This is a genomic window from Pseudaeromonas sp. HNCC25DJ182 (assembly GCF_055413365.1).
The window spans coordinates 1-114474 of the sequence record NZ_JBVAYG010000013.1; the positions used below are offsets into that span (position 1 = coordinate 1).

106 protein-coding genes are annotated in these 114474 nt (G+C 56.2%); 59 read left to right on the forward strand and 47 right to left on the reverse strand.

Features of this window, described 5'->3' with window-relative positions; genetic code table 11:
• Window positions 1–263: 263 nt before the first annotated feature.
• Window positions 264–803 (reverse strand): menaquinone-dependent protoporphyrinogen IX dehydrogenase, encoded by a 540-nt coding sequence (gene hemG / locus ACZYUB_RS11320; RefSeq protein ID WP_463947967.1) that lies wholly within the window; start codon window positions 801–803, stop codon window positions 264–266.
• A gap of 28 nt (window positions 804–831) precedes the next feature.
• Window positions 832–1446 carry a YigZ family protein gene (locus tag ACZYUB_RS11325; protein WP_463947969.1) on the reverse strand — a complete coding sequence of 205 codons (615 nt, stop codon included), beginning with the start codon at window positions 1444–1446 and terminating at the stop codon, window positions 832–834.
• 152 nt (window positions 1447–1598) lie between these two features.
• Between ACZYUB_RS11325 and fadB the strand changes: the two genes are divergently transcribed.
• From fadB to ACZYUB_RS11350, 5 genes are all read left to right on the forward strand, one after another.
• Window positions 1599–3758 carry a fatty acid oxidation complex subunit alpha FadB gene (gene fadB / locus ACZYUB_RS11330; protein ID WP_463947970.1) on the forward strand — a complete coding sequence of 720 codons (2160 nt, stop codon included), beginning with the start codon at window positions 1599–1601 and terminating at the stop codon, window positions 3756–3758.
• Window positions 3751–4914, forward strand: a complete 1164-nt coding sequence (fadA, locus tag ACZYUB_RS11335) for an acetyl-CoA C-acyltransferase FadA (RefSeq protein WP_463947972.1) — start codon at window positions 3751–3753, stop codon at window positions 4912–4914. Before fadB ends, fadA begins: the two co-directional genes overlap by 8 nt.
• A gap of 205 nt (window positions 4915–5119) precedes the next feature.
• Window positions 5120–5836 (forward strand): response regulator, encoded by a 717-nt coding sequence (locus tag ACZYUB_RS11340; RefSeq protein ID WP_460884441.1) that lies wholly within the window; start codon window positions 5120–5122, stop codon window positions 5834–5836.
• The gene (locus ACZYUB_RS11345; protein WP_463947974.1) at window positions 5826–7292 is read left to right on the forward strand and encodes an ATP-binding protein; all 1467 of its coding nucleotides are present in this window, start codon (window positions 5826–5828) and stop codon (window positions 7290–7292) included. The genes ACZYUB_RS11340 and ACZYUB_RS11345 overlap by 11 nt, the downstream gene beginning before the upstream one ends.
• A 2-nt stretch (window positions 7293–7294) precedes the next feature.
• On the forward strand, window positions 7295–8533 hold the full coding sequence (locus tag ACZYUB_RS11350) for an ABC transporter substrate-binding protein (RefSeq protein ID WP_463947975.1): 1239 nt from the start codon (window positions 7295–7297) through the stop codon (window positions 8531–8533).
• Between the two features lie 10 nt (window positions 8534–8543).
• Here ACZYUB_RS11350 and ACZYUB_RS11355 read toward each other — a convergent pair whose 3' ends face one another.
• Window positions 8544–8714, reverse strand: coding sequence for a hypothetical protein (locus ACZYUB_RS11355; RefSeq protein WP_463947977.1), 171 nt, complete (start codon window positions 8712–8714; stop codon window positions 8544–8546).
• Between the two features lie 159 nt (window positions 8715–8873).
• Between ACZYUB_RS11355 and ACZYUB_RS11360 the strand changes: the two genes are divergently transcribed.
• Together ACZYUB_RS11360 and tusA are read left to right on the forward strand one after the other, a co-directional pair.
• A complete protein-coding gene (locus tag ACZYUB_RS11360) occupies window positions 8874–9083 on the forward strand; it encodes a hypothetical protein (protein WP_463947978.1) in 210 nt (69 codons plus the stop codon).
• Between the two features lie 70 nt (window positions 9084–9153).
• Window positions 9154–9399 (forward strand): sulfurtransferase TusA, encoded by a 246-nt coding sequence (gene tusA / locus ACZYUB_RS11365; RefSeq protein WP_463947979.1) that lies wholly within the window; start codon window positions 9154–9156, stop codon window positions 9397–9399.
• 13 nt (window positions 9400–9412) lie between these two features.
• On the opposite strand, the gene zntB is transcribed toward tusA, so the two are convergent.
• Window positions 9413–10378 carry a zinc transporter ZntB gene (zntB, locus tag ACZYUB_RS11370; protein ID WP_463947981.1) on the reverse strand — a complete coding sequence of 322 codons (966 nt, stop codon included), beginning with the start codon at window positions 10376–10378 and terminating at the stop codon, window positions 9413–9415.
• Window positions 10375–10965, reverse strand: coding sequence for a DNA-3-methyladenine glycosylase I (locus tag ACZYUB_RS11375; RefSeq protein WP_463947983.1), 591 nt, complete (start codon window positions 10963–10965; stop codon window positions 10375–10377). The genes zntB and ACZYUB_RS11375 overlap by 4 nt, the downstream gene beginning before the upstream one ends.
• 180 nt (window positions 10966–11145) lie before the next feature.
• Here ACZYUB_RS11375 and glyQ point away from each other — a divergent pair, with 180 nt between their 5' ends.
• The 5 genes from glyQ (at window position 11146) to ACZYUB_RS11400 (ending at window position 17784) form a co-directional block, all read left to right on the forward strand.
• Complete coding sequence (gene glyQ / locus ACZYUB_RS11380) at window positions 11146–12057, forward strand: glycine--tRNA ligase subunit alpha (RefSeq protein ID WP_463947985.1); 912 nt, start codon at window positions 11146–11148, stop codon at window positions 12055–12057.
• A gap of 2 nt (window positions 12058–12059) precedes the next feature.
• Window positions 12060–14129, forward strand: a complete 2070-nt coding sequence (glyS, locus tag ACZYUB_RS11385) for a glycine--tRNA ligase subunit beta (protein ID WP_463948123.1) — start codon at window positions 12060–12062, stop codon at window positions 14127–14129.
• 239 nt (window positions 14130–14368) lie between these two features.
• Window positions 14369–15613 carry a valine--pyruvate transaminase gene (locus tag ACZYUB_RS11390; RefSeq protein ID WP_463947986.1) on the forward strand — a complete coding sequence of 415 codons (1245 nt, stop codon included), beginning with the start codon at window positions 14369–14371 and terminating at the stop codon, window positions 15611–15613.
• A 149-nt stretch (window positions 15614–15762) separates the two neighbouring features.
• Window positions 15763–16761 (forward strand): response regulator, encoded by a 999-nt coding sequence (locus ACZYUB_RS11395; RefSeq protein WP_463947987.1) that lies wholly within the window; start codon window positions 15763–15765, stop codon window positions 16759–16761.
• Window positions 16762–16764: 3 nt separating this feature from the next.
• Entirely contained in the window at window positions 16765–17784 is a 1020-nt protein-coding gene (locus ACZYUB_RS11400) for a sensor domain-containing diguanylate cyclase (protein ID WP_463947988.1), read from the forward strand.
• Between the two features lie 78 nt (window positions 17785–17862).
• On the opposite strand, the gene gyrB is transcribed toward ACZYUB_RS11400, so the two are convergent.
• The 4 genes from gyrB to dnaA are packed head-to-tail and all read right to left on the reverse strand — an operon-like array spanning window position 17863 to window position 23881.
• Window positions 17863–20283, reverse strand: coding sequence for a DNA topoisomerase (ATP-hydrolyzing) subunit B (gene gyrB / locus ACZYUB_RS11405; protein WP_463947989.1), 2421 nt, complete (start codon window positions 20281–20283; stop codon window positions 17863–17865).
• Between the two features lie 3 nt (window positions 20284–20286).
• Window positions 20287–21387 carry a DNA replication/repair protein RecF gene (recF, locus tag ACZYUB_RS11410; RefSeq protein ID WP_463947991.1) on the reverse strand — a complete coding sequence of 367 codons (1101 nt, stop codon included), beginning with the start codon at window positions 21385–21387 and terminating at the stop codon, window positions 20287–20289.
• A 2-nt stretch (window positions 21388–21389) separates the two neighbouring features.
• Complete coding sequence (dnaN, locus tag ACZYUB_RS11415) at window positions 21390–22493, reverse strand: DNA polymerase III subunit beta (RefSeq protein WP_463947992.1); 1104 nt, start codon at window positions 22491–22493, stop codon at window positions 21390–21392.
• Between the two features lie 17 nt (window positions 22494–22510).
• A complete protein-coding gene (gene dnaA / locus ACZYUB_RS11420; RefSeq protein ID WP_463947993.1) occupies window positions 22511–23881 on the reverse strand; it encodes a chromosomal replication initiator protein DnaA in 1371 nt (456 codons plus the stop codon).
• 679 nt (window positions 23882–24560) lie between these two features.
• Between dnaA and rpmH the strand changes: the two genes are divergently transcribed.
• The 6 genes from rpmH to ACZYUB_RS11450 all read left to right on the forward strand — a co-directional run bounded on the left by rpmH (window position 24561) and on the right by ACZYUB_RS11450 (window position 29605).
• A complete protein-coding gene (gene rpmH, locus ACZYUB_RS11425; RefSeq protein WP_463947994.1) occupies window positions 24561–24704 on the forward strand; it encodes a 50S ribosomal protein L34 in 144 nt (47 codons plus the stop codon).
• Window positions 24697–25053: a ribonuclease P protein component gene (gene rnpA, locus ACZYUB_RS11430; protein WP_463947996.1), complete on the forward strand. Its 357-nt coding sequence runs from the start codon at window positions 24697–24699 to the stop codon at window positions 25051–25053. Before rpmH ends, rnpA begins: the two co-directional genes overlap by 8 nt.
• Window positions 25020–25277 carry a membrane protein insertion efficiency factor YidD gene (yidD, locus tag ACZYUB_RS11435; RefSeq protein WP_460884423.1) on the forward strand — a complete coding sequence of 86 codons (258 nt, stop codon included), beginning with the start codon at window positions 25020–25022 and terminating at the stop codon, window positions 25275–25277. The genes rnpA and yidD overlap by 34 nt, the downstream gene beginning before the upstream one ends.
• Before the next feature lie 2 nt (window positions 25278–25279).
• Entirely contained in the window at window positions 25280–26923 is a 1644-nt protein-coding gene (yidC, locus tag ACZYUB_RS11440) for a membrane protein insertase YidC (protein ID WP_463947998.1), read from the forward strand.
• Window positions 26924–27014: 91 nt separating this feature from the next.
• On the forward strand, window positions 27015–28379 hold the full coding sequence (gene mnmE, locus ACZYUB_RS11445) for a tRNA uridine-5-carboxymethylaminomethyl(34) synthesis GTPase MnmE (RefSeq protein ID WP_463947999.1): 1365 nt from the start codon (window positions 27015–27017) through the stop codon (window positions 28377–28379).
• Between the two features lie 185 nt (window positions 28380–28564).
• Window positions 28565–29605: a diguanylate cyclase domain-containing protein gene (locus ACZYUB_RS11450; RefSeq protein ID WP_463948000.1), complete on the forward strand. Its 1041-nt coding sequence runs from the start codon at window positions 28565–28567 to the stop codon at window positions 29603–29605.
• A 22-nt stretch (window positions 29606–29627) separates the two neighbouring features.
• On the opposite strand, the gene ACZYUB_RS11455 is transcribed toward ACZYUB_RS11450, so the two are convergent.
• The 4 genes from ACZYUB_RS11455 to ACZYUB_RS11470 all read right to left on the reverse strand — a co-directional run bounded on the left by ACZYUB_RS11455 (window position 29628) and on the right by ACZYUB_RS11470 (window position 32820).
• Window positions 29628–30629 (reverse strand): GlxA family transcriptional regulator, encoded by a 1002-nt coding sequence (locus tag ACZYUB_RS11455; RefSeq protein WP_463948001.1) that lies wholly within the window; start codon window positions 30627–30629, stop codon window positions 29628–29630.
• Entirely contained in the window at window positions 30622–31515 is an 894-nt protein-coding gene (locus tag ACZYUB_RS11460; protein ID WP_463948003.1) for an EamA family transporter, read from the reverse strand. The genes ACZYUB_RS11455 and ACZYUB_RS11460 overlap by 8 nt, the downstream gene beginning before the upstream one ends.
• Window positions 31515–32072 (reverse strand): isochorismatase family protein, encoded by a 558-nt coding sequence (locus ACZYUB_RS11465; RefSeq protein WP_463948005.1) that lies wholly within the window; start codon window positions 32070–32072, stop codon window positions 31515–31517. The genes ACZYUB_RS11460 and ACZYUB_RS11465 overlap by 1 nt, the downstream gene beginning before the upstream one ends.
• A gap of 148 nt (window positions 32073–32220) precedes the next feature.
• The gene (locus tag ACZYUB_RS11470; protein ID WP_463948007.1) at window positions 32221–32820 is read right to left on the reverse strand and encodes a helix-turn-helix domain-containing protein; all 600 of its coding nucleotides are present in this window, start codon (window positions 32818–32820) and stop codon (window positions 32221–32223) included.
• Window positions 32821–32936: 116 nt separating this feature from the next.
• On the opposite strand from ACZYUB_RS11470, the gene ACZYUB_RS11475 reads away from it, so the two are divergent.
• Window positions 32937–34154 (forward strand): benzoate/H(+) symporter BenE family transporter, encoded by a 1218-nt coding sequence (locus tag ACZYUB_RS11475; RefSeq protein WP_463948009.1) that lies wholly within the window; start codon window positions 32937–32939, stop codon window positions 34152–34154.
• Between the two features lie 86 nt (window positions 34155–34240).
• Here ACZYUB_RS11475 and ACZYUB_RS11480 read toward each other — a convergent pair whose 3' ends face one another.
• On the reverse strand, window positions 34241–34816 hold the full coding sequence (locus ACZYUB_RS11480; RefSeq protein ID WP_463948010.1) for an ABC-type transport auxiliary lipoprotein family protein: 576 nt from the start codon (window positions 34814–34816) through the stop codon (window positions 34241–34243).
• Window positions 34813–36462 (reverse strand): intermembrane transport protein PqiB, encoded by a 1650-nt coding sequence (gene pqiB / locus ACZYUB_RS11485; RefSeq protein WP_463948012.1) that lies wholly within the window; start codon window positions 36460–36462, stop codon window positions 34813–34815. Before pqiB ends, ACZYUB_RS11480 begins: the two co-directional genes overlap by 4 nt.
• 182 nt (window positions 36463–36644) lie before the next feature.
• Here pqiB and ACZYUB_RS11490 point away from each other — a divergent pair, with 182 nt between their 5' ends.
• Window positions 36645–37310, forward strand: coding sequence for an OmpA family lipoprotein (locus ACZYUB_RS11490; RefSeq protein ID WP_463948013.1), 666 nt, complete (start codon window positions 36645–36647; stop codon window positions 37308–37310).
• Between the two features lie 66 nt (window positions 37311–37376).
• Here ACZYUB_RS11490 and ACZYUB_RS11495 read toward each other — a convergent pair whose 3' ends face one another.
• Both ACZYUB_RS11495 and ACZYUB_RS11500 read right to left on the reverse strand, forming a co-directional pair.
• Window positions 37377–38477: an AI-2E family transporter gene (locus ACZYUB_RS11495; RefSeq protein ID WP_463948015.1), complete on the reverse strand. Its 1101-nt coding sequence runs from the start codon at window positions 38475–38477 to the stop codon at window positions 37377–37379.
• A gap of 41 nt (window positions 38478–38518) precedes the next feature.
• Complete coding sequence (locus ACZYUB_RS11500; RefSeq protein ID WP_463948017.1) at window positions 38519–39409, reverse strand: DMT family transporter; 891 nt, start codon at window positions 39407–39409, stop codon at window positions 38519–38521.
• Window positions 39410–39560: 151 nt separating this feature from the next.
• On the opposite strand from ACZYUB_RS11500, the gene earP reads away from it, so the two are divergent.
• The 16 genes from earP to ACZYUB_RS11580 all read left to right on the forward strand — a co-directional run bounded on the left by earP (window position 39561) and on the right by ACZYUB_RS11580 (window position 53821).
• Complete coding sequence (gene earP, locus ACZYUB_RS11505) at window positions 39561–40724, forward strand: elongation factor P maturation arginine rhamnosyltransferase EarP (RefSeq protein WP_463948019.1); 1164 nt, start codon at window positions 39561–39563, stop codon at window positions 40722–40724.
• A gap of 43 nt (window positions 40725–40767) precedes the next feature.
• Window positions 40768–41331, forward strand: coding sequence for an elongation factor P (efp, locus tag ACZYUB_RS11510; protein ID WP_463948021.1), 564 nt, complete (start codon window positions 40768–40770; stop codon window positions 41329–41331).
• Window positions 41332–41433: 102 nt separating this feature from the next.
• The gene (gene mioC / locus ACZYUB_RS11515; RefSeq protein ID WP_463948023.1) at window positions 41434–41889 is read left to right on the forward strand and encodes an FMN-binding protein MioC; all 456 of its coding nucleotides are present in this window, start codon (window positions 41434–41436) and stop codon (window positions 41887–41889) included.
• A gap of 494 nt (window positions 41890–42383) precedes the next feature.
• Complete coding sequence (mnmG, locus tag ACZYUB_RS11520; protein WP_463948024.1) at window positions 42384–44273, forward strand: tRNA uridine-5-carboxymethylaminomethyl(34) synthesis enzyme MnmG; 1890 nt, start codon at window positions 42384–42386, stop codon at window positions 44271–44273.
• An 11-nt stretch (window positions 44274–44284) separates the two neighbouring features.
• Window positions 44285–44902 carry a 16S rRNA (guanine(527)-N(7))-methyltransferase RsmG gene (gene rsmG / locus ACZYUB_RS11525; protein WP_463948125.1) on the forward strand — a complete coding sequence of 206 codons (618 nt, stop codon included), beginning with the start codon at window positions 44285–44287 and terminating at the stop codon, window positions 44900–44902.
• Window positions 44903–44920: 18 nt separating this feature from the next.
• A complete protein-coding gene (locus ACZYUB_RS11530) occupies window positions 44921–45706 on the forward strand; it encodes a ParA family protein (protein WP_460884405.1) in 786 nt (261 codons plus the stop codon).
• A gap of 14 nt (window positions 45707–45720) precedes the next feature.
• Window positions 45721–46629 carry a ParB/RepB/Spo0J family partition protein gene (locus ACZYUB_RS11535; protein WP_463948026.1) on the forward strand — a complete coding sequence of 303 codons (909 nt, stop codon included), beginning with the start codon at window positions 45721–45723 and terminating at the stop codon, window positions 46627–46629.
• 331 nt (window positions 46630–46960) lie between these two features.
• Entirely contained in the window at window positions 46961–47332 is a 372-nt protein-coding gene (locus ACZYUB_RS11540; protein WP_463948127.1) for an ATP synthase subunit I, read from the forward strand.
• Window positions 47333–47340: 8 nt separating this feature from the next.
• A complete protein-coding gene (gene atpB, locus ACZYUB_RS11545) occupies window positions 47341–48135 on the forward strand; it encodes a F0F1 ATP synthase subunit A (RefSeq protein WP_463948028.1) in 795 nt (264 codons plus the stop codon).
• 34 nt (window positions 48136–48169) lie between these two features.
• Complete coding sequence (gene atpE / locus ACZYUB_RS11550) at window positions 48170–48415, forward strand: F0F1 ATP synthase subunit C (protein WP_463948030.1); 246 nt, start codon at window positions 48170–48172, stop codon at window positions 48413–48415.
• 55 nt (window positions 48416–48470) lie between these two features.
• Entirely contained in the window at window positions 48471–48941 is a 471-nt protein-coding gene (gene atpF / locus ACZYUB_RS11555; RefSeq protein WP_463948032.1) for a F0F1 ATP synthase subunit B, read from the forward strand.
• Between the two features lie 14 nt (window positions 48942–48955).
• Window positions 48956–49489 carry a F0F1 ATP synthase subunit delta gene (gene atpH, locus ACZYUB_RS11560; protein ID WP_463948034.1) on the forward strand — a complete coding sequence of 178 codons (534 nt, stop codon included), beginning with the start codon at window positions 48956–48958 and terminating at the stop codon, window positions 49487–49489.
• Between the two features lie 14 nt (window positions 49490–49503).
• Window positions 49504–51045, forward strand: a complete 1542-nt coding sequence (gene atpA / locus ACZYUB_RS11565) for a F0F1 ATP synthase subunit alpha (protein WP_463948036.1) — start codon at window positions 49504–49506, stop codon at window positions 51043–51045.
• A 46-nt stretch (window positions 51046–51091) separates the two neighbouring features.
• Window positions 51092–51955 carry a F0F1 ATP synthase subunit gamma gene (atpG, locus tag ACZYUB_RS11570; protein WP_463948037.1) on the forward strand — a complete coding sequence of 288 codons (864 nt, stop codon included), beginning with the start codon at window positions 51092–51094 and terminating at the stop codon, window positions 51953–51955.
• 33 nt (window positions 51956–51988) lie between these two features.
• Window positions 51989–53377: a F0F1 ATP synthase subunit beta gene (atpD, locus tag ACZYUB_RS11575; protein WP_463948038.1), complete on the forward strand. Its 1389-nt coding sequence runs from the start codon at window positions 51989–51991 to the stop codon at window positions 53375–53377.
• 18 nt (window positions 53378–53395) lie between these two features.
• Entirely contained in the window at window positions 53396–53821 is a 426-nt protein-coding gene (locus ACZYUB_RS11580; protein ID WP_460884456.1) for a F0F1 ATP synthase subunit epsilon, read from the forward strand.
• 61 nt (window positions 53822–53882) lie between these two features.
• Here ACZYUB_RS11580 and ACZYUB_RS11585 read toward each other — a convergent pair whose 3' ends face one another.
• Window positions 53883–55094, reverse strand: coding sequence for a hypothetical protein (locus ACZYUB_RS11585; protein ID WP_463948040.1), 1212 nt, complete (start codon window positions 55092–55094; stop codon window positions 53883–53885).
• A gap of 301 nt (window positions 55095–55395) precedes the next feature.
• Between ACZYUB_RS11585 and glmU the strand changes: the two genes are divergently transcribed.
• Window positions 55396–56760: a bifunctional UDP-N-acetylglucosamine diphosphorylase/glucosamine-1-phosphate N-acetyltransferase GlmU gene (gene glmU, locus ACZYUB_RS11590; protein WP_463948041.1), complete on the forward strand. Its 1365-nt coding sequence runs from the start codon at window positions 55396–55398 to the stop codon at window positions 56758–56760.
• A gap of 158 nt (window positions 56761–56918) precedes the next feature.
• Here glmU and creD read toward each other — a convergent pair whose 3' ends face one another.
• The 4 genes from creD to norR all read right to left on the reverse strand — a co-directional run bounded on the left by creD (window position 56919) and on the right by norR (window position 62174).
• On the reverse strand, window positions 56919–58247 hold the full coding sequence (gene creD / locus ACZYUB_RS11595; protein WP_463948043.1) for a cell envelope integrity protein CreD: 1329 nt from the start codon (window positions 58245–58247) through the stop codon (window positions 56919–56921).
• A 152-nt stretch (window positions 58248–58399) separates the two neighbouring features.
• Complete coding sequence (gene creC, locus ACZYUB_RS11600; RefSeq protein ID WP_463948044.1) at window positions 58400–59845, reverse strand: two-component system sensor histidine kinase CreC; 1446 nt, start codon at window positions 59843–59845, stop codon at window positions 58400–58402.
• 31 nt (window positions 59846–59876) lie between these two features.
• A complete protein-coding gene (creB, locus tag ACZYUB_RS11605) occupies window positions 59877–60563 on the reverse strand; it encodes a two-component system response regulator CreB (RefSeq protein WP_463948046.1) in 687 nt (228 codons plus the stop codon).
• Between the two features lie 66 nt (window positions 60564–60629).
• Complete coding sequence (gene norR, locus ACZYUB_RS11610; RefSeq protein ID WP_463948048.1) at window positions 60630–62174, reverse strand: nitric oxide reductase transcriptional regulator NorR; 1545 nt, start codon at window positions 62172–62174, stop codon at window positions 60630–60632.
• A gap of 157 nt (window positions 62175–62331) precedes the next feature.
• On the opposite strand from norR, the gene ytfE reads away from it, so the two are divergent.
• The 3 genes from ytfE (at window position 62332) to glmS (ending at window position 66048) form a co-directional block, all read left to right on the forward strand.
• Window positions 62332–62997, forward strand: coding sequence for an iron-sulfur cluster repair protein YtfE (gene ytfE / locus ACZYUB_RS11615; RefSeq protein ID WP_463948050.1), 666 nt, complete (start codon window positions 62332–62334; stop codon window positions 62995–62997).
• Window positions 62998–63419: 422 nt separating this feature from the next.
• On the forward strand, window positions 63420–64196 hold the full coding sequence (locus ACZYUB_RS11620; protein WP_463948051.1) for a DeoR/GlpR family DNA-binding transcription regulator: 777 nt from the start codon (window positions 63420–63422) through the stop codon (window positions 64194–64196).
• A gap of 22 nt (window positions 64197–64218) precedes the next feature.
• The gene (gene glmS / locus ACZYUB_RS11625; RefSeq protein ID WP_463948053.1) at window positions 64219–66048 is read left to right on the forward strand and encodes a glutamine--fructose-6-phosphate transaminase (isomerizing); all 1830 of its coding nucleotides are present in this window, start codon (window positions 64219–64221) and stop codon (window positions 66046–66048) included.
• 609 nt (window positions 66049–66657) lie between these two features.
• Here the strand turns inward: glmS and ACZYUB_RS11630 are convergent.
• The 5 genes from ACZYUB_RS11630 to modB form a co-directional block, all read right to left on the reverse strand.
• Complete coding sequence (locus tag ACZYUB_RS11630) at window positions 66658–69774, reverse strand: N-6 DNA methylase (protein WP_463948055.1); 3117 nt, start codon at window positions 69772–69774, stop codon at window positions 66658–66660.
• Window positions 69775–69861: 87 nt separating this feature from the next.
• The gene (locus ACZYUB_RS11635; RefSeq protein ID WP_463948056.1) at window positions 69862–70926 is read right to left on the reverse strand and encodes a DNA cytosine methyltransferase; all 1065 of its coding nucleotides are present in this window, start codon (window positions 70924–70926) and stop codon (window positions 69862–69864) included.
• A gap of 1 nt (window position 70927) precedes the next feature.
• Entirely contained in the window at window positions 70928–71173 is a 246-nt protein-coding gene (locus ACZYUB_RS11640; protein WP_463948058.1) for a hypothetical protein, read from the reverse strand.
• Between the two features lie 276 nt (window positions 71174–71449).
• On the reverse strand, window positions 71450–72526 hold the full coding sequence (modC, locus tag ACZYUB_RS11645) for a molybdenum ABC transporter ATP-binding protein (RefSeq protein ID WP_463948060.1): 1077 nt from the start codon (window positions 72524–72526) through the stop codon (window positions 71450–71452).
• Window positions 72527–72529: 3 nt separating this feature from the next.
• Window positions 72530–73207: a molybdate ABC transporter permease subunit gene (gene modB, locus ACZYUB_RS11650; RefSeq protein WP_463948062.1), complete on the reverse strand. Its 678-nt coding sequence runs from the start codon at window positions 73205–73207 to the stop codon at window positions 72530–72532.
• 442 nt (window positions 73208–73649) lie between these two features.
• On the opposite strand from modB, the gene modA reads away from it, so the two are divergent.
• Window positions 73650–74414 carry a molybdate ABC transporter substrate-binding protein gene (modA, locus tag ACZYUB_RS11655; RefSeq protein WP_463948064.1) on the forward strand — a complete coding sequence of 255 codons (765 nt, stop codon included), beginning with the start codon at window positions 73650–73652 and terminating at the stop codon, window positions 74412–74414.
• 241 nt (window positions 74415–74655) lie between these two features.
• Here the strand turns inward: modA and ACZYUB_RS11660 are convergent, their stop codons facing one another.
• Window positions 74656–75084, reverse strand: a complete 429-nt coding sequence (locus tag ACZYUB_RS11660; RefSeq protein ID WP_463948066.1) for a TOBE domain-containing protein — start codon at window positions 75082–75084, stop codon at window positions 74656–74658.
• Window positions 75085–75299: 215 nt separating this feature from the next.
• Here ACZYUB_RS11660 and ACZYUB_RS11665 point away from each other — a divergent pair, with 215 nt between their 5' ends.
• The 4 genes from ACZYUB_RS11665 to ACZYUB_RS11680 all read left to right on the forward strand — a co-directional run bounded on the left by ACZYUB_RS11665 (window position 75300) and on the right by ACZYUB_RS11680 (window position 80022).
• Window positions 75300–76118 carry a TOBE domain-containing protein gene (locus ACZYUB_RS11665; protein WP_463948068.1) on the forward strand — a complete coding sequence of 273 codons (819 nt, stop codon included), beginning with the start codon at window positions 75300–75302 and terminating at the stop codon, window positions 76116–76118.
• A gap of 21 nt (window positions 76119–76139) precedes the next feature.
• Window positions 76140–76991 carry a ModD protein gene (modD, locus tag ACZYUB_RS11670; protein WP_463948070.1) on the forward strand — a complete coding sequence of 284 codons (852 nt, stop codon included), beginning with the start codon at window positions 76140–76142 and terminating at the stop codon, window positions 76989–76991.
• A gap of 110 nt (window positions 76992–77101) precedes the next feature.
• A complete protein-coding gene (locus ACZYUB_RS11675; protein ID WP_463948072.1) occupies window positions 77102–79237 on the forward strand; it encodes a PA5441 family protein in 2136 nt (711 codons plus the stop codon).
• 119 nt (window positions 79238–79356) lie between these two features.
• Complete coding sequence (locus ACZYUB_RS11680) at window positions 79357–80022, forward strand: DUF3142 domain-containing protein (protein ID WP_463948129.1); 666 nt, start codon at window positions 79357–79359, stop codon at window positions 80020–80022.
• A 12-nt stretch (window positions 80023–80034) separates the two neighbouring features.
• On the opposite strand, the gene ACZYUB_RS11685 is transcribed toward ACZYUB_RS11680, so the two are convergent.
• The 3 genes from ACZYUB_RS11685 to ACZYUB_RS11695 are packed head-to-tail and all read right to left on the reverse strand — an operon-like array spanning window position 80035 to window position 81548.
• Complete coding sequence (locus ACZYUB_RS11685; protein ID WP_463948074.1) at window positions 80035–80238, reverse strand: hypothetical protein; 204 nt, start codon at window positions 80236–80238, stop codon at window positions 80035–80037.
• On the reverse strand, window positions 80208–80504 hold the full coding sequence (locus tag ACZYUB_RS11690; protein ID WP_463948076.1) for a hypothetical protein: 297 nt from the start codon (window positions 80502–80504) through the stop codon (window positions 80208–80210). Before ACZYUB_RS11690 ends, ACZYUB_RS11685 begins: the two co-directional genes overlap by 31 nt.
• A gap of 42 nt (window positions 80505–80546) precedes the next feature.
• Window positions 80547–81548, reverse strand: a complete 1002-nt coding sequence (locus ACZYUB_RS11695; RefSeq protein WP_463948077.1) for a LysR family transcriptional regulator — start codon at window positions 81546–81548, stop codon at window positions 80547–80549.
• A gap of 355 nt (window positions 81549–81903) precedes the next feature.
• Between ACZYUB_RS11695 and ACZYUB_RS11700 the strand changes: the two genes are divergently transcribed.
• On the forward strand, window positions 81904–85230 hold the full coding sequence (locus tag ACZYUB_RS11700) for an MGH1-like glycoside hydrolase domain-containing protein (protein ID WP_463948079.1): 3327 nt from the start codon (window positions 81904–81906) through the stop codon (window positions 85228–85230).
• A gap of 112 nt (window positions 85231–85342) precedes the next feature.
• The gene (locus ACZYUB_RS11705; RefSeq protein WP_463948080.1) at window positions 85343–88597 is read left to right on the forward strand and encodes an amylo-alpha-1,6-glucosidase; all 3255 of its coding nucleotides are present in this window, start codon (window positions 85343–85345) and stop codon (window positions 88595–88597) included.
• 78 nt (window positions 88598–88675) lie between these two features.
• Here ACZYUB_RS11705 and ACZYUB_RS11710 read toward each other — a convergent pair whose 3' ends face one another.
• The 3 genes from ACZYUB_RS11710 to ACZYUB_RS11720 are packed head-to-tail and all read right to left on the reverse strand — an operon-like array spanning window position 88676 to window position 90967.
• Window positions 88676–89572, reverse strand: a complete 897-nt coding sequence (locus ACZYUB_RS11710) for an aldo/keto reductase (RefSeq protein WP_463948082.1) — start codon at window positions 89570–89572, stop codon at window positions 88676–88678.
• The gene (locus tag ACZYUB_RS11715; protein WP_463948083.1) at window positions 89559–89996 is read right to left on the reverse strand and encodes a GlcG/HbpS family heme-binding protein; all 438 of its coding nucleotides are present in this window, start codon (window positions 89994–89996) and stop codon (window positions 89559–89561) included. The genes ACZYUB_RS11710 and ACZYUB_RS11715 overlap by 14 nt, the downstream gene beginning before the upstream one ends.
• Window positions 89993–90967: an aldo/keto reductase gene (locus tag ACZYUB_RS11720; protein WP_463948084.1), complete on the reverse strand. Its 975-nt coding sequence runs from the start codon at window positions 90965–90967 to the stop codon at window positions 89993–89995. Before ACZYUB_RS11720 ends, ACZYUB_RS11715 begins: the two co-directional genes overlap by 4 nt.
• Before the next feature lie 116 nt (window positions 90968–91083).
• On the opposite strand from ACZYUB_RS11720, the gene ACZYUB_RS11725 reads away from it, so the two are divergent.
• Window positions 91084–91524 carry a helix-turn-helix domain-containing protein gene (locus ACZYUB_RS11725; RefSeq protein ID WP_463948085.1) on the forward strand — a complete coding sequence of 147 codons (441 nt, stop codon included), beginning with the start codon at window positions 91084–91086 and terminating at the stop codon, window positions 91522–91524.
• Between the two features lie 14 nt (window positions 91525–91538).
• Here ACZYUB_RS11725 and ACZYUB_RS11730 read toward each other — a convergent pair whose 3' ends face one another.
• The 4 genes from ACZYUB_RS11730 to cra form a co-directional block, all read right to left on the reverse strand.
• Window positions 91539–91982: a hypothetical protein gene (locus tag ACZYUB_RS11730; protein ID WP_463948087.1), complete on the reverse strand. Its 444-nt coding sequence runs from the start codon at window positions 91980–91982 to the stop codon at window positions 91539–91541.
• Between the two features lie 124 nt (window positions 91983–92106).
• Entirely contained in the window at window positions 92107–93327 is a 1221-nt protein-coding gene (locus ACZYUB_RS11735; protein ID WP_463948089.1) for an aldose 1-epimerase family protein, read from the reverse strand.
• Window positions 93328–93703: 376 nt separating this feature from the next.
• Window positions 93704–94165, reverse strand: a complete 462-nt coding sequence (locus ACZYUB_RS11740; RefSeq protein WP_463948091.1) for an RpiB/LacA/LacB family sugar-phosphate isomerase — start codon at window positions 94163–94165, stop codon at window positions 93704–93706.
• 78 nt (window positions 94166–94243) lie between these two features.
• On the reverse strand, window positions 94244–95236 hold the full coding sequence (gene cra / locus ACZYUB_RS11745) for a catabolite repressor/activator (protein WP_463948092.1): 993 nt from the start codon (window positions 95234–95236) through the stop codon (window positions 94244–94246).
• Between the two features lie 241 nt (window positions 95237–95477).
• On the opposite strand from cra, the gene fruB reads away from it, so the two are divergent.
• The 5 genes from fruB (at window position 95478) to ACZYUB_RS11770 (ending at window position 101197) form a co-directional block, all read left to right on the forward strand.
• Window positions 95478–96605: a fused PTS fructose transporter subunit IIA/HPr protein gene (gene fruB / locus ACZYUB_RS11750; protein ID WP_463948094.1), complete on the forward strand. Its 1128-nt coding sequence runs from the start codon at window positions 95478–95480 to the stop codon at window positions 96603–96605.
• A complete protein-coding gene (pfkB, locus tag ACZYUB_RS11755) occupies window positions 96602–97555 on the forward strand; it encodes a 1-phosphofructokinase (RefSeq protein ID WP_463948096.1) in 954 nt (317 codons plus the stop codon). Before fruB ends, pfkB begins: the two co-directional genes overlap by 4 nt.
• Before the next feature lie 10 nt (window positions 97556–97565).
• On the forward strand, window positions 97566–99290 hold the full coding sequence (gene fruA / locus ACZYUB_RS11760; RefSeq protein ID WP_463948097.1) for a PTS fructose transporter subunit IIBC: 1725 nt from the start codon (window positions 97566–97568) through the stop codon (window positions 99288–99290).
• A 357-nt stretch (window positions 99291–99647) separates the two neighbouring features.
• Window positions 99648–100748, forward strand: coding sequence for a polysaccharide lyase domain-containing protein (locus ACZYUB_RS11765; RefSeq protein WP_463948099.1), 1101 nt, complete (start codon window positions 99648–99650; stop codon window positions 100746–100748).
• A gap of 200 nt (window positions 100749–100948) precedes the next feature.
• Window positions 100949–101197 carry a hypothetical protein gene (locus ACZYUB_RS11770; protein ID WP_463948101.1) on the forward strand — a complete coding sequence of 83 codons (249 nt, stop codon included), beginning with the start codon at window positions 100949–100951 and terminating at the stop codon, window positions 101195–101197.
• Between the two features lie 20 nt (window positions 101198–101217).
• Here the strand turns inward: ACZYUB_RS11770 and ACZYUB_RS11775 are convergent, their stop codons facing one another.
• Genes ACZYUB_RS11775 through aztA form a run of 5 tightly spaced genes read right to left on the reverse strand, consistent with a single transcriptional unit; the run spans window position 101218 to window position 105570 of the window.
• Window positions 101218–102258 (reverse strand): nickel/cobalt transporter, encoded by a 1041-nt coding sequence (locus tag ACZYUB_RS11775; protein ID WP_463948102.1) that lies wholly within the window; start codon window positions 102256–102258, stop codon window positions 101218–101220.
• On the reverse strand, window positions 102255–102929 hold the full coding sequence (locus tag ACZYUB_RS11780; protein ID WP_463948104.1) for a DUF1007 family protein: 675 nt from the start codon (window positions 102927–102929) through the stop codon (window positions 102255–102257). Before ACZYUB_RS11780 ends, ACZYUB_RS11775 begins: the two co-directional genes overlap by 4 nt.
• Window positions 102930–102989: 60 nt before the next feature.
• Window positions 102990–103919, reverse strand: a complete 930-nt coding sequence (locus ACZYUB_RS11785; protein ID WP_463948106.1) for a metal ABC transporter substrate-binding protein — start codon at window positions 103917–103919, stop codon at window positions 102990–102992.
• Window positions 103920–103963: 44 nt separating this feature from the next.
• Window positions 103964–104833, reverse strand: coding sequence for a metal ABC transporter permease (locus ACZYUB_RS11790; RefSeq protein WP_463948108.1), 870 nt, complete (start codon window positions 104831–104833; stop codon window positions 103964–103966).
• On the reverse strand, window positions 104830–105570 hold the full coding sequence (aztA, locus tag ACZYUB_RS11795; protein WP_463948109.1) for a zinc ABC transporter ATP-binding protein AztA: 741 nt from the start codon (window positions 105568–105570) through the stop codon (window positions 104830–104832). Before aztA ends, ACZYUB_RS11790 begins: the two co-directional genes overlap by 4 nt.
• Before the next feature lie 233 nt (window positions 105571–105803).
• On the opposite strand from aztA, the gene ACZYUB_RS11800 reads away from it, so the two are divergent.
• Window positions 105804–106247: a Fur family transcriptional regulator gene (locus ACZYUB_RS11800; protein WP_463948111.1), complete on the forward strand. Its 444-nt coding sequence runs from the start codon at window positions 105804–105806 to the stop codon at window positions 106245–106247.
• A gap of 48 nt (window positions 106248–106295) precedes the next feature.
• Here the strand turns inward: ACZYUB_RS11800 and ACZYUB_RS11805 are convergent, their stop codons facing one another.
• Both ACZYUB_RS11805 and ACZYUB_RS11810 read right to left on the reverse strand, forming a co-directional pair.
• Window positions 106296–106856, reverse strand: a complete 561-nt coding sequence (locus tag ACZYUB_RS11805; RefSeq protein ID WP_463948112.1) for a PIN domain-containing protein — start codon at window positions 106854–106856, stop codon at window positions 106296–106298.
• Window positions 106857–106953: 97 nt separating this feature from the next.
• Window positions 106954–107172, reverse strand: coding sequence for a type II toxin-antitoxin system RelB/DinJ family antitoxin (locus tag ACZYUB_RS11810; protein ID WP_463948114.1), 219 nt, complete (start codon window positions 107170–107172; stop codon window positions 106954–106956).
• Window positions 107173–107383: 211 nt separating this feature from the next.
• Here ACZYUB_RS11810 and nfo point away from each other — a divergent pair, with 211 nt between their 5' ends.
• On the forward strand, window positions 107384–108247 hold the full coding sequence (gene nfo, locus ACZYUB_RS11815) for a deoxyribonuclease IV (protein ID WP_463948115.1): 864 nt from the start codon (window positions 107384–107386) through the stop codon (window positions 108245–108247).
• Window positions 108248–108354: 107 nt separating this feature from the next.
• Here the strand turns inward: nfo and lgt are convergent, their stop codons facing one another.
• A complete protein-coding gene (lgt, locus tag ACZYUB_RS11820; protein WP_463948117.1) occupies window positions 108355–109128 on the reverse strand; it encodes a prolipoprotein diacylglyceryl transferase in 774 nt (257 codons plus the stop codon).
• Between the two features lie 170 nt (window positions 109129–109298).
• Between lgt and ACZYUB_RS11825 the strand changes: the two genes are divergently transcribed.
• The 4 genes from ACZYUB_RS11825 (at window position 109299) to kup (ending at window position 113111) form a co-directional block, all read left to right on the forward strand.
• Window positions 109299–109469, forward strand: a complete 171-nt coding sequence (locus tag ACZYUB_RS11825) for a hypothetical protein (RefSeq protein WP_463948118.1) — start codon at window positions 109299–109301, stop codon at window positions 109467–109469.
• A 162-nt stretch (window positions 109470–109631) separates the two neighbouring features.
• Entirely contained in the window at window positions 109632–110399 is a 768-nt protein-coding gene (locus ACZYUB_RS11830) for a hypothetical protein (protein ID WP_463948119.1), read from the forward strand.
• A 122-nt stretch (window positions 110400–110521) separates the two neighbouring features.
• Window positions 110522–111091, forward strand: coding sequence for a hypothetical protein (locus ACZYUB_RS11835; RefSeq protein WP_463948120.1), 570 nt, complete (start codon window positions 110522–110524; stop codon window positions 111089–111091).
• 151 nt (window positions 111092–111242) lie between these two features.
• A complete protein-coding gene (gene kup, locus ACZYUB_RS11840; protein ID WP_463948121.1) occupies window positions 111243–113111 on the forward strand; it encodes a low affinity potassium transporter Kup in 1869 nt (622 codons plus the stop codon).
• A gap of 51 nt (window positions 113112–113162) precedes the next feature.
• Here the strand turns inward: kup and ACZYUB_RS11845 are convergent, their stop codons facing one another.
• Window positions 113163–113918: a LuxR family transcriptional regulator gene (locus ACZYUB_RS11845; protein ID WP_463948122.1), complete on the reverse strand. Its 756-nt coding sequence runs from the start codon at window positions 113916–113918 to the stop codon at window positions 113163–113165.
• Between the last annotated feature and the right edge of the window lie 556 nt (window positions 113919–114474).

Consider the following 114474-nt stretch of genomic DNA (forward strand, 5'->3'; position numbering starts at 1 on the left):
GACAGCCAATTCCTGCGAGTGCCCACACAGATTGCTTGATTTGATTGTTAAAGAGCGTGACAGCCTTGGCTGTCGTGGGATGCGTAGTCTACGCAACCCGCGTTGTCAGTCAAGCATTTTTTGCTTTGCTTTCAACGCTGCCGGACATCTCGTCCGTCGATGAGGGCGCATTATAGGGAGTCAGCTCCGCCTGACAAGAGCTTTTTGCAAAAACCACACTGTTCGCGCAAATATCCGCCACAACGCGGTGAATATAAACAAAACTACTCAGCAACTGCTGTTGGAACGCTGAGAAAGCGCTTGGCAAAACCATCGACGCGTTGCCAATCAGTGAATTCTATGTCCTGAGTTTTGTCTGTACTGCCGCCGGTGAGTAGCATGATGAACTGGATGATCAGGCTCTGCCACCAGCGATAGCGGGAATAGCGTAAAGCCCCGGCAAAAACTGCACAGTGTTCTGGTTGCCATGGCGAGCGAGCCAACCACTTACGGACATACAGATTACTATGCGGCTCACTCTTCTCCGGTTTACGTGCGGTGAGACAGACGCCGATGAATGCTGCATGGCATCTTGCCAACTCAGCAGCATGACGTTTCACCTGCTGATCCAGCGCCTTGGGAAAATGACCATAACGAATGGATGCACCCACCAGCACCTTGTCATACATCGACAAGGCCACGCTAGGCTCTGCGTCCAGACGGCACCATTCGACGTCATACCCTGGGTACGGGGAAACCATCCTCTCCAGTATCTTGCGCGTCTGCCCTTCGTGAGTCGCATACCACACTAATAACTTAGCCATTCGCCCCTCTGTATATAAATAGTAGTTTTCAGTACCACTGCATGATCACGCGGCCATGACTGCGGTTGGTTAGTGCGGCATCCATCTCTCGACAGTGAGCAAGCGGACAATTCCCGGAAATTTGGATTACGGTACCATATTCGCATTGCACATTTTCACAGGAGAATTGTGCTATGAGCCGTTGAATCAGCGCCAAGTCGTCATAACCACATTCTAGTGAAAAGACGGCACTAGACACCACGAGCCGGGTCGGAACCGCCTTCAATAGCCCAGTGGCGCCACTGCTGTACGCCCGCACCAAACCGCCAGTACCTAATTTGATACCACCATAGTAACGAACAACGATGACCCCCACCCCGCCCAAGCCGCTACCCAACAAAAGGTTGAGCAAGGGCTTTCCTGCAGTTCCCGACGGCTCACCGTCATCACTGAAGCCATACTGTTGCCCATCCCATGGCGCTCCAGCGACACAGGCCCAGCAGTGGTGCCGCGCTGAACTGTGTTGTTGACGAAGAGTAAGTAACCACTCACGCATTTGTTCCTTATTGGTCACCGGCGCGATATATGTCAAAAAGCGACTTTTTTTTATCTCTTCGCTGACATCCAGCGCCATAGTCGGCGTCCGATAATTACCCGTATCCATCGTGGCGTGTCTCAGCTAAGAGCAGGAGCCCTGTCCTGCAGGCAATAAATGTTAAACAAATGTTTAAAATGAGCGTTGAAAAAATCAGCAGCTGTTTCCATAGTTTCTATCACAGGGTAGGCCATTCGCTAGTCAGGATCTGGGAGACAGTCATGCTGTATGAAGCGAGTTCTCTGGCGGTAAAAAAAATTAGTAATGGTTTTGCTGAACTCAGCTTCCACTCTCCCGGTGCGGTCAACAAACTCGATCGAGTGACATTGCTCGCGTTGGAAGAGGCGGTCACCCAGCTCGAACAACAGCATGAGCTGCGTGGTTTACTCATCACCTCCGCCAAACCTCACTTCATCGTGGGTGCCGACATTACGGAGTTTTTAACCCTGTTTTCACTCCCTGAAGCGCAATTGACTGCGTGGTTGACCCAGATCAACCACCTATTTTGCCGTATCGAACGGCTGCCCTATCCTACTTTAGTGGCGTTACAGGGGCATACACTGGGTGGCGGTTGTGAACTAGCGCTAGCGGTTGACTACCGGATTGCCGACCAGACCTTACGCATCGGGTTACCGGAAACCAGGCTCGGCATCATGCCCGGTTGGGGTGGTACCGTACGCCTACCCCGGCTGATTGGCTGTGACCCTGCGGCGATGCTGATTGCCACCGGTAAAGAGCAAACCTGTGCTGAAGCGCTGCAGCTGGGGCTGATTGACGCAGCCACAAGCACCGAAAAAATACGCGACATTGGCTTGCACATGCTAGAAATGGCCACCAGCAAGCGACTGGATTGGCAAACCAGACGTCGGCAAAAGCAAGAACCCTTAGCGCTTGGCAGTATTGAAGCCCGCCTCGGCGAGCAAACAATTCTAGCCCGAGTTTTTCAGCAGGTCGGGCCTCACTATCCGGCACCGATCCAAGCGGCCCGCACCCTATTTTCATCCCGCCAGATGTCACAAGACGCCGCCTTGGCACAAGAGCGGCAGGATTTCATTTGTCTAACCCGAACTCCAGAGGCTCACGCCCTGGTCGGTAACTTCCTGAATGAACAGTTCATCAAGAATAAAGCCAAGTCTCTGGCTGGCCAGCATAAAACCAGTGCCATGGCGGTGCTCGGCGCGGGCATCATGGGTGCAGGCATCGCCTATCAATCCGCCAGTCGGGGGATTCCGGTGTGGCTTAAGGATATTCGTCGTAGTGCGCTGCAACTCGGGATGGCTGAAGTCACCGCGATACTGACCAAGGCACTGGATCGAGGAACAATCACCGTTCAAGAGCTGGCCCAGACTTTACAAACCATCACCCCGACACTGAGCGATGACCATGTTGCACAACTTGATCTGGTCGTAGAAGCCGTCGTGGAAAATGCGGCCATCAAGCAGCAACTGCTGGCGGAAACAGAATATCGACTGCCTGCCCACGGGATCCTGACCAGTAATACCTCCACTATACCGATTACTGAACTTGCGTCGGTGCTGCGACGCCCAGAGTCATTCTGCGGCCTGCATTTCTTTAATCCAGTCCCCAAGATGTCACTGGTCGAGGTTATTCGCGGCGCACAGACCAGCAGCGACACCATCGGACGGGTTGTTGCCTATGCCCTCGCGCTGGGAAAATTGCCGATTGTCGTCAACGATGGTCCTGGATTTTTCGTCAATCGCGTACTGTTTGCCTATTTCAATGGTTTTCGCCTGCTGTTGGCCGAGGGACAGGATCCCTATCGCATCGATCAGATTATGGAACAGCGTTTTGGCTGGCCGATGGGGCCGGCCCGACTGCTCGACATCATCGGATTGGACACCGCCCATCACGCCGCGCACATCATGGCGCAGGGTTTCCCCGAGCGTATGGCCCTTCAGGTCGTAGACCCTGTCGCCCTGCTCTATGCAGCTGGGCATCTGGGGCAGAAAAGCCAACAAGGTTTCTACCGCTATCATCTCGACTCTCACGGCAACCCAAGGCAAGAGCCAGACTCACAGCTGGCACACCTGTGGTATCCGCCCACACAGCCGGTACCATGTTGCAGCGATGATGCCATAGAGGCGCGGATGATGATCCCCTTGTTGACCGAGGTGATTCGCTGCCTGGAGGAAGAGATTATTGCCACCCCAGCCGAAGCGGATATGGCGCTGCTCGCGGGTCTGGGGTTTCCTGCCTTCCGCGGCGGCCCCTGCCGCTATCTGGATCAATTTGGACTCGCCCGCTTTATCGATCTGCTCGACAGCCATACCGCGTTAGGCCCCTTGTATTCAGCCCCCCCCAGGCTCAGCGCCATGGCGAACCAGGGAGAGCATTTTTATTCCGGAGGTTCCCATGCATGAGGTGGTGATCATCGACGCCGTCCGTACGGCCATGGGTAAATCCAAGGCTGGCGGTTTTCGCCATGTCCGCGCGGAAACCCTCTCGGCTGAATTGATGAAGGCTCTGTTACGCCGCAATCCGGCACTCGCCGCCACCGATATTGACGATGTCTATTGGGGCTGTGTCCAGCAAACGCTGGAACAAGGCTTCAATATCGCGCGCAATGCCCTGCTATTGGCCGGATTACCCGTCACTACGGCTGGCGTTACCGTCAACCGCCTGTGTGGCTCCTCCATGCAAGCGCTGCACGATGCCGCCCGTGCGATCATGGTTGGCGATGCCGCCGTCTGTCTGGTTGGGGGTGTCGAGCATATGGGACATATCCCCATGACTCAGGGTGTTGATTTCCACCCGGGCCTCAGCCACCAAATAGCCCAAGCGTCGACCATGATGGGGCTGACCGGCGAGTTACTCGGCAGACGATACGCCATTAGTCGTGAGCAGCAGGATGCGTTTGCTCTGCGCTCCCATCAGCGAGCCGCCGCTGCAGTGCAACGCGGTGCTTTCGCCCAACAGTTGGTGCCCGTACTGGGGCACGACGCGGATGGGGCTCTGCAACCGATCGACCAAGATGAAGTCATCCGCGCCGATGCCACCCTGGCAGGGCTGTCCCTGCTCAAGCCGGTATTTGATCCTGTGCATGGCACCCTCACGGCGGGCAACTCTTCCGCCCTGTCCGATGGAGCTGCCGCCCTGCTCATCATGTCGGCTGAACATGCGCACCATTTGGGATTGCAACCCATGGCGCGGATCCGCGCCATGGCGGTAGCGGGCTGCGAAGCCGCGCTCATGGGCTACGGGCCGGTGCCAGCTAGTCGCAAAGCCTTGCAGCGAGCCGGATTGCAGATCACGGATATTGACCTGGTTGAGCTCAACGAGGCGTTTGCCGCCCAAAGCCTGCCCTGCCTACGCGACTTGCAACTGGAAGATGTTATCGAGCAGAAAGTAAATCTGAATGGTGGCGCCATAGCGCTAGGGCATCCGCTGGGGTGTTCAGGTGCCCGAATCCTGACCAGCTTGGTCTATTTGATGGCAGAACGTCAAGCCAACCTCGGCCTGGCGACTATGTGCATCGGGCTGGGGCAAGGCATCACCACTATTTTGGAGAAATACTGAGAAAGGACTCGTTCTGGCTTGCCAGGAATAGCGACTCCAGAGCGCTTACCTCCACGGCAATGGCTTTTTGATGGTTTAGTGGCGGAATATGGAGCTCGTACGGCCTATCCCTGTCCCTGTAGGCTCACATCTTGTCGGCCATTTTCTTGCATTTTCATCAACAAATGTGTTCAATCTGCGCACTTGTTGCGGGAGCTCGGGAAAGATGGCGAAAGGTAAGCAAATCCTCATCGTGGATGACGACCAGGAGATCCGTGAGCTGCTCAAGGAGTACCTCACTCGCTCGGGCTTCGATGTGCTGGCCGCTGCAGAGGGCGGCGAGATGTATCAGCACCTGAGCAATAACACACCCGACCTGATTATTCTCGACATCATGATGCCGGGAGATGATGGTTTCAGCCTGTGTCAGCAAATTCGCCGCACATCCCAAGTACCCATCATCATGCTGACTGCCGCCTCTGACGAAGCGGATCGTGTCATTGGTCTCGAGCTGGGGGCCGATGACTATATCGCCAAGCCCTTCAGTCCACGGGAATTGATGGCCCGCATCAAAGCCCTGCTGCGTCGCGCCGAATTCCGGCAACCGGAAAAAGAGAGCGGTCGCCGTATTCGGTTTGCCGATTGGGTGCTTGACACCCTGAGCCAGCATCTGATCAACGACGATGGTAACGAAATGGATCTGACCGGTAGTGACTTCCTGCTGCTGTCGCTATTTTTGCAACATCCCGGCCAGGTTATGGATCGTGACAGCATCAGCGACGCCACCCGCGGACGGGAAACCCTGCCGATGGAGCGCGGGATCGATGTACAAATCAGCCGCCTGCGTCAAAAGCTGGGTGATAACGGCAAAAGCCCTCGCATCATCAAGACTATCCGCGGCAGTGGCTACATGCTGATTGCCGAAGTCAGCCATGAAGATTAGACGACTCTTTTTCAAACTGGTTCCGCGTTCCCTGCTCTCCCGCATGCTCTGGTTACTGCTGTTGGCTATCGTCCTGGCGCAGAGTCTGATCTCCGGCCTGTGGATGCAGCAACTACAAAAACATGAGTTGGACGGTATGATGAGTGCCACCCGCAATCTGGCCAACTCCGCCGCCTCGACCATTACCTTCTTTCAGTCTTTGCCACTGCAATATCGCCAGATTGCACTCGACCAGTTACGCAACATGGGCGGCAGTCGCTTTTTCGTATCGCTGAACAAGGCAGAGATCCAGCTCGATGCCCTGCCGGACTCCAATCGCAAGAATCTGGTCATCAACGAGGTACGAAATGTGCTGCACCACAAGCTGGGTTATGGTCTGACCCTGCATGTGGATTTTGCCTACCCAGGCGAGCTGCATGTCTTCGACAACCAGACCCTGCTGGCCGACATCCCTCCCTCTTGGGCCCGTCACTCCCTGCTGATGGAGCCGCTGAATCCGCCGATCCTGGTGACCCAAATCGAATTGGCCAAAGGGGAATGGCTCTATCTGGCCGCGCTGCTGCCCGCCCCCTACATGACGTTGGAAGAGGCCTCCTTGCCGCCCCACCAATTCCGCTTCATCGTGCTGCTCAGCGCCATTTTGTTCCTGTTCACCTTCCTGCTGGTCCGCTGGCAGACCCGGCCCCTACGCCGCCTGGCCTCCGCCGCCGTCACCCTGGGGAAGGACATCGACCAAGCCGCACTGCCCGAGGAAGGAGCTAGCGAAATCGTCGCCGTGACCCGCGCCATCAATGTGATGCAACATCGCATCCGCCGCTATATTGATGATCGGGAGCGGTTGTTCAGCTCCATCTCCCACGATTTGAAAACCCCGATCACCCGTTTGCGACTGCGAGTAGAACTTCTGGATGATGAAGAACAAATCATCAAGTTCAGCAAGGATCTCAACGACTTGGAGATGATGGTCAAGGGCGCGCTGCAAACGGTGAAAGATACCGACATTCACGAAAATGTTGAGCTCATCGATATCAATCTGCTGCTGGAGCACACGGCGGAAGACTACAACCTCGGCGGCAAGTCGCTGATGAAGATCGAAGGTCGCTGCAAGAAGCCCTATCGCGGCAAACCGCTGGCCCTGAAACGCTGCATCGGCAATCTGGCGGATAACGCCATCAAATATGGGCAACGGGTGCGGATCATCGTCATGGACGATATCGAGGAGCAAGACGAAGCCGAAGTGGTGATCCTCTACTTCATCGATGAAGGCCCAGGTCTGCCGCCGGATCAGTTGGAGAAAATCTTCGAGCCCTACTACCGACTCAGCCACGATACTCCGGGTACAGGCCTAGGACTGGGGATTGCGCGCAGCATAGCCCATGCTCATGGCGGCGATCTGGTGCTGGAAAACCGCCCCCAAGGCGGGCTCCAGGCCGTGCTGTCGTTACCGAGACACTAGCCATGCGCCTTGCCGTGGCTCTGCTCATCGCGCTGTTTGGTACACCGGCAACCGCCAGTGACATCGAGGTTCTGCACTGGTGGACCGCCGGTGGCGAAGCTCGTGCCGCCGATGTGTTACGTCAACGCTGGCAAGCGCTGGGCCACCACTGGGTGGATGCCGCCATTGTCGGTGGCGGAGGCAACTCGGCTATGCTGGTACTCCGCAGCCGCGCGCTGAATCACAACCCTCCCCAAGCCGCGCATCTGAAAGGGGTAGAGTTGCATGAGTGGGCCAAGCGTGGTTTTTTGCGCAACCTGGATGATGTGGCCCGCCGCGGACAATGGCAGCTGAGGCTCTATCCCTTTGTCAGTTCAACCCTGAATCATCAGGGCCACTTCGTGGCGGTGCCCGTCGGCCTGCATCGCGTCAACTGGTTGTGGATCAATCAAGCGCTATTCCAGCGCCTTGAATTGAATCCGCCCAGAAATTGGGAAGAGATGCTCCAGGTGGCCCGCCGCTTCAAACAGGCCGGAATAACTCCGCTGGCAATGGGGGATGATCCCTGGCAGTTGGCGATCCTGTTCGAGGCCATCGCCCTGGGTGAAGGAGGCAGTGACTTTTTCCGCCGGGCTTTCGTCAATCTGGAACCCGAGGTGTTAGCAGGAACCCAGATGCAACAGGTGCTGCGGCGCTTCCATAGCCTGCGCCCGTTTCTACCCGCGAATCACATCGGACTGAAGTGGAATCAGGCCAGTCAGATGCTGGTCAATGGACAGGCCGCCATGCAACTGATGGGCGACTGGGTCAAGGGCGAGCTCACAGAGCCGGGAAACCAAGCCATCCGATGTCTGCCAGCTCCGGGAACGGCGGGTAAGTTTAGCTATAACCTGGACTCTTTGGCGCTATTCCAGCAGCAGGATGCGGAGCACGACCAGGCGCAGCAACAGTTTGCTGAGCTGTTGATGAGCGCGGACTTCCAGCAACAGTTCAACCGGGTGAAGGGGTCGATTCCCCCCTTGGCCGATGCCGATTTAAGCCAATTTGACTCATGCGGTCAGGCATCAGCCAAAGCATTGCAACATGCCACCCAGCATGGCGATCTGGTGCCGAGCATGGCCGAAGGCATGGCCATTCCATCCAATGTACAACAAGCCATTTTTGACCTGTTAGCCAGCTATTTCAGTGATCCCCAAGGCGATGCCGTCGCCACCGCCCAGCAACTGGCGCGCGCGGTCCGCGCAGTCAGCGCCGAACAATAAACAGCGGTGACTACTCGGCGTCCGGGTAGTCACTCAACTCCCACCACAATGCTATGCCGCAGAGCACCATAGCCGTCAGCCAGATGCCACTGCTGCCAATCGGGCTCTCCAGCACCAAGAATGCGAATGCCAGGGCCGCCATGGCCGCATACACCTTGATTCGTCCCCAATACCCCAACATACGACCTCCCTGGCCTGTGTGATACCGCCCCGGCATCCTGTCGAGACGCTTATTTCTTTGTAACGCGAGCTACCTCCTCATTGCAATCTGATTCAGATTGCGGGTAAAACGACGTGGTAGACTCAGAGACTCGCTAATGAACAAATATGAGGGATGGCAATGACAGGACAAGGCTCTGCTGGCAACGTGATTGCCGCACTGTGCAGTTTTTTTATTCCCGGGTTGGGGCAACTGGTTCAGGGACGCCTGCTGATGGCAGCCGTGCACTTTGTGTTTGCGGCCGTGCTGTGGATCATCCTGCTCGGCTGGATCATTCATCTGTGGTCCATTATTGATGCCGCGCTGTGGAAGCCCAAAACGACTGGCTAACCAGAGATCAGCCCCTTGCTTCATGACCATCAGCGGGTATTATCCGCAGCTCGGCCGCGGAGGATTCCCCATGAATGAACTGTTTACCCAAGCACAACACCAGTTGGATGCGTTAGGCCTGCGCTGTCCGGAACCCGTGATGATGATCCGCAAGACGGTGCGCAGTATGAAGCAGGGCGAAACCTTGCTGATCCTGGCCGATGATCCGGCCACCACCCGCGACATCCCCAGCTTCTGCCTGCACATGGACCATACCCTGCTGGCCAGTGACACCGAGCAGAAGCCCTATCGCTATCTGATCCGCAAAGGACTCTGATCCACCAGGGTGCTTACAACCAACGGTGCAAGCGAAGCCAGATCGCCAATCCAGTAATCAAGCTCGCCAGGATCGACACAAACACAAGAAAACCAGTCGCCGAGTTCCCGCCCGGAATACCACCCAGATTGACACCAAACAAACCGGTCAGAAAGGTGGCGGGCAAGAACACCATGGCCATGATGGACATGATGTAGGTTCGGCGCGTCATCGCCTCGGTCAGACGAGCATTGATTTCGTCAGCCAGTAATGAAGTGCGCGCAATACTGGAGTCCAGATCTTCCAGCCAGCGTCCCAAGCGGTCGGCAATCTCCTGCAAGCGCCGCAGATCATCGGCCTCCAACCACCCTATTTTTTCATTCGCCAGACGGCTGAACAGATCCCGCTGGGGAGCCAGATAACGGCGGGAGACGATCAACTGGCGCCGGATATCCGCCAGATCCACCCGAGCTATGGTGCGTTCGTTGAGCAGATGCTCTTCCAGCAGGGCAATTTTCTCCTGTAACTCGTCGATGAAATCCCCAGCCTGCTCTGTGATGTGTTCGCACAGATCAACCAGCCAGTCTGCAGTGTTCAAGGGCCCCATACGCTTGGCCAAATCCTGCACGATCTCCTCTACCGCATGTACCCGGCGCCGCCGGGTCGAGACGATGATGCGATCATTGATGTAAAAGCGCACCGCAACCATATGGTCCGGCCGCTGCCCCTCGTTGGCATTGATGCAGCGCAGGGTCAGCAGCATGCCGCCATTGGCTTTGACCAGCTTGGGACGACTGCTGTCCCCTTGCAACGACTCCCGCACTCCATCCGGTAACAGGGTGGAAGTTTTTATCCATTCGTAGGCATGAGGTGAGGAGTAGTCCAGGTGCATCCAGACATCCTGCTCCGGTAATTCGGAACCCGGCAGCAGGGGATCCGCGCCACCCTCGCCATCGAGCCGTAGCGCCAGGACCGCAGCCAAAGGAACATGATGGCTCATGCGCGACCTCGCTCTCGGGCCAGGTGCACACATTCGGCATGACAAGGACAACCGATCTCATGGTCATTCACCATGCCGACCGCTTGCATGAAGGCATAACAGATGGTGGAGCCAACAAAGTTAAACCCGCGCTTCTTCAACGCCTTGGACATGGCATCCGATTCCGGAGTACTGGTAGGCGCATCGCGCATGCTTTGCCAATGATTGATCTGGCTCTTGCCGCCGACAAATGCCCACAGAAACTCGGCAAAATCGACGCCCTCAGCCTGCAGAGCCAGATAAGCACGGGCATTTTTGATGATCGACTGCACCTTGAGGCGATTACGGATGATGCCGGTATCTTGCAACAGGCGCTCGACATCGGCGTCGGTGAACGCTGCAATCCGCACCGGATCAAAGTCCGCAAACGCTCGCCGGTAACTGGCAGTACGCTTGAGAATAGTGATCCAGGATAGCCCGGCCTGCTGGCCATCGAGACACAATTTCTCAAACAACTCCAAGCTGTCATTGACCGGACGCCCCCACTGCTGATCATGGTAGGCGATATACTCGGCATCTTGTGTCACCCAGGGACAACGACCTTGCATCTTGCTCTCCTTTTGGATTACCACTGACCGGGAAACCACTAAACCCTACGAAAACTCACGCTTTTGCCTAGCGATATAGTCACAAAGCCAATTCAGCCTATATTCCCGACAGTGCAGACGGTATACTCTTGCGGTTTATTTCCGCTCAGTATGCACTGAACTAATCGCGCGAACAAAATCATGCAAAAATTCGATATCAAGACCTTTCAGGGACTGATCCTGACCCTCCAAGATTATTGGGCCAGGCAAGGTTGCGTTATCGTGCAGCCCCTCGATATGGAGGTGGGTGCCGGTACTTCTCATCCAATGACATTTTTACGCGCCATCGGCCCCGAGCCGATGAACTGCGCCTATGTTCAACCCTCTCGTCGTCCGACCGATGGTCGTTATGGCGAAAATCCGAATCGCCTGCAGCATTACTACCAGTTCCAGGTCATTCTCAAACCCTCACCGGCCAATATTCAGGAGCTGTATCTCGGCTCGCTGCGTGAGCTGGGCTTCGACACCCAAGTGCACGATATTCGCTTCGTCGAAGACAACTGGGAAAACCCGACCCTGGGCGCCTGGGGTCTGGGCTGGGAAGTCTGGTTGAATGGTATGGAAGTCACCCAGTTCACCTACTTCCAACAAGTGGGTGGTCTGGAGTGCTCACCGGTCACGGGTGAAATCACCTACGGGCTCGAGCGCCTGGCCATGTACATTCAGGGCGTCAATAGCCTGTATGATCTGGTCTGGGCCGATGGTCCACTGGGCAAGATCACCTATCGCGACGTGTTCCATCAGAACGAAGTGGAGCAATCCACTTACAACTTCGAACACGCCGACGTCCCGTTCCTGTTCCAGATGTTCGATCAGTGCGAGAAAGAGTGCCAGCACCTGCTGACACTGGAAACTCCGCTGCCATTACCGGCCTACGAACGCATCCTGAAAGCGGCCCACGCCTTCAATATGCTCGATGCCCGACACGCCATCTCCGTCACCGAACGTCAGCGCTACATTTTGCGTATTCGTACCCTCTCCAAGGCGGTGGCCGAAGCCTACTACGCAGCCCGCGAAGCGCTGGGCTTCCCGATGTGTAAGGAAAAGGTGTGAGCATGGTAACTGAGAACCTGTTGATTGAACTCGGCACCGAAGAGTTGCCCCCGAAGGCGCTGCGCAAGCTGGCTGAAGCCTTTGCCGAGAACTTTACCCAAGAATTGACCAAGGCCGAACTGGCCTTCGAGCGCGTCGAATGGTTTGCCGCTCCACGCCGTCTGGCACTCAAGGTGCATAAACTGGCAGCAACCCAGCAAGACAAGCAGGTCGAAAAACGTGGTCCGGCCGTCAGTGCTGCCTTTGTTGATGGCAAGCCAACCCAGGCGGCTGTCGGCTGGGCCCGCTCCAATGGTATCGAAGTCGAGCAAGCCGAGCGTCTGGTTACCGACAAGGGCGAGTGGCTGGTATTCCGCGCTACCGTGACCGGTCAACCGACAACCAGCCTGATCGCCGCCATGACCGCCACCGCTTTGGCAGGCCTGCCAATCCCGAAATTGATGCGCTGGGGAGCTTCGCGCACTCAGTTTGTCCGTCCGGTGCATACCTTGTGTCTGCTCTTCGGTGGCGAATTGGTCCCCGGTGAAGTCCTAGGCTTGCAATCGGCACGCATCATTCGCGGCCATCGCTTTATGGGCGAAGCCGAGTTCGAGATTGAGCATGCGGATCAATACCCGGGCCTGCTGGAGACTCGCGGCAAGGTGATCGCCGATTTCGAGCGCCGCAAGGCGCTGATCAAGGCGGGTGCCGAGCAGGCGGCCGCCACTCTGGGTGGGATCGCCGATCTGGAAGATTCCCTGCTGGAAGAGGTAACGTCCCTGGTCGAATGGCCCGTGGTGCTGACCGCAGCCTTCGAAGAGAAATTCTTGGAAGTCCCCGCTGAAGCTCTGGTCTACACCATGAAGGGCGATCAGAAGTACTTCCCGGTCTATGACCCGGCTGGCAAGCTAATGCCGAATTTCATCTTCGTCACCAATATCGAGTCCAAGGATCCGAGCCAAATCATCGGCGGTAACGAACGCGTGGTTCGCCCCCGTCTGTCTGATGCGGAATTCTTCTTCAAGACCGACAAGAAGCAACCACTAGCCGCTCGTCTGGAAAGTCTGGCGACCGTGCTGTTCCAGCAACAGCTCGGTACCCTGAAAGACAAGTCAGTACGCATCGCGGAACTGGCGGCTTTCATCGCCCCCCGGATTGGTGCGGATGTAGAACATGCCACTCGGGCCGGTCTGCTTTCCAAGTGCGACCTGATGACCAACATGGTGATGGAATTTACCGACACCCAGGGCGTCATGGGCATGCACTATGCTCGCCACGATGGAGAAGCCGAAGACGTAGCCGTTGCGCTGAATGAGCAGTACATGCCGCGCTTCGCCGGTGATGCTCTGCCGGGTGGTCTGGTGGCCTGTGCCGTAGCGATTGCCGATAAACTCGACTCATTGGTCGGAATTTTCGGGATCGGTCAGGCGCCCAAGGGCGATAAGGATCCATTTGCCTTGCGTCGTGCGGCAATTGGTACCCTGCGTATTGCCGTCGAAAAACAGCTGGATCTGGATCTGGCTGACTTGGTCGCCAAGGCTGCCGCGCTGTATGGCGACAAGCTGTCTAACGCCAAGGTCACCGACGAGGTCATCGACTTCATGCTGGCTCGCTTCCGCGCCGCTTATCAGGAAGAAGGGATTGATGTAGACGTGGTGCAAGCCGTGCTGGCTCGCCGTCCAACCCGCCCTGCCGATTTTGATCAGCGCGTGAAAGCAGTGAGCCACTTCCGGACTCTAGATGCCGCCGATGCACTGGCTGCCGCCAACAAGCGGGTTTCCAACATTCTGGCCAAGTTCGATGGCACGCTCAATCCTGCCGTCAATGATGCCTTGCTGCAAGATGCGGCCGAACAGGCGCTGGCTCGCCAGGTTGCCGAACTGGAGCAGCAACTTGCGCCCGTCTTTGCCGCCGGTGATTACCAGCAGGCTCTGACTCGCCTGGCTAGCCTGCGTGAAGTGGTGGATACCTTCTTCAACGATGTGATGGTTATGGCCGACGATGAGGCGTTGAAGCTCAATCGCCTGACCCTGCTCTCTCGTCTGCGCAACCTGTTTCTCGAAGTGGCAGATATCTCAGTGCTGCAGAAGTAATCACCATAATGGCGACACAAAAAGCCCGGATATTCCGGGCTTTTTATTGGAACCAATTCAACAATCCAATCAATAGGAAACTATCAGACAAATCAACTATCCACCGCAAATCACTGCGTTTCACGTGAAACAGCTTATTTACTAGAGCAGACTTGACTAATCACCCCAGCGCGTTAAAACAGATCCCCTCTTCTGAAATGATTAGGCAACTGCCCCTTTTTTGCTGTTTGGATATCACCATGGATTTTTCGTTGTTTGGCCGTAAATTTACTCGTCACGCCGGTATCACCCAATTAATGGATGATTTGAATCAGGGCTTACTGGATCCCCAGGCCATCATGCTGGGGGGCGGCAATCCAGCCGCAATTCCGGCAATGCTGGAGGCATTTCATGACGAGGCCAATCAACAACTAAATTCCGGCGAACTCCTCAAGTCGATGATCAATTACGATGGACCGCAGGGAAAAGATAAATTCACCACGGCATTAGCCGCGTTACTGCGCCAGGAATATGGCTGGGAGATCAGTGCCAAGAATATAGCTCTGACCAACGGCAGCCAGAACGCATTCTTTTATTTGTTCAACTTGCTGGCAGGTGAGTTCAGTGGCGGCCACAAGAAAAAAGTGCTATTCCCGCTGGCGCCCGAATATATCGGCTACGCCGACTCTGCATTGAGCGAGGAGATGTTCGTTGCCTGCAAACCGGCCATCACGTTACTGGACAATGGTTTGTTCAAGTACAACGTCAATTTTGAGGCCCTAGAGATTGGCGATGATATCGGCCTGATCTGTGTATCACGGCCGACCAACCCGACGGGTAATGTGCTGACCGATGAAGAGATCCGCCATCTGGATGAACTGGCTCGCGCTAAAGGAATACCTCTGCTCATCGACAACGCTTATGGCACGCCCTTTCCGAACATCATTTTTACCGAGGTGAAACCCTTCTGGAACAGCAACACCATACTCTGTATGAGCCTGTCCAAACTGGGCTTGCCGGGTACTCGCTGTGGCATTGTCATAGGACCAGAGTCTTTAATCCAGGCCATAGGAAATTTGTCCGGCATTATCAATCTGGCACCCGGTGGCGTCGGCCCGACCATGGTGCAGCGCTGGGTGGAGAATGGCGATATTATTCGTTTGAGTGAGCAACACATCCGCCCCTTCTATGAGGCGAAAGCCCAACAGGCGGTACAGTGGCTTCAGGAAGCGATTCCCCACCCCAAGCTGCGTATCCACAAGCCCGAGGGCGCACTCTTTCTCTGGCTGTGGTTTGAGGGGCTTCCTATCCATAGTCAGGAGCTGTATCAACGCCTGAAACAGCGGGGCTTGATCGTCGTTCCAGGCCACTACTTCTTTCCTGGCATCACAGATACCACCTGGCAGCATCAATATGAATGCCTGCGACTGAACTATGCCCAGGATGCCGACAAGGTACAGCGCGGGATCGCGATCCTGGCCGAGGTATTAGCTGAAATTTGCTGAAATTAATGCTGAATACCGCCTGACGTGAGCTGAACCAGAGTGGTTTAGCGACTTGGTACGCAATTTGAATTGTCGCTCGAGCCGTTGCGTTGTAAAACTGAACAGGCGTGACACAATGGACGTTGTCATAACCGGATTGCCAAAACCTCATGTCGTATTCAGTCATTGTCTGTGATGATTCCCGCTTCGCCCGCCAGCAGCTGATCCGTGGTCTTCCCGCAGGGCTGGCACGGGAAGTATTAAGCGCCAGCCAAGGCGAGGAGGCGTTGCAACTACTGCGTGCCGGTAAGGGCGAATTACTGTTTCTGGATCTGAATATGCCAGGGCTGGATGGTTATCAGGTTCTGGAAGCCATCCGTGACGAAGGGTTGAACGTGCTGGTCATTGTGGTTTCCGGGGACATTCAGGCTCAAGCCCATCAGCGCATTCTCGAGCTTGGAGCGCTGGCGTTCCTGCAGAAACCGCTCAATAACAGCCAACTGCTGCACTTGTTGGAACAGTTTGGACTGATGCCGGCCATCACGGATGCTCTTATCGCCCCACCACTGACGTCACCCCACGAGTTTGCACCGGTCAGCTACCAGGAAAGTCTGCAAGAGATCGTCAATATCGCCATGGGCCAGGCCGCACGCCAACTGGCTGACCTGTTGAACTTATTTATCCATTTACCCATCCCCAAGGTACAACTCTGCACCAGTCATCGCTTACATCGTCAAGTTGAAGAGTGGCTGGAGATGCCAGGGAACATGGTTGTGAGTCAAGGCTTTGTTGGCTCCAGCATCGCAGGAGAGTGTCTGATCCACTTCGCAGAACAAGACATAAGCCGAATTGCCCCACTCCTCGGGTTCAATGAGCATGACGATCTGGATCGAAAGTCGTTGCTGATCGAGCTGTCCTCCATGTTGGCGGGAACCCTGTTGTTAGGCCTTTCTGATCTGCTGGGATTGCGCTTTAGTCGTAGTCACCCGGCATTGATCAGTCTCGGCAGCGACAGCATATTGGCTCAGCAGGAACAGGCGCAGAAAATTCTCAGCGTTAGCCTGACCTACACCATACCGGCGCAACAAATCAGCTGTACCCTGTTGCTGCTGTTAACCGATACCTCCTTGTCGGCGCTCGAACGTCGACTCAGCCTGATTGCCGAGTAATGTATGGATCTAATCGAACTGGATGACTTTCATTGGTTGATGGATATTCTACAGACCATAGATGTCGGCCTGGTGGTGATCGATCGCCAATATCAGGTGCAATTGTGGAACGGCTTTATGGAGAACCACAGTGGCCAACTCGCCAGCCATATCCGTGGCCATAACCTGTTGACCCAATTTCCAGACCTGCCCATCACTTGGCTACAGCGTAAAGTTGAAGAGGTCTTTGCCCTGCATAGCCCGGTGTTCAGCTCCTGGGAGCAAAGACCACGATTGTTCGATTTTGCTAGCACACGCCCCTTCACCAGCAACAGTGCGCTGATGTATCAGAATATCACCCTGATGCCGCTGGTTTCGCGTCATGGCCTCTGCAATCATATCTGCATCATCATTTATGATGTCACTGATGCCGCCATGGGGAAGCAAGGGTTGCAAGACGCCAATCAACAACTCAAGGCGCTCTCCATCACCGATCGACTAACCGGGCTCTACAACCGCGGTCATTGGGAAGAGTGCATGCGGCAGGAGTATCAGCGCCATTTTCGTAGTGGCTCCCCTGTGACTCTGTTGATGTTTGATATCGACTTTTTCAAGAAGATTAACGATGGCTATGGTCACCCGGCTGGAGATGCCGTACTACGGGATGTAGCCTGTATCCTGCGACAACAGCTGCGAGCCACCGATGTGGCTGGGCGATATGGTGGAGAGGAATTCGGCATCCTGCTGCTCGATGCGGATAGCCATACAGCGTGGCTGATTGCCGAACGTCTACGACAAGCCATTGCACAGCATATTGTCCAACACGATAACCGGCTGATTGAATTTACAATCAGTATCGGACTTGCCGTTCTTGATGCCGCCACAGCAACGCCAGCACAGTGGTTGGTACGGGCTGATGAGGCGCTGTATCACTCCAAACGCACGGGCCGCAACCGCGTCACCATAGCCAATGGTCAACAGCACCCCGTATCCTCCTCAACCTCGGTTGATAGCCAGGCCGCTACTGCCGTTACAGCAGACTGAGATATCAAAAACGTTTCATGTGAAACAAAAAAGCCAGTCCTCAAGGACTGGCTTTTTTGTTACTACCCGGCTAAAAACCTAGATATCCAGGTTTGCTACCTTCAGGGCATTGGTTTCGATAAACTCGCGACGCGGTTCAACAGCATCACCCATCAGAGTGGCAAATAGTTGGTCGGCAGCGATCGCGTCATCGATGGTGACACGCAACATACGACGGGTGGATGGATCCATGGTGGTTTCCCACAACTGATCCGGGTTCATCTCACCCAACCCTTTATAGCGCTGGATATAGACCCCGCGCTTGCCTTCGTCGACCAGCCAGCGAATAGCCTCATCGAAGCTGGAGACGGGCTTCACCTTCTCACCACGCTTCACATAAGCACCCTCCTCCATCAGATTGGCAATCTGGACACCCAGGGTGACGATCTGCTTGTACTCATTGGAGTTGAGGAAATCGTAGCTCAGCAGGTACTTATGATCGATACCATGCTGACGCAGGCTGACAACCGGCAAGTAAATCTGACGTTCAACATTATGTTCAACACTGATGTTGAACTGGGAGCCGTTAGTCCCCTGGTCCAGCAGGATCTGCTGTAATGTGGCAACCCAAGCTTGGACCTGAGCCTCATCCTGGAGCAACTCTGGAGTGAGCGTCGGTTGATAGATCAGCTGGGTCAGAACCGCCTCTGGTAAGCGGCGAGACAAACGACCAATCAGACTCTGCACGGCGCGGTATTGCAATACCAGGCGCTCAAGTTGCTCGCCACCGATTCCTGGTGCGGACTCGTTGACATGGATCGCGGCACCATCCAGCGCCAGGGTCGTTTGATATTGAACCAGCACATCCTCATCCTTGATGTACTGTTCCTGTTTACCCTTCTTCACTTTGTAGAGCGGCGGTTGGGCAATATAGATATAGCCACGCTCAATCAACTCAGGCATCTGGCGGTAGAAGAAAGTCAGTAACAGGGTCCGGATGTGAGCACCATCCACGTCAGCATCGGTCATGATGATGACGTTGTGGTAGCGCATCTTGTCTGGGTTGTACTCATCACGACCGATACCGCAACCTAACGCGGTAATCAGAGTGGCCACTTCCTGCGAAGAAAGCATCTTGTCAAAGCGCGCCTTCTCGACGTTCAGGATCTTACCCTTCAGCGGCAAAATGGCCTGGTACTTACGGTTACGCCCCTGCTTGGCAGAGCCGCCCGCCGAGTCACCTTCCACGATATAGAGTTCAGAAAGAGCCGGGTCACGCTCCTGGCAATCAGCTAGTTTGCCGGGCAATCCAGCCAGATCCAGAGCCCCCTTACGACGGGTCATTTCCCGTGCTTTACGCGCGGCCTCCCGCGCCCGAGCAGCATCGATAATCTTGCTGACGACGACCTTGGCATCACCCGGGTTTTCCAGCAGGTACTCGTCCAGCTTCTCGCCCATGCACTGCTCAACCGCCGTCTTCACCTCTGACGAGACCAGCTTGTCCTTGGTCTGGGAAGAGAACTTGGGATCCGGAACTTTCACCGAAATAATAGCGGTCAAGCCCTCACGCGCATCATCGCCCGAGGTCGCTGTCTTGGCCTTCTTGCTATACCCCTCCTTGTCCATATAGTTGTTCAAGGTTCGGGTTAGAGCCGCACGGAAACCTGCCAGGTGCGTACCACCATCCCGCTGCGGGATGTTATTGGTAAAGCAGTAGACGTTTTCCTGATAGGCATCATTCCACTGCATCGCCACTTCAACAGAAATGCCATCTTCGCGCTCCTGGGTGAAATAGAACACCTTGGGGTGGATCGGTGTCTTATTCTGATTCAGATATTCCACGAACGCACGGATACCACCTTCATAGTGGAAATGTTGCTCGCGATTATCCCGCTCATCTTCGAGGCGAATAGATACCCCCGAGTTGAGGAAAGAGAGCTCTCGCAGGCGCTTGGCCAGGATCTCGTAATGAAACTCGATGTTGGTGAAAATGGTCGGGCTTGGCCAGAAGCGGATCTCGGTACCCGTCTTATCGGCATCACCAATCTGCTTCAGCGGAGCCACAGGATCACCCAGGTTGTAGGTCTGCTCGTAGACATGACCACCACGACGAATGGTCAGTAACAGCTTGTCCGAGAGCGCATTCACCACCGAAACACCAACGCCGTGCAAGCCACCGGAGACCTTATAGGAGTTGTCATCGAACTTACCGCCAGCATGCAGAACCGTCATGATGACTTCCGCTGCCGATACTCCCTCCTCCTCGTGAATATCGACGGGGATGCCGCGACCGTTATCCCGTACCGATACTGAGTTATCGGCATGGATTTTAACCAGAATATCGCTGCAATAGCCGGCCAGGGCCTCATCAATGGAGTTATCGACCACCTCGAACACCATGTGGTGCAAACCAGAGCCGTCATCGGTATCCCCGATGTACATGCCGGGACGCTTACGAACCGCATCCAACCCCTTCAATACCTTGATATTCGAAGAGTCGTAAGTGTTGTGTTCACTCATGTCTTACTCTCGCTCTCGTGCTTGATATTCGGTGATAGCGCCCTGTTCCACATGAAACAGATGGCACTCAAGTTCCGACATCATGTCGGCCAATGGCGCCTCATCAATCGCGGTGATGAAGACCTGGCTGGCGCACTGCTTTAACCGCTGCGCCAGCCGACGCCGTTTCTCCGAGTCGAGCTCGGAGGCAAAATCGTCAATCAAAAAGATACACTGCCGCTCACCCTGGCGATTCAGAAAGAGCCCCTGAGCGAGCCGCATGGCACAGACCAGCAACTTGAGCTGACCACGTGACAACATATCCTGAACCGGCACCCCATTAGCTTTCAGCCGTAGGTCTGCCTTATGGGGTCCGATAGCGGTGTGACCCATCAGCCGGTCACGCTCGAACCCCTCCTCTAACAATTCATCCAGTCGTCGTTGTCGATCCCAACCGGGATAAAACGCAATCTTGAACTCGAATTCGGGTAAAAAATCTGCCGTAATTTCCTGCAACAACGGCAAAATGGCTGCACAGTAGCTGGCTCGATATTCCGCTAACTCCAATCCCAGACGCGCCAGTTCTTGATCCCAAAACGCTAGCGGCGCATAGCTCTGACTCTGACGCAACAGGGCATTGCGTTGTTTCAACAACCGTCGCACCCGAGCCCAGAGCGGGAAAAAACCCTGCTCCACGTGAAACACACCCCAGTCAACAAAAGAGCGACGTTGCTGTGGCCCCCCGGTCAACAAGCTGAAACCTTCCGGATGAATCAGCTGTAACGGCACAATCTCGGCCAGCTGAGCCAAACGTTCGGCGGGCCGGCCCGCCAAGCGCAGTTGAGTCTCCCCAGTCCGGCTTTTGGATAAGCCAATCGGAACCGCAGAATGGGGCTCTGACTCGACCTGAGCAAACAAGGTAAATGCTTTCTCGCCATGACCAATCACGCGACTGGCCAGATGGGTACGAAAAGAACGACCAAGACCAAGATAGTGGATCGCTTCCAGCACGCTGGTTTTGCCACTGCCGTTACAGCCCAACAAGACGTTGAGCCCCTTACCGGGGCTCAATTCTGCCTGTTGGATGTTCCGAAAATCCCGGATCTGTAACTTGAGCAATGCCATGGTTACAGCCGCATCGGCATCACCACATATAAGGCCGCATCGCTGCTGGCATCCTCCAGCAGAGCACTGCTATTGGCATCGGTGAGACTGATTTTGATCTGTTCACATTTTAACGTATTCAGCACGTCCAGCACATAGGAGACATTGAATCCAATCTCCAATTCGGGACCTGGGTAGGAGACATCCAGCAACTCTTCCGCTTCTTCCTGCTCCGGATTGTTCGCTGTGATGCGTAGCAGATTCGGTTGTAGGTTAAGACGAACCCCGCGCAACTTGTCGTTGGAGAGGATTGCTGCCCGAGCAAATGCCTGACGTAGCCCTTCCCGATCCGCCAGCACGTACTTGTCGCTGTTGCGTGGCATCACACGACGATAATCCGGGAAGCGGCCATCCACCAATTTGGAGGTAAAAACAAAGCCCTCCGACACGGCGCGTAGATTATTCCGCCCCATCTGCAAACGGATTGGCTTGTCTTCGTTCTCCAGCAAACGCACCAATTCCAGCACGCCTTTGCGCGGCAATATCAGTTGCTGCTCGGGTAATTCCTGAGTCACCACATCACGACGACAAGTGGCCAAACGGTGGCCATCAGTTGCAACGGTACGCAGGCTGCGGCCCGTGGCCTCAAACAACATGCCGTTGAGGTAATAACGCACATCCTGACTAGCCATGGAAAACAACGTCGATTCAATCAGACGCTTCAATTCCAGCTGGCTGATATCGAACTCCAGCAAGGACTCCCAATCTTCAATATTGGGAAACTCTTCGGCAGGTAGTGTCGACAAGGAGAAACGACTGCGACCGGAACGCAGGATCAGGCGATCTCCTTCCAGCACAAAATTGATAGGTGCCGATTCTGGCAAACCGCGGCAGATATCGAGCAACTTGCGCGCTGGAACCGTGGTTTTACCCGGCTGGACAGTGCCTTCCAAGGCAACTCGTCCGATCATTTCTACTTCCAGATCGGTACCTGTCATCGATAACCGGCCATCTTCAACAATCAGCAACACGTTGGAGAGGATCGGCAGCGTTGGACGTCCGCCGAGGGAGCCAGACACCAGTTGAAGTGGACGCAATAGAGTCTCGCGACTGATAGCAAACTGCATCGAAGCTCTCCGTTATCTCAGGATGATAGGGTGCGGATCAGGTTGGAATAATCTTCTTTGATATCGTGACTCTCTTCCCGCAGCTCGGCGATTTTGCGGCAAGCATGCAACACAGTCGTATGGTCCCGGCCACCAAAGGCATCCCCAATCTCCGGCAAGCTATGGTTGGTCAATTCTTTGGCCAATGCCATCGCCAACTGCCGTGGCCGTGCTACCGAACGGGAGCGACGTTTGGAGAGCAGATCAGCAACCTTGATTTTGTAATACTCGGCCACTGTCTTTTGGATATTGTCGATCGTCACCAGCTTTTCTTGCAACGCCAGCAAATCGCGCAGCGCTTCGCGCACAAAGTCGATGTTGATGGCACGTCCGGTAAAATTGGCATTGGCGATGACCCGGTTCAGGGCCCCTTCCAGTTCACGAACGTTCGAACGCAGGCGTTTGGCAATAAAGAAGGCCACTTCATCCGGCAGATGGATCTTGCTCTCTTCCGCCTTGCGCATCAGGATCGCCACCCGGGTTTCCAGCTCCGGCGGCTCGATTGCCACCGTCAGGCCCCAGCCGAAGCGCGACTTCAACCGATCCTCGACACCATCGATCTCTTTGGGATAACGGTCCGAAGTCAGGATAATCTGTTGATTGCCTTCCAGCAGCGCGTTGAAGGTATGAAAGAACTCCTCCTGGGAACGCTCTTTATTGGCAAAGAACTGAATATCATCGATCAGCAGGGCGTCGACACTGCGGTAATAGCGTTTGAATTCTTCGATGGCATTGGTCTGCAATGCCTTGACCATATCCTGTACAAAGCGTTCGGAATGCATATAAACCACTTTGGCATCCGGATTCCGATCCTTGATGGCATTGCCGACCGCGTGCAGCAAGTGGGTCTTACCCAGACCCGTACCGCCATACAAAAACAGCGGGTTGTAAGCCGTTCCCGGATTATCCGCAACCTGGCTCGCCGCCGCCCGCGCCAACTGGTTGGACTTACCCTCGACAAAGTTCTCGAAGGTGTAGGTTACGTTGACGTTGCTCTTGTGATTGATCTCGGGCTTGTTCTCTGCCGACTGCCCCCAACTTGGACCACTCACAGGAATGGTACGACCTTGCACAGGTTTATTCACAAGAGGAGCAGCGGCATGGTTACGACTACCGATGTCAAAACGCAAGGCTGGGGCATCGGATCCACAAAACTCGGAGATCAAGCTGTTGATCCGGATCAGATACTTGTCGCGCACCCAATCCAGAATGAAGCGGTTCGGGGCATAGAGAGTGAGCATCCTGTCGCTCAACTCCGCTTGTAACGGCCGGATCCACATGCTGAATTCTCCCGAAGGCAACTCATCTTGCAGCCGGTTCAGGCATTGCTGCCATAGCGAAGCTGTCACAGTACACTCCAAATAAAATAGGACGAACGAAGATCCGATATTCTACGTTTTTGGCCTCCGGATCGCTAGATCGAGCAACAGGATCTTGCCAAATTTGCGGCTTGACTTTTGGATCCTGTGTGAATAAAGAGGCCTTTCTTGCGGGTTTTATCCACACCTTACCAACAGATTTAATCCACAAAAATAAAAAATGGTGCCACCTCCCGGATTATAGAGCTCCTTTAGAGTCCCAATGCCGCACAAATTGTTGATTGGACGCTATAGGGTGAAGAATCAAGCACCACCCACCGGATCCGGCTCCTCGGCATGGGCTGCAGATCTTGTTGGTATCTGCAGTTATCACCACGAATTGGGGCGCCACACAGGCACCCGGCCAACCGGCATGGATCCTGGCGCTAGCGGCAACACAAAAGAGAGGCAGGATCCTGCGATCCTTGGCTTGTCTCTGCACCGCGACTGGGTATAATGCGTCACCCCGATCCGGGAGGATCCTTGGGGATGGGGTTCTTGCCTGCTCTGTTCGGGCAGATAAGGATGAACTCCCCGCCCCCGCAGATTGACGCAACCTCCGAATCTGTTTAGAATTCGGCCTCTTTTTATGGGGTCGCCCTACTCAGCATCGACATGTGTCCATGTGTGGGACTATCCAAACTGTACAGTTAAATCAACGGATAATGCTATGAAACGTACTTTCAATCCTTCAGTACTGAAGCGCGCACGTAATCACGGTTTCCGCAGCCGTATGGCCACCAAGAATGGCCGTCAGGTTCTGGCTCGCCGTCGCGCCAAGGGTCGTGCACGCCTGACCACTGTGAATGGCTAATCACGCCTTCCCTCGGGAGTTACGTCTGTTAACTCCCGAACATTTCAAAAATGTCTTCAATGAGCCTGTACGGGCTGCCTCTCCTCACCTGACACTTCTTGCTAAAGCCAATACTCTCGGTCATCCGCGCCTCGGTCTTACTGTGCCGAAAAAAGCGCTGAAACGAGCCGTCTGGCGGAATCGCATCAAGCGTCTGACCCGGGAAAGTTTCCGTCACAAGCAGCATGAACTGCCTGCCATCGATATTGTCGTGATTGCCAAACCCGGTATCGGTCAATTGAGCAATGCCGAAATTAGCCACCTGCTGGATAAGTTATGGCGCACCCTGTCACGCCGTTGCAATGGCTAGCCATTAAACTCATACGACTCTATCAGTGGTTCATCAGCCCACTGTTGGGACCGCGTTGTCGCTTCCATCCCAGCTGTTCGCACTACACCATTGAAGCAATCTGCCTGCACGGTCTCATAAAAGGCATTTGGTTAGGCATCAAACGTCTATTAAAATGTCACCCCTTACACGCAGGGGGCTATGACCCGGTCCCGCAACCCAAGCCGAAGAAGCGAAGAAACTAACTATGGAATCTCAACGTAACCTACTTGTCATTGGATTGCTGGTTGTCAGCTTCCTGCTGTGGCAACAGTGGAATGCCGATAAGGCGCCCAAGCCGCAGACCGTGGCTGTCACTCAAACCGATTCGTCCGTGCCTGCAGCCTCGACCGCGACCGATGTCCCCGGCGAGAAGACCCAGACCAACGCCCGTCAACTGATCAAATTGAGTTCCGATCAACTGGAACTGCTGGTTGATACCCAGGGCGGGGACATTGTTGATGCCAAGCTGCTGCAACACACAGTGGCTCAAGGCTCCAACGACCCATTTCCGCTGCTGATGGATAAGCCGGGCCGTCTGTATGTCGCCCAAAGTGGCCTGATTGGTCGCGATGGTCCAGACAGTCGTCCGGAAGGTCGTCCCAGCTACACCAGCGCGCAAACTGAATACAAGCTGGCTGATGGTCAAGACAAGCTGGTTGTTCCCCTGACCTGGACTAGTCCGGAAGGCGTGACCTTCACCAAGGAATTCGTGCTGACCCGTGGCAAATATACCATTGGCGTGGACTACCAGGTGACCAACAGCAGCACCAAGCCGCTGGAATTGCAATTCTATGGTCAATTGAAACAGACCATTGCCGCACCTGAAGATCAACAGAGCCATGCTCTGATGGCCAGCGCCTACCGGGGTGCCGCCTACTCGACTACCGATATCCGCTATCAGAAAGAAACCTTCGACAACATGAAGGAAACCAGCCTGAACACCAGCACCACCGGTGGCTGGGTTGGTATGCTGCAGCACTATTTTGTGACGGCCTGGACTGGCGATACCGCCGGCCAGAATCAGCTGTATAGTCGTGTGGTGGCCAATGGCCAGGAAGCGATCATTGGCCTGAAAGAGCCGGTCGCCAATGTCGCACCAGGTGCCGCCGTTACCCTGGGCTCCACCCTGTGGATAGGCCCCAAGCTGCAAGATGAAATGGCAACCGTTGCCAAGCATCTTGACCTGACGGTTGATTACGGCTGGCTGTGGTTCATCGCTCAACCGCTGTTCCAACTGCTGCAGTTCCTGCATGGCCTGGTTAGTAACTGGGGCGTGGCCATCATCCTGATCACTCTGATTGTCCGCGGCGGTATGTATCCACTGACCAAGGCGCAATACACATCCATGGCCAAGATGCGCATGCTGCAACCCAAGCTGACTGCGCTGCGTGAACGTTTCGGTGACGATCGCCAGAAGATGTCCCAGGCGATGATGGAGCTCTACAAGCAGGAGAAGGTCAATCCGCTGGGTGGCTGCTTCCCGATCCTGATCCAGATGCCGATCTTCATCGCCCTGTACTGGACACTGATGGAGTCGGTCGAGCTGCGTCATGCACCGTTTGCCCTGTGGCTGACCGACTTGTCAGTGAAGGACCCCTACTATGTGCTGCCGCTGCTGATGGGCGCCACCATGTGGTGGATCCAGAAGATGAGCCCGACCACGGTCACCGACCCGATGCAGCAGAAGGTGATGCAGTTCATGCCGATCATCTTCACCTTCATGTTCCTCTGGTTCCCGTCCGGTCTGACCCTGTACTGGCTGGTATCCAACATTGTCACCATCATCCAGCAGACCATGATTTACCGTCAGCTGGAAAAGAAAGGTCTGCACAGTCGCGAGAAGAAATAAGTTCCGACCTTCAGATACAGAATAAGGCGACCTACGGGTCGCCTTTTTTATTACAATGAGCCCAATCCCCGAGGACGAGAATCACAGCCCCATGTTCAACACTGACACTATCGTGGCGCAGGCCACACCTCCTGGCCGCGGTGGCGTAGGCATACTGCGGGTTTCCGGACCACTGTGTGACACAGTGGCGGCCGCGGTACTCGGTAAACTACCCCGTGTTCGCTACGCCGAATATCTGCCGTTTCTGGATGACAATGGCCGGGTGCTGGACCAGGGCATAGCCCTGTTGTTCAAGGCCCCCAACAGCTTCACTGGCGAAGATGTGCTGGAGTTGCAAGGCCATGGTGGTCCTGTCGTGATGGACATGCTACTACGACGGATCCTGAAGCTTCCTGGCGTCCGCACAGCCCGTCCGGGGGAGTTCTCCGAGCGCGCCTTCTTGAACGACAAGCTGGACTTGGCACAAGCCGAAGCGATCGCCGATCTGATTGAAGCCACCAGCGAGCAGGCCGCCCGTTCAGCCCTGCACTCCTTGCAAGGGGAATTCTCCCGGCGCATTACCGCACTGGTCGAGGATGTGACCCGGCTACGCATCTACGTCGAGGCGGCCATCGACTTTCCCGAGGAGGAGATTGATTTCCTCTCCGACGGCAAAGTGGCCCGCGATCTGTATGCCATCATCGACGATCTGGCCGCCGTACAGAACGAGGCGAAACAAGGAGCCATACTGCGCGAGGGGATGAAGGTGGTGATTGCCGGACGCCCCAATGCCGGCAAATCCAGCCTGCTCAACGCCCTGGCAGGCCGCGAATCGGCCATCGTCACCGAGATCGCCGGCACCACCCGGGATGTGCTGCGTGAACATATCCATATCGATGGTATGCCGTTGCACATCATAGACACCGCTGGTCTGCGCGAGACCGAAGATGCTGTCGAAAAAATTGGTATCGAGCGCGCCTGGGCCGAAATTATCCAGGCGGATCGGGTGCTGTTTATGGTCGATGGCACCACCACATCCGCTGTTGATCCTCACGAAATATGGCCCGACTTCATCGATCGCTTGCCACCGCAACTCGGGCTGACCGTGATCCGTAACAAAGCGGATCTAACCGGTGAGATGCTGACCACCACCGAAGAGCATGGCCACCCGGTTTTTCGCATCTCGGCCAAGAATGGCCTCGGCCTTGAGGCGCTACGGGAACACCTTAAACAGTGCATGGGCTATCAGAGCAATGTGGAAGGTGGCTTCATGGCCCGCCGCCGTCACCTGGAGGCCATTGCCCTCGCGGAAGAACACCTGCAACTAGCCAAGGTTCAGCTGGAGGTTTACGCCGCAGGCGAGCTGGTAGCTGAGGAACTCCGACTGGTTCAGGAGTATTTAAGCGAAATAACCGGCGCCTTCAGCTCCGATGATCTATTAGGCCGGATATTCAGCTCATTCTGCATCGGAAAATAAGGTTATTCCCTCCGCGACACCCATACTCTCTCGCAAATCTGACCCTGAAGTAGGATTAAGCCGGATTGCGGTCATCTGCCAACGAATGTTGGTGGGATCGCAATCCGGCTCTCGCGGCATGCCGAATTTCGCGCCCTTGGAAAACTCTGTTCTACGCTATAAGAGGCATGGCACGGGAGATTTCTATGACACACCAATCCACACATGACTCGCATTTGCTGCACATCCGCCTGGATGCCCAGCGTCGGGCGCTACAGATGGCTAGTCTCAGTCAGGATGATTACCGCCGCATTCTGCGTCTGCTGCAACTGCTCAGTGATGCCGAATGCGCCTGGATCAGCCTGTTGAACGAGGATCAGGATCAATTGCTGGAAGGGCTGGATATTCCGGCCGGTTTTCCACCTTCCATTGCGCAACGAGTGATTGCCGGTGAGGGGCTGTTCGAGTGCAGTTCGGCGGACTGCGATCCCCAGCTCCGCAGCCATCTGTGGTGCAGCGAACATGAACTGGGATGGCTGGCGGCGTATCCACTGCATAGCCCCGAGGGCCATGCCATGGGCATAGTGGCGGTAGCTGCGCGCGAACCTCGTAGTCTGGATATCCGGCAACGACTGGCGCTGGTCGATCTGGTCAATTTGCTGGAAGTCGAAATGCGCCTGCGCTTTCTACTGGCCAGCCAACCCCAGGCGCTGCGCAAACAGATGAACTCCATCTCCCTGGCCAATCAGCAAGGGGGGGGAAAATTATTGGATCCCGCCGAAATCGCCGATCTGCTGCACTGCAGCTATACCCGCTGTCGGCTGGAGGGCCGAGCCTATGCCCTGGCGCTGGTAGAACTGGATCCCCTTGCCACACAAACGCTGAGCCCTCAGCAGATTGAGGAATTACAACTAGCCGCCGCCAGCCGACTGCAACGCAACCTGCGTCTAGGTGATCTGCTCGGGCTGTGGCATCAGGATCGGTTGCTGGTGCTACTGCCTGGCGTCGAGAGTGAAGAGCTGTTTGGTGTGGGTGACAAGCTGGTGCATTCGCTGGACGATGTGGTGGATCTGGAGTCGCGCAGCCTGTCATTAACGGCATCCATCGGCATGGTCGGCATCCAGCAGCTCAAGGAGCGTCTGGACCTGGAACTGGTACTGCACGCCGCCGGGGAGGCGTTAGGCCAGGCCATTCTGGCGGGTCGCAATCGGGTACGGATCCAACAACTGACCCAAGACTCACACTAGCTTGCGAAGGGATAGCAGCAGACTAATCGGCTATCCTTTCGTCGTTTTGCTGTCGGCTAGTCTGCTGTCGCCATGCGCTCGAGGTGCCCGTTCTGTGTCGATGCCAGACCCGCCGCAGCTGATGAGCATCCCCCAGCCCCACCCGCTCGGCAACCTGATCCAGTGTCATCCCCTGCTGCTGTAACAGCGAACTGGCCAGCGCCAGGCGTAGCTCATTCTGATAGTACGTCAGGGTAATGCCAGTCTGCTCGCGGAAGATCCGGGTCAGATGACGAGGGGTGACACAGGCAATCGCCGCCAACTGCTCCAGAGTCCATCCCTGTTCGGGCTCCTGACTGATGGCATCCTGTACCCGATGCACCGCTGGATGCAGGTGATTGCGCCACGCCAGCCAGGGAGAAAATTGACTTTCGGCGCCATTGCGCCGCACAAACACCACCATATTTCGCGCAACCTGGGCAGCACACTGCGCCGAGGTCAATCGCTCGAGCAGGCTCAAGGCCAGATCGATACCCGAGGTGACACCCGCACTACTCCAAAGCCTCCCATCCTGTACAAACAAGCGGTTCTCCAGCACCAGTGCCGCAGGAGATAACGCAGCCAGTTGACCGCTGTGGCTGTGATGGGTGGTACAACTATGCCCGGCCAATAATCCGGCTTTAGCCGCGATCAGACTGCCGGCGCAGATGGTCACGAGCAGCTCCGGCTGTTGACCAACCCGGGTGAGCCAAGCCAACAATTGCTGCATGGCCAGATGTTGCCAATCCGGCTCATGACCGGCGACGCCCGGGATCAGCAGCAGTGAATCCGGAGGTAAGGTCTCCGGCAGCGCCGAAGCCAGCAGCGGTAAACCAATGGCACTGGTCACCGGACTTTGCGCCGCCACAAAATGCAATTCGAAGCGTCGTTGTTGTTGATAGCGATTGGCGAAGTAGAACACTTCGGCAGGCCCGGTGACATCCAGTAGCAAGAGATCGGGCGGCAGCAGGATATAGACCGGGCTCAGCCGAGCAGAATCAGCCATGGCGATGCACCCACAAACGCCAGCGCGGCCAGAACAGATTCACCAGCAGGCCTGCCAATACCAATGCTATCCCGCACCATTGCACCGCGAGCAAGCGCTCATCCAGCAGCACCCGAGCAGCCAGCAAGCCAACTACCGGGACCAGAAGCGTTAACGGCGCCACCTCGGCGACCGGATAACGTTGTAGCAGTCGTCCCCAAATCACATAACCGACTATGGTGGCGATCAGTGCCAGATAACCAATCGCCAATACACTCGAGGTCGAAATATGCTGCAGGCTATCAACCACCCGACTCGGCCCTTCCAACCAGAGTGAGGCCGCCAGAAACGGCAACGGCGGCACCAGAGCCCCCCAGACCACCAGCCCGAGCAGATCGACAGGGCCAGATTGACTGATCCGGCGAGTGACTATATTGCCCAACCCCCAGCAAGCGGCGGCGCCCAGCGTCAGTACAAACCCCAGCAACGTCATGCCACCGGCCTGCTGCTGCGTAGCCAGCACCAGTAATCCGATCCCGGCCAATCCCAGCGCTGCCGGTTGATGCCGTTGCCAGCGCTCCCCTAACAACAAGGCACCGAAGAGCAGGGTGAAAATCATCTGGGATTGCAAAACCAACGAGGCCACACCGGCCGGCATTCCCACTCGCATGGCACTAAACAACAGCGCAAACTGGCCAAAACTGATGGTCAAACCATAGGCCAGTAACCAGCGTAACGGGATGCGCGGACGAGGCACAAAGAATACGGCGGGCAAGGCCACCAGCAAAAAGCGCAGCGCGCCAAGTAGCAGCGGAGGGACATCCACCAAGCCGACATGGATGACCACGAAATTCACGCCCCAGACCAGGACCACCAATAGCGCCCATCCCCAATCGACAACACGCATCAACACGCCTCCGTCTTATCCGCCAAAAATTCAGGGACCGAACGGATACGAGCAAAACGCCCGGCCAGCACCAGCTCGGTCCGCTCCTTGATCTGCGCGGCAGTATATGAAATGCCACTGTGCGGATGAGTCATGGCAAAGGTCAAGGTTGCATCACTGAAAAAATCGATACTAAAGCCCAGATCCGAACCATGGCGAGCCGTAGTTTCACAACATTGCTCGGTACGCAGCCCGGATATCAGCAACTGCTGAATATTTTGACCGATCAACCAATCCAGCAGCGGAGTACCCGCCAAAGCACTGTGTCTGTGCTTATGGATGACCAGATCCGGGGAAATATCAATCTCGTCCAATGTGGACACCAGCCCCTGACTCGGATCGAACGGACCATCATCTGTAGTCTGGTGAAATACCTGCACCACCGGAATGCCTCGCGCCACGCAACCATCGATCAACTGTTGCTGTGCCTGCTGCCAATTGGCGACATCCAGCTCACTCCAGAATGGGCGTGCCTTGAAGGACTTTTGAATATCAATAACGAGCAGAGCGCTGTTCATGTTGTCTTTTCCTTATGTCATCGGTATAAAACTGATGTTACGGCAATAAACAACCATTCATCAGAGCCGAGACAGTCCAATAAAAGGACAAAAAAGGACATCTCTGAAGACGCCAATCGGCTGCATAGCGTGACAAGGTCTCGCACAACTATTCCCAGTCAGCCCCCACAAGCGGTGTAGTTTTTACGGCATAGTGGATCAGATCGTGAAAACAGGCTGGCAGCTCCCCCAGATTGCGATAACCATGAGCCTGGTTAGCCCGAAAACGCAGTACCTCACCATCGGCCAAGGAGTGCCAACGCCCCTCAAGCCACACGGCCATCTGGCCACTGAGCTGGATCACCTGCTCTATTGATCCCTCTTCATGGGGTACCGAGTGATATTCGCAGCCCACCGGAAGCTCCACCCGCAATAACTCGTAACCCAGCGCTGGCTCGAACGGCAACAGAGTGGTAACCCGGATCCCCTCGGCCAGGACCCGGGATTGTTCCGGCTGCGGACCGCGATAGAACCCGGGCAGTGCCGCAGCCGAGGAGGATGGCACCGCCATAAAATAGGAAAAAGGGACGTGGAAACCGCCAGCAATCTTCCACAACGTCACCACCGTCGGACTGGACTCGCCCCGTTCGATCTGGCCGAGCATGGCTTTACTCACACCACAGGCCTGTGCCGCCTGATCCAGACTCCAGCCACGCTGTTGGCGTAATTGCTTGAGCGCCAGCCCGACTTGTTGATTGATCTGCTCCATGCTCACTCCCGAAAATGGCACCTTGTACGTTATAACGCACACTGCTAGCATGCCATTGTGCGCTATAACGCACAACCCACGCCAGCAGTTCCACCGGCACCGACAGGAGTCAGCCCATGTCCCTTCTTGTATCCCTGCAGTCATCCCTGCGTTTGCTACGGCCACACCATCTGAGCAGTGGCCTGATCGCCGTCCTGGTTGGCTACACCAGCTCGGCGGTGATCATCTTCCAGGCCGCTGCCAGTGCCGGTGCCACCGCATCACAACTCGGCTCCTGGTTGACCGTGTTGGGACTTGGTATGGGTGTGACCACGCTGGGACTGTCGCTCTATTACCGGATCCCGATCCTCACCGCCTGGTCGACACCGGGTGCCGCACTACTGATATCCAGTCTAGCGGGTGTGCCGATGGCCGAGGCGATCGGGGCTTTTCTTTGCTCCTCACTGCTGCTGCTGATCTGTGGCTTCAGCGGCCTGTTTGCCCGCATCATGCATCGACTGCCCTTGCATCTGGCCAATGCCATGCTGGCGGGTGTCTTGCTGCGATTTGGCCTCGACCTGTTTCATGCCTTCCAACTCCAACCTCTGCTGGTGGGCATCATGGGCATGAGCTTCTTGTGTCTCAAACCCCTGATACCGCGCTATACATTGGCGCTCACTTTGCTGCTCGGTATCGTCGTCGCCTGGCAACTGGATTTGCTGCATCTGGACAGTATTGAACCGGCCGCGGTACAGCTGGTCTGGACCACGCCCCAGTTCTCGCTACACAGTTTGTTGGGCATAGCTCTGCCGCTATTTCTGGTCACCATGAGTTCGCAAAATCTGCCCGGAGTCGCGGTGCTGCGAGCCCATGCTTATCACCCCCCCGTCTCCCCGCTGGTGGGCTGGACCGGCCTGACCGGTGCCTTGCTGGCTCCCTTTGGCTGCTACGCACTGAATCTAGCGGCTATTACAGCAGCGTTGTGTATGAGCAAGGAAGCCGATCCGCTGCCCGAGCGCCGCTATCTGGCCGCCTGTTGCGCCGGTGTTTTATATCTGCTGACCGGCTTACTCGGCGCGACCGTGGCCAGCCTGTTTGCCGCCCTGCCCCAGGCGCTCATCATGGCCATCGCCGGCTTGGCTCTGCTGGGGACCCTCGGCCACAGCCTGCATCAGGCTCTGCAACCGGATCTGGATCGGGAAGCCGCCATCATCACCTTTCTGGTCACAGCTTCAGGCGTCACTGGCTTTGGCATTGGCTCGGCGTTCTGGGGCTTACTGGCTGGAGTTCTGGCGTTGACGTTGCGGGCCGATCGTCTGCAACGCTGGTTGCGGCGGGCACAAGACAGAGCATAGAAGGCTCTGCATCAGGAACCAGGGGACTCGGAAAACGGACAAAGCAACATGGGCCCGTAGGCCCATGTGCTTCTTTATTCGCGGTATTACTTCGCGGTGAGAGTAGGTTGAAGCTCCTGTGCCAACTGCACCACCTCAGCTTGCCAACCCTCGCGCAAGGCTCGCACCAGAGCGGGATAGCCATCCTCGCCCAGCGGTATTTCTCTTTGGAAGGACTGGCTGTAAGTCAACTCATCACGCCGTAAAATCCAGCGTCCAGCAACTATGGCCTGACCGTCGAAACGCCCCTGAAAGGCGGTTATATTCACCGAAAGATGCCAGCTATTGTCGTTGGCCCCCTCACCCTCCAACACCTGAACCTGCTGCAATTGCCGGGATAGGCTCAGCACCAGGCTGCGAGTCAGCTGCTTGTCCAACGCCTCGGCCCAGCGCGCCTGGTTAGCGGTCACTACTTGTACATCATCCTGTTGGAAGGCGATACCCAGATCATTCAGGTACTCCGGCAACTGCACCCGATCGACCACCAGCATGGGACCGGTCGTTACTTGCCGCGAGGGAGCCTGGTCGCCAGGCAGGCTCAGCACGTAATAGGCGGGGGCAACAGTGCTGCTGCAAGCCGTCAGCAGCCATAACCCGAGGGAACAACATAGAAGACGAATCAATTGGCACTCCTTGGTACAGGATCATCCGCCGGACTTTGATTAAAAATCAGCGAATTCGGTTTTTCATTAACCTTACGAGCCGCAGGCTTCAATTCCCGCAACAGACTGTTCAGCGATTCCACCGAGCGGTTCAGATCGCCATACACAGGCGAATCACTGGAGAATGAACGTAGCGTCTTCTGCAATTCCTGCATGGCCTTGGTCAGCTCGGCAGGTAACTGCTGGGCCCCCGGCTGCGTGGCCAACTTGTTCATGTTGCTACTCAGTTCCCGCATGGCGGCAAAGCTCTGTTTGCTCTCCTTGAGCATGGCATCCAGGTTGCCTAGCGTCTGTTCCAGTGGCAACTCATTGAACTTGTTCAGCAGACGATTGGCCTGCTGTTCAATCCGAGCCAGACCACCGGCAACGGTCGGTATGGTGTGATACGAGCCGAAACGACCATACCCCGCCGACGCTAGGCTATCGGGAACCGAATTGAAATCGACATACAGAGCCCCTGTCAGCAGGTTTCCGGTCTTCAATGTCGCCCGCAACCCCTTGCGGATCTGCTGCTCGATATCTCGCGACAGCTGACTCAAAGCCCGATCACCACCCTCTTCATCAAAGCGATCCTGTTCGATACGGATCAGCACCGGGATCAGGCCGGAATTACGCCCCAACAACTCCACGTCGCCAAGTTGGAATGGTACTTCCATCACTGTGCCGATACGGATCCCGCGATATTCAACCGGCGCGCCACTGCTCAGACCGCGCACCGAATCATTGAACAGCAGAACATAATCCAGATAACGCTCATAGTAGCGATTACGACTACTGCTTTCGTCTGCATACAAGGTGAATTGCTGGCCGCTGGCTGCAGCCTTGCCAAGCCCCCACCCCTTGGGCACATCGAAGCTAACCCCGCCCTTGATGAGGTTTTCCAGCGAGCCGGTTTCAAACTTCATGCCTTCGGCCGAGGCCTCGAACCGCACACCGCCATTCATCCAGAAACGGACATTACTGGTGACCAGGCCATCATAGGGTGCGGTGATGAACAGTTGATATTCCATCTGCCGACTGCCGGTCGAAAAGTGACTCTGCTCCACCCGCCCCACGGTGAATCCACGGTACATGACGGGATCCCCGATATTCAGACCCCGACTCTGCTCGCTGGTCAAACGGATCCGCAACCCCTTCTCATCGGGTTGGGCCACTGGTGCGGTATCCTGGACTACAAACTTCTCCCGGTACTTCTTGCTCTTCCCGGGCATCAGCTCGATATAGGATCCTGAGAGCAGAGTTCCCAAGCCGGAGATCCCCTGGCGTTCAATCCGTGGCTTCACCACCCACCACTGACTGTCCTGCCGCAACAACTCTTCGGTATCGACCGCCATCCGAGCCGTAATGATGACATGGGTCAAATCCTCACTGAGTTTGACCGTCTGCACCATACCGACCTCGACGCTGCGCGCCTTGATCATGGTCTTGCCCGCGATAATGCCCTCCGCGTTGCTCATGGTGAGAACCACCAGCGGCCCCTGATTGGAGAAGGATACATATACCAGCCACAGACCGATCAGGGCTGCGGTGATAGGAACCATCCAGATGGGTGAGATGTAACGCAAGTTACGGATCCGGGCTTTAGCCGGGGAGAGAGCATCGGTCACGTCTATGCATCCTTGTTCACTAACGATCGGCTCACTGGAATCAAGCAGCCAGATAAGCAAGACCACCATGATCCGTTATCTATCGCCTGCTCACAAGTCCAACAACCGCATCAGTTTCAATTTCCTGAACAGTCATTTTTCGGTATATATGGCGTGATTTTTATCACACACAGGTAGTTTTGATGAAGCAACCAACCATTTTGCTCACCGCGCTTTGTATCGCTATCGGTGGCAGCGCCTGCACCACCATCAACCCTTACAGCGGTGAAGAACAGACCTCCAATGCCGTCAAAGGCGGCGCCATGGGGGCCGCCGCCGGAGCTCTGGTCGGCGTGCTCTCTTCGTCGAAAAAAGATCGCGGCAAAGGAGCCTTAATTGGCGCCGCATCCGGCGCTGCACTGGGTGGCGGCATCGGCTACTACATGGATGTCCAGGAAGCCAAACTACGGCAGAAGATGAAAGGAACCGGCGTTTCTGTCACTCGCAGTGGTGATCAGATCATCCTGAATATGCCCAACAATGTGACCTTCGATAGCAATGCCAGTCAGTTGAAACCTGCGGGCGCCACGACCCTGCAGGGGGTAGCCATGGTGCTCAAGGAGTATGAAAATACCCATATCAATGTGCTGGGCCATACCGATAGCAGCGGTAGCCGCGACCTCAATATGCGCTTGTCCGAGCAGCGCGCCGAGAGTGTCGGCACCGCACTGATCACCATGGGCGTGGATGGCAGTCGCCTGAATATGAGTGGCGTCGGCCCGGATCAACCGGTTGCCAGCAACGCCACGGCCGAGGGCAAAGCGCAAAACCGCCGCGTGACCCTGACGCTGAGCCCGACCCAGGGTTAATCTCCAGCAATCAGTAACAAAAACGGCCCGAAACGGGCCGTTTTGCAGGGTGTAGCCTAGGTCATTCTACCGAGTCTGATTCTCAAGACTCTCCGCCTCGGCTTCAGCTTGAGCCCCAGCCAGTAGCTCGGGTTTATTCACCCAGTTACGCAACAGGGTATAGAACAACGACAAGAGTGTTGGCCCAAGGAAGACCCCGAGCATGCCGAAGGCAATGGCCCCGCCAATGACCCCGAACAGGATCAAGGACAAGGGAAGCGGGCTGTTCCGGCCAATGACCAACGACTTGACCACGTTATCAATCGTGCCGACAACAAACAGAAACCAGGCCACCAGGAAACCGGCCCAGACCATCTCCCCCTGTTTGAACAACCAATAGGCGGCAATAAATCCAATCAAGGGCGGGCCACCGGGAATCACGGAAACCAGGCAAACCAGTAACCCCAGGCTCAGGGCATTCGGCACACCGGCAATGGCTAGCCCAAACCAGGCCAGAGCACCTTGTGCTACTGCGGCGCCGATGAAACCATACACCACACCACGGATCGTGCTATTGCTGATCCGCAGTAGATTTTCGCCCGCAGGTCCTGCCACCTTGTGGCTAAAGGCTATAACCCAGCGATGCAGGGTCTCACCCTCGGCATACAGCACCCCGGCAATGACAATACTCAGCAGCAACATCATCAATCCGCCGCCGAGTGCGCCCGCCATGCTCAACATGATCTTGGCAGCAGGTCCCACCATGCCCTTGAGTTGAGCCAGGATCTGGTAATCCTGATTCTGCAGGGCCAGCCACTGCTCGGCGGCCCACTCACCGATCAGCGGCAGCCCGGATATCCAATTCGGCAATTCAGGAAGTCCCGCCTGCACCTGCTCGGGAATGGTACGCGCCAGATGGGTCAGTTGCTGGGCAAAATCAACCGATGCAACCAGCAAAGGCACTAACACGAACAGCAATAGTGCCGACACAATCAGGGTTGCCGCCAGGGTATCGCGCCCCCCCAGTCGCAGGGAGAGCCACTGAAATGGCCCCCAGGTCGCCGAAACCAGAATGACCGCCCAGATGATGGCGGCCAGGAAGGGGGCCATGATGGCCAGCACGGCCAGAATGATGGCGATCAGCAGCGCCAATCCCAGCAGAGGTTGCACTATGGTACTCAGACGCATCGTTCTATCCCTTGATGATGAAATTCGACACCTGAATTTACCTAGGAAGGAAGCAACTCAGGTTCCTGCTTATTCCTGTCCGGCCAACGGATTTGCGAAAGCAACATCCCCGCCAACATGAGACCACACCCGAACCAGGCCCGCAGTGTCAGTGTCTCGTCCAGCAACCAGACACCACCAAGCACAGCAAACACTGACTCCAGACTCAGTATAATGGCAGCATGGGCCGGATTGGCACTCTTTTGTCCCACCACTTGCAACGTATAAGCCACACCAACACTCACGAGTCCGGCATAAAGAATCGGTTGCCAACCAGCCAGCATGGCCGATGCTGTTGGGGTCTCGATGAGTAGTGAAACCCCCAGACTCAAGAGACCGCAGACCATAAATTGGACTGCCGAAAGCTTGAGCGGGCTCACTCGACCACTGAAGTGATCGATCAACAGAATATGAATGGCCCAGAACAAAGCACCAATGAATTGCAGCATATCGCCAAATGACATGCTGAAGTCATCATTAATACTGAGCAGATAGAGACCAATGACGGCCAAGATGGCTCCCAGCCAGGTCGTGATCCCCGTGGTGTGTTTCAACAGCAATCCGAAAATCGGCACCAGGATCAGATAGAGGCCGGTGATAAATCCAGCCTTCGCCGCCGTCGTATACAGCAAACCAACCTGTTGCAAGCTTGCCGCGATGAACAGCACGGCCCCCGCGAGAACACCCGCCAGCGGAAGTGAGCTTTCACTATAAGGCTGCGGTGTACGGCGACGCGAAAACCACCAGATCAACGGCAGCAAAGAGCAGCTACCCAGTAAAAACCGAACCCCGTTAAACGCAAAAGGTTCGAGAAAATTCATTCCCAGACGCTGAGCAACAAAGCCGAAACCCCAAATCGCGGCGGCAGCTAATAACATGATATTGGCTTGCATAATAAAAAACTCGTGATGGCAATCGATAGCCCGATGGGCGAGCCATTATAGCCGATAAAACAGGCATCCCTATATCCATCAGATGCTGGTCAGCCGAATCGGGATCTTGTATAACCAGCGCCATTCCGGAGACCCGAAAATGGAGCCAAACATGTCAGCCAATCCCAGACGATGGGACATTTTTTGTAACGTGGTCGATAACTATGGCGACATCGGCGTGACCTGGCGTCTAGCCCGGCAACTGGTCGAGGAGTTTGGCCTGCGAGTCTGCTTATGGGTCGATGATCTGGCCAGTTTTGCCCGGATCTGTCCGCAATTGCGGCTCGATCAGGCTCGTCAGCAGTGTCAAGGGGTCGACATCGCCCATTGGGATGCCCATTTTTCAACGTCGTGGCAGCCCGGCGATCTGGTCATCGAGGCATTTGCCTGCGAACTCCCCGAGTTGGCGAAACAGCGCATGACCCAGTGTCAACCAGCGCCGTTGTGGCTGAATCTGGAGTACCTGAGTGCCGAATCCTGGATCGACGAATGCCATGGTCTGCCCTCGCTCCAGTTAAATGGCTTGCAGAAGTATTTCTACTTTCCCGGTTTCACCCTGCGCAGCGGCGGCGTGATTTGTGAGCATTCACTAGCGGATCAACGTCAACAATGGCAACAGAACCCGGAGGCGCGGCAACAGCTATTTTCCAGTTTTGGGCTCCCGCAGCAGGCGGAACAGACCCGCTACCTCAGCCTGTTTACCTATGAAAGTAAGGCCCTTCCCGCATTACTTACCCATTGGCGGGACAGCGATACACCGATCTGCTGCCTGATCCCGCAGGGACGGATCCTGAATTCAGTCGCCTCCTGGCTGGATCAACCCCTTGAAACTATGACTCCCGGTTATTACTGGCAACAAGGATCCCTGACGATCCTGATCCTGCCGATGACCGATCAGGCTGGATACGATCATCTGCTCTGGAGTTGTGATTTCAACTGGGTACGCGGAGAAGACTCTTTCCTGAGAGCCCAATGGGCGGCTCGCCCCTTCCTATGGCACATTTATCCCCAGGCCGATGAAGCCCATCTGGAAAAGCTGACTGCCTTTTTACGGCTATATGGCCATAATTTGTCGGCAGACTGCTATAACGCATTGATTTCTCTTAGTGTCGCCTATGACAGAGGCGAAGGAAATGCAGCCGTAAGCGCCTGGCAAACACTGGAGCAGTACACAACCGAACTGCAAGCTCACGCACAAAGCTGGCCACAACAGGCCTTGGCTGGAGGAGATTTAGCCAGCCGACTGGTGCAATTCAGTGAAAAACGGCTAAAATAACGCGTTTTTTACAAAATCACTGTTCAATACAGGAAACGATCCAATGAAAACCGCCCAGGAAATCCGCGCAGGTAACGTCATCATGTTTGGTAACGACCCTATGGTCGTACTGAAAACCGAATTCAACAAATCCGGTCGTAATTCTGCCGTAGTCAAAATGAAGCTGAAGAACCTGCTCTCCGGCGCTGGTACCGAAACCGTGTTCAAGGCTGATGACAAGCTGGAAGTCGTACAACTGGAACGCAAAGAGTGCACCTACTCTTACTTCGCCGATCCTATGTATGTCTTCATGGATACCGAATACAACCAGTATGACATCGAGAAAGAAAACCTCGGTGACACTCTGAACTACATGGTTGATGGCATGGAAGATGTCTGTGAAGTGACCTTCTATAATGGCAAGGCCATCTCCGTCGAGCTGCCCATCTCCGTAGTTCGTGAAGTCGAATACACAGAGCCGGCCGTTCGTGGCGACACCTCCGGCAAGGTTACCAAGCCAGCCAAGCTGGTGGGCACCGATTTCACCATCTCCGTTGCTGACTTCGTCAAGATCGGTGACAAGATCGAAATTGACACCCGTACCGGTGAATTCAAGCGCCGCGTCTAGTTAGCCCCGCTTGACTATGAAAAAGGAGCCCATCGCGGCTCCTTTTTTACTTTCTGCATCCCCTGTTACACTACCCTTCTGATTTGTGAAGGAGCGCTTTGTATGGCTATGATCCACCTGCTCGTTGGATCCACTCTGGGAGCCGCTGAATATGTGGCAGAGCACGTTGCCGAGAAACTACATGCCGCCGGGCATCAGACGATCAGCCACAATCCGGCAACACTGGCGGCCCTGAACGGACAACCGGGAGACATACTGCTGGTTGTCACCTCAACCCATGGCGCGGGGGATATTCCGGATAATCTCAAGCCATTTGCTGAAGAGCTGGCAGTGCACAAACCAGACTTGAGCCACTACCACTTTGCCGTGATCGGCCTCGGCGACAGCAACTACGACACCTTCTGTGAGGGGGGCAAACGGATGGAACAGCTGCTGGATGCTTGTCAGGCCATGCCTCTCGGGGAACGTTGTGATATCGATGTGACGCAGCATGATATACCGGAAGATGCCGCCGACAGCTGGCTATCCCGGTGGATCCCTCTACTCACGGCGCAATGAGCACCACAAAAATTATTTCTGATACGAGGAGGGCCAACAGGCCCTTTTTTGTTATCCACAACATGTACGCGCAATAAGGCATCTTCATTACATTAATCCACAGCTTTCACTAAAATAAAAAAGTTATGTGTATAACAGTAATAAAAACCTCTTATTAACCATTAGTTATCCCATGTATAAGATCTAGACCCGATTGGTGTTGTGCATAAGATCCGATCTTGTCACAAGGCTCACGGTTGGTTGATCGACGCTAGATCACAGGATTGGATCATCGATAAGATCCTGATCCTCTTGATCAAAAATGGCTTATCAACAAGATCGTTGGATCCTAATAGTAGATCCAATAAAAGATCGATCTAAAGATCTCAAGATCCTATTAATCAAGATCCTCGCGCCTGGATATAACCAAGACGCCATTTTACTGAGACGCCGAACCAGATAGAATGATCCGCCTTTTGGCTATTGATCCAGATGTTCGTTTTCGAGGTGATCCTATGCAATATCATGAGCAGTTCGACGTGATCGTCGTTGGCGGTGGCCATGCGGGTACCGAAGCTGCTACCGCTGCCGCACGTATGGGAATGAAAACCATGCTGCTGACCCATAACATCGATACCTTGGGTCATATGTCCTGTAATCCAGCGATCGGTGGCATAGGCAAAGGGCATCTGGTCAAAGAAGTCGATGCGTTAGGCGGTATCATGGCCCAAGCGATCGATCATGCCGGGATCCAGTTCCGCACCCTGAACTCCTCCAAAGGCCCGGCTGTTCGCGCAACACGAGCTCAGGCGGATCGACTGCTATACAAACACGTGATCCGGTCGCGACTGGAGAATTACCCGAATCTGACGCTGTTCCAACAATCCTGTGACGATCTGATCCTGGAAGGTGAACGGGTCTGCGGTGTGGTCACTCAGGCCGGGATCCGCATTCTGAGCAAAACTGTGGTACTGACTGCAGGAACATTCCTCAATGGCTTGATCCACATTGGTATGGAAAATTACCGCGGTGGCAGAGCTGGAGATCCAGCATCGATCTCCTTGGCCCAGCGTCTGCGTGAGTTACCGTTACGGATCGGTCGCCTGAAAACCGGAACACCGCCACGAATCGATGGCCGATCAGTCAATTTCTCACTCTTGCAACAACAACCGGGTGATACACCGGTTCCGGTTTTCTCGTTTCTGGGCAAGGCTGAACAGCATCCTCGTCAGGTGCCCTGTTTCATTACCCACACCAATGAACAGACCCACGAAGTTATTCGGAAAAACCTGCACCGTAGCCCCATGTATGCAGGGGTCATCGAGGGAATAGGCCCACGCTATTGCCCATCGATTGAAGACAAGGTCATGCGCTTTGCCGACAAGAATGCCCACCAGATTTTTATCGAGCCGGAGAGCCTCAGCTCCCACGAGCTCTATCCGAATGGTGTCTCAACCAGCTTGCCGTTTGACGTCCAGGTCCAGATCATCCGTTCCATGGTCGGTTTTGAAAATGCCCATATAGTGCGACCGGGCTACGCCATCGAATATGATTACTTCGATCCTCGGGATCTGAAATCGAACATGGAAAATAAACACCTGCAGAATCTGTTTTTTGCAGGCCAGATCAATGGCACCACCGGCTACGAAGAGGCTGCTGCACAAGGCCTGCTAGCCGGGATCAACGCCGCATTGCGCGCTCAAGACAAGGATCCTTGGTCTCCACGTCGGGATCAGGCCTACATCGGTGTGATGATGGATGATCTTTCCACTCTGGGAACCAAAGAGCCCTACCGGATGTTCACCAGCCGCGCCGAATACCGGTTGTTGCTGCGAGAAGACAATGCCGATCTGCGATTGACGGCTATAGGGCGTGAGCTTGGCCTCGTGGATGATGAACGCTGGAGCTTCTTCAACGAGAAAATCGAGCAGATGGCCCAGGAACAACAGCGTTTGCGCAGCACTTGGGTTAATCAACTGTCGCCTGCTGCCGCAGGGATCAATGCCATCATGAATACGCCCCTGGCGCGTGAGCACAGCCTGGAAGAGCTACTACGTCGCCCCGAGGTGACCTACGATGCCTTGATGTCGATCCCGGAATTGGGTCCCAGGATCCCGAACGATCAGGCTGCCGAGCAGGTGGAGATCCAGGTTAAATATGCGGGTTACATTGATCGCCAGCAGGATGAGATCGACAAACAGCTGCGTAACGAGAACGCCTTGTTGCCACCGGATCTGGATTATGCCGATGTGTCCGGTCTTTCTAACGAGGTAAAGATCAAGCTCAATGACGCCAAACCAGAAACGATTGGCCAAGCCAGCCGGATATCGGGGATCACTCCGGCGGCGATATCTATCTTGCTAGTTCACCTGAAAAAGCGCGGGTTATTGCGCAAGAGCGCCTGAGGTACCGGATGTTGGAACAACGTTTAAATCAGTTACTGGCGCAAACCAACCTTGCGCTGTCCGATCAGCAGAAACAGCAACTGCTGGCCCTGGTCGGGTTGCTGCACAAGTGGAACAAGGCTTACAATCTGACGTCAGTGCGTGATCCGGAAGCCATGCTGGTCAAACACATCATGGATAGCGTGGTGGTTAGCCCCTGGTTGCAAGGCGTGCGTTTTATCGATGTCGGCACCGGTCCCGGATTACCAGGGTTGCCCCTGGCCATCATTAATCCGGACAAACAGTTTGTGTTGCTGGATAGTCTGGGCAAGCGCATTCGTTTCATCCGCCAGGTTATTCTGGAACTGGGCTTGAAAAATGTCACACCAGTGCAGTCACGCGTGGAGGACTTCCATGATGACAGTGGCTTTGACGGTGTATTGAGTCGAGCGTTCGCCTCCTTGAATGATATGTTGAGCTGGTGCGGCCATTTACCAGCCGCTAACGGCTGTTTTCTGGCTTTGAAGGGGCTTTATCCGACGGAGGAGCTGGAACAGCTTCCAACCGGTTTTGTGGTGGTGGGGGCGCACCCTCTAGCCGTTCCAGAACTGGATGGCGAACGTCATCTCATCATTCTTAAAAAACAATAGCGTTAGCAGGGGAGCTCAGTGGGTAAAATTATCGCCATCGCGAACCAGAAAGGTGGGGTCGGCAAGACCACCACGTGCGTGAACCTCGCTGCCTCAATGGCCGCAACGCGACGCAAGGTTTTGGTGGTCGATCTGGATCCTCAGGGCAATGCCACTATGGCCAGCGGTATTGATAAATACCAGGTCGAACGTACCGCCTATGAATTACTGGTCGATGAATTACCGGCCAAAGAAGTGCTGATCGCCGAAACGGCGGGTGGGTATCACTTGATCGCCGCCAACTCGGATGTGACCGCGGCTGAAATTCGCCTTCTGGAGTTTTTTGCTCGTGAAATTCGCCTGCGCAATGCCTTGAATGCGGTGCGCGATCAGTACGATTACATCTTCATCGATTGCCCGCCGTCGCTGAATCTGCTGACAGTGAACGCAATGTCGGCTGCCGACTCGGTGCTGGTGCCGATGCAGTGCGAGTATTTCGCGCTGGAAGGCTTAACGGCGCTGGTAGATACCATCAGTAAACTGGTGGCTGTGGTGAACCCCAATCTCAAGATTGAGGGGATTTTGCGCACCATGTTCGATCACCGGAACCGGTTATCAAATGATGTGTCCGATCAGCTAAAACAGCACTTTGGCGATAAGGTGTACCGCACCGTCATCCCGCGCAATGTCCGTCTGGCCGAGGCACCGAGCTTCGGTACTCCCGCCATGTATTACGATAAAACGTCAGTTGGAGCCAAGGCCTACCTGGCGTTGGCTGGCGAGATGTTGCGCCGGGAAGAGCAAGCCAGCCTCGAATCAGCCTGAGCCAGAGAATGAACATGACACCGAAGAAACGTGGTTTGGGAAAAGGGTTGGAAGCTCTGCTAGGAACCAGTACCGCTGCGCGCCAGAAACAGATCCTGGACGATATCAAATCTGACGAAGCTCGTTCCCGCAGTGACGAATTGCAAGGCGAGTTACGCCGGCTTCCTCTGTCATGGTTGCGCCCTGGCAAATATCAGCCACGTAAGGATATGTCTCAGGAGGCGCTGGAGGAGTTGGCTAACTCGATTCGAGCGCAAGGGGTGATCCAGCCGATTGTGGTGCGTCAACTGGAAGAGCAAAGCTTCGAGATTATCGCTGGTGAACGTCGCTGGCGAGCCTGCCAGCTGGTTCGGCTGGATACTGTACCCTGTATTATCAAGAATGTAGCGGATAACGCCGCCGTGGCGATCGCGCTGATCGAGAATATCCAGCGGGAAGATCTGAATGCCATTGAAGAGGCGGCCGCCTTGTTACGCCTGATGCAGGAGTTTGAACTCACCCATCAGGAAGTGGCTGAGGCGGTGGGTAAATCCCGTAGTGCGGTTTCCAACCTGTTACGGCTCAATCAGCTGAATGATGATGTGAAACGGCTAGTGGAGCATGGTGATCTGGATATGGGACACGCCCGGGCATTGCTGGGGCTGGAAGGTGCTTTGCAAACCGAGCTGGCGCGTCAGGTCGCACAGAAGGGAATGACGGTTCGGGACACCGAAAAAATGGTGCAACGTCTGCTTGCTCCTCGGGAAGAACGACCCGTTGCCCAGCCGGAACCTTTATTAGCCACCTGGGAGAGCCGGGTTAGCGAACGGCTGGGGATACCAGCCAAGTTTGTCTCCTCCGGTAAAGAAAAAGGCAAACTGGTGATCAGCTTTCAGAACCAGGCCGATCTGGACAAAATTTTGCAGTACTTCGAATTATCATGAGGAAAAATAGGGAATTTTTATTCCCTATTTTTATTATGGATAATGAGTCGATTTGGTTTGGTTATAACCAACTCCTGTATTTCGGTACGGATGTCTAGAATCAGCGCAACACCTTGAGCTGACTCACAAAATGCTGGTTTTTAGCCATTTCATGGGCTATGTTGAAACACCCGAAACAAAAAATCATTGTCCAGCAAAGAGTTACATAAAGTTAACTTTTTTAACTCCTGTGATCCACGAAGCTGTTCAATTGTTATTTTTGTGTTATTAAAGGCGCCTGAAATTTAGGTGTCTCAAGGATCGGAGAAAGCTGATGGGCAGCAGTTCATCGATGAGTGTGAAAGCGCTGGCATGGACTGTCCTCGCTATTCAGCTTTTTTTGATAGTCGTCATCGCACTGATCTGGTGGTTTCTGGACAGTCGTTGGGCGGCTTATTCTGCCCTCGTTGGGGGTGGAATTTACTGGGTGCCCCAACTCCTCTACAGCTGGATAGGAAGTTCGCGTCAAGCGGATGAACTGAACGTTGGACTGGTGTTGTGGGACGTCTACTGTGGTGCCGGTGCCAAGCTGGTGGCCACCCTGGTGTTGTTCGGGGTGACCTTCAAATTTCTGGAGGTACAGCATGCTCCCATGTTTGTTACCTACGGACTTGCCCTGTGCTCACAGTGGATAATTTCGTTAACACTCAACAACCGTTACTAGGAAAACTCATGGCTGCAACAGCAGAACTGCTAACGCCTCAGGAGTATATCCAGCATCACTTGCACCACTGGCAGGTTGGCGCTGAATCCGGCTTCTGGGTGGTTAATATCGACTCCATGATATTTTCTGTTGGTTTGGGACTGTTATTCCTCCTGGTGTTTTACCGTGTTGCCGTCAAGGCAAGCAGTGGTGTACCAGGAAAACTGCAGTGCTTCGTTGAGCTGGTTGTCGAATTCGTGGATGACACCGTAAAAGGTATATTCCACGGCAAGAGCAAATTGATCGCCCCTTTGGCGTTAACGGTTTTCGTCTGGGTTTTCCTGATGAACCTGATGGACTTGCTCCCGATCGACTATCTGCCCACCCTGGCACAGTTAATTGCAGGGGATCATGCCCAGAAACTGCGAGTCGTTCCTTCCGCTGACGTTAATATCACGCTGTCCATGGCGCTCGGCGTCTTCTTCCTGATCTTCTTCTACAGCATCAAGATGAAGGGCTTGTCCGGTTTCGTAAAGGAACTGACATTCACGCCGTTTAACCATTGGGCCTTTGTGCCAATTAACCTCATCCTGGAAACCGTCACCCTGGTGTCCAAACCTGTATCGCTGGGTCTTCGGTTATTCGGCAACATGTATGCCGGTGAGATGATCTTCATCCTCATCGCGGCCATGCTGCCGTGGTGGTCACAATGGTTCCTGAACGTACCTTGGGCCATTTTCCACATCCTGATAGTTACGCTGCAGGCGTTCATTTTCATGGTATTGACGATCGTGTATCTGTCGATGGCCTATGAAGAACATTGATTATCGTAAGTTGATATTTAACGTTATTTTCTAAATGTTTGGAGGAAATTCCATGGAGATGTTGTTTATTGCTGCTGGTTTGATGATGGGTTTGGCTGCTATCGGCGCCGCCATTGGTATCGGTGTGTTGGGTGGTAAGTTCCTGGAAGGTGCTGCTCGTCAACCGGATCTGCTGCCACTGCTGCGTACCCAGTTCTTCATCGTAATGGGGCTGGTCGACGCTATCCCGATGATCGCCGTTGGTCTGGGTATGTATGTGATGTTCGCTGTCGCCAAATAAGGCTGACGTCGAACTCAATCTAGTGTTAATCCATTTACCCTAGAGGAGTTGTGCTGTGGATATCAATGCAACCATCCTCGGCCAGACACTTGCTTTTATCCTCTTCGTCTGGTTCTGCATGAAGTTCGTATGGCCGCCTCTGATGGCCGCCATCGAAAAACGTCAGAAAGAAATTGCTGACGGATTGTCTTCAGCAGAGCGTGCGAAGAAAGATCTGGACCTGGCGCAAAATAAAGCCATGGAACAGATTAAAGAAGCCAAGCAGCAGGCTGCAGAGATCATCGAGCAGGCCAACAAGCGCCGTGCTCAAATCATCGACGAGGCCAATCAGGATGCGATGGGTGAGCGTGAGAAGATTCTCAAGCAAGCTCAAGCCGAGATTGAAGCCGAGCGGAATCGCGCGAAAGAAGAACTCCGTAAGCACGTGGCCCTGCTGGCCGTTGCTGGTGCCGAGAAGATTCTGGAGCGTCAAATCGACAAGGCCGCCAATAGCGATCTGGTTGATAAACTGGTTGCGGAACTTTAAGGGGGTCAGGGGCTATGTCTGAAGTGATAACTGTCGCTCGCCCCTACGCCAAAGCTGCGTTCGATGTTGCTGTTGAGCACAAGGCGCTGGATAAGTGGCTCGAGATGCTGACGTTTGCTGCGGAAGTAGCGCATAACGACACAGTACAGGGCTTGCTTCACGGTTCCTTAGGCACTGAAAAGCTGGGTGACCTGTTCGTCCAGATTTGCGGTGACCAGCTGAATGAGCAGGGCCAGAACCTGATAAAGGTGATGGCTGAAAATGGACGCTTGAGTGTATTGCCTGCGGTATTGACAGAATTTGTCGCATTGAAGTCCGAGCTGGAGAAACAGCTGGATGCTTCTGTGTGCTCTGCCAGCCCGCTGAGCGATGCGGATGTCGCCAAGATTCAGGCTTCTCTCGAGAAGCGTTACGGGCGTACCGTAAAACTGAATTTCAGCATCGATCCATCCTTGATGGCCGGGCTGGTGATTAAGGCCGGTGATGACATTATCGATGCCAGTATCCGTAATAAACTCAACCGCTTGGCGGAAGCGCTGCAATCTTGATTGGGGATTAGAGCATGCAACTGAATTCCACTGAAATTGCCGAGCTGATTAAAAAGCGTATCGAGCAATTTGAAGTCGTCACCGAGGCGCGTAACGAAGGTACGATCGTTTCGGTCAGCGACGGTATTGTCCGCATTCACGGCCTGGCCGATGTCATGCAGGGCGAAATGATCGAGCTGCCAGGTAACCGTTATGGTCTGGCGCTCAACCTGGAGCGTGATTCCGTCGGGGCCATCGTCATGGGTCCTTACGCCGATCTGGCCGAAGGACAAAAAGTAACGGGTACGGGTCGTATCCTGGAAGTCCCGGTTGGTCGTGGCCTGTTGGGTCGCGTCGTCAATACACTGGGGCAGCCGATCGATGGTAAGGGACCGATTGAAAATGACGGTTTCTCCGCCGTTGAAGTAATCGCGCCTGGGGTTATCGAGCGTAAATCTGTTTCGCAGCCGGTCCAAACCGGTTACAAGGCAGTAGATGCGATGATCCCTATCGGCCGTGGTCAGCGTGAGTTGATTATCGGTGACCGTCAGACCGGTAAGACTGCGCTGGCGATCGATGCGATCATCAACCAGAAAGATTCCGGCATCAAGTGTGTGTATGTCGCTATTGGCCAGAAGGCTTCGACCATCGCTAACGTGGTTCGTAAGCTGGAAGAGCATGGTGCACTGCAAAACACCATTGTGGTCGTGGCATCGGCCTCCGAATCAGCCTCACTGCAATATCTGGCACCCTATTCCGGTTGCGCCATGGGCGAATACTTCCGGGATCGGGGCGAAGATGCACTGGTTATCTATGATGACCTGTCCAAGCATGCGGTCGCCTATCGTCAGATTTCTCTGCTGTTGCGTCGTCCACCAGGACGTGAAGCTTATCCTGGCGACGTATTTTATCTGCATTCCCGTTTGCTGGAGCGTGCCTCTCGTGTTAACGAAGAGTACGTCGAGAAGTTCACCAAGGGGGCAGTCAAGGGTCAGACTGGTTCATTGACGGCTCTGCCGATCATCGAAACCCAGGCGGGCGACGTCTCTGCATTCGTTCCGACCAATGTGATTTCCATCACCGATGGCCAGATCTTCCTGACCACTCAGCTGTTCAATGCCGGTATTCGTCCTGCTGTTGATCCGGGTATTTCGGTATCCCGGGTGGGTGGTGCGGCACAGACCAAGATCATCAAGAAGCTCTCTGGTGGTATCCGTACCGCACTGGCGCAGTACCGTGAACTGGCGGCGTTTGCTCAGTTCTCTTCCGATCTGGATGACGCAACGCGCAAGCAGTTGAATCACGGTCAGAAGGTGACTGAGCTGATGAAGCAAAAGCAGTATGCTCCTATGAGTGTTGCTGCCCAGGCTCTGGTGCTGTTTGCTGCCGAACGCGGTTATCTCGATGATGTAGAACTGAACAAGATCGGTGATTTTGAAGCCGCTCTGCTCTCCTTTGCCACCACTGAGCACGCCGATACCATGGCCGAAATCAATGCCAAGGCTGATTACAACGATGACATCGTTGCCAAGTTGACCGCATTGATTGATGGCTTCAAGGCGACTCAAACCTGGTAACTTAAAGTGGCTGCGTAGGCAGCCACCTTGAATGGAGAGTCTAGAGATGGCCGGCGCTAAAGAGATACGTAACAAGATCGGCAGTGTGAAGAACACTCAAAAGATCACCAGCGCAATGCAGATGGTCGCCGCATCCAAGATGCGTCGCGCACAGGAAAGCATGGCGGCAAGCCGTCCCTATGCAGTGACTATGCGGAAGGTGATTGGTCATATCGCTCTGGGGAGCTTGGAATACAAGCATCCCTACCTCGAAGAACGCGAGGTCAAGCGAGTTGGCTACATCATCATATCGACTGATCGGGGCTTGTGTGGCGGTTTGAACGTCAACTTGTTCAAGGCTGCTCTTGGTTCGATGAAACAGTGGAAAGAGCAGGGCGTTGAAACCAGCCTGGCTCTGGTCGGTTCCAAGGCGTGTAGTTTCTTTGCGCGCTATGGTGGCAAAGTGCTGGCGCAGGCTTCCGGTTTTGGCGACAACCCGACGGTCAATGATTTGATCGGATCGGTGCGCGTCATGCTGCAAGCCTATGACAACGGTGAAATTGATCGTCTGTATCTGGTAAACAACAAGTTTGTGAACACCATGGTGCAACAACCGGCGGTTGAACAACTGTTGCCGTTGCCCAAGGCCAAAGATGAGAAATTGGCCAAGCATCACTGGGACTATCTGTACGAGCCGGATCCCAAGCATTTGCTGGATCAACTGCTCAGTCGCTACATCGAGTCTCAGGTCTACCAGGGGGTCGTTGAGAACCTGGCCAGTGAGCAAGCCGCCCGTATGGTGGCAATGAAGGCTGCCACCGATAACGCGGATAATCTGATTACGGATCTGCAACTGGTATACAACAAGGCCCGTCAGGCCAGTATCACCCAGGAACTGACTGAAATCGTATCCGGCGCAGCGGCGGTATAGGGCTAAGGTATTCATAGGTTTAGAGGATTTGACATGAGTAACGGTATCATCGTTCAAGTCATCGGTGCTGTGGTGGACGTGCAGTTCCCACAAGACTCCGTACCTAAGGTGTACGATGCACTGAAGATTGTGAGCGAAGGCCAGACCCAGGGTCTGGTACTGGAAGTTCAGCAACAAACTGGCGGCGGCGTCGTCCGTTGTATCGCCATGGGTACCTCTGATGGCTTACGTCGCGGTGCTGCAGTGGTCAACACCGGTGAAGCGATCAAGGTTCCGGTCGGTAAGGCGACTCTGGGCCGGATCATGAACGTTCTGGGTGAGCCAGTGGATGAGCAAGGTCCGATCGGGGAAGAGGATAACTGGGTTATCCACCGTGAAGCACCAAGCTATGAAGATCAATCCAATACCACGGAACTGCTGGAAACTGGCATCAAGGTTATCGACCTGATCTGTCCGTTTGCCAAGGGCGGTAAAGTTGGTCTGTTCGGTGGTGCCGGCGTCGGCAAGACCGTGAACATGATGGAACTGATCAACAACATCGCCAAGGCTCACTCCGGTCTGTCCGTGTTTGCCGGTGTCGGTGAACGTACCCGTGAGGGTAACGACTTCTACTATGAAATGAAGGAGTCCAACGTTCTCGACAAGGTAGCCATGGTGTATGGCCAGATGAACGAGCCGCCAGGAAACCGTCTGCGTGTGGCACTGACCGGTCTGACCATGGCCGAGAAGTTCCGGGACGAAGGGCGTGACGTTCTGTTGTTCATCGACAACATCTACCGTTACACCCTCGCGGGTACCGAAGTATCGGCGCTGTTGGGTCGTATGCCGTCCGCAGTAGGTTATCAACCGACTCTGGCCGAAGAAATGGGTGTTCTGCAGGAGCGTATTACCTCCACCAAGAGCGGCTCCATCACCTCGGTACAAGCGGTCTACGTTCCTGCGGATGACTTGACTGACCCGAGCCCGGCGACCACCTTCGCCCACTTGGATGCAACCGTGGTTCTGTCCCGTCAAATCGCCGCTCTGGGTATCTACCCGGCCGTTGATCCGCTGGACTCTACCTCCCGTCAGCTGGATCCGCTGGTAGTCGGTCAGGAGCACTACGAAGTCGCCCGTGGCGTGCAGTCTGTACTGCAACGCTATAAGGAACTCAAGGACATCATCGCCATCCTCGGGATGGACGAATTGTCCGAGAACGACAAGCTGGTCGTGGCTCGTGCCCGTAAGATCGAACGCTTCCTGTCCCAGCCGTTCAGCGTGGCTGAAGTATTTACCGGTTCACCGGGCAAGTACGTACCGCTGAAAGAAACCATTCGTGGTTTCAAGGGCATTCTGGATGGCGAGTTCGACGATCTGCCGGAACAGGCGTTCTACATGGTTGGCTCCATCGACGAAGTGGTCGAGAAAGCCAAGAAACTGTAATTCGGGGCAGGAGGATCTATGGCTGAGATTACCTTCCACCTGGACGTGGTCAGCGCCGAGGGGATGTTGTTCTCCGGTCGCGTGGAATCGGTTCAGGTTTCCGGTGCGGAAGGGGAACTGGGCATCCGCCATGGTCACTCGCCGCTCCTGACGTCCATCAAGCCTGGCTTGGTGCGTCTGGTGAAATTGCACGGTGTCGAAGAGGTTATGTATATCTCGGGTGGCATGATGGAAGTGCAACCGGAAGCAGTGACAGTTCTGGCGGATACCGCCATCCGCGCTGCGGATATCGATGAAGCCAAGGCTCAGGAAGCCAAACGGGCTGCCGAAGAGAAACTCAACGGCAAGTCTGGCGATGTGGACTACGCGGAGGCCATTGCAGAATTGGCCAAAGCGATGGCCCAATTGCGCGTGGTGGAACTCACCCGCAAAAACTATCGCTAAGCTCTGCGCAGACAAAAAGCGGCCTCCGGGCCGCTTTTTTTATGTTTGATGGCCGTGGTTTTTAAAAGGTTGCGGTGAGCATAAACCACGCCTTATCAGTGTCTTTGGCCAGTGTGGTGGTTTCTTCCGAACCATCATAGTGCGCATACTTGGCCAAGCCGATCAGATTGCTGGTTATCGGACGGCTGATGACTAAATCCACTTCCTGACCGAGATCCAGACTCGCCTCATCAGTCTGGAAATCATGCCAGGTAGCAGCAAATTCCCATTGGTACTTTTTGCCGCCCAGGGTCAGATAGATGTCGCGGATCCCTTGCTTCGGCGTGGTCAGGAATTTGTCGGCAAAGCCCTGAAACTTGTGCAGGGTGGCTAAAGGCGTGGCAAAACCTTTTTTACCGTCGTCTGAACCTAATACCTCATAGCCCGGATTGACGTAGTAGCCGTGGCGAGATGCCGTCAACTCGAGCAGATAATAATCGGCATCATAAGCCAGGGTCGCATCACCGGCATCACGCTGCTCTGCATACATGCCGTGAGCCTTGAGCCAGGGGAGCAGAGTACCCGTGTATTCGATGCCATAAGTATTCGACGAGTTGGTGGTCGGGTTATTGTAATCCAGCAGGTAGGCGAAACCGGCCAGCGCATGATTACCGCTGAACAGGTAATCGGCGCGCAACAGATGGAAATCGCCATCCAGTTGGCCATTCGGATTATCCGGACCAAACACGGTATTGATACGCCAACTGTAGGCGTAGTCGAGGTTGAAACTGGTACTGGGGGCATACACCAGATGGGCTGCATCGAAGGTTTGTTCCAGTTGCCGCCAGGCGACACTCCCGACAAAGCGCTCTGTGCCATGTTTTATCCGCTGGCGGCCGAGCATGCCGTTCCACTTCTCCGCCGTGTAGGTGAGGGCTGCCTGATTCAGCACTGTAGCTTCCGGATCGGCCACCACAGGATAATTCTTCTTGCCGTTGACCGTGCTGTTGTAACTGTCATTGCCAATGCTGGTGACATTATCGACCTCGAGCAATCCTTTAAAACCAGCCACAGTGCCACTGGTCCATGTGAAGCGTGACTTCAACGTTGATGCATTCGCGACCTCGGCTAACCCCTCCTGGTCGACATATTCGTAGCGATAGCGTTCGCTAACGCTGGCGCTACCCCACTTGATGGCTGAGCCGATCCCTTCGGCCAGTGTTTCAGCGTGCAGTTGAGCGGATTGGCTGAGACAGATGGCAATCAGCACAGCGAGGGTACGTGGTTGGGTCATAGAGAGCACTCCATTGCAAATTTCAGAAATAAAAAACCCACCGCATCCAGAGGACGGGTGGGCATCAGTGCCAACATCAGATTATTTGTTGCAGCAATGTGACAGCAGGAGTCATGCCAGTTCGCAATTCGATGTTTTCCGCAGGTTTATTGGCTGGAAAGCAGGCAGGTGCACACCAATAAGATGCCAATCTGGTGCAACTTCATGATGTGAGGCTTAAACGTGGGGGGACAGACATGGCTTCTTGATATGAGGTATCATGCCCGCCGTTAACGCTCTCGTTGCGCGAAGGAACCTGTCTATGTCTCTGCATGTTGTCATTCTGGCCGCGGGTAAAGGTACTCGCATGCGCTCTTCCCTGCCCAAAGTCCTGCATCCGGTTGCCGGACGCCCCATGGTCAGCCATGTGATCGATACAGCCCACCAGCTGGGCGCCGAGGCTGTGCATCTGGTGTATGGCCATGGCGGCGAACTGTTGCAGCGGCGACTGGATGATGCCTCGGTGCAGTGGGTGTTGCAGGCTGAGCAGTTGGGCACCGGCCACGCCGTGGCACAAGCCACCCCGGCGATCCCGGATGATGCCCGTGTACTGGTGCTGTATGGCGATACCCCGCTCATCACCGCTGCGACGCTGGAACAGTTGCTGGCCGTGCAACCAGTGGGCGGGATTGGCCTGCTGACGGTAACCCTGGCCAATCCGACTGGCTATGGTCGCATCGTGCGTGAGAATGGCGCCGTGGTCGGCATCGTCGAGCAGAAGGACGCCAATACCGAGCAGTTGGCCATCACCGAGGTGAATACCGGCGTGCTGGTGGCTCCGGCTGCCAAGCTCAAACAGTGGCTGGCCGGATTGACCTGCCAGAACGCCCAGGGCGAATACTATCTGACCGATGTCATCGGCGCTGCCCACCGGGATGGTGCGGCCATTGCCACTGCACAACCGGCGGAAGCGGCCGAGACCGAAGGCGCCAACAATCGCCTGCAACTGGCAGCCCTGGAACGTTTTTATCAGCGCCGGGCGGCTAATCGCCTGATGCTGGAGGGGGTGACCCTTCTGGATCCGGATCGCTTCGATCTGCGCGGCTCCCTGGTCTGTGGCGAGGATGTGATCCTGGATACCAATGTCATCATCGAGGGCACTGTGGAGCTTGGGCATCGGGTGCGCATCGGCACCGGCTGTGTGCTCAAGGATTGCGTGATTGCCGATGACAGCATCATCAGCCCCTATACGGTGATCGAGTCTTCTAAATTGGCGCGCGCCACCACGGTCGGCCCGTTCGCCCGGCTGCGTCCTGGCTCCGTGCTGGGGGAGGAGGCTCATGTCGGCAACTTCGTCGAAATCAAGAATGCCTCCCTCGGGTTCGGCTCCAAGGCGGGTCATCTGAGCTATCTGGGGGACAGTGAAATCGGGGCTGATGTGAATATCGGCGCTGGCACCATCACCTGCAACTACGATGGTGCCAACAAGCACAAGACCATTATCGAGGATCACGTCTTCGTCGGCTCTGACACTCAACTGGTGGCCCCGGTGATTGTGCGCAAGGGAGCGACTATCGGTGCCGGTACCACAGTCACCCGCGAAGTGGGCGAGCATGAGCTGGTCATTACCCGGGTGCCGCAGCGGCACATTGCCAATTGGCAGCGGCCGGTGAAGATCAAGAAATAAGCGTCCCTGCTGCAATACAAAAACGGCACCCGAGGGTGCCGTTTTGTTTGGTGGCGGCATTCCTGCCGCCAACGGTCTGCTTTTCGTCCAGACTCCATCCCTCTTCATTCCCAACAATTACTGGGACAGAGCCGTTTGTTTATGGTTGCGCTGGTGCATTATTGTTCCGACTCGGCTGTGGCGCGGCGGCCCAGCTGATACCAGTCCACCTTGCGGGTGACGATCATCACCAGCGCCAGCACTACGAACAGCAGGACACTGCCCAGTAGCAGGGCTATATCCTCGGCCTGCATCAGGCCATACAGAACGGCGTAGAGAAGCGCCAGCAGACAGGCAAAACCAAACCCGCGCTTCAATCCGCCGAGCAGGTGGCTGGCGTAGAAGGCCAGCAGCCCGACACAGGCGACGCTGGCCGCCAGATAGGCCAGGGCAAAACCGATTTGTTCGGAGAACGCCAGCAGCACCAGGTAGAAGACGATCTGCGCCATGCTCACCAGGGCGTACTGGATCGGGTGCAGGCGCAGCTGCTTCAACAGCTCGAACAGGAAGAAGCTGAGGAAGGTCAGGCCGATAAACAGCTCGGCATACTTGATGGCGCGTTCGTTTTGCTGATAGTGGTCCACCGGCTCGATCAGGCTGACGGTAAATGCAGGCAGGCCGTTGATTCCCTCTTCCAGGCCATCGTTGAAGCGCTCCTGCATGTTGTTGGCAAACCAGCTGCTTTCCCATTGCGCATCGAATCCCTGGTCGCCGATTTTATGCTGACGGGGCAGGAACTGGCCGATGAAACTGGGGTGCGGCCAGTTGCTGGTCAGGCTCAGCGAGCTGCTGGCGCCCACCGGAACCAGTTCGAAATGATCGCTGCCTTGCAGCGCCAGCTCGAACTGGAAGTCGACCGATGGATTGGCCATCAGAACTTCCAGATCCAGGGGCGCATGCATGCCCTGGCTGGCATTACCAAAGCGGGCACCGGGTTCAAATGCCAGGTGCTGCTTGCCCCATTGCAGGGCTGGTACCTGCAGGATGCCGCGCGCATCGGCGATGACCACCGCCAGATAGGGTTTCCCCAGCAGGATCGAATCCTTCTTCAACTCATCGAGCGCCGCCAGGTTGAAGTGGCCTTTCAGGTGGAGCTGGCTGTGAAACAACTGGCTCTGGTAGATGCCCAGCTTGCGCGGTTCGACCTGCAGATCCCCTTCCACCGTCAGCGTTTCCGGCAGCAGCAATTGTTGCTTGCTGGTGGTGAACTCCTTGTACTTCCCTTCCTCTTCCACATAGTGGCTGCTGGTCTCCTCATACGGAATGACCAGTACCGGACCGGTCAGGCGCTGGGAGCCGCTGCTGCTGGCGCGGATCTGCTCCAGCGCCTCGGCGCGATAGGCCTGACGTTCGTGGTTCAACGACAAGACCGAGTGCAGGGGCAACTGCAGCAGCAAGAACAGGCCGAGCAAGATGGTGAGCTTATGGGTGATGAGTGACTTGAACATGGTGATCCCTCCTGGATGATTGACCAGGAGAGTCTGAGCCCCCTGTGTGGGGGCTTGATGAGGCTGTGTGAAGTCTGGGTGAAGTGGTGAAATTTTTTACGGCGTGTCAGCGTGAGCTACTTTGCCGCTGTAGCATAATCAGGAGCCGATATTTAGCGGCTCAGAGGCAACCTCAGCTCGGCGCAGGCACCGCTCTGGCCATCGTTGCGATTGTGCAGCGCTATGCTGCCCTGATGCCGCTCGACCACCTCGCGCACAAAGCTCAGGCCCAGGCCGGTACTCTTGCCGCTGTGCGGGCGGGGCAGGGAGTAGAAGCGCTCGAACAGCCGCTCCAGGGCATAGTCGGGAATGCCCGGCCCCTGATCCACAATGCTCAGTTGGTAGTCACCGCTGGTCAGAATAGTGCCCTGCAGCTCGATCTGACCCCCAGCCGGGGAGAAGTCGATGGCATTATCCAGCAGGTTGGCGATGGCCTGACCCAGTAGCAGGGCATCGGCGGGGAGCTTGGCCGCCTGGAGGTTCGAGTGCAGCTGGATCTGCCGCCGCTCGGCGTGGGGCTGCAACAGGGCAATTTGCTGGCCGATCAGCGAATCCAGCGCCACGGGCTGCTTCTCCAGCTGGGGTCTGGATTCCAGACTGGCCAGCTGCAGCATCTTGTCGATCAGCCGTTGCATGCGCTCGGCCTGCTCGCGGATGGAGAGCAGGAAGCGTTGGGCGACCGGCTCGGGCGGTGACTCCTGCAGCAATTCGGCGGCGCCGCGTAACGCCGACAACGGGCTCTTCAGCTCATGGGTCAGACTGTGCACGTACTGCTCGACATAGGCCTTGCCTTCGAGTTTGCGGCGCATCGACTCCAGCGCCTGGCCGAGTCGGGTCAACTCCGGACTGTTCAGCCGGGGCAGGGCGACGGGCTCGCCGCGACTGACGGCGGCGGCGTAATTCTCCAGCCGCCGCAATGAGCGATTCAGCCACCACACCATGCCGCCACCGGCCAGCAGGGCTATGCCCAGCAACAGGAAGGCGGCCAGCTGGATCTTGTTCTCACTGCGGGCAATCACAGGATCCATGGTGCGATTGGGTTTGCCGACGGTCAGCACGCCGCGGATCCGGCCGTTATCCAGCAAGGGCGCGGCGACGTACATCACCGAGCTGTCGGGATCGCCGGGAATGTCGCGACTGCTGCGGGCACCATAGCGCCCCTGCAGGGTGAGATAGACATCGTTCCAGCGCGAGTAATCGGCGCCCAGATCCCGGCCGCTGGAGTCAAACACCACCTTGCCGTGCAAGTCGGTGACATAGAGCCGGTATTCGACCCTGTCCTTGCGGATGCCGTCGATGCGCGCGCCTATCGGTTGCTGATTGAGGGTGGCCACCGCGCGGCCCAGGGCGCTGCGGGCCAGCGTCTCGGCGGTGAGCGGCTGCTCTGCCAGATCGGCGGTGGTGAGTTGCGCCAGCAGTTGTGCCGTGTCGATCAGGGTGCCTTCGGTGGCGCGTCGCACCCCGGGTTTGACCTCCTGCAAAAAGATATTCAGCACAAACCAGGCGGCCACCGCCACCAGCACGAAGAATCCCAGCAGCAGACGCAAACTCAGGCGCATCCTGAACTCCCTTTGGCGGTAAGGCGCAGCATCAACCCGGCTCGCTCAGGCTGTAACCGAGGCCGCGATGGGTGAGGATCGGGTTGGCGTCGGCGTCGATGTCGCGCAATTTGGCGCGCAGGGTCTTGATATGGGTATCGACGGTGCGCTCCAGACTCTCTTCGCCAGGGGCCCAGACCAGATCCAGCAGCTGGCTGCGGGAATAGACCCGCCCCGGATGCTGGATCAGGGTCTTGAGCAGCAGGTATTCGTAGCGCGTCAGGGTCAGTGGCTGGCCTTGATACTGGATACGGGCGCGCGCCTCATCCAGTTGCAGGCCGCGCGGTTTTTCTGTCGGCGCCGGGGTGGCAGGCCGCACGCGGCGCAAGATGGTTCGAACCCGGGCGCAGACCTCGCGGGGGGAGAAGGGTTTGGCGACGTAATCATCGGCCCCCATCTCCAGTCCCAGCAGGCGGTCGATCTCTTCACTGCGGGCGGTCAGGAATAGCAGCGGCAGATCTCGCTCGGCCCGGATGCGCCGACAGAGCTCGAAGCCGCCGATGTCCGGCAGGCCGACATCCAGGATCAGAAACGCCGGTTGCTCGGACTCTAAGGCTGCCAGCACCGGCAAGCCCAAATCAAACCAGCGTACGGCAAAGCCCTCCGTCTCCAGGCTGTAGATCAGGGTATCGGCGATGCTGGCTTCATCTTCCACCAGCCAAATCAAGGGGTTATTCATGGTTTGTCGCAACCTCGGCATGCATGGTTACCACGGTAGCATAGGACTCCTTGCGGGCCACAGCTCTCATTTCAACCCCAGCCGCTTGGCCAATTTGTGCAAGTTACTCGGGTCCAGCTCCAGGCGGCGAGCCACCTCGGCCCAGTTGTGTTCGCAGAGATCCAGGCTGTGGCGGATCAGCTGGCGCTGATAACTCTCCACCGCCAATTTGAGCGGTTGCAGCGATACCGGGTCGCCGGTGGCTGAGGCTGAGACTGGCGGCGCACTGCTGCCCTGCACCGGCAGGGCGATATCCAGATCCAGGTGGGCTGGCTCCAGCGTCACCATATCGCTGCGCCGGGCTCCGTGACTGACCGCCCGCAACGCGGCGCGGCTGATGACATGCTCCAATTCGCGGATATTGCCGGGCCAGCGGTAGCTGCACAGCGCCTGTTCGGTGAGGGCGGAGAGGCGCAGGCTGCGAAAACCGAGCCGGGTACGATTCAGCTCGAGGAAGTAGCCGGCCAGCAGCAGAATATCGTCGCCCCGCTCCCGCAACGGCGGGATCGGCACCGGATAGACCGAGAGGCGGTGGTACAGATCGGCACGGAACTGACCGTTGCGCACCTGGGCCGCCAGATCCCGGTTGGTGGCGGCAATGATGCGCACATCGACCTGGCGTGGCGTATCCGATCCCAGGCGCTGGATCTCGCCATTTTGCAGGGCGCGCAGCAGTTTGGCCTGTACGACCAGGGGCAACTCGCCCACCTCATCGAGGAACAGAATACCGCCGTGGGCGGCTTCGAAGCGCCCCGCCCGATCGCGGACCGCGCCGGAGAAGGCTCCTTTGACATGGCCAAACAGTTCGCTCTCGGCCAGGGATTCCGGCAAGGCGGCGCAGTTGACATGGATCATCGGCGCCTGGGCGCGCGCCGAGTGACGCTGGATGCGACGAGCCAGCAGCTCCTTGCCGACCCCGGTTTCCCCCAGCAGCAGCACCGGCAGATCGGAATCGGCGACTATATCCAGCTCATGGAGCAGCTTCAGCAGCACAGGGCTGCGGCCGATCAGCTCCCGCTCCTCGTGACCCTCCACCGGGGCGAGCGGCACATCGGGCGAGCGATGGCCCAGGCGCAACGCCAGAACCTCCTCCTCCAGTCGTCCCATGCGGATCACCGCCTCGCAGGCTCGGGCCAGATCGCTGAGTTGGCTATCCAGCCTGGGAGCCAGGGGGCCGCCCGCCAGCGAGTCGAGGGTCAGCACGCCCCAGCATTGCCCCTCCAGATAGAGGCTGATCCCCATGCAGTCATGGACCGGCAAGGGCTCCCCCTGCCGCGACTCCAGCAGGCCATCGTAGGGATCCGCCAGAGGGCTGTCGGGGGCAAAGTGCACCGCATCGCGTTGGGCGAGGATGGCGGCCAGGCGCGGGTGCTGACTGATGCTGAAGCGGCGTCCCAGGGTTTCATGGGCCAATCCGGCTACCGCCACCGGGCACAGATAATCGCCCTCTCGCTTCAACAGGCCGACCGCATCGCAGGCAAAGAACTGGCAGATGGCGGTCACCAGACGCTCTTCACGCACCCCGCGAGGATAGTCGGTGCCCAGATCCTGGATTACGAGTGGCTCAATCATGGTTGAAATCACCCTGAATGGTTTTATTTACCCTATCACTGAAGGGTTAAATTCACCATATCAAATAATAATTCGTTTATTATCATATGGTTATAATGTGGCATGCTCCGTGCAATTCCAGAGACAAGATCCCTGATTGTGATTATGGAGTAGAGCGATGAATTATCTGGAACACACACTGGCCGAACTGGCTTGCGATATCCCGGGTGCCACCCGGGTTTTCCACCACTACAAACTCGATTTCTGCTGCGGTGGCAAGGTGAAGCTGGGCGAGGCCATAGTCGGCCGCGCGTTCAGTGGTGAGCAGATCTGTGCCGATCTGGCGGCGGTGGCACAACAACCGGCCGACGAACGGGACTGGCGCGAGAGCGGCATCGGCGAGCTGATCGAGCATATCCTGACTCGCTACCATGCCATCCACCGTATCCAGTTGCCGGAGCTGATCCGGCTGGCCAAGCGGGTCGAGCATGTCCATGGCGAGCGTCAGGACTGCCCCAAGGGGTTATCCAGCCATCTGGCCCTGATGCTGGACGAGCTGGAGCAGCATATGCAAAAAGAGGAGCAGATCCTGTTCCCGCTGCTGCAGGCCGGGCAGTATGCCGTCGCCGCAGGTCCGATCCAGGTCATGCAACTCGAACACGAGGAACACGGTGACAACCTGCAAACCATGGAGCGACTCACCAATCACATCACGCCGCCGCCCTTTGCCTGCGTCACCTGGCGCGCCCTCTATACCGGTCTGAACCAGCTGCGGGAAGATTTGATGGCCCATATCCATCTGGAAAATAACGTGCTGTTTCCGGCGGCCCTCGCCGCAGCCTGAGGTTTTGGCCCTGCTTTCGGGCACCCGTAGCTGGGCAATGCCAATCAGTTAGCGAGGGAGAGATAGCCTGTTGAGCCAACCGTGGGCGGCAGGGATGCCGCCATCGAGCCCCCAGGGAAGGGTTTACGGCGAGTTGGCGAGAGAGGTTGTCTCTTCCGAACCTCTTAACTGACAAGCAGTACCCGCAGCTGGGTGCCTGTTTTTTTCCGATCGATCCCTGTTGTTGAAGGCCGCGGCTATCTGCTGCTGAGGCCTATTCTGGTTGCGGTGCTGCCGCTCCTCCACTCTCCTTTTCGCCTGCGGCTCGTCTTCCTGCCCGCAACCTCCCCACTTTTTTATCTCTGGCCGGTTTTTACGCTTGATCTTTCGATTCGAAAGATTAAAATCCAAAAACTTTCTTCTTGATTTCAGTTTGAAGCTTTATGCAGAAGCGCAATACCCAACAACGGCGACGGGCCATAGTCGCGCAACTGGCGGAACGGGGTGAGCTGAGTGTGGATTGGCTGGCCCGGGAGTTTGATACCTCGGAAGTCACCATCCGCAAGGATCTCGCCGAGCTGGAGCGCAATGGCCTGCTGCTGCGCCGCTATGGCGGTGCCGTTCCTGTGCCCCAGGAGCTGGTGGCGGATGTGCCGGAAGCGGAACAAGTTTCGAAACGAAAGTTAGCCATCGCCAAAGCCGCCGCCGAGCTGATCCGCGACCACAATCGGCTGATTATCGACTCCGGCAGCACCACGGCGGCGTTGATCCCCGAGCTGGGGAGTCGGCGCGGGCTGGTGGTGATGACCAACTCCCTGACCGTGGCCGCGGCGCTGCGCGAGCTGGAGAACGAACCCACCCTGCTGATGACCGGTGGCACCTGGGATCCGCACTCCGAAGCGTTTCAGGGCCAGGTCGCCGAGCAGGTGCTGCGCTCCTACGACTTCGATCAGCTGTTTATCGGTGCCGCCGGGATCGATCCGCTGCGCGGCACCACCACCTTCAACGAGCTGATTGGCTTGTCGCGGGTGATGGCCGAAGTGGCGCGGGAGGTGATAGTGCTGGCGGAGTCCCACAAGGTGGGGCGCAAGATCCCGAATCTGGAACTGCCGTGGAGCCGTATCGATACCCTGATCACCGATACCGGCCTGGCGGCTGAACTCAAGCAACAAATCGAACAACAGGGCGTGCAGGTGATCTGCGTGCCGGAACTCGTGTAAACAAATAACAAGGAATCTGAGCATGTGTGGAATTGTCGGGGCGGTTGCCCAACGTGATGTGGTGGATATTCTGGTCGAAGGGCTGCGCCGTCTGGAGTATCGCGGCTATGACTCGGCCGGTGTGGCGGTGATCGAGGGTCATAACCTGCAACGGGTGCGCCGTCTGGGCAAGGTCCAGGAGCTGGCCCGCGCGCTGGAGGAACAACCCCTGCATGGCGGCACCGGCATCGCCCATACCCGCTGGGCCACCCACGGCGAACCGTCCGAAACCAATGCCCACCCCCATGTCTCCGGCTCCCTGACCGTGGTGCACAACGGCATCATCGAGAACCATGAAGAGCTGCGCCACAAGCTCAAGGACCTGGGCTATGAATTTGTCTCCCAGACCGACACCGAGGTGATCGTTCATCTGGTGCACCACTACCGCAAGACGGCACCAACTCTGCTGGCGGCACTGCAACAGGCAGTCAAGGAACTGCGTGGCGCCTATGGCACCGTGCTGGTGGATGCCGAAGACCCGGAACGTCTGGTGGTCGCCCGCTCCGGCTCGCCGCTGGTCATCGGCCGTGGCATCGGTGAGAACTTTATCGCCTCCGATCAGCTGGCCCTGCTGCCGGTCACCCGTCGCTTCCAGTTCCTGGAAGAGGGCGATGTGGCGGAAGTCACCCGCCGCTCGGTCACCATTTTTGATGTCAACGGCAACCCGGTGGAGCGCGCCGAGCAGGAGTCTGAACTCTCCCACGACGCCGGTGACAAGGGCGAGTATCGCCACTACATGCTCAAAGAGATCTACGAGCAGCCCGCCGCGCTGCTGAACACCCTGGAAGGACGCCTGAGCGGCGACCATCTGGTGCCGGAAGCCTTCGGCAACGGCGCGCGCGAGATCTTCGGTAAGGTCGAACATGTGCAGATCGTCGCCTGCGGCACCTCCTACCACTCCGGCATGGTGGCCCGTTACTGGTTTGAAGAGCTGGCCGGTGTCACCTGCAACGTCGAGATCGCCTCCGAATTCCGCTATCGCAAGTCGGTGACCCGTCCCGGCAGCCTGCTGATCACCCTCTCCCAGTCCGGCGAGACCGCCGACACCCTGGCCGCCCTGCGTCTGGCCAAGGAGTCCGGCTATATGTCCAGTCTGGCCATCTGCAACGTGCCGGGTTCTTCCCTGGTGCGGGAATCGGATCTGGCCTTTATGACCCGGGCCGGAGCCGAGATCGGCGTCGCCTCCACCAAGGCGTTCACCACCCAGCTGGCGGGCTTGTTGATGCTGGTGGGCAGTATCGGCCGTTGCCGTGGCACTCTGGATGGGGCTGCCGAGGCCGCGCTGGTCAACTCGCTGCGCAATCTGCCGGGCAAGGTGAAGAGCGTCCTGACCCTGGATACCAAGATCCAGCGTCTGGCCGAAGAGTTTGCCAACAAGCACAACAGCCTGTTCCTGGGCCGTGGCAGCCAGTACCCCATCGCCATGGAAGGGGCACTCAAGCTCAAGGAGATCAGCTACATCCACGCCGAAGCCTATGCCGCGGGCGAGTTGAAGCATGGTCCGCTGGCGCTGATCGATGCCGATATGCCGATCATCGTGGTGGCCCCCAACAACGAGCTGCTGGAAAAGCTCAAGTCCAACGTCGAAGAGGTGCGCGCGCGCGGCGGCATCCTGTATGTGTTTGCGGATGAGGAAGCCGGTTTTGTCTCCGACGCCACCATGCGGGTGATGCCGATGCCACGGGTTGACGAAGTGATAGCCCCCATCGTCTACACATTGCCGATGCAGCTGCTCTCCTACCACGTCGCCATTATCAAGGGTACCGACGTCGACCAGCCCCGCAACCTGGCCAAGAGCGTGACGGTGGAATAAATCAGAACCTGCGCAACTCTATTTCCCATCCTGAGTTGCGATAATCGCTAAGAGTGAGGGCGCAGAGCATGGAAATGCTGCTGCGCCCTCTTTTGTTTCTGCATCATTATTTCCTCCATGATGGATCTGCTGCCAATCCTAGTTTGACCGCGCCTAAATTCATCAAGTTTTTTGTTCACGATTCAACGGCAATATTTTCGATTGTTTTGACGTTTCTGTGGCGTTATCGCATCGGATTTTTTCATATCATCTTTATAGACTAAATGGGATTCATGCATCTTGGAATACCTTATTAATATTGATTTCGTGATGACTAAATCGGCCTAATTCCATGATGAGTACAGAAATCCATAGCAAACAGATAACAGAATCCTCGCGTAAAAAAATAGTTGTCTGCTTTTAATTTGAAATGAAAAGCCTGGTTATTTTGAGATGTTTTACATACAGAAAAAGTTATGACATCCATTATGTCTTGCTAAGAAACCAAGATGGTTCATTTTGTTTATGTGTTTCATAGGTAAGGTAGTTACGCCTCCTGCAGGAGGCGCTAGACCACTAATCATAAATTACTTATTGTTGAATGAATGCGTCCTGCTCTCGCTAAACTTATTAAAAATTCAATAAGGATTTTACATGTTTATCAAGAATTAAAAGTTCACCCTCAGATGGACCATTAAACCTGGCTGTTATTTCAAGTGATAAATCTCTAATTGCTCGGATATGTGTGTTATCTTCATCGAAACGTGGAATATTCAAATAATCAGCGACACTAACACCCAAACTTAGCTTGGAGGAATAGGCTGATATTGTACCGGAAATTACAGGAGCGTTTAGAAAGCCGGTTAAATATGCGGCCTCTCCCTCTGTTTCGGTAGGTATAAAGTAAAGCTTGTGGTCAGGTATGACTATCTTTTCGCCAGAAAAACCAGAAGCTGCACTTCCTACGTAGGCAGCAGCGAACACCTTTCCGATTTCACGCCACAATACTTTATAAGGCGAAAAGGTATATGCCCCTGTGCTCCATAGCGAATAGAATGCCTGCCCTTTTTGAAATCTTTTGAGGCTAGAACGGCTCTCAAGATGGGATTTAAAGCGATTCAAAAATTTGAAAACCAGCGGAGAATGAACAGCCAGATCCGGATCTCCATGCATTCCTCGCTGAGGAACAATGATACGCAAGTGTTCATCTGGAACAGCGCAAAAAGGCTTTACTCCCTTGCCCCTGAGTAGAGGGAAAACATGCTCGACCTCAATTCGAGCTGTTATTTCCGGAATACCTTTAGTTTTACCAATGGTGGCGGCATTTCGTACTGTAACTGTGTTTTCATCGCCCTCTTCCGTTGCATAGACCCAGAACACACCGTTACGATCTGCGGTAACACCTTTGCGAGCTTGGTACACTCGCTCTGCACCAGCAAATACTTTAGCGAATATAACCTGCTCTTCATGCGGGCCGATAAGCCAAGGTCTCTCTCCTTCTCCACCCGGCACGGGGACTGCCGTGTATTCGATCTGCTTTGCAGTTTTACGAAACTCCTCCGCGCTATTTGAGTTCCGCAGAGTCGAGGCTGGTACATCACCATTAGTCCAGACTCTGTACGGTACAGGAAAAATAGTCGGAGCATCTCGTTCTAGAGCGAGAAAACGAGGCATATTGGTCACTCCGTCGAATGGACTGATTGCATCGAAGTCCTCAACCAATAGTACTTTGCAGTTCACGTTATTGGGACCGACAGAAAATCTGCGAAAACCAGCACTTGAGGGAGTTGTAAAAACTGAGCCTGGTAGGAAAAAGCCAAGTCGCCCCGAGGGGGCTAGGTAATGATAAATCGCTTGGTAAGTTATAACCGTAGAAATATCTGCTTCTATTCCACCCACCCATTTATCAGTACTAAAAACACCAAGCTTCTTGCATTGCGCCTGAATAGTCTTGGTGTATTCCTCTGGAAGATTGCTCCATTTTACCCAAGGTGGGTTGCCGCAGACATAACTTGATGGTGGGATGGCGGCCGCAGCAAAACGATCGGCTAGGATAGCGCACCAAATACCATTCCACCCTTGTTCATGGAGCGATACTAAGTTTTCGATAGTAGTCTCAATATTTTGAATATCGTCATCATGCAACAGCATTGATTTGAGATTTGATCGAATCGCACTGCTTATTTTTGCCGCATTAAAATCTGCATCGATCAACTCCCTTATTCTCGCAAATACCTTAAAGAACTCTGAATGGTTGATCATCGCTTCTGGTACTGAGAACTCTCTTGGGCCAACTTCGGTCTGCATGACATAGTTGTAGCTTGGGAAAGGATCGCTACTCACACAAGCCGGATTGATTGCATCCGCTAAGTAGACCGGTAAGCGTATGGGGTCATCAGGATCCAGAAATGGGGAAAGAAATACAGCCAACGATCCCTTGGCTGCAAGTACAGCAAGGGGGTTCAAATCAATCCCATTTAACCCTAAAAGCAGAGACCTTGCCGTGGCACTATCGCCTTGCTCTAACCGACGCCGGCGTAGCGCCTCAAGCAAGAATGTGCCTGAGCCGCATGTTGGATCAGTAAGTGAAGCTTTTGTACTCCACTCAATGAGATCCATCCCGTGTTCGGCAAGCCAGTCAGGTGTATAAAACTCTCCAAGAGCATGACGGACTTCGCGAGGAATAAAGCGCTCATATATGCCCTTAAATAAATCACGCGTAGTATTAGGATGCTTTTTTGCGACTGTGAAGTCGACTCCGGAAAGCCTCCCAAACAATGCTTCTAAATGAGGGCTATACTCTTCCCAACCATTATCATCTAGATACCAAGAAAAAAAGTCGCCGCTGAGCATATTTAGAATGCCAGAGTGTTCAAATAGTTCACCCGTTTCCACTACCTTCAAACGATCCACTACTGGTACCGTCGAATCTAGAATGTTTTGGCTCGGCCGAGGAAGAGCACATGCAGTAACGATTTTTGCAATTATTGCGATGTAAGTATTCAGCGCAAAAAGATAAGCAGCAGGATTTTCATCATAGGGCTGATCATGTGATATTTCTTGTCTAGCCAGCAGCATCTTCATATTTGCAGGCTGAAAACCTACAACTTGACTAAAAAGCCTACGCCACTCTGTAAAAAGCATCTTCGTTTTGGAAGTACAAGGATTTGTCTCAGCCCGGCATATGTTTTTGTAAAGTGCAGGAATTAGCGCGATTCCATGGTCGGAGTCAGGCCCGACTAGTCCTTGCAATAGCTGAGGATGAACAAGGGGACGCCCATCCTGCTCAAGTAAATCCAATAGTCGATTCGCGGCGTTGATGTCAAAAGGAATTACACCACCCCAGTTTGAGAAATTCTCTTCAAAATTACCAAAGCTAATATGGGATCCATCCCATATTATTAATATATAGTCTTCTAAACGGCGCCCTTCTTCGGCTGAGATAAGGGTCGCATATTCTTCAGCTTGAGCTCGAGCATGATTAGCTTTGCTATTTAGACGCCCACCAAACGATCTTGGTGGTTCATACTCGATGACCACAGCCCCATGAGCCACATCAGCAAATTTAGTGGGTTTACCCGCTTCTTTAAGCGCTCTTTCCAACTGAAATGGTGTCCATGGAATATTTCGAGCTTCGCAAGCTATTTTAAGAGCACCTTCCAGCTCATGTCGCAATTGTGCCTCGTTGCTTGCGGCTTCAGAAGCTAAAGTAACTTTATTGACGAGCTGTGATGCAATTTTTGACATTGCGGGAACCCTATTGTAATTGATCTATTTCTTGTCGTAGGAGATAAGATAATCCAAAAACACTCAGTGTCTCTCTATTTATATTTCCTACGTATTACTCTTCAACCCAGCTCCGGTAAAGAGATGTTTGAAAATAGTCTCAGCAAGCATTGGAGGCACGGCATTTCCAATTTGAGTAAACTTTGAATCGGTATCTCCTACTGGCTCAAAATCATTCGCAAATGTCTGAATACGAGAGCACTCTCTCCAAGAGAGCCGTCTCGGTATCTCAAGGATAGGTCGAGTAGGGTCTGCGGATAGATGTTCATATTCATCTGAGAAGTCCCATCTTTGCTTCCAGCCATCAGCTAGATTAGACCATGTCAGTTTCATAACTGGACTTGCTGGATGTAATGTTACATGCCGCGAATTAGCCACCACTGTAAATGCTGGTTCACTCCACTTAGCTTTACGATTTCTGGACATAAAGTACCAAGAAAAATGGCCTTCTGGGTCATGCGGACGCTCATAAAACTCACCCTCAGGCCAAAGAGGCAGACCCAAAATTGCATCACCATGAGATGTATAAGGCTTAAGATCAGGTTTTTTTCTTGTTGCTTTCCCATGTGTTTCAGGAGGAAATTCAAAAAATTGATTTAGATCCTTCCTTACGCCAACAATGAATAGACGCTTACGTGATTGAGGAATCCCATATGCCTTGGCGTTGATGAGGTGATGGCTCACAACATAGCCTTCCTGTCTGTAAGCTGTTTCCTGCTCCTCCAGAAAGCTTCCTGCACCCAATTGCTTCAATCCAGAAACATTCTCTGCCACGAAATATTTTGGGCGGACTAGGCTGATTACTCGTAAGAACTGTTTATAGAGATTTGTTCGCTCGTCTTTTTTGGGATCCCTGTTGCCAGCCATAGAAAATGACTGACACGGATATCCTCCAACTACGACATCGGCATTTGGAAATGTTAGGATCTGCGATATATCGCCATTTCGCACATCGGTGTTAGGAAAATACTTTTCCAACGTTTTACACGCATCTTTAAGGATGTCGTTTGCAAAGACGATGTGACCTCCGGCAGCTTCGATACCGAAGTCCATTCCCCCACATCCGGAAAATAAAGATAGGACCCGGATTTTCTCTCCGTCTTTCTCAAACATATTATTCACGTTGTCTCACATCAGATTTCTTTTTTTCCACGTTCTCGCCCTGCTCCAAAAGTGGCCAGCGCGCCTTCAAATACACATCGACAGCATCCCGTACCACCCATGCAAGTGAAACACGATGTTCTGCTGCGATCTGTTCCAGCACAGAGTACTGTTCTTCAGGAAAGCTTATGGATGCGCGAACGCTGCACTCATGAGCACCTGTATCCTGCCGTCTTCGCTGTATAGACATAACTTGCATACTCGCAAAATTCCCTCACCACTTTACACCAAAGTGGTGAACTGTAGATACATCCAGCAGTTAAAAAATAAATGACGATTCAAATACTAAAAGACCAATTCACTGCCAGAAAATTTGCCAATGCATATCGATGCTTGATGTCGAATTAGGTTCCATAGGGAGCTCTTATTGGGAGCTTTACTAATCCAGGCAACAAGATCAGCTCTGACTGACCCAAGTTCTCAATAAAGAAATATTGGTCGGGAAGCTTTTTCTTTTGAGCTTCTATAGCTGGCGCTATTCCACCAAGGCGACTGATTTGACTTGCAGCCAGATGGGTTGGCCGGGGTGTACGCCCAGCTCATGGGCGGAGCGGGTGGTCAGGCGGGCGATCAGGATCGACGCGCCGACGCGCACGCGCACCAGCGTCAGGCCGGGGTGTTCATCGGTCAGCATGGCATCGACCACGCCGGGCAGATGGTTCTGGATGCTGGTGTCGACCTGATGCTGCAGCGACAGGCTGACATCCCGCGCCAGCACCCGCAGCCGTCCCTTATGGCCGATGGCATGGCCCTGATCCCGCGCCCAGAGCGAGCCGCCGGCAAATGCCATACGCATCAATCCCCACTGGCTGTCCCGTTCGCAGATCTCGCCCTCCAGCACCACACCCGCCTCTTCCCCCAGCCGGATGGGCAGATCGAGCCGGGAGAGGATCTCGGTCAGCGGCCCCTGGGCCAGGGCGCGGCCGGCCGACATCACCACCAGATGGTCGGCCAGGCGGGCCACCTCATCGGGCGAGTGGGTGACATAGAGGATGGGGATCTGCAGCTCGTCGTGCAGGGTCTCCAGATAGGGCAGAATTTCCCGTTTGCGCGCCAGATCCAGCGCCGCCAGCGGTTCATCCATCAGCAGCAGTTGCGGACTGACCGCCAGGGCGCGGGCTATGCCGACCCGCTGCTTCTCGCCGCCGGAGAGCTCCGCCGGTTTGCGCGTCAGCAGGTGTTCGATACCCAGCAGGGTGATGGCTTGATCCAGGGCGATGGCGGGCGTGCCGCGACTGCGGCGCTGGCCATACAGCAGGTTGTTGCGCACCGTGAGGTGGGGGAACAGGTTGGCATCCTGAAACACATAACCGATGTCCCTGTGGTGGGTCGGGCGATAGTGCTGCTCGTCCTGCCATACCTCGCCATTGACCACACAGCGCCCCTCCGGGCGCGAGCCCAGACCGGCAAAACAGCGCAGCAGTGTGGTCTTGCCGGATCCGGAGTGGCCGAACAGCGCGGTGATGCCCTTGCCCGGCAACTGCAGATCGACATCCAGGGTGAAATCTTGCCAGCCCTTGCGAAACCGGGCCTGAATGGGGGCATGAGCCATGGTTTACCTCAGGGTTTTGGGGCCGCGCCTGAGATGCAGGCCCAGCAAGACGACAAACGAGAACACCAGCATGACGGCGGCCAGACGGTGGGCATCGGCATATTCCATGGCTTCGACATGGTCATAGATCTGCACCGAGGCGACCCGGGTGATACCGGGCAAATTGCCGCCGATCATCAATACCACCCCGAACTCGCCCACGGTATGGGCGAAGGTGAGGATGCTGGCGCTGACAAAGCCCGGCAGCGCCAGCGGCAGGGCTATGGTCAGGAAGCGATCCAGCGGTGAGGCGCGCAGGGTGGCGGCCGCCTCGAACGGGGCGTCACCGATGGCCTCGAAGGCGCTCTGCAGCGGTTGCACCATGAAGGGCAGGGAGTAGAACACAGAGGCGATGACCAGACCGCTGAAGGAAAACGGCAGCAGACCAACCCCGAACCAGGCCAGCAGCGGCGCGATCGGGCCATTGGGGCCCATGGCCAGCAGCAAATAAAAGCCGAGCACCGAGGGGGGCAGCACCAGGGGCAGCGCGACTATGGCGCCTATGGGTTTACGCCAGCCACTGCGGGTGCGGGCCAGCCACCAGGCCAGCGGGGTCGCGACCCACAACAGAATAAAGGTGACGACACTCGCCAGCTTGAGTGTCAGCAAGATGGCTTGCCAGTCACTATCGGTTAACCACATCCCTGCATCCTTGCGTTATTCGCGGGGCTTTCCCCGCGCGTGATTCCGGCAGCGCGCGATCCGGATCCGCGCCCTGCATTGCGAGTTGTCCAGCAAGATACGCGCCAGAACCCAATGCTCATTCGATAAGGCAGAACCTGTTTCCTTGGAATCATGCGCTATGTAGATAAAAACCTAACGCGGGTTCGGTTGGCCTTTATTTTGCAATTCTGCTTCGGGCCCGGTCGCCACCTCGCATCCCGCCGAGGTGAGTTTTCGGCAACCAGATGGCGATTTATGCCCTGTAGACTGCTGTTTTACCACGTTTATGGCAGGAGCCTGGCTTGGGGGGCGACTTACTCCGGTTTCTCCCTCGGAATTTGCTCGTGATGAGCATGACATTCTGTCGTTATGGTGACACGAACATAGCGACAATGATGACAACAAGACAAAAAGGAACTTCATGATGAAACAACCCTCACCTCTGTTCACGTTTGTACTCTTTGCCCTGACCCTGGGTCAGGTTGCTGCAGCCCGGGCCGATGAGGTAGTCGTCGCCGTGGCGGCCAATTTCCTGGCGCCGCTGCAGGAGATCAGTGCCGAATTCACCAAGGAAACTGGGCACACCACAGTGCTCACCGCCGGAGCCACCGGCAAGATGTTTACCCAGATCCAGAATGGCGCACCGTTCGAGGTGATGGTGAGTGCCGATAGTGCGACACCAAAGAAGCTGGTCCAGGCGCAGCTGGCCGTCACCGATTCCCAATTCACCTATGCCCGCGGCAAGCTGGTGCTGTGGTCAACCGATCCGGCACTGGTCGATGCTCAAGGCGCTGTGCTGAAGGCGGCCAGATTTAAACATCTGGCCATCGCCAATCCGAAGACCGCGCCCTACGGCCAGGCCGCCATGGAGACGCTGGCCAAGCTGGGCCTGACGGCGGCATTGCAACCCAAGCTGGTGCAGGGCGAAAACATTGCCCAGACCAAGATGTTTGTCGACTCCGGCAGTGCCGAGCTGGGCTTTGTCGCGCTGTCCCAGGTCTTCAAGGGTGGCAAGGTGACTAAAGGCTCGGCCTGGGAGGTGCCGCTGGATCTCTACGCACCGATTTATCAGGACGCTGTCTTGCTGAAAAAGGGGGCGAACAATCCGGCAGCCAGCGCCTTGCTCACCTATCTGAAGAGCGACAAGGCCAAGGCGATCATGGCGCAATACGGCTATATCCACTGAGTGCTAACTAGCTGTTCCGAATAGCAAATCACTCACGACAGCGACTTAGGTAGCGCTAAGCTGACCCTCTGCGCCAGGGATGGCGCGGTGGAGCCCCCAGGGATGGGTTCACGGCGTGTCAGCGTGCGCTTCCTGGTCGATGGCGCATCATGAGGATCGGCTATTTCGGGAAAAAACATCACGCCAGCTGTGGCTGGCGTGAGGGTTTTGCACTCAAACGGGCAGCGGCAAGCGGCTGCGTTTAGACCGGGACACCCAGAATCACATGACTGGCCTTGATCAGGGCAGAGGCGGGTACGCCTTCCTTGAGCCCCAGATCCAGTACCGCTTCATTGGTGATCACCGAGTAGACCAGGTTACCGCCCGGCAGTTCGATACCGACTTCGGTGTTGACCGCGCCTTTGGTGAGGAACTTGACGGTACCGGCCAACTGGTTGCGGGCACTGAATTTCAGGGTGGCTTCACCGGCCAGCACCATGACCCAGGGGGCCTTGATGAGAGCTGTCGCGGTTTTGCCAACCGCCAGACCGAGCGTGTCGACGCTGGATTCGGTGACTATGGCCACCAGCTTGTCGCCGCCGTCCAGGGTGAGCTCGACTTCGGCATTGACGGCACCGTTGACGAGGGCGGAGATGGTGCCGGTGAAGATGTTCCGTGCGCTGATATTCATGGTGAACTCCTTGTGATGAGCCATGGCAAGAGTTGGCCCGATTTTCGCTATGCATGAGAGGGTATAGCGTGCTTTCTGGGCTCGGATTGACTCTACGCGCCTGCGTTCGTCGATCACAACCATAGCGCTACGGGTTTTTCAGCCACCCAGCCGGGCTTTGACCGGATTCTGGCTCCGGTGGCTGGCTTCGTTGTAACAGGGACGACATAACGACAATGACGCAAAACACACACATATTGCGCACCAAATTAGAGGTCGAGACCGAGTTCGGGGCCTTCCTCGGCGATACCCGCATCCGCTTGCTGGAGGCCATCGCCGTGCATGGCTCCATCTCCCAGGCAGCAAAAAAAGTGCCGCTCTCCTACAAGGCGGCCTGGGATGCCATCGACAATATGAACAATCTGGCGGAGCAACCGCTGGTGCTGCGCAGCGCCGGTGGGCGACAGGGCGGGGGTACCCAGCTGACGGCGTATGGCAAGAAGGTGGTGGCCCTGTATCGGGCGCTGGAGGCCGAGTATCAGGCGGCGCTGGATCGACTCACCGCCAGCATGCACGAGGAGTCCGACAATGATTTTCAGCAATTTCGACAGCTGCTGCGGCGGATGTCGATGAAGACCAGTGCCCGCAACCAGTTCGCCGGCGAGATCGTCGGCCTGCGCAGCGGCCAGGTGGACTTCGAGGTGCGGTTGCGGCTGGATGCCGAGAATGAGCTGGTGGCGGTGATCACCCGGGAATCGGCGGAATCCCTCGGGCTGACCATGGGCATGGAGATGTTCGCCATGGTCAAATCCTCCTCCATCCTGCTGCTGACCGACACCCGCGTGAAGACCACGGCGCGCAACCATCTGTGGGGCGTGGTGAGCCGAATTCATGAGGGACCTGTGAACTCCGAGGTAACTCTGACCCTGCCCAGCGGCAAGACGGTCTGCGCCGTGGTGACCCACGACAGTATCGGCAAGCTGGAGTTGCAAGTCGGGCAGCAGGCCTGCGCCGTGTTCAAGGCGTCGTCGGTGATCCTCTGCCTGCAATCCTGAGTCGTGATTGGGAGATCGACCATGAACCCTTATGTATTGGCAGATAGCTGGCTGCAGCAGCTGCTGAGTGACGATGTGCCCCATGGCGATCTGACCAGCTGGGTGCTGGATCTGGGGCAACAGGGCGGCCAGATGCAGTTCTCGGCGCGTTACGCCATGGTGTTGTGCGGCAGCGAGGAGGCGCGGCGACTTGGCGAAATGCACGGGTTAAGTGCCGTGGGAGCCATTCGCCCGAGTGGCAGCCGATTGCAGGCCGGGGAGCCGATCCTGACCCTGGCCGGTCCCGCCGATGCCCTGCATCGGGTGTGGAAAACCGCCCAGACGCTGATGGAGTCTCTCTCCGGCGTGGCTACGGTTACCGCCGAGCTGCTGGCCGCCGCCCGACGTGGCAATCCGCAGGTTGCGTTGGCCTGTACCCGCAAGAACTTCCCCGGCACCAAGGCGGCGGCGATGAAGGCCATTCTCTGTGGCGGCGCCCTGCCTCATCGTCTGGGGCTCTCCGAGACCCTGTTGCTGTTTGCCGAACATCGCTTGTTCCTCGGGGACGAAACGGAGGTGCAGACGGTGGCTCGCCTGCGCCAGCAGTGCCCAGAGCGTAAGCTGGTGGTGGAGGTGAGCTCCGGGGCCGAGGCCGAACTCTGGGCGGCCGCGGGGGCCGATGTGCTGCAGTTGGAGAAGCTGCCTCCTGCCGAGGTCGCGGCCGTGGTGCAGATGAGCCAGGGTTACCCGCAACGTCCAGTGGTCGCGGTCGCGGGCGGCGTGTCGCTGGCCAACGCCGAGGTCTATGCCGCCACCGGCGCTCAGGTGCTGGTCAGCAGCGCTCCCTATCAGGCCCCGCCCAAAGATGTGCAGGTGACCTTCTCGATGGTCTAAGCGGTGCGGTTTTCTGAGCTCGCCGGTGGCTGAACGCCCTGCCTGCGGGCATAATCGACTCCCACTAATGCCGATTCAAACGACAACAAGCACGGGCTCGGGAGTTACCGATGAAACAGACAACGATAGGCACCCTGATCGGGTTGGCGCTATGGACCACCAGCAGCCCGAGTTGGGGTTGCGCCGATGTGGATTGCTCACCACCACAGATGCTGCAACTCACCGCCGAGCAGTGTGGCCTGACCGGCCTGCCGTTTCTGGCGGCGGACAATGACACCCGCATCACACTAGCACTGCTGACCCAGGCGCAGGGGCAATCCTCCTTGCAGGGGCAGGATCCCGAGACCCGGCAATCCCGGCCGTTATCGGTGCCCTTTGCGGTCTCTGAATTGCTCTCTCCCGAACCCATGACGCCAGCGGCCACGGATGCGGCCTCGGCGCTGGATACCCTGGCCCAGACGCTGGGTGTGCAGCCTGCGACTCTATCGGCCGCCCATGAGCGGGGCAACGGCTGGCTGGAGGGGCGCTGCGGCTTGAATCGTCCCGAGGTGGCGGAGCCCTTCTTGCGGGCACTGCAAGCCAGTGGTCTGCCCGCCGAGCAGACGCAACCACTGGCCGAGGCGCGGGTCGCGCTGATCGGTCTGTGCCAGAGCGATACCCTGCCTGATTTCACGGCCTTGCCCGCGACGGCGGAGGCGACTCCGTTCAGCGATTATCTGCGCGGGGCGCGTGCCTTCTATCTGGGGGATTTTGCCGAAGCCCGGAGCCTCTTCACGGCGCTGAGCCAGCAGGAGCAGCCCTGGTTGAAAGAGACCGCTACCTATCTGCTGGCCCGGGTCGCCATCAATCAGGCCCAGGCCAATGCGTTGGATGAATATGGCTTCTTCGATGCCAGCAAGGTGGACAAGGCGCCCCTGGTCACCGCCGAACAGGCGCTGGATCACTACCTGGCGACCTATCCGCAGGGGCTGTACGCCGCCTCGGCCCAGGGTCTGTATCGCCGGGTCTATTGGCTGCAGGATGACGGGGCCAAGCTGGCCGCCCTCTATCAACAGGCGCTGCAGAGTACCCAGGTGAACGAGGGTCTGCCGCTGTGGAACGAGATCGATCTCAAATTGCTGGCCAACAAGACCCCTGCGACCTCGCCGCTGTTCTTGCTGGTGCAGGATCTCAAGCGCCTGCGACTGCACCCGGAGTGGGAAGAGAGCTGGCAACCGCTGACCACCGAGGAGCTGAAGGGCCAGCAGGCTGCATTTGCGGCGGCCGGGCTGTCGGCGCAGTGGGAGTATCTGCAACTGGCTCAGCGTTACTATGTGGCCAAGGATTATGCCGGTGTGGTGCAGGCGATCGCCGCGCCTCAAGGCTCCGGGCCGCTGGATCTGCTGGCGTTCAGTCGCCAGATGTTGCGTGGCATGGCGCTGCAGGCCCAGCAACAGTGGCCCCAGGCGGAGGCCCATTGGCAGCAACTGCTGGCCGCCAAACCCGATGCCCTGCAACAGCAACTGCTGCAATTGGCTCTGGCGATGACTCTGGAGCGGGCGGATAAGCTGGATGCGCTATTTGCCGCCCAGTCGCTGGTGACCCGGGATGAGCTGCGGGATCCGCTGCTACGGTTTAGTGCCTCGGCGCCGCTGCTGCGCCAGGTCAGTGCCGACGGGGGGTTGAGTCACGAGCTGCGCAATACGGCGCTCTATACCCTGCTGGTCAAGGATCTCAACCGCGGCCACTACGCCGATTTCCTGCAGGATCAGGCGCTGCTGGCTCAGGCTCCAGCTCAAAAGCCCTTCGATCTGGCTCCCTTCAGCCAAGGGGCGAGCAACGAGGAGGGCTATAGCTGTCCGGCTCTGACCGAAACGGTGAGCCAGTTGGCCAGCACCCAGACTGGGGGCAAGCCGGCGGCCAAGGCGCTCAACTGCCTGGGCGAGTTCTTCTATCGTCAGGGCTGGGATGAGTCGCCGCTCGGTAGCAAGCCGGGAGCGACCCTGCTGGGTGGCGCGCCGGATCGCTTTGCCGGTGCGGCCCACGGGCGCCTGGCGCTGTATCAACAGGTGATCGCCGACCCCAAAGCTCCTGCCGAGGAGCGCAGCTATGCCCTGTTCCGCGCCATCAACTGCTTTGCCAGCAGCGGCTATAACCACTGCGGCAGCGAAGAGATCCCCAAGGCGGAGCGCAAACGCTGGTTCAATACCCTCAAGCAGAGCTATGCCGCTTCGGTCTGGGCGAAACAGTTGAAGTACTACTGGTGAGTCGCGGTCGCTGCATCGGACTGCTGGTACTGGGCAGCCTGATGGTCGGGGTGTGGGGCTGGCTGGCAGCCGATGCCTCATCGCCCACTGTGATTGCGCCCACGGCGGCTGCGCCAGCGATGGATCACTCGGCTCGGGTCGACGCGGCGCTCTATCGCCAGTTCTGGCTGTGGGCCGCGGTCAAGCCACAGCCGGTGCTGCATCAGGCGCAGCGGCTCTATCTGCTGCAGGGGCATATCAGCCAACACGAGGGAGAGGCGCGCTTGCAGCCGCAAGGGCTACCGCCTTCCCCCCTCAAGGTGCCGGAGCTCTGGCTCAGCTATCGGGTCGCGACCCTGGATTGGCAACCGGGTGTGGTGCGCGATCTGTTGCGGCAGCGCACCGCCTGGCAGGCCAAAGGCAATCGGGTGATCGGCATTCAGATTGATTTTGATGCCGCTAGCCCGAAGCTGGCGGGCTATGCCGACTTCTTGCGCGGGCTGCGGCGCCAGTTACCCGCCGATTGTCAGCTGGGCATTACCGGCCTACTGGATTGGAGTGCCAATGGGGATGTCACCACGCTCAATGGCCTGAGCGGGGTGGTGGATGAGCTGGTGGTACAGACCTATCGCGGCCGGACCACTGTGGCTGACTATGCACAGTACCTGCCTGCCCTCAAGCGGCTGACGCTGCCCTTCAAGTTGGGGCTGGTGCAGGGGGGCGAGTGGCAACCGCGTTGGCAGCAGGAGTTTGCCGCTCAGCCTAACTATCGCGGCGAGGTGGTGTTTCTGCTCAACTCCCGCTGAATGGCAATCCGCTTACGAGTGATGGGGTTTGCTGCTGGTATGGCGAATGCGCTTGCGGGATGACAATTGCAACAGGCTGACGATAAAACCGCGCTGCTGCAGGAGCTCGATCGCCTGTTTATGGTTCTCGCAGATGGTGACATCCGCATCCTGGGGTATCACCGGATGGGTGGCCTGATTGATCTTCAGGAAGATATTTCTCGCGCCCTGAGCCATGACCAGCACAGTACAGCGCAGGCCATGGCTTTGCCCCAGGCGATTCCTTCCCGCATCAGTTCGGTTGATTCCGGAGTGCGACCGAGCCAACCCTCCATATCCACCACATGAGCCCAGTGCGTGGGCTGGCCTTGCTGCATCCAGGTCCGTTGCAGCTGCTCGGCCCAGTCGGCAGCCCCCTGCTGATTGAAGGCGCCATCCAGGATGGAGATACAGACATTGCCCAACCAGTGGACCGTTGCGTGACCGTGAGCCTTGGTGACCATACGAGAACCTGATAGTGGAAACGGGTGTTTCCAGTATAGGCCTTAGAAGGTGGCCACCAGTGAGGATTGACGATTCACCTGATCGCGGATCAGGGTCAATATCTGGGCGATATGGGGATCATCCGCGGTTTCTCCGGGCAGATAAATTCCGACAATGCCCTTGTTATAGCGCTCGACCATCTCCAGAGCCTGGATCCCGAAACCACGGAAATAATCACCCATACAGCGCGGATAAGGCATGACGGCATTGGTGTCGCGGATGATGTCGAGGCTCACCATGATGGAATTGCTGGTGTAGATAATCTTCTCGTTGAGTTGCAGCATGCTGCGCTGTTGCTGTTTGGGGTGCAGGTCATCGACCAGGTGCAGATAGCGATTCTCGTCCGGCGTGACCAGCAGACTGGGGTAGTTCAGCAGATCGCTGTGCCGACAGGGTTTACCGAGCAGTGGATGTCCTTCGCGCACGAAGACATCGTCGTTGGATAAAAACAATGGCACAAACAGCAAGCCGGATTTATGGGTCAGGCCATGGATCTCGTGACCGATAAACAGATCGATATCGCCGTTGAGCAGCATATCCAGCAGGCGCAGATGGTTGCCCAGATCCACATTCAAGGATGCGGCGCTATGACTCTGACGGTACTGCTGCAGCACATGGCGCAGCAGCGGGTGCCACCAGGCGTGACCCGAGCCGATACGCAAGCCGCGCTCACTCCGTTGCTTGATGAACTCCAGCTTGTGCAGCGTTTGCTCGTAGATGCGCTGCATGATGCGCGCCTGATCCTGCAATAACACACCACTTTCGGTCAGGGTGATGCCGGTTGACGAACGGGTAAACAGCTCGATGCCGAGAGAGGCCTCCAGCCGCTTCATATTGTGGGTCAGCGTGGGTTGGCTGATAAACAGGCGTTTCGCCGCCTGACTGAGATTCTTGCTGGTCGCGACCTCGAGAAACTGTTGCAGCAATTTGTCCACGATGGAGATGCCATGGTCATTGAATTTATCGATGGAGGGGACGATAGGAGTCTGGCTCTGCAGTGTCAATCAGAACATATCTGAACGATTAAGCTGCAGAAAAGTATAAAAAGTTGAGTAGATCGCATTTTAGACCATGGGAAACCGAGCTGTTTTCGGCATTTCTTTGCGTCGGGTCACGGGATGTCTCTTGGCTATAGATGCTATCTATCGCCGTGTCGGGCAATTGCATTATCTAAAGAAGGACTCTCTCGATACAGTCCGCCACCAAAGCAAGCGGATATCGTGGGTGCTTGTCCTCCTCCTTCCTTGTCTCGTTCTGGATATGGACTGCACATCGTGCGGCTGTGGTCGCAGATCCTCTCTTGATTCCGTACCGCTATCCCCGGTGCCTTGTTATTGGTCTGATCATCAGGAGCTATTCATGTCCCATCGTTTTCCATTGTCTCTATTGTCGTTGTGCCTGGCTGGGTTGACGCTGGCCGGATGTAACGATTCAAACGACTCGTCACCCGTCGATCCGGAGCCGCCGGTTGAACCGACCGCCCCCTACGCGGTGGATCTCTACCTCAAAGGCGAATTTAGCAGTTGGTCGGCCCAGGAGGGGTACAAGTTCAAGTACCGGGATGGCAGTTATCATCTGGATAACGTGCTGTTCAAGCAGAGTCTGTCGGCCTTCAAGGTGGCCGATCCGGATTGGGCTCTGGCGACCACCTTCACCGCCGATCTGGAAAATGAAACCCGCATTATCCCGGATACCCCAGTGGCCCTCACGACAGGGGAAGGCGGTGCCAATATGGTGCTGGCCGTGGAAAATGAGGGACGTTATGACTTTGAACTGGATGCCAAGGATCCGGCCCATCCGGTGCTGTCATTCGCCCTGGATGCCCCGCCCATTGACTACGATCTCTACCTGCGCGGTGGTTTCAATGGCTGGGGAACCTCCTATCCGCTGACCTATCAGGGGGATGGCATCTACGCCATCACCACCCAATTCACCCCGGGACGCCAGGAGTTCAAGATCGCCAACTCCGGTTGGGATCATGCCTTCACCATCAATCTGGATACTGTGACTACCGCCGATCTGGATACCGCCTATCCTCTCGATACCGGCGATAACGGTGCCAACTCGGCGCTACAGATCACCGAGAGTGGCTTTTATCGGGTGACGCTGGATGCGTCGGCTGATCCGGGACATCCGGTGCTGAAAATCGTCAAGACCACGGGGGGCGATGATGTGACCATAGATCCCCATGCCGGACATGAGGCCAGCCAGACCCTGAGCTATCCGGTGACCGGTGTTCGGGAAGAGCAGGCGATCTTCTCGGTGGCCAAACTGGCGGACCCGTTACGCAGCTACGCCCAATCTTCGACTCAGGATCTGCGCGATCCGGGCAACAACTATGTGACGGTCACCGAGCAAGAGGGCCAGCCCCGGGTTCGCTCCGGCAGTATCGCCTTTGATGCGCTGTTCGCGCTGGCGGTGCAGGAAACCAAGGATGACAGCGTCAGCCAGATCTCGGATGACAACTACAACGGTGGCGCGCCGACCGCCTGTGACTGCTTCCAGACCGGTGCCAAGTGGCCTTACGTCTGGACTCGGGATCTCTCCTACGCCACCCATCTGGGGCTGGCGATGCTGGATCCGCAGCGGGCGCGCAACTCCCTGCTGTTCAAGGTCTCCGGCTATCGCGATGGCATGGCGGCACCGGCTGGCACCGGGAATGACGGCGAGGCTCGCCAGATCGTCCAGGATACCGGCACCGGCGGCAGCTGGCCGGCGAGTACCGACCGTGTGACCTGGGCATTGGGCGCCAGTGCCGTGCTGGCCACGCTGCCTTCCGATACCGAGCGGGCCGAGTTCGCCACTGTGGCGCTGGAAGCCTTGAGCAATACCCTGGAAAACGATCGGTTAGCTGCCTACGACAGCATCGATGGCCTGTATCGGGGCGAGCAATCGTTCCTCGATTGGCGTGACCAGACCTACGCCAGCTGGATCGTCAAAGACATAGCCGCTCTGGCCAGTAGCAAGTCGCTGTCGACCAACGTGGTGCACTATCTGGCGCTGACCGAAGCGGCACAACTGGCCAATGCCGCCGGTGATAGCCAGCGGGCCGACCGTTACAGCGGGTGGGCCACCGCCTTGAAGGCCGCGATCAAGAGCCGCTTCTGGCAGGCCGATACCGGCCTGTATAGCAGCATGACGGCGGGGGCTTACGATGATGCCGCGCTCTACAAATACGATTGGCTCGGTGAGTCGCTGGTGATCCTCTCCGGCATCGCCAGCGAGAGCGAAGCGGCCTCGATCGTCGCTCATTATCCTCATGGCCCTATGGGCGCTCCAGTGATCTTCCCGCAGCAGCCGGATATGGCGATTTACCACAATCGGGCGGTGTGGCCCTTCGTCACCGCCTATGGCATCAAAGCCGCCGCCCAGGTGAATAATGCCGAGGTGTTCGATGCCGGATTTGCCAGCCTGATGCAGGGCGCGGCTCTGAATCTGTCGAACATGGAGAATCTGGAGTGGATCACCGGTAAGCCGAATCTGGTCGATTTCGACCATCCGGAGCTGGCCGGGCCGGCCATCAACTCCCAGCGTCAGCTCTGGTCGGTCGGGGGCTATATCGGTGCCGTGGTCAATTCGCTATTCGGCCTGCAGCCCAATGAGCAGGGAATCCATGTCGCGCCCTATGTGACGGCCGCCCTGCACCGTCAATGGTTCGCCAGCTCGAACAGTGTGACCTTGCAGGATCTGCACCTGCGCGGCAAGCGCATCGATGTGACGCTCAACTTGCCGGCCAAGGCGGCCGACAGTGGGGCTTATCAGGTCACGGCGCTGATGCTCAATGGCGTCGAGTATGGGCGCGACCTGCTGTGGAGTGAGCTGGGGGACAGCAATACCCTGGTGGTGACGCTGGATAACGCCCAGACGGTGGCATCCGGTATCCATCGCCTGAGCGATCTGCAACCGACCGCCACCTCGGATGCCACCGTGTTTGCCCCCCGGGAGCCGGTGATCGAGGGTGTGACGCTGGCGAACGGGCATCTGCAGGTCGCCTTCAGCGACGGTCGTAACGATCAGACCGTGAGTTACAACCTCTATCGCGATGGCAAGCTGGTGGCCAGCGATGTGGCACTGGGCAGCTGGACCGATCCGGCCCCGCTGGCCGCAGGCGCCTGCTATGCGGCCGAGGCGGTTTATCCGGCCAGCGGCAATCGCTCCCACCACAGTCAGCCGGTGTGCTACCAAGCCGGTGAGCAGGATATCCCGGTGAATGATGCCCGCGTCAGCAGCAATCTGGCAATTACTCCGGCCAGTGATACTCAGGATGCCCCCTTCCTGGATAACTGGGGCGCGCCCCAGGACCGCCTGCAATTCCAGAATCTGGTGGTCACCCAGGGCGGTCGCTTTGCCTTGGCACTGAAGTACCACAACGCGGCCAACTCCATCAATCTGGGGATGACGAACGGCGTCAAGTGGATGCGAGTTACCGACAGTGCCGGGCAACTGGTGGACGCCGGTATCGTGCAGATGCCCCATGCCCGCAGCATGGATGGCAAGCGCCCCTGGGTCTACTCCACATCGCTGGAAGTCACCCTGCAACCGGGTAGTTATCAGGTGGAGCTGTCGGACTTCCTCAACATGAGTTACCTGGCCCATAACGCCACCTTCGGTGGCAATGGCGGCAGTAGTGGGGCCATGAACAGTGCCGATATTGCCGGGCTGCGCATCCTGCCCCTGGCTCCCTAGTCGGTAGCCCGATCGTTTCCTCGTATCGAAAAACCAGGCGGCCACCGGGATGTGGCCGCTTTTTTGTCAACCAGGAGCGGGATTAACTCTATAACGAGAAGGACGACCCACCATGTTTGGAATGAAATGGCTCAAGGCGTGGATACCACTACTCGCCTGCGCCGCCCTGTTGGGCGGTTGCAACTCCAGTAGCGAGGACTCCAGCCAGCCAACGCCACCCCCTGCCGATACGGCACCCTACGATACGACCTTATATCTGCGCGGCGGCTTCAATAACTGGGACACCAGCGCGGCTCTGGTCTATCAAGGCCAGCGCCGTTACGAGGTCAGCACCTATCTGGCGGCTGACAGCTATAGCTTCAAGATTTCGGATGCGGACTGGAGCGCCGACTGGACCTTCTCCGGTGATAGCAGTAATGCCACCGAGGTTAAGCTGGAGAGCCCGCTGCCGCTGGTTCATGCCTCCGGCATGGGTAATGACATGCGGCTGGTGGTCACCCAGGCCGGGTATTACCACTTTACCTTTACCGTGCCGGAGAATACCGCCGATCCCCATTCACTGACGGTAACCCTGGATGCGCCACCTTACGACACCAACCTCTATGTGCGCGGCAGTTTCAACAGCTGGGGAACGACGGATCAACTGATCTATCAGGGGCATAGAACCTATACCGCGGTGTTGAACCTGAGTGTCGGTACCCATGAATTCAAGCTGGGGGATGCCACCTGGTCGGAGCCGTTTGCCTTCACCGGCAGCACCAGCGGTCTGACGGCGGTCACCCTCGATAAGGCGATTGAGCTGAAATCCCATACCGGCATGGGGAATAACCTGCAATTGGCGATCACCGAGGCCGGGCTCTACACCTTCAGCTTCGTGGTGCCGGAAGATATCACCCAGGGCCACCCGCTGACGGTGACCCAAGGCGGGGATAATAGCGATGTGATCCCGGATCGCCCGCTGCTGGATCTGAGCCTGAGCGGCAATACCCCTGCCAGTGTCACTCTGGCTGGCCGGGGTGGCGAGATCCCGGAGCCGGATGTTCTGTTCAGCACCATGGCGATCACAGATACCCAACCGATGAACTATGTGTTTGGCGATAATCTGGATGGCTACTATGACGGGCAAACCGGAGTCTTCTCCGGGGGCGGCAAGTACCATCTGAAGAGCGGCTGGATCATGGGGACCTTTGCCTCGTTGGTCGATGGCAACATCAATGACCGCACCGCCGCGGTTCGCAGTCTGATCCAGCCCTATGGCAGCCAGACGGTCTACAGCAATGGCACTCTCGACGACTTGAGTCTGTTGGCGGGTCACCGGGCCGTGGCGTTGCATCTCCACAGTGACAAGGCGGCGAAGCTCGGTATAGTGCCGCAACTGAACCTGAAGCTCAAAGGCAGCACCGTGGAGCGCAGTGATCAGGGTGTGGTGGTGTATGCGGTGGCCGAGAGCCTGCGCAGCGATGATACCCCCGCCTTTGTGGCCATCGCCGCGGATCAACCGGTGAGCTTCAAGGAAGCTACCCTGGCCGATATGCCGCAACTGGGCAGCCTGGTGCAACTCGATGGCGCCAACGTCAAACCGCTGTTGACCACGCAGAACGCGGTCACTGATGTGACGGTTTATGTCGCCTTCGGTTTCAATGCCGACGAGGCGGCCACGGCCGCCGGGACTCTGGTGGCTGACAATGCCCGCCTGTTGCATCAGCAGACTGTCTATGAGCGTCTGACCCGCAGCTTCCTGTGGACTAGTGATACCGACTATAACCGTGCTCTGTTATGGGCCAAGTTGGCCGGTTACCAGCTGGTGACCACAGAGTTCGGCGACGGCATCTGGGCGGGTTTATCCTGGTTCAAGGATAACTGGGGCCGCGATACCTTTATTTCGTTGCCGGGGATCACCCTGGTCAATGGTGATTTCACCGAGGCCAAAGCGATCATCAACAGCTTCGCCAAACTGCAAAATACCAGCACAACCAGTGTCGATTACGGCCGGGTACCGAATCGGGTGACCAGCCTGGATAACATCATCTACAACACCACGGACGGCACCCCCTGGATGGTGCGGGAAATCGGCGAGTATCTGCGTTACACCGGTGATACCGCCTATGCCGCCAGCATCTATCCCACAGTGAAAACCTATCTGGATGGTGCCCTGGCCAACTATGTCGATGCCGATGGCCTGCTGACCCATGACGATGCGGATACCTGGATGGACGCCCGTATCGATGGTGATCTGCCTTGGTCGGCGCGTGGCAGCCGTGCGGTCGATATTCAGGCGTTGTGGATCAACTCGCTGCAAGTGGCTGCCGAGCTGGCGGACATGACCGGAGCCACGGCAGACGCCACGCGCTGGCGCACGCTGCAGAATCAGGCGCGCACCTCGTTTATCGCCAAGTTCTGGAATGCCGATGCCAACATCATGGCCGACCGTGTGCGCAGTGATGGCTCGGCGGATACCAAGGTGCGGCCGAACCAGTTGATGGCGATCAGCGTGCCACTGGATGGGGATCTGATCGACGATTCGATTGGCGCACGGGTGACCCATAACGCTGTCTCCGAGCTGTTATTCCCCTGGGGGATCACCTCCTTGTCCCAGCACCATGAGTACTTCCATCCGTACCATGATGGCCGCAGTGAGTATGCCAAGGATGCGGCCTACCACAATGGCACCATCTGGGGGTGGAATGCCGGGTTTACCGTCACCAGCCTGACCCGCTTCGGGGAGAAGGATCTGGCCTACCAGCTGAGTAAAAACCTGGGCGATCAGATCCTCAATCTCGGCTATCGCGGCACCATGAGCGAGGTGTTGGATGCGTTCCCGGACAAGAACGGCAAAGTCACCACCGGCGGTGGCACCTATACCCAGGCCTGGTCGGTGGCGGAGTACAACCGCAATGGCTATCAGGATTATGTCGGTTTCCGTCCGAACCTGATCGCTGGCACTTTGAATCTTAATCCGTCGGTACCTGACAGCTGGACACAGTTTGCAGCTGTGCTGCCGTTTGAGCAGGATGCCACCCTGGATGTCGATTTCAGTCGGGCGGGGCAGGTCGATACCTATACCCTCCATGCCACCGGACTCGATGCCACGCTGGATCTGGTCATGGAGCTGACCGCCAACGACAGCAGCAAGATTGGGGTGACGCATTCGATTTCGAACGATAGCAATCTGGTGATTGTGCAGGATCGGAGCAATAACAGCGTCACCGTGAACGGGGTAGCTGCGACTGTGACCCCGGTGCGGGCCAATTACCGGGCAACGCTGGGGACCTTGCAATTTGCCGAGCCGGATCAGTCCATCAGCTTCCCGATGTTGCAGAGCAAGAATGCCCTGCGCACCATCATAGAAGCGGGTGAATACCGCTAGTTCCTGAGGTCTGGAGATGCACAAAGCCCCGCCGTGTTTGCACGGCGGGGCTTTTTTGTGTCCGCAAGCGTCAGGGCTTCAGACTTGCCCTACCCACCAGCCCGGATCCTGGCGGTGGAAGGCTTCGCGCAGGCGGCGATATTCGTCATCGGGCAGCGGGCCGTTCAGCAAGCTCACGTTGTGCTGCAGGTGAGCCGGGTTGGCGGTTCCCACTATGATGCTGCTCACTCCCGGGGTATAGGCGCTGAAACGCAGGGCCAGCTCCTGCCACTCCAGGCCGGGTGATAGCAGGTCCGGATCCCGCTGGCGCATGGTATCCCAGCGCCACCAGTACTCTTCGGCATACTCCCCAACCGGGCAGGCGGCAAAACGCCAGGGCGCGTTGGCGACCGGACGCTTGGCGATCACCCCGAGCCCGGCGGCGCTGGCCTGGGGCAAGGTCTGCTGGATGACTCGCTGATCGCACAGGCTTAGCGAATGCTCGACACTGCCGAACAAACCGGAATTCACCGCCCAGGCCAGCTCGTCATTCTCACCGGAATAGGCGATGACCCGGATCTTTCCGACCTGTTGTGCCTCTTGCAGCGCCCGGATGGCATCGCCCTGCTGCAACACGGCCAGCGAGCAGGAGTGGAGATGGACTATGTCCAGATAGTCGGTCTGCAGGCGCTGTAGGGCCGAGTCGACGCCGGCCCGGATGCAGCCCGGGCTCCAGTCGGCGTGACCGGCCATGTCATACCCCACCTTGGTGGAGATCACCAGCTGCTGACGCTGGTGGCCAAGATGCCGGCCAAGGCGCTCCTCGGAGAGGCCATAGCCGCGGGCGGTGTCGAAGAGTGTGATGCCCTGATCGACGGCAAAATGCAGCAGTCGGGCCACTTCCGTCTCATCGAGGCGAGCGTCGCCGATCTGCCCTGCGCCCAATCCCAGCACCGAGACTCGTAATCCGGTGCTGCCAAAATCACGATATTCCACGGTTGAGATCTCCGTTGCTGATGAGGTGCTGACCCAGGGCCTGGGTGAGCTCGGTGGCCAGGCGATGATCGTCCTCTTCGCTCAGGCCACTGACGCCGATGGCTCCGAGGACCACACCCTCATGCCAGAGCGGCACGCCACCGGCAAAGCCGGTGAAGCGCGGATCGCTCCAGTAGGGCAGGGCGCGGCCGGATTCCCGACTCCAGTTGCCCAGATCCCGGGTCGCTTGCCGATCCCGCGCCGCGGTATAGCCCTTGTTTTGCGCCAGCACACCGCTGTGCAGGCTCACTCCGGGCTGGCGGATAAAATAGAGCAGCTCGCCATGGCTATCGCAGATCGCCAGCGCAATGGGTGCGGTGGCGGCGAGCTGGCGATCCAGCCGGGAGCTAAGCACCTGATGCAATACGGAATGGTCGAAGGTCATGGTAGCTCCCGGCCGCGCATGGTGACGTACAACTGATACCAGTCGCCGCGGCTGAGCTGGACGCGTTCGGCGGCGCCACAGGCGCGGATCCGCTCCGGATGGCTGGTGCCGATGACCGGCTGAATGCCAGCCGGATGTTGCATCAGCCAGGCCAACACTATGCTCTCGGTGGTGACCCCATGCTGCTGGGCCAGCTGCTGTACCAGGGCTGCGGTGGCATGGACCTCCGGTGGTGCATCCTGAGGTGCGGCGCCGCCAAACCAGCCTTTGCCGAGCGAGCCCCAAGCCTGGATCTGGACCTGGTGTTGACGGCAATACTCCAGGGTGTCGCCCCAGGCACGGGTTCCCTTGCCCTGGTCATCATTGAAGCAGGTGCCGTTGTCGACCCAGTCATGCTTGAGCAGGCTCATCTCCAACTGGTTGGCGATCAGCGGCTCGGGCAACTCCCGTTGCAACAGCGCCATCTGGCCACTGTGCATGTTGGAGACCCCGAGATGCCGTACCTTGCCGCTCTGCTTCAACTGTAACCAGGCTTCGGCCACCTCCGCCGGGTCCATCAGCGGATCCGGGCGGTGGAGCAGCAGGGTGTCCAGATAGTCGACGCCGAGTCGGGAGAGGATGCCATCCACGCTCCGCAGCAGATAATCACGGGAGAGATCGTAACGCTTGGGGCCTTGTTTATCGCCGAAGCGGATGCCGCATTTCGATTGCAACAGGATGCGATCCCGCAGTGAGGGATCGCGCTTGAGCAGGATGCCGAACACCTGCTCGGCCTTGCCCAGGGTGTAGATATCGGCATGGTCAAATAGTGTGATACCTATCTCCAGCGCTGCCTCGACAGCGGCCTGGGCGTGGGCAATATGGGCCTCGGTCACCGGCTGCTGGTCCCAGCTGCCGCCTAATCCCATGCACCCGAACACCAGGCGGCTGCTGCTAGGCAGCCGCTGTTGCAGCACAAATGCGTTCGACATAATCCGCTCCTCGATGATGAATTTGCTAAACTAGCGCAGGCCGCATATTCTCGTACCTTGGTGCGAGAAATCAATACTAAAGTACGAAATATACCAGCAGACGAAGGAAGATAGCCATGTCAGGTTGCCCAACAGAACCAGAAACCAGCTTTGCCGACCGCTTGCGGCAACTGATTGCTGGCGAGAGTGTGTCGGCATTCTCCCGGCGAGTCGGCCTGTCGGAGGCTATGATCCGCAAGTATCTCAATGGCAGTGAGCCGACCCTCTCCCGCGCCAATCAGATTGCCCGGCAGGCCAACTGTTCGCTGGAGTGGCTGGCCACAGGTCACGGCTTCCAATACCGACAGGCCGAGGTGGTGGACATGCAGGCGCTGGAAGAGGCGCTGATGCTAGCACTGGAGCAGCTGGATCCCGGTACGCCGCTCTCCAACGAAAAAGCCTTGAAGTTGCTGGTGGCGCTGTATCAGTACTTGCGCACCACCAAGCGTGCCGATGGTTCGCTGGATAGCGCCGCCACCCGTGACTTTGCCCGTCACCTGATGGGGTTATGTCATTAGAGCGCGAAGCGGGCCTATTCTTGCGAGAACCGACCTTGTTCGCTGACGATTTGTTGCTGCAACCACTGTTCGGCGTCCGCTCGGTTCTCGAAGAAGGCATAGGGAATCCCTGATGCCTGGTAGATGTTGCCCCAGAAGGCTTTGAGCAGGCCACTGACGGAGCCATGGCGCAGTTGGATGGCGGTGCCGCAACGTCCCAGAGGTTGATGGCTACGGGTAATCTCGATCAGCGCCTCGGCAGCCTCGGGGGTCATCAGTACATTGCCGTCGATGATGAGATGCACCCCCCAGCGTTGGCCGCGCAAGGCTTCCACATGGCGCGCCACGTCCTTTTGGTATTGCAGTACCAGCTCCCGATTGATGCCTTCGGCGATCGTCAGACGCAGCAGTGTGTCCAGACGTTCGATCTGGTAATAACCGTGTTGCAGTTGATTGTCCGGGGTATGCGAAAGTGGCATGAGGAAATGGCGGCCCGGTGAGTTGTTTATCAAAAGACTAGCCGAAACAGGAAGATATGGAATAGTTTTCGAATTGTTTTGAGACAGCAGCCCTTGCGGGCCGCTGTCCTGTGGTAACCAGCTATTATTTCTTGTTCAAATCGACCAGAGGCTTGTTGACCAGCTTGACCGGCTCTTTGCCCTGGATCTTGGCTACGTCGGCCAGTGCCTGTTCGGTGTCGGCTTTGCTACGCAGCAGGGTGTAGCTCAGGTCGAAACGCTGACTCTGCCCCGGTTGCAGCTTCGGCACCAGGCCCAACGGACGTTGATACTTGGTGTTGTAGGCGTAGCTGGTGCCTGGCTCGATGCCGGTGACATAGCCCTGTTGCTTGGTGTCGGTATTCTTCCACAGGGTCAGGACCGGCAACTGCTTGACGTTGTAACCGACCGCGACGCCCTTTTCTCCCGATTTATTGTGCAGCACCGCCAGGGTGTTGCCCTCGGCATCGGCCTTCGGTTTCAGGTTGAATACCATCTCGTCATAGCCTTTGGTCGGGGCCAGATAGGTTTGCCAATCCTTGAGGCCAGCCTTGGCGTAGTCGTTGAATGGGGAAATCTCGGTGGCGGCGGCAGTGAAGACGGCGCCCTCTTCCAGCAACGGGGTACCGAAGTTGCTGTGGTAGATGATCTGGTATTCATCTTCGTAGTCGGCGAAGTTGGTCAGCTCGTCGTGCAGCTCGAAGCGATTGCTGCCCGGGGCGACGCTCAGCTCGGTCCAGGTCACCAGATTGGTCTTCTTGAAGGTGCGCTCGGCGACCTGACCGCGGACATGGATGGTGTAGGGTGGCTGCTCGTCGATGATCACCTTGACGGTTGAGGCCGGGGTGTTCTGGACGCGACCATGCAGGCTCAGCAGTTGACCGTTGTCATCGACACCGGGGTGGCCGGTCCACTCATAGCCACAGCGCACCATCATCTCGTTGAAACCATCCAGCCAGCCCAGACCGTTGCGGCTTTCCAGGTCAATATTCGCCGGGTTGACGATCTCCTTGACCGGAGAGTCCCAGCCCAGACGCAGATCGCCACTGGTCACCTGATAGATACCCATGCCGCGGGTCGGCACCAGGGTGATTTCCATGACGCCGTTGTTGATCAGCAGAATATCGACGCCTTCCTGCTTGCCGCCGTGCAGACGGCGTTTTTCCAGGGTGAAAGGGGTCTTGCTCTGGATGCCAAGGGATTCGCTGCTGACTTTCCAGTTACCGACATCGCTACCGGTGGTGGCATCACTCAGGACGAATTCGGCGGCTTGGGCAGCGAAGGAACCGATGGCGAACAGGATGGCGGCAGAAACAGGTTTTAACATGACAAGTGCTCCTTATGTGGTTATTTGCTGATAGATGAATCGTTTCAGCAGTGTTTATACACTAGGAACTTGCCGTGTCAGTAACAAGGCTCGAATGATGCTTCTGTGAGTCAGCAGCCAGAAAAACCCGGGATCCGTCGGCTGAATTTTGTGCTGGATCGCAGCTGTTGTGATAACGATTTCAGCTGGGCGAGAACGCAGTACCAGAAACGGCGGCTTCGGTTAGCGGGAGAGTCGGCATAACATTCAGCATCTGCTGGTGGTTCGGCTGATATCGTTCGGGACTCGATCGCCGTCAGGCGATGAAAAAACATGGGCTGTAGCGTGTTGCAGGCAACACGCTACAGCCCGTGGTCGAAGGTATTGGGACTGTATGTTAGAGCAGGGGTTTGAGGTGCTGATCGTTAATGGCGACCACTTTGGCGACCCGGCGGCGGTATTTTTCATCGCTCAACGGCTCGGTACGCATCCAGACCCGGACGATTTCCAGCGCCAGGACCGAGCCGATGATCTTGCCGCCCAGGCATAAGACGTTGGTATCCGAGTGGGATCTTGCCAGTTCGGCACATAGCGGATCCTGACAGACGGCGGCATAGACGCCATGCAGCTTGTTGGCGATCATGGCACTGCCATAGCCGACACCATCGATGAAAATGCCGCGATCCACCAGCCCTTTGCTGACAGCCTGTGCGGCAGGATAGACGCTGTCCGGCAGGTCGCAGGCATTTTCATCGTACGCGCCAAAATCCAGGGTTTCGTGGCCCAATGTTTCTAGCAGTGCCTGGATTTCTTGTTTCAAGGCAAAACCGGCGTGGTCGGATGCCAGGGCAATTTTCATTGTTTACTCCTCTCGAGCCGCCGGAACTGAAGTGATTCCGGCGGGTGATGACACCCCGCAAACAGGTGCCATCATGGTTCAATCGTGGGCGCGCACTTTCAGCACTCGTGGAATGACGTGGATACCGGGCTTGTACTGCTCCTGGATGGCATTGAGGGTCAGGGTGAGGGCCTTTTCTGCAATCAGCGGAAATTGTTGCGGCAGGGCGTTGACCCGGACAGGCAGGTAATCCAGCAACCGGTTATCACCAAAGGTGGCGAGGCGGGTCACGGCCAGTAGCTCCGGATGCTGGACTAACTCATCCAGGACCCCTTCAAGCAGGACATAGGAGGTGGTCAGTATCGCCTGGGGAACTCGGCCTTCCTTGATCCAGGTGGCACACAGATGAGCACCGACCTCGCGACTGAAGTGGTCGCCATACTGGACCTGGGGGATCAATTGAGGGGCTGAGTAGCTGATGGCCTTGCGAAAACCCAGTTCCCGCTGCCGGGAGATGGCGATGTCGGCCACGGCACCGATAAGACCAATGCTCTGGGGGTGACTGGCCAGCAGGGAATCGGTCAGACGAATGGCGCCCTGCATATCTTCGCTGATCACCGAAGCGAAATACTCATCATCCATGGCCCGGTCGATGGCGATGATTGGAACTCCTTTGGCCTGCAAGTCGCGGTAGAAGCGGTTGTCGGTCTCCAGCACGCTGGAGACCAGCAGGGCATCGATGCGACGAGCGACCAACATCTCGGCCAGGGCCATCTCGGTCTGCGGATTATCATCGGAGCAGGTGATGATGAGCTGAAACCCTTCCACGCGGGCACCGGCTTCCAGCAATTTGGCCAGACGGGCATAACTCTGGTTTTCCAAATCCGGCAGTATGAAGCCGAGCAGCCGACTGCTACCCAGCCGCAAGGCGGTCGCTGCCTGATCAGGGCGGTAGTTATGCTCTCGCACGACGGCCATGACCCGCTCCTGGGTTTTGGCGCTGATGCGGTGCTGTTCCGCTTTGCCATTGATCACGTAGCTGGCGGTGGTGCGGGAGACCCCGGCCAAGCGGGCTACTTCTTCGAGTTTCATAGGCGGTTCTCCTGGTGCGCTGTTTTTTCGTGCAGCAAGTGTGCTCTGCGTCATATTACGGAAAACTGGTCGTTTGTTCGAGCTTGAATATAACACTGAAACGATCCAGCATTAATGCTGAAACGATTAATCTGTGATGTCGACCGATAATCAGCTCCAACCAAGGTAGCGACTGGATAGGTTCCATGCAAGCCACTATACCTAATCCATGCGTTCGATCTGTATACATGAGGTAACCACCATGCTGACGCTGAAAATTGATGATGTACAACTCGGAGCTGCGGCGGCCGATAAGAGTGAGGCCATCCGTCTGGTTGCCGCTCGCTTGACGGATGCTGGCCTGGTTGCCTCCGGGTATGTCGAGGGTATGTTACGTCGCGAAGCTCAAACGGCGACTTATCTGGGTAGTGGCATTGCCATCCCCCATGGCACCACGGACACCCGGGATCTGGTCCAGCAGACCGGCGTCAAGGTATTGCACTTCCGCGAAGGCGTGGAGTGGGCCGATGGGCAGAAGGCTTATGTGGTGATCGGCATCGCCGCCAAGTCGGATGAGCATTTAGGCATCCTGCGTCAACTGACTCGGGTGCTGTCCGATGATGAAGTCGCGGCGCGTCTGCCAGGTGTGCAATCTGCTGCTGAATTGGCCGCTCTGTTGAATGGGGAGCAGCTCAGTCAGCCTCTGTTACTGGATGATAGCACCCTGCTGCTGGATTTTCCGGCACAGGACGTTCCCGCGCTACAGGCCGCTGCTGCAGGTTTGCTGCGCAATGCCGGTGCTCTGGCGCCAGCCGCGGTGAATGCCGTGCTGGCGACAGCGGCCAATTCGCTGGGGCAAGGTCTCTGGTTGGCTCGCGTCGCCGACGATGTGTTGCGTACCGGTGTTGCTTTCGTGCGTTCCGCCCAACCCTTCAGCCATGAAGGGCTTCCGGTGCAGGGCTTGGTGTTGATTGCCGCCCGTGATGCCCAGCACAAGCCGGTTCTCGACCGCCTGATTGCCCTCATTGCCGAACAAAAAGTCGCCAGCCTATGGCCGGCCACGGGAACCGATGTGGTCAAACTGCTGACCGAAGAGCCCCGTGAAGGTCTGGAGGCTACCTACACCATCATCAATCCCCATGGTCTGCATGCCCGGCCCAGTGCCATGTTGGTGAAAACGGTCAAGGAATTTGAGAGCCAGATCTGGGTAGCTAATCTGGATGGTGATAGCAAGCCGGTGAATGCCAAGAGTCTGATGAAGCTGGTCAGCCTCGGTGTACGTCAGGGGCACCGTCTGCATTTTACCGCTCAAGGCAACGATGCGCCTGCCGCCCTGCAACGTATTGGTCAGGCGATTGCCGACGGTCTGGGTGAAGGAGCCGGAGAATGAGCCATCAAGCAACCGCCCCGATCCTGACTCTGACGCTGAATCCGGCTCTCGATTTGACCGGGCATCTCGAGCAGATGCAGGTTGGCGAAGTCAATCTGGTGCGCTCCGGTCACCTGCATCCGGCAGGCAAGGGAATCAATGTGGCGCGCGTGCTCAAGGATCTGGGCGCCCAGGTGCTGGTCTCCGGTTTCCTGGGGCAAGAGAACCAGGCGCCATTTCATGAGCTGTTCCATGAGTGTGAATTGGGCGATCACTTTTTGGTGGTGCCTGGTGCCACGCGTATCAACGTCAAGATGGTGGAAGCCAGCGGCCGGGTTACCGACCTGAATTTCCCGGGTGTAACCGTCTCGGAAGGCGAACTGCTACGGTTTGAGCATCGCCTGCAGGAGTTGTTACCGCAGATCGAGTATGTGGTGGTGGCGGGGAGCTTACCAGGTGGCGTCACTCCGGTGCGTCTGAGTCAATGGCTGCATCTGCTAGCCGAGCAAGGCAAGAAAGTGTTGTTCGATAGCAGCGGTGCGGCCATGGCCGAAGGTCTGGCGGCCAAGCCGTTCCTGATCAAACCGAACGAACACGAGCTAGCCGATTGGGCGGGGCAGCCTCTGGAGAGCCAGGAAGCCCTGATGGCTGCCGCCGAGTCGTTACAGCAGCGCTATGACATTCCCCATGTCGTGGTCTCCCGCGGCGCCGATGGCGTGCTGTGGCGCGCTGGCAGCAGCTGGTGGCAGGCCAAACCTCCACGCATGAATGTGGTGAGTACGGTGGGTGCCGGTGACTCCATGGTCGCTGGTCTGGCCTGGGGACTGAGTCAGTCCTGGCCGAAGGAAAAAATTCTGCGCCTGGCTTCGGCGGTCTCCGCCCTGGCCGTGACGCAAATCGGAGTCGGGGTCGCCGATCCACAACAGCTTGCCGATTTGATGGCGAGCATCGACGTTCAGCAACTCAGTTGAGGTTTTTCTGATGAAGATTGTCATTGTTACCGCCTGTCCCAGCGGGATCGCCAACAGCATCATAGCGGCAGGGTTGCTGGAAAAAGCCAGCGCCGAGCTGGGGTGGTCGGCTGTTGTCGAATGTCATAACCAGCTGAGTGAGCCGCGTGTGCTGACTCAGGAAGAGATTGCCGCCGCCGATCTGGTGGTCGTGGCCGGAGCCGATATCGATCTGGCCCGTTTCCACGGTAAGCGTCTGTATCAGGCTGCTGTGACCGCAGCCCTACCCGATAGCAAACAATTTTTACAAACGGCAGAGCAAGCTGCTGTTCCCTACACACATCAAGCGCCAAGCAAGGAAACTGCTATGAGTATGAAGCGTATTGTGGCGATTACGGCCTGTCCGACCGGTGTGGCCCATACCTTCATGGCTGCGGAAGCCATTGAGGGTGAAGCCAAGAAGCGTGGTCATTGGGTCAAGGTGGAGACGCGCGGCTCGGTCGGTGCCAAAAACGCCCTGACCGCTGAAGAGATTGCCGCTGCGGATCTGGTCATTATTGCGGCGGATATCGAAGTCGATCTCTCCCGTTTCAACGGCAAGAAGCTGTATAAGACCAGTACCGGCGCGGCGCTGAAAAAGAGCGCGCAAGAGATGGATAAGGCCTTTGCCGAGGCTCAGGTGTGGTCGTCCAGCCAGCCGTCAGCCGATAAAAACAGTGGTAAGGCGGAGCTGCCGGGTGTCTACAAGCACTTGATGACGGGTGTTTCCCACATGTTGCCGATTGTGGTGGCCGGTGGTTTGTGTATTGCGCTGTCGTTTGTGTTCGGTATTGAGGCCTTCAAGGTCGAGGGGACGCTGGCTGCGGCCTTGATGAAGATCGGTGGCGCTTCTGCATTTGCCCTGATGGTGCCGGTTTTGGCGGGCTATATCGCCTTCTCGATTGCGGATCGTCCGGGTCTGGCTCCAGGCCTGATCGGCGGTATGCTGGCGAGCTCCCTGGGCGCCGGTTTCCTCGGCGGTATCGTGGCGGGTTTCCTCGCCGGTTACAGTGCCAAGTGGGTGGCTGATAACGTCAAGTTGCCGCAGACCATGGAAGCCCTGAAACCCATTCTGATTATTCCGCTGGTGGCCTCGCTGGTGACCGGTCTGGTGATGATCTATGTGGTGGGTGGTCCGGTTGCATCTGTGATGACCGGCCTGACCGAGTTCCTCAAGGAGATGGGCTCAGCCAATGCTGTGCTGCTGGGGATTATCATCGGCGCCATGATGTGTTTCGATCTGGGTGGTCCGGTCAATAAGGCCGCATATACCTTTGGCGTTGGCTTGCTGGCGTCCCAATCTTATGCCCCGATGGCTGCGGTGATGGCCGCCGGTATGGTGCCGGCTCTGGGGATGGGTCTGGCGACTTTCCTGGCGCGCAACAAGTTCAGCGAACCGGAGCGTGAAGCGGGTAAGGCTTCGTTCGTTCTGGGTCTGTGTTTCATTTCCGAGGGGGCGATTCCGTTTGCCGCTCGTGATCCAATGCGTGTTATTCCTTCTACCATGTTGGGCGGTGCCATTACTGGTGCTCTCTCCATGCTGCTGGGTTGTACCTTGATGGCTCCCCACGGTGGTCTGTTTGTCATGTTGATCCCGAATGCCATCAATCATGTATTCCTCTATCTGCTGGCGATTGCTGCAGGGACCGCCGTCACCGGTATCCTGTATGCAGTACTCAAGCCGAGTGAGGCTGCTGCCGTGACGACGGCACAATAAGTGTGAAGCTCTCGGTGCTCGATGGAGTACCGAGGGATGTGAGTCGAAGTCCTGATTGCCCGGCCAAGTGCCGGGCTTTTTTGTGTCCGATCACCCTGCGTCGTAACCTCTAACCGTGAAAGATCAACCAGCTGGACTCTGTAAGCTTGATTAAATAAAGCACAGCTATCCTCTAGGAAAGTAAATTTCATTAAGAATACTATTTATTAATTCGAAAGTTTCGTTCATCATTTCGTCGGTTTCGAATGTCGATGCTTTCGATTGAGACCTTAATGAACCTCTCGTGGGTTCACCCCTGCCGCTTCCCCCCTGAGGGTGCGAGTGGTGTGTAACTGCCTTGAAAAGCTCGAGGAATAGATGATGAAGACCACACTCTGTACTTTGGTACTGAGCCTTGGCGTTTGCGCCGCTCATGCCACCAATTTTTACGTTAGCCCCACCGGCAGTGATGCCAACAGCGGTAGTTCACCTAGCACTTCCATGGCCACCATCAATCAAGCATTGGAGCTCGCTCAGCCGGGTGACAAGGTTGTTTTGCTGTCGGGCGTCTACTTGCAGGATGTTGTGACCGTGCGTAGCGGTACTGCGACTGCGCCCATCCAGATCGTCGGTGCCGTTAGCACCTCTTTTGCTGACAGCAGCGGCTATGTGGCTCCGATCGTGATCAAGGGTTCCGGCGACAGCGACCGTGTCTTCCAGATCCAGCACAGCTACATCAAGGTGCAGGATATTACGCTGGACGGTTTGGCCGGTGATGGATCGACCATGGACTCATATCGGGATAAGTTGCTGTTTGTACACAATGATAATGAACCCGCCGGGATCAAGGGCGTTGCCATCCGTCGCGTCAACTTCCGTAATGCCGGCGGCGAGTGTCTGCGTTTCCGTTACTTCGTGCAGTCGTCAGAAATTGCCTACTCCACCTTTGAAAACTGTGGTGTCCATGATTTCAATTTCAAGGCGGGTGGCAAGAATGGTGAAGCCATTTATATCGGCACCTCCTTCAAACAGTGGGCCGATGGCAAGAACCCGACGGCGAATCCAGATCAGTCCAACAATAACCGTATCCATCACAATACCTTCAATACCCGGGGGAACGAGTGTGTGGATATCAAGGAAGGATCGACCGGCAACAAGGTTTATTCCAACGTCTGTAGCGGTCAGCTCGATCCAGAGTCCGCCGGTTTTAATTCCGCCGGTAACGGTAACTTGTTCTATAGCAATGTGGTGTATGGTAATGCGGGCTCCGGATTCCGCTTTGGCAGTGATACCAATGGTTATGGCATTGCCAACCAGGCCTGGAGCAATGAAATCGTCGATAATCAGGGCGTAGGATTCAATATTCAGGATGGCCTGCAGAAGAAACTGTGTGGCAATACAATTTCCGGTAATGCGCGTGGCGCTTTATATGTAGTCAGTGGTGCGGGTAGCTATACCCCGACGGCAACCTGTCCGTAACCGGATCGCGAATAGGTACTCCAGATGGCGCCAGTATGGCGCCATTTTTTATGGTCGTTAGTCCTCGGGATTGTTACACAACCGTTTCATTCTGCCTCTGGGCTGAGGTAAGGTGAGGTGAATGCTGACGGTAATGCTCCGGGTCGCCCTGCGGGTCTGTTGTCATCAGTGGAGCGGGTAACTGGCGAGAGGGAAATGACATGACACTCGAGGAATTGAAGACGCTTCATCAATCCCGCCCCTGGCAAGAGGCGGTGGTGCTATTTGATCGGTTGAGCATGGAGTGGGTGGTTGATTTTCGCGGCCACGATGAAAGCCTGCACCCATTAACCGATGCCAAAGGCTGTCGGGTCAGCTTTACCGATGAACAGGTTGCCGAAGCGGCTATTGCCCTGGTGGGTGAGTGCCCGATCCAGTTTGTTCAGCAACAACGATCGTACGACGATTAACGTGGATGCTTCAGCGGCTCTTAGCGGGGAAGCAGCAGTGAGCTGGGTGCGCTCATCAGGGTCAACCCCAACACGATAAGCAGTATGCCTCCGGTAAAGGCAATACCGTGACCGATTTGCTGCACATGGTAGCGATCCCGTTCCGGGCGCTGTAACAGGCGCCACGCCAGATGCTGTGCCCGTTGGCTCAATATTGCCAGCAACGAGACAGTAAGCGCGGTCCCTGCCGCCATGGCGAGTGTGGCCACTACCCCCAGCCAGAAATGTTCCATCACGCGCGCCAGCACCAGGATCAACAAGGCCCCGCTGCAGGGGCGTAATCCCATGGAGCACAGAATGCCTAGCCGGCTGCGCCAGTCATTGGCCTGATTCAGCGACTCGTGGTCTGGCACATGGCTATGTCCACAGCCGCAGGGAATGGCTTCCATGAGCAGTGGCTGATGCCGGATTCCCACTGGATCCAGGAGCGCGGCTGGTCGTGCTGGATGAGTAGCCAGCGAGCGTAGCGGGGCTATGATTCCCTGGATCTGCAGCGGAGGGCTCTGGTGATGTCGGGTCTGGCGGTAGAGTCGCCAGCCCTGGCGGAGTGCACGCTGGGCCAAAAATAACCCCATCAGGGCAACCAGTAAAAAACTCCCTCGATCCAGCCATACGCTGAATCCTTGCGCCTGACGAGCCGTCACACCCAATAGCCAACCGGCGATGCCGATCAGAGCAATGGCCACCAGGGCCTGTAGCAGGGCGGCACCGATGGAGAGTTGCATGGCTTGGCGCAAACGACTGGGTTGGGTCGCCAGATAGGTGGCAATGACCATTTTTCCATGCCCGGGCCCCGCCGCATGAAACACTCCATAGGCAAAACTGACGCCGATCAGACTAGCGATCATGGCTGGCTCGAGCGTGGTGGAGGCGCGTAGCAAACTTCCCAGTTCGCGATGGAACTGCATTTGCCAGCGGATTAGCTGATAGCTGATGGTGGCCCAGTGTTGGCTGAGTTGATAACCAGCCAAAAAGATTACGACTGCGGTGACCAGTAGCAGAATCAAACGCTGGATGCTCATGGCGAGGTTCCGGTGTCGGGTGTGGAGCATTGCACTATGACCTGTTCGGCAAAGGCGGTACCGAGACCATCATCGGCTTGCTCGGTTTTGTCCAGGGAAACGGCGTAGCTTTGTTGCTCGCTACTGGGATTGGGTGGCAGCAGTTGACGTTGGCAGTGGGCCGCACCGTCGCCTTGCAGCTGTACCGCCTCTGGTTGACGGTGCAGCATCTCGACGTAGTAGGTCGAGTCATAGATGGCAAATTGCAGACGCTTTCCCGCTAGTGGCAACGGCTCTTGCAGCGGAAGCTGATAATCGAAGCGGATCTGGCCGTTCAGCAGCGTGGCGCGCGCCTGAGTTCCCTGGCCAAAGTGGACCTTTCGACCCTCGAGAGTCATCCGGGTGAGGTAGTTTTCGGTGGCCAGATTAGCCAGCGTCTCCTGTCCGAACAGGGCGAGCTCCTGCTCGACGCTATGGCCCTTGGCTTTGGCATCATCCAGAATGGTGGCGCTGTAGAACTCATCGAACAACCAACTTAGCTGCAGCCCCGTCAACCGTTGCTGCTGATCGATGTGCAGCTGCGTGACCATGTCGATCCAGCTATGGGGGTGTGCCGCTACCGGGTTGCTGCCAAGTAGCAGTAAGGGTAACAGCCGCTTCCCAACGGTTGGTAACAATCTGGTCCAGGACATCACGAGCGCACTCCGAATCTAAAGGGTCCACCGAATCATTCGATGGACCCCGTTACCTTATCAGGGTTCCAGAGCTTTGAGCAGAGTATCGAGATTGTGGTTCATTAGCGTCAGATAGTCCGGAGCATCACCTTTCGGGCCGGAGAGGGCATCGGAATAGAGCTTACCACCTATGGTCACCTGGGTTTCTCGGCTAATTTGCTCCATCAGCCGCGGATCGCTGATGTTTTCCACAAAGAGCGCCGGCACCTGCTGCTGGCGGATCTGCCGGATCAGCTGCGCCACCTGAGCGGCCGAGGGCTCGGCTTCAGTGCTCAGCCCTTGCGGTGCCAGCAACGTCAGATGATAGGCATGGGCCAGATAACCGAAGGCATCGTGGGAGGTGATGGCCATGCGGCGCTCTGGCGGCAGAGCCGCAAAGCGGGCAGAAAATTGCTCATGCACCGCTTGCAGGCGGGCCTTATAGGCGGTGGCGTTGGCGGTGTAGTCCGCCTGATGGACCGGGTCAACTTTTATCAGTCCCTTGGCGATATTATCGATATAGATCAGCACATTGGCCGGGTCATTCCAGGCATGCGGGTCGACAGCGCCGTGATGATGGCCTTCATCATGTCCGTGGGCCTCTTCCTGCTCTTCTTCCTCGGTCATGGCCAATGGTGTTACCCCTTGGCTGGCGATCACCACAGTGCCACTGAAGCCGGATGACTCATGCAGACGTTCCAGCCAGCCTTCGAAACCGAGGCCATTACTGACCAGGAGTTTGGACTGTGCCAGGGTACGCACCGCCTGCGGCGAGGGTTGGTAGACATGGGCATCGCCATCTGCCCCGACCAGGGTGCTGACTTCGACATGGGAGCCGCCGACCTGCTGGACCAGGTCGCCAAGAATGCTGAAGGTGGCAGTAACCGGCACAGGCTCGGCGTAGCTAACTCCGTTCATCAACAGAGCGCCGAGTAGCCCGAGGTGGGAAAACAGATTCAGTCGTCTCATGGTGACTCCTCTCATGGATGCGTGTGTATTGGGCCTGAAGAAACTCAGGCTTCCAGATGTTTCAGGCGGATATAACGCCAGATCAGGCCGCTGCGTGTTCCGCATAACAGCGAGGCGAAGTAAAACAACCCCAGACACAGGATGATGGTCGGGCTGGTCGGCCATCCCAGATGGTAGGAGAGCAGTAAACCGCTGAACGAGGCGACAAAGGCACTGATACAGGCGCCCGCCAGTAAACCACCGAGGCTGGCACTCCAGTAGCGCATCGCGGCGCCGGGCAGGATCATCAGTCCCACGGCCATCAGGGTCCCCAGCGCGTGGAAACCTGCGATCAGATTCAGCACTGCCAATAACAAGAAGGCCATATGTACCCAGCTACCCGCCCGGCTGACGGTGCCTAGGTAGTCCGGATCCAGGCACTCCAGCACCAGAGGTCGGAATAACCAGGCCATGGTCAATAGGGTGATGGTGGTGATACTACCGAGCAACCATAGGGCGCTGTCGTTCAACGCCAGCGCCGAGCCGAATAACACATGCAGCAGATCGACACTGCTGCCATGAGTCGAAATCAACAGCACCCCCAGTGCCATGGAGATCAGGTAAAACGCCGCCAGGCTGCTGTCTTCGCCACTCTGGGTCAGCCGGGAAACCGCACCAGAAAGGAGCACCACAATACCGCCAGCAATCAAACCACCAATGGTCATGGCTTCGACCGAGAGTCCGGCGATCAGATAACCGATCGCCGCACCGGGCAGGATGGCGTGGGACATGGCATCACCGGTCAGGCTCATGCGTCGCAACATCAGAAAAACACCGATCAGCGGGCCACTGAGGCAAAGCGCCAGCGAACCCGCCAGCGCGCGCTGCATGAACTGGAACTCACTGAATGGACTGATAAGCAGGTCGTAGATCATAGGCTGGGCTCCGTGGGGCGATGGCATTCGGCGGCATCCGGATCAGGCGCGGTACGTTGATGACGGGCGCGGTGCAGATTGGCCTCCGTTACTACCTCCGGGGTTGCACCCCAGGCGATCACCTCACGGGCCAGCAGCAAGGTGGTCGGAAAATGGCGGCTGACCTGATTCATGTCGTGCAGCACGGCGAGAATTGTTTTGCCCTCCGACTGCCAGTCACGCAGCAAGCCCAGTAGGTCTTCGGTGGTTTGCGAATCGATGGCGCTGAATGGTTCGTCGAGCAACATCAACTCGGCATCTTGCAACCAGAGACGAGCGAACAGCGCGCGTTGCAATTGGCCGCCGGAGAGGGCGTCGAGATTCTCGTCCGCCATGCCGTCGAGTCCGACTCGCTCCAGTGCGCCATCCACTTTCAGGCGATGCTGGCGAGCCAGGCGACCAAACAGGCCACAGTGGCGCCATAAACCCATGGCCACTACTTCACGGACACTGATGGGAAATTGGCGATCGATGCGGCTCAGTTGTGGCAAGTAACCAATCTGCTGTCGGCTGATCGCAAGCTTGACCTGACCATCCAGGGGGGGCAATTGGCCGAGGATTCCTTTGAGCAGCGTGGATTTTCCGCCACCATTCGGGCCAATGACCGCCAGCAGGCTCCCCGTCGGGATTTGGCCATTGAGATGATGCACCACCGGATGGCGGCCATAGCCTAGCGTCAAGTTATCGAATCGCAGCATGGATTACCTCATAGCCCAAAGCAGAGAGCCCCAGACCAAGGCAATCAGCAGGCTGACGATCAGGGTTCGGGTGACGATGCCGGTGAGCAGGAGTGAAGGCTTGGTCATGTTCAGAGCTGACTCTCAAGGTAAATTCAGGGTGGACGTTATAACATAACAATTATATCAAGCAATCCCTGTTCGAAAAGAAATACGGTATGCTGGGGGCCGTTGATTCCCGCGTCGAGATGCTTATGATCCATAGCCACCGTTGCTGCCAAGGTGAGGTAGCAGTCAAGATGACTCCCAACCGGCAGTTGGTGTTGCAGTTGTTGCAGACCAGTGGCAAGCCATTGAGTGCTTACGAGGTTCTTGACCGATTGCGAGCACAGGGTACCCAATGGCAACCGCCGACCGTCTATCGGGCGCTGGATTATCTGGTCGAGCAGGGACTGGCGCACTATCTGCAATCGATCCAGAAATACGTGGTTTGTCCCCAACAGGGATGTGAGCAGTTCAGTCAATTGCTGATCTGTGTGCAGTGTGGGCAGGTACAGGAAGCCCCCATGGCTCCGGCACTGCTGGCGTTACTGAAGGCCCAGATGGCCGAACAGCATTTCACCCTGGCAGCGCAGTTCCTGGAGCTAAAAGGCGTGTGTTTGCACTGTCAGACTGCCGCTGAATTGCCGCAGGCATAACAAAAAAGGCCCCGATGGGCCTTTTTTGTGAACCGCAAAGGGCTCGTTTTATCCACGGGCACCGAGCGCTTGATTGCCGCCGATCAGGCTGGAGATCAGGCGATGATTCCGGCTGCTGGCACTTTCCTGTTCGACTGCCGGAGCCTCCAGGGTCAGGCCCAAATCATCATCATCGGCAGCGCTGGCTGCGGCAGGTGCCGGTTCCAGAGCCTGAATTTCGTTCTGGGCGCTTTGTACGGCGGCCAGGCGTTGCAGTGCTTCAACGCGGTTGATCTTCATGCCCTGCTCTTTGCAGGTGATGATCAGCGGATCAAAGCTGGTGTCGCTGGACAATATGGTGAACTGGCTGTCTGGATTGCGCTCCAGCAGGCGACCGAGCTGCATGGCAAAATGCAGATCGAATACCGGTTTGCTGGTGTTGGTAATCGCCATCAGCTCAATCTGCACCTTATGTTGCGCCTGGGCCAACAACAGCTGGCTGACGATCTCGATCGGCAGATTGTTTTGCCCCTTTCCGACCACCAACATCACTTGTTGGAAGCGGTCCATGACACTCAGTGGCAGCTCTTGGGAATTGTCATTGTTAATAATCAGAATACGGTTGGCCATTCTTACTCTCCGTGTCGAACTACCGCCGAGGGGCGGCCTGAGTTTTTATTCGTTTGGGTACCAATTGTGCGTGGAGCTCAGTCACTTGACTGTGACGTCAATCACGCCCTGTGGGTGCGTTTGGTATTTCTGGAAGTCGTTCTGCCGTTGGCAATGTTAATTCCAGAGGAAACGCCTGACGCAACGCAACCTGGGTCAAAAAGATCCGGATGGCATCTGCCGTGCTCATCCCCAGTTTTTCCAGAACCGCCTCGGCGCGCTCCTTGAGTTCGGGTTCAACGCGGGCGCGAACCATGTCACTCTTGATGGTGGTCATGCAAACTCCTTGGTCACAGGGTGACGAGAACCGGATGTGCAGCGTGCTACATCCGTGCCTCAGCAACAAGCAGATTGTTGGAAAAACCATCATCTGGTCACTCTTTTTTACGTCTCAAATGTAACCAAGCAATGACCATGCCATTCCCATGGTTGGCGCTGACCTGCAATGGCTGCATAATCAGTCGGCGTGAATTTTTGCGGAGCGGATCATGAAATACGTAGGGGCTCATGTGAGCGCATCTGGTGGCGTCGAACTGGCTATTGGTCGGGCCAAGGCGCTGGGTGCCAATGCTTTGGCGCTCTTTACCAAAAATCAGCGGCAGTGGAGCGCGCCACCCTTGACCGAGCAGACGATCCGGGCGTTCAAACAAGCTTGTGCCGAGGCTGGTTTTTTGCCGGAACAGATCCTGCCCCATGACAGTTATCTAATTAATCTGGGCCACCCGGAGCCGGAAGCATTGGCCAAGTCTCGCGAAGCCTTTCTCGATGAATTGCAGCGTTGTGAGCAGTTGGGTCTGTGTTATCTCAATTTCCACCCAGGTAGCCATCTGAAACAAATTCCCGAGCTGGTCAGTCTGAAATTGGTGAGCGAATCGATCAATTGGGCGCTCGAACAAACCCAAGGTGTCACTGCGGTGATCGAAAACACCGCTGGTCAGGGCAGCAATCTGGGTTGGTCGTTCGAGCAGTTGGCCACCATCATCGATGGTGTGGAGGACAAGAGTCGGATTGGGGTCTGTATCGATACCTGTCATGCCTTTGCTGCGGGCTACGATCTGCGGACAACCGCCGATTGTGAACGAACCTTCGATGAATTTTCCCGCTTGGTCGGTTTCGAATATCTCAAAGGCATGCATATCAATGGCGCCAAGAGCACCTTTGGTAGCCGGGTTGATCGCCACCATAGTTTGCAGCAGGGAAATCTGGGGACTGAGGTATTTCACTTCATCATGAATGACCCACGCTTTGATCGTATCCCCTTGATTCTTGAAACGGTTGAGCCGGAAATCTGGGCTGACGAGATCGCTTGGCTGCGCAGCCTGCAGGGACAGGCCGCAACAGCAGGAAAATAAATACAAACCTGTCATAGGGGTAAGGTTGCACCGCTTGCCTCGCCTGCTCCATTGCCGAGCGCTAATAGACAAAAAACCGGCTCGCGCCGGTTTTTTTATAGGATGACTCAGACCCTTGGGGTTTTGGCGCGTAACATCATCAGGATGCCGAGCAGGATAAAGGGCACACTCAACCACTGTCCGACACTGATGCTATAACCCGTCTCGTAAGCAGCTTGGGGCGTTTTGAAGAACTCCAGCAGGAAGCGGGAACCAAAGATCAGCGTCATAAACAGGCCGAAGGCCAACCCCTCGCGTTGCATTTTCTTCAGCCGGTAGAGCGCCAGCAGTAGAACAAAGGTCAACAAGTAGCAGCCCGCTTCATACAATTGCACTGGATGGCGAGGCAGCATGTCGATTTTTTCGAACACCACGCCCCAGCTACCATCTGTGGGAAGACCAACGATTTCCGAGTTCATGAAGTTACCCAGACGAATGAAACAAGCGGTCAGGGCGGTGGGGATAGCCAGCCGATCCAGCAGCCAGAGGAGCCGGACATCCGGATGCTGGCGGACAAATATCAGGATAGCCAACAACACCCCCAGGGTTCCGCCGTGGCTGGCGAGTCCACCCTTCCAGATTTTCAGAATTTCCAACGGGTTGCTGAAGTAATACTCCGGCTCGTAAAACACGACATGGGCCAGGCGAGCACCCAGCACGGTACCAATGAAGATAAAGGTCAGCAGTTTGTCCAACTGCTCAGTGGGTTGGCCTTCGCGGCGATAAATCCACTGCATGATCTGGTAGCCCAGTAAAAAACCGCCGGCGAACAACACGCCATACCAATGAATGGCCAAGGGGCCGAGTTGTAGCAATATCGGATCTGCATTCCAGTGAATCATCCTGCCTCCGCAATGGACCAAACATGAGGTGAGTGTGAGCTGTGGGGCAAAGGGTATCATGTCCTTTCCCCGGGTGTGAGCCCTGTTCCTCCCGGTGTTCTCGGCTCGCGGCGTGGTGGTTGTGTTCTGTGCCACCTATGCTTGAGGTGTGAGGATGTGGGAGAGACGTGATGAGTATCTACCGAGGAAAAGAGCGGCGTTATGCGCGGCGTCGGGAGCTGGATGACCGGCGAACCGATATCCGCTGGGAGCCGGATAAAGAGGAGCGCCGCCATGGTGTTGGTCGTCGGCAGAGTGATGTTTCCCCTCGTTTCTGGATTGAGCCGGATCGAAACGGCTGAAGACGTTCACTGGATGAATGGCTTGGCTCGAGAGCCGGCTCCCATTCCTGGAGCTGACATTTGCTGACATCCGCTGAAATTGGCTGAAACTGTTATTGATCAATCTAGTGCGAGTATTCCGACCTAGTCTGGACCGAGGACAGGCATTCAGGAACGGGATACATGCGCAGAGTGATGTGGCTGCTGTTGTTTTGTAATGAGCTGCTGGCGAGCGGGCAATCGGCCTCGCAGGACCGTATTACGCTTTGCTACGATCATTGGCCTCCAGCGACGATTCATGCCTCGGTACGAGAGCCGCGACATGGTTTCATGGTGGATATGGCTCGAGATATTTTTTTACAGGCCAATTATGCCGTTACCTTGCGTGAGGTACCGTATGCCCGTGGCTTGCATGATGTGGTTGCCGGAGGCTGTGATGTCATGCTGTTGATGCCCAAGTTACCTGATCGTGGGGTGCGCTATCCTCGCCTGCCCGCCATGTACTCGAGAAATGGTTTCTTTGTCCCGGCCCACAGCCAGTGGCAATATCGTGGTTTAGCTTCGTTAGCTCGCCTGCGAATTGGCAATATTATTGGCTATGACTACAGCAGCATCAGCCCCGCTTTCGCTGCCTTTATCGCTCAACCTGCCGCTGGCGCATCGATCATTACCAAGAGTGGTACTCAAGCGTTACCTCAGCTGTTGAGTCTGCTGGCGCTTGGGCGTCTGGATCTCATGGTGGAGGATGAACAGGTAGCTCGGTATCTGTTACGACGTCAGGGGTTGGCGAATCAGGTCAAACAGGTTGGTGCATTCCCTGTTTCCCTGGCTCTGTACCCTGGCTTTTCCAGTCGTTATCCAGGTGTTGGCAAATTAGTCGCACTCTGGGATCTGGCGATGCAGCCTTCCCAAATTTCGGGTCGTTTAATACAGCGGATGGCTGATTACTAGTTAAGACGGCTCTATTGAGATACCGGCAATTGTTGCAAGAGAGGTGCGAGTCGAGGCTATTCGTGGTGAAATAACCGCCTTGATGTTTACCTTGTTCTTATTGATCTGGAATTGATACACACATGAATCGCACAGTAAATTGGCGGCCATTGCTGGGGCTGCTCGCCATGCCGAATCTGGCGACTGCTATTCCATTGAAAGACTTCATGGATACCGGCTTTATCGGTGGTGGCGTGATGCTGTTTGTTATCGGTCTGATCATGATTTTCATCCCTCGCCTGTTCAAGTGGGGTGTCATGACGATGTTGTTGGCGGATATTCTGTTCTTGGTGCGAATATTCTTTCGCAAGGAGGTCATGGATTATTTGGCAACACAGGGTAACTATGCCGTGATCATCGAAGACATGAGTCGTGATGCGACTCGTTTTATCACGGTACTGAGCGTGATCTCGGTGGTGATCGCGCTGTTGGCTTGTCGCGGTTTCGTGTTGGCATTTTTCATCACCTCGCCTGTGAGTAACAAGAACGGGAAGCGGCGTCGCTCTGTGCCTCAGCGAGAGAATACTTTGTCGCCGACGGTTCGCGAACCGAGCCGTGGCAAGCGTCCGCGGATCGATCGGGATCAAGAGCCTGGCTTTGGTCCTCAGTCCAGACATTCATCACCGACCCAGTCGTCCAGTCAATATGAGTAGCACCGGGCCATCCGATGCGAGGGGGCAAGGTTTCTTGAGGGGCCTCGCCGGGTGTTTTGTGACCTTCACAATCTAATATTTCTTTTTAACATCACAAGATAACCTTCTGCCCCGCGGCAGGCGTTACTGGTGGAGACAGTCAAGAGCAAACATGGACGCACACAATAAACAGAAATTACCGGCAATCACGCTTGCTGCGATTGGTGTCGTGTATGGCGATATTGGTACTAGCCCTCTGTATACCTTTAAAGAGTGTTTTTCACCGCATATTGGGTTAGCTCCCTCTCAGAGTGTGATTTTTGGTTTTCTTTCATTGATCTTCTGGTCATTAATTCTGGTGGTATCGGCAAAGTATTTGGCCTTTGTGTTGCGGGCGGATAACCGAGGGGAGGGGGGCATTTTGACGCTGATGTCGTTGGCGGGTCGCAATACGCCACCGGCCATGACAACGTTACTACTGGTCTTGGGATTGATCGGTGGCGGATTTTTCTACGGTGAAGTAGTCATCACTCCTGCCATGTCGGTGCTATCTGCTTTAGAGGGGTTACAGGTGGTAACCCCGCTCTTCACACCTTATATATTACCAGTCGCTATCGTGGTGCTGACTCTGTTATTCATGATTCAGAAGCATGGCACCGCCCAGGTTGGCCGATTATTTGGCCCTATTATGTTGCTTTGGTTTTGTTCATTGGGAGTCTTGGGGCTGATCTCAATCATCAAGCACCCCGAGATTTTGGCCGCCATGCATCCCAAGTGGGCGATCCAGTTTTTTGCCACCTATAAATGGATTGGCTTCGTGGCCCTGGGTTCTGTGGTGTTGGCGATCACGGGTGTCGAAGCTCTGTACGCCGATATGGGTCATTTTGGTAAGAAACCCATCCGTTTGGCTTGGCTGGTTGTGGTGTTACCCGCTTTATTACTCAATTACTTTGGGCAAGGCGCCTTGATCTTGAGTGATCCGACAGCGACAAAAAACCCGTTTTTTCTGCTGGCGCCTGACTGGGCGTTGGTACCCATGGTCATACTGGCGACTTTGGCTACCGTGATTGCCTCGCAGGCTGTTATCTCGGGCGTATTTTCGCTGACTCGGCAGGCGGTTCGACTCGGTTATCTACCGGGTATGACGATCAAGCACACCTCCGAGAGTGAAGCGGGCCAGATTTATCTGCCTTTCATCAACTGGATGTTGTTTATTGCGGTGATTGTCGTGGTCGTTGCGTTCAGAGAATCCAGTAATCTGGCGGCTGCGTATGGTATCGCCGTAACTGGGACCATGGTGATTACCACAGTTCTGGCTTGTACTGTGGCTCGTTATAACTGGGACTGGCCGAGCCTGCTGGTCAGAACGTTACTCATTGCCATGTTGATCATCGATATGCCATTTTTTGCTGCTAATGCATTGAAATTATTGGCTGGTGGCTGGTTGCCTCTAGCTCTGGGGTGTGTGATGTTTACCGTAATGGCAACATGGAAATGGGAGCGTTTCTTGCTGTTTCGTCAGTTGTCCCGCATGAGCATGCCCTTGGAGGCGTTCATCCATTCGTTAAATAAGGATCAACCGGCAAGGGTGCCGGGCACGGCTATTTATATGGCGCGCACCCAGCAAGGGGTTCCCCATGCATTGTTGCATAACTTGAAACATAACAAGGTATTGCATGAACGGGTGGTGATCATGACCTTCCGCACTCAGGATGTACCTTTTGTTGAACCAGATCAGCATGTGCAGATTGAACGCTTGTCGGAGACATTCTGGCGCATTTCTGCAACCTATGGCTTCCATGAAACACCGGATGTCGATGAGGTATTCCGGCGCTGTGCCCAAAAAGGGATGATATTCAATTTGATGGGCACATCGTTCTTCCTGTCCCGCGAAACGCTGATCCCGACTCGTCGGTCATTGTTTGCTATGTGGCGGGTGAAGTTGTTTATTTTGTTAAGCAAGAACTCACTGCGTGCCAATGACTTCTTTCATATCCCGGCGAACAGAGTGGTGGAGCTAGGGGTGCAGGTGGAGTGCTGATAGCAGGTGGGGCAGAATGAGGAGGGAGTATGCCTCCCTCATTCATCAGGCTCAGGCTTTGATATTTTTAATGATACTCAAGCGTTGGAGGTCCGGGCGAAGTTGCCCTGCTGCAACGTTTCGAGCAATGGCTTGATAGCGATTTTTACAGCCTGTCTTGCGGATGGCGCTATTGAGGTGGAAGTTGACGGTCCGCTCGGTAATTCCCAGAATTTTTGCCGCCTCCCAAGAGGTCTTTCCCTCGCTGACCCAGAACAGACACTGACGTTCGCGTTCGGAAAGATTCGGACCGGGTGGGCTCATTAAATCGCAGGCGCGTTGGAAGATATACGGATAGAGCATACCCAGTTGTGGCAGCGTGGATAGCACATCTCCCGTCGCATGCTCGCGGCTCAAGTGCAACATGCCATGATGACCTTGCCCACTATGTATCGGTAAGGTAACGCCTTCGCGCATTCCATGTTCTGCTCGCTGGTCCATGATGGCCATGCCTTTTTCTGTCACCATGGTATCGGTAGTGGATAACTCGTGCCAGATAATCGGCTGATTTTGGCGCAGAGCCATAAGTAGTAATGGATCATGTGCGGCGAGCTGGTTCTGCCAATACTGTTCAAGCCAATTTTCCGGACTATGGCTAAAAATCGAGACATGGGATTGCAATAACCCTGACGGCAAGAACAGATTGAATTGGTAGTAATCAAAGCCAGATTTTTTTGCCAACTCGAATATAGTTTGGTTCAGACATTCTGCGCTGGGACATTCCCGAACAAATCTAATTTGGGTCGCGAGTGGTGCATTTTGAAACATTGACAAATTCCTTCCATAAATGGTTTCGGTTCACCAGTCCCTGGAGATTTACCTCACTCCCGAATGGCCTCAGTGCTTGCGCCTAAATGAACGTAGGTAATATACAGTCAAATGGCAAGTACTCCTGCTATAAAGCGCATGTATTCCTGCAAATAAGGGTCACAAACTTTGATTTGGCTCTCAATCAGGCCTCCCCTATGAGCTTTCAGGTCTTCAACTGTAGATAAGTTTGGATATTTGGGGGCTTTATGAGCAGGATTTAGCAGGTGTGATGCAATTTTGTCCGGTTGGTGTGGTTTTTAAAGAAAATCCTTGTCAGATGAGACGGGCTCCCTATAATGCGCCCTCATCGACGGACGAGATGTCCGGCAGCGTTGAAAGCAAAGCAAAAAATGCTTGACTGACAACGCGGGTTGCGTAGACTACGCATCCCACGACGGCTGAGGCTGTCACGCTCTTTAACAATCAAATCAAGCAATCTGTGTGGGCACTCGCAGGAATTGGATGTCAAAAAAATTGATATGCAATGACTGATGAAGTGACCAAGACGAATCGG

Excerpts from the sequence above, each read along its gene's own strand:
- hemG (WP_463947967.1), bottom strand. The coding sequence starts at position 803 with ATGGCTAAGTTATTAGTGTGGTATGCGACTCACGAAGGGCAGACGCGC.
- ACZYUB_RS11325 (WP_463947969.1), bottom strand. The coding sequence starts at position 1,446 with ATGGATACGGGTAATTATCGGACGCCGACTATGGCGCTGGATGTCAGC.
- fadB (WP_463947970.1), top strand. The coding sequence starts at position 1,599 with ATGCTGTATGAAGCGAGTTCTCTGGCGGTAAAAAAAATTAGTAATGGT.
- fadA (WP_463947972.1), top strand. The coding sequence starts at position 3,751 with ATGCATGAGGTGGTGATCATCGACGCCGTCCGTACGGCCATGGGTAAA.
- ACZYUB_RS11340 (WP_460884441.1), top strand. The coding sequence starts at position 5,120 with ATGGCGAAAGGTAAGCAAATCCTCATCGTGGATGACGACCAGGAGATC.
- ACZYUB_RS11345 (WP_463947974.1), top strand. The coding sequence starts at position 5,826 with ATGAAGATTAGACGACTCTTTTTCAAACTGGTTCCGCGTTCCCTGCTC.
- ACZYUB_RS11350 (WP_463947975.1), top strand. The coding sequence starts at position 7,295 with ATGCGCCTTGCCGTGGCTCTGCTCATCGCGCTGTTTGGTACACCGGCA.
- ACZYUB_RS11355 (WP_463947977.1), bottom strand. The coding sequence starts at position 8,714 with ATGTTGGGGTATTGGGGACGAATCAAGGTGTATGCGGCCATGGCGGCC.
- ACZYUB_RS11360 (WP_463947978.1), top strand. The coding sequence starts at position 8,874 with ATGACAGGACAAGGCTCTGCTGGCAACGTGATTGCCGCACTGTGCAGT.
- tusA (WP_463947979.1), top strand. The coding sequence starts at position 9,154 with ATGAATGAACTGTTTACCCAAGCACAACACCAGTTGGATGCGTTAGGC.
- zntB (WP_463947981.1), bottom strand. The coding sequence starts at position 10,378 with ATGAGCCATCATGTTCCTTTGGCTGCGGTCCTGGCGCTACGGCTCGAT.
- ACZYUB_RS11375 (WP_463947983.1), bottom strand. The coding sequence starts at position 10,965 with ATGCAAGGTCGTTGTCCCTGGGTGACACAAGATGCCGAGTATATCGCC.
- glyQ (WP_463947985.1), top strand. The coding sequence starts at position 11,146 with ATGCAAAAATTCGATATCAAGACCTTTCAGGGACTGATCCTGACCCTC.
- glyS (WP_463948123.1), top strand. The coding sequence starts at position 12,060 with ATGGTAACTGAGAACCTGTTGATTGAACTCGGCACCGAAGAGTTGCCC.
- ACZYUB_RS11390 (WP_463947986.1), top strand. The coding sequence starts at position 14,369 with ATGGATTTTTCGTTGTTTGGCCGTAAATTTACTCGTCACGCCGGTATC.
- ACZYUB_RS11395 (WP_463947987.1), top strand. The coding sequence starts at position 15,763 with ATGTCGTATTCAGTCATTGTCTGTGATGATTCCCGCTTCGCCCGCCAG.
- ACZYUB_RS11400 (WP_463947988.1), top strand. The coding sequence starts at position 16,765 with ATGGATCTAATCGAACTGGATGACTTTCATTGGTTGATGGATATTCTA.
- gyrB (WP_463947989.1), bottom strand. The coding sequence starts at position 20,283 with ATGAGTGAACACAACACTTACGACTCTTCGAATATCAAGGTATTGAAG.
- recF (WP_463947991.1), bottom strand. The coding sequence starts at position 21,387 with ATGGCATTGCTCAAGTTACAGATCCGGGATTTTCGGAACATCCAACAG.
- dnaN (WP_463947992.1), bottom strand. The coding sequence starts at position 22,493 with ATGCAGTTTGCTATCAGTCGCGAGACTCTATTGCGTCCACTTCAACTG.
- rpmH (WP_463947994.1), top strand. The coding sequence starts at position 24,561 with ATGAAACGTACTTTCAATCCTTCAGTACTGAAGCGCGCACGTAATCAC.
- rnpA (WP_463947996.1), top strand. The coding sequence starts at position 24,697 with ATGGCTAATCACGCCTTCCCTCGGGAGTTACGTCTGTTAACTCCCGAA.
- yidD (WP_460884423.1), top strand. The coding sequence starts at position 25,020 with ATGGCGCACCCTGTCACGCCGTTGCAATGGCTAGCCATTAAACTCATA.
- yidC (WP_463947998.1), top strand. The coding sequence starts at position 25,280 with ATGGAATCTCAACGTAACCTACTTGTCATTGGATTGCTGGTTGTCAGC.
- mnmE (WP_463947999.1), top strand. The coding sequence starts at position 27,015 with ATGTTCAACACTGACACTATCGTGGCGCAGGCCACACCTCCTGGCCGC.
- ACZYUB_RS11450 (WP_463948000.1), top strand. The coding sequence starts at position 28,565 with ATGACACACCAATCCACACATGACTCGCATTTGCTGCACATCCGCCTG.
- ACZYUB_RS11455 (WP_463948001.1), bottom strand. The coding sequence starts at position 30,629 with ATGGCTGATTCTGCTCGGCTGAGCCCGGTCTATATCCTGCTGCCGCCC.
- ACZYUB_RS11460 (WP_463948003.1), bottom strand. The coding sequence starts at position 31,515 with ATGCGTGTTGTCGATTGGGGATGGGCGCTATTGGTGGTCCTGGTCTGG.
- ACZYUB_RS11465 (WP_463948005.1), bottom strand. The coding sequence starts at position 32,072 with ATGAACAGCGCTCTGCTCGTTATTGATATTCAAAAGTCCTTCAAGGCA.
- ACZYUB_RS11470 (WP_463948007.1), bottom strand. The coding sequence starts at position 32,820 with ATGGAGCAGATCAATCAACAAGTCGGGCTGGCGCTCAAGCAATTACGC.
- ACZYUB_RS11475 (WP_463948009.1), top strand. The coding sequence starts at position 32,937 with ATGTCCCTTCTTGTATCCCTGCAGTCATCCCTGCGTTTGCTACGGCCA.
- ACZYUB_RS11490 (WP_463948013.1), top strand. The coding sequence starts at position 36,645 with ATGAAGCAACCAACCATTTTGCTCACCGCGCTTTGTATCGCTATCGGT.
- ACZYUB_RS11495 (WP_463948015.1), bottom strand. The coding sequence starts at position 38,477 with ATGCGTCTGAGTACCATAGTGCAACCTCTGCTGGGATTGGCGCTGCTG.
- ACZYUB_RS11500 (WP_463948017.1), bottom strand. The coding sequence starts at position 39,409 with ATGCAAGCCAATATCATGTTATTAGCTGCCGCCGCGATTTGGGGTTTC.
- earP (WP_463948019.1), top strand. The coding sequence starts at position 39,561 with ATGTCAGCCAATCCCAGACGATGGGACATTTTTTGTAACGTGGTCGAT.
- efp (WP_463948021.1), top strand. The coding sequence starts at position 40,768 with ATGAAAACCGCCCAGGAAATCCGCGCAGGTAACGTCATCATGTTTGGT.
- mioC (WP_463948023.1), top strand. The coding sequence starts at position 41,434 with ATGGCTATGATCCACCTGCTCGTTGGATCCACTCTGGGAGCCGCTGAA.
- mnmG (WP_463948024.1), top strand. The coding sequence starts at position 42,384 with ATGCAATATCATGAGCAGTTCGACGTGATCGTCGTTGGCGGTGGCCAT.
- ACZYUB_RS11535 (WP_463948026.1), top strand. The coding sequence starts at position 45,721 with ATGACACCGAAGAAACGTGGTTTGGGAAAAGGGTTGGAAGCTCTGCTA.
- ACZYUB_RS11540 (WP_463948127.1), top strand. The coding sequence starts at position 46,961 with ATGAGTGTGAAAGCGCTGGCATGGACTGTCCTCGCTATTCAGCTTTTT.
- atpB (WP_463948028.1), top strand. The coding sequence starts at position 47,341 with ATGGCTGCAACAGCAGAACTGCTAACGCCTCAGGAGTATATCCAGCAT.
- atpE (WP_463948030.1), top strand. The coding sequence starts at position 48,170 with ATGTTTGGAGGAAATTCCATGGAGATGTTGTTTATTGCTGCTGGTTTG.
- atpH (WP_463948034.1), top strand. The coding sequence starts at position 48,956 with ATGTCTGAAGTGATAACTGTCGCTCGCCCCTACGCCAAAGCTGCGTTC.
- atpA (WP_463948036.1), top strand. The coding sequence starts at position 49,504 with ATGCAACTGAATTCCACTGAAATTGCCGAGCTGATTAAAAAGCGTATC.
- atpG (WP_463948037.1), top strand. The coding sequence starts at position 51,092 with ATGGCCGGCGCTAAAGAGATACGTAACAAGATCGGCAGTGTGAAGAAC.
- atpD (WP_463948038.1), top strand. The coding sequence starts at position 51,989 with ATGAGTAACGGTATCATCGTTCAAGTCATCGGTGCTGTGGTGGACGTG.
- ACZYUB_RS11580 (WP_460884456.1), top strand. The coding sequence starts at position 53,396 with ATGGCTGAGATTACCTTCCACCTGGACGTGGTCAGCGCCGAGGGGATG.
- ACZYUB_RS11585 (WP_463948040.1), bottom strand. The coding sequence starts at position 55,094 with ATGACCCAACCACGTACCCTCGCTGTGCTGATTGCCATCTGTCTCAGC.
- glmU (WP_463948041.1), top strand. The coding sequence starts at position 55,396 with ATGTCTCTGCATGTTGTCATTCTGGCCGCGGGTAAAGGTACTCGCATG.
- creD (WP_463948043.1), bottom strand. The coding sequence starts at position 58,247 with ATGTTCAAGTCACTCATCACCCATAAGCTCACCATCTTGCTCGGCCTG.
- creC (WP_463948044.1), bottom strand. The coding sequence starts at position 59,845 with ATGCGCCTGAGTTTGCGTCTGCTGCTGGGATTCTTCGTGCTGGTGGCG.
- creB (WP_463948046.1), bottom strand. The coding sequence starts at position 60,563 with ATGAATAACCCCTTGATTTGGCTGGTGGAAGATGAAGCCAGCATCGCC.
- norR (WP_463948048.1), bottom strand. The coding sequence starts at position 62,174 with ATGATTGAGCCACTCGTAATCCAGGATCTGGGCACCGACTATCCTCGC.
- ytfE (WP_463948050.1), top strand. The coding sequence starts at position 62,332 with ATGAATTATCTGGAACACACACTGGCCGAACTGGCTTGCGATATCCCG.
- ACZYUB_RS11620 (WP_463948051.1), top strand. The coding sequence starts at position 63,420 with ATGCAGAAGCGCAATACCCAACAACGGCGACGGGCCATAGTCGCGCAA.
- glmS (WP_463948053.1), top strand. The coding sequence starts at position 64,219 with ATGTGTGGAATTGTCGGGGCGGTTGCCCAACGTGATGTGGTGGATATT.
- ACZYUB_RS11630 (WP_463948055.1), bottom strand. The coding sequence starts at position 69,774 with ATGTCAAAAATTGCATCACAGCTCGTCAATAAAGTTACTTTAGCTTCT.
- ACZYUB_RS11635 (WP_463948056.1), bottom strand. The coding sequence starts at position 70,926 with ATGTTTGAGAAAGACGGAGAGAAAATCCGGGTCCTATCTTTATTTTCC.
- ACZYUB_RS11640 (WP_463948058.1), bottom strand. The coding sequence starts at position 71,173 with ATGCAAGTTATGTCTATACAGCGAAGACGGCAGGATACAGGTGCTCAT.
- modC (WP_463948060.1), bottom strand. The coding sequence starts at position 72,526 with ATGGCTCATGCCCCCATTCAGGCCCGGTTTCGCAAGGGCTGGCAAGAT.
- modB (WP_463948062.1), bottom strand. The coding sequence starts at position 73,207 with ATGTGGTTAACCGATAGTGACTGGCAAGCCATCTTGCTGACACTCAAG.
- modA (WP_463948064.1), top strand. The coding sequence starts at position 73,650 with ATGATGAAACAACCCTCACCTCTGTTCACGTTTGTACTCTTTGCCCTG.
- ACZYUB_RS11660 (WP_463948066.1), bottom strand. The coding sequence starts at position 75,084 with ATGAATATCAGCGCACGGAACATCTTCACCGGCACCATCTCCGCCCTC.
- ACZYUB_RS11665 (WP_463948068.1), top strand. The coding sequence starts at position 75,300 with ATGACGCAAAACACACACATATTGCGCACCAAATTAGAGGTCGAGACC.
- modD (WP_463948070.1), top strand. The coding sequence starts at position 76,140 with ATGAACCCTTATGTATTGGCAGATAGCTGGCTGCAGCAGCTGCTGAGT.
- ACZYUB_RS11675 (WP_463948072.1), top strand. The coding sequence starts at position 77,102 with ATGAAACAGACAACGATAGGCACCCTGATCGGGTTGGCGCTATGGACC.
- ACZYUB_RS11680 (WP_463948129.1), top strand. The coding sequence starts at position 79,357 with ATGGATCACTCGGCTCGGGTCGACGCGGCGCTCTATCGCCAGTTCTGG.
- ACZYUB_RS11685 (WP_463948074.1), bottom strand. The coding sequence starts at position 80,238 with ATGGCTCAGGGCGCGAGAAATATCTTCCTGAAGATCAATCAGGCCACC.
- ACZYUB_RS11690 (WP_463948076.1), bottom strand. The coding sequence starts at position 80,504 with ATGGTCACCAAGGCTCACGGTCACGCAACGGTCCACTGGTTGGGCAAT.
- ACZYUB_RS11700 (WP_463948079.1), top strand. The coding sequence starts at position 81,904 with ATGTCCCATCGTTTTCCATTGTCTCTATTGTCGTTGTGCCTGGCTGGG.
- ACZYUB_RS11705 (WP_463948080.1), top strand. The coding sequence starts at position 85,343 with ATGTTTGGAATGAAATGGCTCAAGGCGTGGATACCACTACTCGCCTGC.
- ACZYUB_RS11715 (WP_463948083.1), bottom strand. The coding sequence starts at position 89,996 with ATGACCTTCGACCATTCCGTATTGCATCAGGTGCTTAGCTCCCGGCTG.
- ACZYUB_RS11720 (WP_463948084.1), bottom strand. The coding sequence starts at position 90,967 with ATGTCGAACGCATTTGTGCTGCAACAGCGGCTGCCTAGCAGCAGCCGC.
- ACZYUB_RS11725 (WP_463948085.1), top strand. The coding sequence starts at position 91,084 with ATGTCAGGTTGCCCAACAGAACCAGAAACCAGCTTTGCCGACCGCTTG.
- ACZYUB_RS11730 (WP_463948087.1), bottom strand. The coding sequence starts at position 91,982 with ATGCCACTTTCGCATACCCCGGACAATCAACTGCAACACGGTTATTAC.
- ACZYUB_RS11735 (WP_463948089.1), bottom strand. The coding sequence starts at position 93,327 with ATGTTAAAACCTGTTTCTGCCGCCATCCTGTTCGCCATCGGTTCCTTC.
- ACZYUB_RS11740 (WP_463948091.1), bottom strand. The coding sequence starts at position 94,165 with ATGAAAATTGCCCTGGCATCCGACCACGCCGGTTTTGCCTTGAAACAA.
- cra (WP_463948092.1), bottom strand. The coding sequence starts at position 95,236 with ATGAAACTCGAAGAAGTAGCCCGCTTGGCCGGGGTCTCCCGCACCACC.
- fruB (WP_463948094.1), top strand. The coding sequence starts at position 95,478 with ATGCTGACGCTGAAAATTGATGATGTACAACTCGGAGCTGCGGCGGCC.
- pfkB (WP_463948096.1), top strand. The coding sequence starts at position 96,602 with ATGAGCCATCAAGCAACCGCCCCGATCCTGACTCTGACGCTGAATCCG.
- fruA (WP_463948097.1), top strand. The coding sequence starts at position 97,566 with ATGAAGATTGTCATTGTTACCGCCTGTCCCAGCGGGATCGCCAACAGC.
- ACZYUB_RS11765 (WP_463948099.1), top strand. The coding sequence starts at position 99,648 with ATGATGAAGACCACACTCTGTACTTTGGTACTGAGCCTTGGCGTTTGC.
- ACZYUB_RS11770 (WP_463948101.1), top strand. The coding sequence starts at position 100,949 with ATGACACTCGAGGAATTGAAGACGCTTCATCAATCCCGCCCCTGGCAA.
- ACZYUB_RS11775 (WP_463948102.1), bottom strand. The coding sequence starts at position 102,258 with ATGAGCATCCAGCGTTTGATTCTGCTACTGGTCACCGCAGTCGTAATC.
- ACZYUB_RS11780 (WP_463948104.1), bottom strand. The coding sequence starts at position 102,929 with ATGTCCTGGACCAGATTGTTACCAACCGTTGGGAAGCGGCTGTTACCC.
- ACZYUB_RS11785 (WP_463948106.1), bottom strand. The coding sequence starts at position 103,919 with ATGAGACGACTGAATCTGTTTTCCCACCTCGGGCTACTCGGCGCTCTG.
- ACZYUB_RS11790 (WP_463948108.1), bottom strand. The coding sequence starts at position 104,833 with ATGATCTACGACCTGCTTATCAGTCCATTCAGTGAGTTCCAGTTCATG.
- aztA (WP_463948109.1), bottom strand. The coding sequence starts at position 105,570 with ATGCTGCGATTCGATAACTTGACGCTAGGCTATGGCCGCCATCCGGTG.
- ACZYUB_RS11800 (WP_463948111.1), top strand. The coding sequence starts at position 105,804 with ATGATCCATAGCCACCGTTGCTGCCAAGGTGAGGTAGCAGTCAAGATG.
- ACZYUB_RS11805 (WP_463948112.1), bottom strand. The coding sequence starts at position 106,856 with ATGGCCAACCGTATTCTGATTATTAACAATGACAATTCCCAAGAGCTG.
- ACZYUB_RS11810 (WP_463948114.1), bottom strand. The coding sequence starts at position 107,172 with ATGACCACCATCAAGAGTGACATGGTTCGCGCCCGCGTTGAACCCGAA.
- nfo (WP_463948115.1), top strand. The coding sequence starts at position 107,384 with ATGAAATACGTAGGGGCTCATGTGAGCGCATCTGGTGGCGTCGAACTG.
- lgt (WP_463948117.1), bottom strand. The coding sequence starts at position 109,128 with ATGATTCACTGGAATGCAGATCCGATATTGCTACAACTCGGCCCCTTG.
- ACZYUB_RS11825 (WP_463948118.1), top strand. The coding sequence starts at position 109,299 with ATGAGTATCTACCGAGGAAAAGAGCGGCGTTATGCGCGGCGTCGGGAG.
- ACZYUB_RS11830 (WP_463948119.1), top strand. The coding sequence starts at position 109,632 with ATGCGCAGAGTGATGTGGCTGCTGTTGTTTTGTAATGAGCTGCTGGCG.
- ACZYUB_RS11835 (WP_463948120.1), top strand. The coding sequence starts at position 110,522 with ATGAATCGCACAGTAAATTGGCGGCCATTGCTGGGGCTGCTCGCCATG.
- kup (WP_463948121.1), top strand. The coding sequence starts at position 111,243 with ATGGACGCACACAATAAACAGAAATTACCGGCAATCACGCTTGCTGCG.
- ACZYUB_RS11845 (WP_463948122.1), bottom strand. The coding sequence starts at position 113,918 with ATGTTTCAAAATGCACCACTCGCGACCCAAATTAGATTTGTTCGGGAA.